Source organism: Weizmannia sp. FSL K6-3076 (assembly GCF_038007245.1).
GTDB lineage: Bacteria > Bacillota > Bacilli > Bacillales > Bacillaceae_C > Weizmannia > Weizmannia faecalis.
On record NZ_JBBOWU010000001.1, the window covers coordinates 922,743 to 1,037,394 of the forward strand.

Genomic DNA, 114,652 nt, shown 5'->3' on the forward strand with positions numbered 1-114,652 from the left:
AAAAAGGGTATTTTTTCATTAAGTTTGCGGTTTTCCGCAGCATAGAACCAAAATCAACGGTTGTGTCCGCATAGCGGGCTGGAAACTTCCCGTGCTTCTTTGGAAAAAATTTCACAACGAAAACAATGAGGGATGATTGTGTATGCATGCATTTTTGGAAATTTTGTTTATGACTGTCGTGGGGGCAGTGATCGGCGGATTCACAAATTATCTGGCCATTAAAATGCTGTTTCGGCCGTATGAGGCGATTTATATTAAAAATTGGCGGCTTCCGTTCACGCCCGGGTTGATTCCGAAAAGGCGCGAAGAAATTGCGAAACAGCTCGGCGAAATGGTGGTGCGTCATCTGGTCACCCCGGAAAGCATCGAAAAAAAGCTGTTGTCGCCCGGGTTTCGGAAAGAGACGGCCCGATGGATGACGGATACTTTTTTGAAATGGCTGGAGATGAGTTGGACAGCCCCGCAAATGGCTCGTTTTTTTAAAGTGGATTTGTCGGCGGAGCGTGTGCAAACCGGGATCAAAGCATTCATCCGCACCCGTTACGGGCAGGCAAAACAACATATCGCACCTCAAACGCTTGAAGCACTGCTGCCCGAAGCCGTGATCAAAAAAGCCGAAGAAAAAATCCCTGTTTTGGCGGATTTGATCATTGCAAGGATTAGTGAATACATTTCGAGCCCTGCAGGCCGCACGAAAATTGAAGGGATGATTAGCCATTTTCTCGATGACCGCGGCATGATCGGCGCGATGGTGAAACGTTTTATCGGAAATACTTCGATTGCCGATAAAATTCAGCCTGAGATCATCCGGGCGCTCCAGGAACCTGGAATGAAAGCAACCATGGCGGAAATGCTGGAAAGGGAATGGAACGGCCTGAAAGCAAAACAGGCCGGGGAACTTTTGCCGGATTTGCCGGATGAAGAAATAAGCGGATGGCTGGAGAAAAATGTATTGTCTCTCCTCCCTGTCGAACGTTTTTTGGACACACCCGTCCAGGCATTTGTTGCCCGGTATCGGAATAAAATTGAAGAAGAATGGATCCCTGTATTGGCGGAAAAAGCGCTGCACCTTATTAGCGAAAACGTGCATTTGATCATCCGGAAGCTGCAGGTAGCGGATCTTGTGCGCCAGGAAGTGGAATCTTTTCCGATTGAGCGCCTGGAAAGTCTGATTCTTGGCATTACCGCCCGCGAATTTTCAATGATTACGTATCTTGGCGCGTTACTGGGCGGCCTGATTGGGATCGTTCAGGGGGTGATCGTGCTGCTTGTATAAAGGAAGCAAGCTCCGGCGCATTGTTGGCATAAGGCCGGCCTGATCCTGCTTTTCGTGCAGGAAAGAGAAAACAGGAAACCTATGTATTCCGGCATTTCTGTGACAGGTTTCAGGCGGCCCGGCCGCTGCTTGTGTAACGCGTCAAAACCGTGAAACCATCCGTGACGAATAAAATTTGATAAGGAGGAGTTATATGCCATCCCATTTAAATGAGTACGCGCGTATGCTTGAAAAAGGAATTCGGGAAAGCCATGAATTTGCTGCATTGAAGCAGGCGTATGAAAATGTCCGGTCAAACGGCCAGGCGAGAGCATTGTTTGACCGTTTCAGGCAGCTTCAACTCAATTTGCAAGATAAACAAATGCAGGGGCTTCTGGTTACAGAAGAAGATGAAAAACAGGCGCAGGCTGCCATGCAAGCGGTCCAGTCAAATCCCGCCATTATGCAGTTGATCGGTGCTGAACAGCGGCTAAGCGATCTGCTCAGCGAAATCAACCAGGTGCTGATGAGGCCTGTCGAAGATTTGTACGCCGGAAAATAGAAGAATGGAGCCGGAAAGTTCTATTTCCCCCTTTTTTCTCATACATCTGTAAAAGAAAGCAGGCTGTGTGAGAAATCAGCCCGGCAGCCGGGAGCATCATGAAGAGGGGGAGCATCCATGATCTATAAAATGCTGGCGTTAAATATTGAGGGAACATTGCTGCAGGATAACGGCCGGCTCGGCAAAACAACGAAAGAAGCAATCGAATATGCAGGTGCAAAAGGCATTGCGGTGACGCTCATTACGTCAAAAAATTTCGCTTCGGCCCACCGGATTGCCAAATGGCTGAAGCTGCATTCTTCCTTAATCACGCACCAGGGCGCTTATATTGCCAGTGAACTGGATAAACCGATTTTTGTCAGAAGGATCAGCGAAGAGGCCACCCGTGACCTTGTGCGCTTTTTGGAAGGGTTTCACGCCCAAATCCGCCTTGTTTCCGAGCGGTTTACATTGTCTAACAGAGTGAAGCATCCGAATAAGTTGATGGGAAAAGTCATTTATCAAACGTCCAATCCGTTTTCTTATGCAGAACAATATGTGGACGATTTATCGGCAAAACTGGAACAAACGCCGCTTTCCCCGCCCAAAATCGAAGTGATTTTTTCTGACGGAGAGGACATTCAGGCAGCTAAAAAAGCGATTGCCAATATGTTCCATGAAGTGGATTGTATTTTTTGCGGAAACGGGAAGCTGGATATTGTGCCGGCTGGTATTTCCAAGCTTCGCGGGCTTTTATATGTATGCGACCGGATGAACATCCGTCGTGAGGAAGTGGTCGTAATCGGTTCGGGCCTTGATGATCTCCCGCTTGTCGAGTGGGCTGGGCTCGGCGTTGCGATGGGAAATGCGCATCCCGCTGTCAAAAACGTGTCAGACTGGGTGACCCGTTCTAACAATGAAAACGGGGTGTCTTATATGGTAAAAGAGCATTTCCGGAAACAGCAGCCAATCGACTTTTTGAAAAAAATGAAACTGCTGAAATAAGGATGGAAGGGGCTGTTTGCTTTAGGCGGCAGCCTCTTTTTTTTGATGAATTTTTTAAAAAGCTGTCATTTTGTATTGGAAATTGCCGAATATTTCGCTATCCTAGTAATAGGAAGAATAAAACAAAGGGAGAGGGATCTCGGTGATTTCAACGTATGAGACGATCAAAGTGGAGGAAAAAGACGGGGCGGCCTATTTGTATTTCAACCGCCCGGACGCAATGAACGCGCTGAACTTGGAGATGATTAAGGAACTGGCGGACGCGTTGAAAGCGATTGCGATGAAGGATGACATTCACATTCTCGTCTTGTCCGGAAACGGCAAAGCATTCTCCGCAGGCGGGGACATTAAAGCCATGCTGGCGATGGAAGAAGAGAAAGGGTTCACCTCTTTTATGAACCAAATAAATGAAGCCGTTTCCATTCTTGTGGGCATGCCGAAACTCACCATTGCGGCGATTAATGGAGCTGCTGCAGGATTGGGCTTAAGCCTTGCCCTAGCCTGTGATACCATTATCAGTGATTTGGACAGTAAAATCGCGATGAACTTCATCGGGATCGGCCTTGTGCCGGACGGTGGCGGCCACTATTTGCTGCAGCGCCGGATCGGCCAGGAAAAGGCGAAAAAAGTGATTTGGGAAGGAAAAGTCATGTCCGCTGAAGAGGCAGCCGAAACGGGCATTATCGATGAAGCCGTGCCCGATCTTGCGCTTGCCGTTGACCAAAAAATTACAGAATGGCAGAAAAAACCGGTCCTCGCGATGATCAAAACGAAAAAAATCTATACGGAACTGAACCGCCCTGATTTCAATAAATCATTGGAACTGGAAAAACATGCACAGTGGAAAATGCGCCAGACGAAAGACCACAAGGAAGGCATCCGCGCTTTTGTAGAGAAGCGGGCGCCGCAATTCAAAGGGGAGTGAAAACATGCGCGACTATAAACTGACTGCCTTTGAACCGACAGGAGAAAAGATTCTCGATGAAGGTTTTGAAGCACAGGATGATACGGAAGCGAAGAAAAAAGGGGAGGCGCTTTTAAAAGAAAAAGGCGTCGATGAGAAAACGCACCGTTGCGTATCCCCTGAAGGAAAACTGATTTTGTTCCACCGCTAAAAAGAACCCGGGCCAACCTAGCCCGGGTTCATTTAATGGGAACGGCGCATGCGCTTGCCATTAATGGATATGGACACGCTGCTGCACATCCTGCTTTACATCCTTTTTTATATCCCGTTTTACTTGCTTAACCTGCTTTACCGCCGCCCTACGGTTCGAAAGCCAGCCAAGGAACAACACCAAAACCGTAAGAATGCCGCCGATCGTATACGTTACCGGCCCGTGTGAGATATTCAACCATTTCAGGATTTGTTCATCTTTAAAGAGCATTTCTGCTGCCGTCCAGGCGAGGATGCCGGACCCGACATAGGCAATCCAGCTGTAACGGTTCATCGCTTTTACAATCATCTTTGAACCGAAGATCATGACCGGAATACTGATGGCAACGCCGAGCGCAATCATGCCGATATGCCCGTTTGAAGCACCGGCCAGCGCCACTACATTGTCAAGGCTCATAATCGCATCAGCCATAATAATCGTACCAATCGAAACCAGCAGCCCATTTTTTGCTCTGACGTGGACATTTTCATCTCCGCCGCCGAGCACTTTATATGCGATCCATAGAAGCAAAAGCCCGCCAATGACATTTACATAAGGAATTTTCAGCAAAGCAACGATTGCCATTGCCAGCAGAATTCTTAAAATCACCGCACCGGCTGTCCCCCAGAAAATCGCTTTGTTTTGTTGTTCGCGCTGCAGTTTCCGGGTTGCCATGGCGATCACAACCGCATTGTCGCCCGATAAAATGATATCGATCATAATGATCTTAAGCAGCGCAACAAAAGCCCCGGCAGAAACAACCAACCCAAAGTCAAATATAGATACCGGCAATTGCTTCATTCCCTTCACGTTCTCAATACTAGTTCATTTGACACTATCATAACACAGTCCGACCCGAAAAGTAATAGAATCGCATCGATTTCATCAAATTGGAAATCATTTTTTTCCATCGTTTCCCTGCTTACCCGCCATTTCCTGGTTTTCTTCATTTACGCCAATGAAGACTTATAGTATCCTTATTGGGAGAGTTTTTTGTGAGTGTGATAGAAAAAGGAGTGCGATATGCCGTTATGGGCCAGTCCTTATTGCAAATGAATACCATTTTTATCAGCATTATCATCGAGGCGTTGCCTTTTATTGTGCTGGGTGTGTTCATTTCAGCGGTGATCCAGATGTTTGTCACTGAGGAAATGATTGCAAAAGTTATGCCGAAAAACCGCTTTTTATCCATTGCGTTCGGCACCGGGATGGGCGCGCTTTTTCCAGCCTGTGAATGCGGCATTGTCCCGATTACGGAAAGGCTTGTCCGGAAAAATGTCCCGCTTTCTGCCGCCATCGCTTTTATGCTGACGGGGCCGATTATCAACCCGGTTGTCATTTTTTCTACGTTTGTCGCGTTTGGCGATTCCTGGAAAATGGCACTGCTTCGCTGCGGACTGGCGATTTTTACTGCTGTTTTAACCGCGATTGCGATTTCATATTTTTTTTCCGAAAACCAGCTTCGCGAATTTGTGGAGGCCAAATTGCACCACCACGGGCATGACCACGAAGCACATGATAAACCGAATTTTCTGCAAAAAATCACCGGTACGATCGACCATGCGATTGATGAGTTTTTTTCCGTCGGGAAGTTTCTCGTGTTTGGCGGCCTGATTTCTGCCGCAATGCAGACCTTCTTCCGGACGAGCACGCTGCTGTCGCTCGGGCAGACAAAAATGGCGGCGATTCTAATTATGATGCTGCTTGCTTTTATTATGTCGATCTGTTCCGAGGCGGATGCCTTCATTGCTTCGTCTTTCAACGGGATGTTCGGGACGTCGGCCATCCTTGCGTTTTTAGTATTTGGCGCGATGGTGGATATAAAAAATCTGCTCATGATGATGCATTCCTTTAAAAGAAAATTTGTCTTTTCGATGATCGGGCTGATTATCGTTTTTGTGTTTACGGGTGCATTCTTGATATAGAAGGTGTTTAAAATGTTGCGATTTATCGTTTTGTTCGGCTTCGCGTATTTTTTTATGAAGCTGCACGCGACAGGAGATATTAGCAAATATATTAATATGAAGTATGCGTATTTGTCGTTTTCCATGATTTTTGCGATGGGTTTTTTATGTTTGTACCAGCTCGTGAAATGGGTCAGGGCGGGAAACGAGGCGCATGACCATCATCACGCCGCCCACCACGGCCATTCGCATGAAACGGATGAAAATACATGGTACAAAAAAATGTTTACGTACGGTATGATTTTAATCCCGGTTGTAACGGGCATTTTTCTTCCGGTGGCCACCTTGAATTCCACCGTTGTCAAAGCAAAGGGCTTCCACTTTTCGATGATTGACAATGACAAGGACCAATATGCCAATCACCAGATTTTACGGCCGAATTCCAGCCTTTACTATGATAAGGACCAGTATACAGAAATGGAAAGTTCGGATTTGAAAAAGTACAGTAAATTGCAAAGCATCGTCCTCGATGATGACCATTATTTCCACGGGCTTGAAACGATTTATAATTATCCGGGGAATTTTATCGGCAAAAAAGTGGCGATTAAAGGGTTTGTCTACCGGACGGATGATATTAAAGCGAATCAGCTGTTTGTGCTCCGGTTCGGCATTATCCACTGCATTGCCGATGCCGGCGTATACGGGATGCTCGTTGATTTTCCGGACAATATGGCAAACGTGAAAGAAAATACATGGATTGAGGTTGAAGGAAAACTGGATACGACGTACTATACGCCGTTTAAAGAGAATATCCCGTATTTAAAAGTAACAAGTTACCATAAAAGCAGCGAGCCGAAAGATCCATACGTATACCGGCAATACAATTAAAAAGGTTTGGCATGTTCAGCCATTTTTTTGTTGCCTGAACGTGCCAAACCTTTTATAATGAAGATAGAACATATATTCTATGAAATGCGTTTGATTACGAACAGGTTGGATTTCACAAAAAATGGAAAAATGCCGGTTATTTTTTTACGAAAGAGGGATGTCGTTGAAAAGGATTCGCTTTGTCCATGCGGCCGACCTGCACCTTGACAGTCCGTTTGCGGGGCTCCGCAAGCTTCCGCCGGCGCTGTTTGAACGGGTAAAGGAGAGCACTTTCCGGGCATTTAAAAATCTATGTGACCTTACAATTGAAAAAGAAGCGGATTTCCTGCTGATATGCGGGGATTTATACGACGGGGAAGACCGCAGCCTGAAAGCCCAGGTGAGGCTGAAGAAGCAGTTTGAGCGGCTCCAAGAGGCTGGCATTTCCGTATTTGTGCTGCATGGCAATCACGACCATCTAAGCGGGTCATGGACAAAATTGGACATGCCCGCAAATGTCCGGATATTTTCCGAGCGTGTTGAAGCCAAATCTTTTACAGCTAAAAACGGGTCGAAAGTCCATGTGTACGGGTTCAGTTACCCGAAGCGGCACGTGCTGGAGAACAAAACGGATGAATACAGGAAAACAGGAGATGCTGATTTTCACATCGGCATGTTGCACGGTTACCTTGAAGGCGGGACGAAAATGCACCAGCCTTATGCGCCTTTTGCCTTGCAGGATTTGCTGGAAAAAGGGATGGATTACTGGGCGCTTGGCCATATCCACAAGCAGCAGATTTTACATACGCATCCCTATATCATTTATCCCGGGAATATTCAGGGGAGAAACCGGAAAGAAACGGGTCCGAAAGGCTGTATGGTTACCGAAATGGATCCGCTTGGTACGCATACCGCATTCTATGAGACGGCGGACATTTTATGGGAAAAACGTACCGTTTCCGTAAAAGGCGCAAATGATTTTAATCGTCTGTACACAGTTTGCCGCAATGCCCTTGAAGAAGAAAGGAAAGAGGCACAGGGCGTATTTTTGCAATTGGATATAAAAGATCCGGATCTGCTCGATGATGAAGCGCTTGGAAAAGTGAAAAACGGCGAACTGATGGAAGTGCTACAGGAAGGCGAAGAAGCAGACCGCAATTTTGTCTGGGTACACCGCATCACACTGCCTGAAGATGCCTTTGTCTCCGCACGGGATGACGGCTTTATTTTGCAGGAAATGAAGAAAACGCTGGCACAATTGGAAGAAACCACAGTAGATGAAGCGGTCTCCCCGTTGTACAGCCATATGGTTGCGGGCCGCTACCTGGACTTGGACGGAGATGAAAAGCAGCGGCTTCTGTTGGAAGCGGAAGCGGCTGTTTTTGAGAAGTTGAAAGGCAGGGGGAAACGATGAAAATACGGGAGGTCCATATTTACGGTTTTGGCCGGCTTGTTGATTTTCATATGGAAAATCTTTCGGATCTGCAGGTCATTTACGGGGAAAACGAAGCCGGCAAATCAACCTTCATGGCTTTTATCGAAGCCGTTTTATTCGGGTTTCCTTCAAGACAGCAAAACGGGCAGCACTATGAGCCAAAATTTTCACCGGTGTACGGCGGGAGGCTTGTCCTCGAAACAGAAAAAGACGGAAAAATAACGGTGGAACGGATAAAAGGAAGAGCAGCCGGAGAAGTGTCCGTCACTTTTGCAGATGGCAGAACAGGCGGCGAAGAGGTACTTGCACAAGTTTTAAACGGGCTGAACCGGCAAATGTTCCAGTCCATTTATTCTTTTAATCTGCAAAGCCTCCAGGAAATCCGCAAATTAACAGGCGATGATATCAGCCGCTATTTATTTGCTGCAGGGACAATCGGGACGGATGCGCTGCTTTCGGCGGAACGGGAACTCGAAAAGGAAATGGAGGCGCGTTTTAAACCGAACGGGCGGAAGCCGGTCTTGAACGTGCAACTCCGGAAACTGCAGGCCATGGAAAAAGAACTGAATCACTTGAAAGCGGAAAACGGCCGTTATGGCGAATGGAAAGCCCGGCTGGCAACGATTGAAGCAGCACAGGAAGAAGCGGAGGCGGAGCTGGAAGCCTTACGGGGAACGGTTCAGCAGTATGAACATCTCACAAGCCTTTGGCCGCTTTATGCAGAAAGAAAGCATATCAAACTGCAGCTGGCGGAAATCGGTCCCGTCCGCTTTCCCGCTGACGGAATCCGGCGCCTCGACGCGCTGATGTCGGAATGGCGCGCTTCTACCGGGCGCCTGTCAGCCGTTAAAAAACAAAAACAGGTACTGGTGGAAAAAATGGAAGGAGAGCAGCCGGATCCGCTTTTCGTCCGGCATGAAGGGGAGATTAAAAAGCTGCTCGATGACTGGCCGCAATACCGCGGGTGGCAGGCGGAAGCAGAGCGCCTTCAATCTGAACGCGAAATCCTAGACAGCCAAATCTCCGAATTATCGGGCATGCTGCATCTTACGGCATCGCAAGTTGAAAAAGTACCGCAGCTTGACTTAAGCATTGCGGCAAAAGAAAGGCTCAGCACCCTTATCAAGGCGTATGACCATCACCGTTCCCGCAACGATGCTTTACAGGCACAGCTTGAGGACTTGCGGGCTCGGATGAATGCTGTTGAGCAGCAATGCGCACTTTTGGAAAAAGAGCTCGTATCCGAAGAGGCTTTTCGCGATTTATCGGCAAAGCGGCAGGAAAAGGAAAAAAAATCATTGCTTGAAGCCGATATCAGGCGCGGGAAACAGCAGCTTTCCCGCCTGAAAAAAATGGCGGATGAGGCCCGGAAGCCCCCGGTCCTGTTTTTTGGCCTTGCATTATTGTTTCTGATGGCCGGCGTGTGGAGTTTGCTCACAGGGCAATACCTGTTTCTGGGCGTTTTTGTGCTTGGTGCAATCGTGTCAGGCTACCATGCTTTGAAGGGAAAGCGGAACCCGTTTGAAGAAGAAATCCGAGCGCTCGAACAGGAACTGGAGGAAGAGGAAAAAGAGCTGCGGAATTGGAAAGACGGGGACACGGATTGGCATGAATATGAACGGCAGAAACAGCTGCGCGAAAACTGGAAACAGCTCATTCTGAAGCTTGAGGAAGGCGAACAGAACGGCCGGCAAATGCAAAACCGGAAGCAGCGTCTGGAAGCGGAAGAAAGACAGCTGCTGGCAGAAATCAGCCATTTCAGGCAAACTTTGCAATTGGGTGATGGCTTCCGGCCCGGACAGCTGCCCGATGCGTTCCAACTTTTGACGGACTTAAGCGGGAAATTGCGCGAGCGGTCGCGTATCGAAAAGAAACTGGCGCAGCTTTCCGCCTCTCAGTCGGCATTTGCAGAAAGGATGGAAAACCTGTGGTCCCGGCTCCACGTCAACTGGCCATTACGCCAGGAGGGTATCTTGCTGTTGCAGCAGGCGTGTGCGGAACAACAGGAAAGAAAAATCCGCCTGCAGGAATGGGAAAAGAAATGTGCCGAGCTGGAAGAACAATTGCAGCTGCTTGAATCGGAAGCGGAAGCAACAGATAAGGAGATTAAAAAACTTTTTGCCCTTGCCGGTGCCGCGAATGAGGAAGATTTCCGGAAAGCCGGTAGCCTTTTTCAGCAATACGAAAAGTTGACCGCCCAGCTCGAAATCATAGATTTACGGATCAGCCGGGAAGACCTAGAACGGCTCGAAAGGATAGAAGATGTATCCATATTTGAGCAGGAAAAGCAAAAGCTGGAAGAGAAAATTGCGGAAAAGGCGAACGCGCTTCGCAGTATGAGAAAAGAAGCGGCGGAAATCCGGTTTGAACTGGACAGGCTGGAAAAAGGCGGGACGTTTACCGAAAAACTGCATGAATATTACAGCGCGCTTTCAGATTTCCGGGAAGAAGCTTTCGAATGGGCACGGTTTGCCACGGCGAAACGTTTGCTTTCCGGCATGATGAAGCGGCTCCGGGAAACCCGCTTTCCGCAAGTCCTGAATAAAGCCGAAGCGTATTTGCAATCTTTAACAAACGGATCGTATGTCTCCCTCCATATGGGCGGGGAGGATGGCCGTTTTTACGTTAAACGGCGTGATGATGTGCTGTTTGCTGCAAATGAGCTGAGCCAGGCAACGGCGGAACAGCTGTATATTGCTTTGCGTTTTTCCCTTGCGGAGGCGCTCGGCGGAGAATTCCCGTCACCGGTTGTCATTGATGACGGTTTTGTTAATTTTGATATTTACCGGACAGAGAAAATGGCCCGCTTGCTCGACCAGGTGAGCGAATCGAGGCAGGTGCTGCTTTTTACATGCCAGCAGCCGATGCTCCGGTTTTTTAAAGGCCATGAGGTGAAAACCTTGGGGGCTATACACGGTCAAGAGCTGACAGGTTCTGGAAACATCAGCCGTATTCAGCCGTAAATAAGAGGGGCGGGCCGAATGTCTGTATTTCGACACGGTGGTGAAACGCACAAGCAGTAAACCAGTTTGTCCTGGCCGTAGTCGTCTTTTTCCTAATTTCAACACGGCGGTGAAACGCACAAGCAAAGCCGGTTTAGATCAAAAGCGGATTCCGGCCGGATTATGGTATACTTTAAGACAAATCAATCAGGGGTTAGATCGGAGGATTATTATGGCAAAAGGGCTACTCTACTATGAGGTGGGCGAACAGTTTGACGCGTTTTTGCTCATCAAACACGCAACAAAAGGAATTGCGAGCAACGGCAAACCTTTTTTAACATTGATTTTGCAGGACCGGACCGGGGATATCGAAGCAAAACTCTGGGATGCGACCGAACAGGACGAACAAACATATAAACCGGAGACGATTGTAAAAGTAACTGGGGACATTTTAAATTACCGCGGGCGGCTGCAGCTGAAAATCCGCCAGATCCATCCGGCACAACCGGGGGACGGTGTCCGGATTTCCGATTTTATCGAAACGGCCCCGTTATCGCAGGAAGAAATGATGGGGAAAATCACCCAGTACATTTTTGATATGAAAAATCCAAATATCCAGAGGCTGACCCGGCATCTGCTGAAAAAATACCAGAAGCGGTTCCTTGTCTATCCAGCTGCAACGAAAAACCATCACGAATTCGTATCGGGGCTGGCGTACCATGTTGTCTCCATGCTCGACCTTGCCAAGGCAATCGCGGGCCTTTATCCTTCACTCGACCGGGATTTGTTGTATGCCGGTGTCATTTTGCATGATTTGGGAAAGGTGCAAGAACTGTCCGGCCCGATCTCAACAACTTATACGGCTGAAGGGAATTTGCTCGGCCATATCTCGATTATGGTCACAGAAATTGCAAAAGCAGCGGAGGAACTCGGAATCCACGGGGAAGAAGTCATGGTGCTGGAACATATGGTGATCTCCCACCACGGAAAAGCGGAATGGGGAAGTGCCAAGCCCCCGATGATTAAAGAGGCGGAAATTCTCCACTATATTGATAATATTGATGCGAAAATGAATATGCTTGACCGTGCGCTCCGCAATGTCAAACCGGGCGAGTTCTCGGACCGGATTTATGCACTTGATAACCGTTCTTTTTACAAACCAACGTTTCATCAGTGAGATTCATAGAAACGCAAACGTTTGGAAAGCGCCCGTCTGGTGAAAAACTTTTAAAATGCCTTTCAAAATGAAAGGCATTTTTTAATGGATTCTGCCATACATTATAGCAGGGACAAACCGAAAAGGAGGGGAAAACATGGATTTCCCAATCTGGATTTATTTTGTTGTGGCAGGCATTGTCATATGTGCGTTTATGGCGGTGAAAACAGCCCGGGAAGAACACGAACAGGAACAGGAATGGATTGAAAAAGAAGGGGAAGTTTTTATTGAAAGGATGCATAAAGAAAAAGAATTGCGCAGCGGTGAAGCTGAAAAAGCCCATGAAGCATAACGGCCGTAAAAAAACCGCCCCTAACCGGAAGGGCGGTTTTTTGCGGCATTATTTGCTTGATGAAGTCCCAAGCAGGGTGTCAAAAGTTGTTTTCAAATCTTCATCTTTTACTTTTATGTCAGCCGCTTTTAATTCTTTCTTCAAAACGGACTGGATTTTTTCTGTTGTCACTTTTGATTCTTTATATTGTTTGACGACGTCTTTTTTCATTTCGCTGTACGGTTTTTTCTGTTTTTCACCGGTCAGCTGAATAATATGGTAGCCGTAAGAAGTCTTAACAGGGCCGCTGATTTCATTGACTTTCAGTTTATAAGCAGCATTTTCAAAATCGCTGTCCATTTCGCCTGCACCGAACCAGCCGAGGTCTCCGCCTTTAGAAGCAGTTGCGGTATCGGTTGAATACTTTTTGGCCAGCGTTGCAAAGTCGGCGCCTTTATCCAGTTGTTTCTTGATATCTTCCGCTTTCGACTTGCTGGAAACAAGAATGTGGCGCGCTTTGATTTTCGGTTTTATGTCATTGTTATAATAATTTTTTAACTGCTTTTCCGTTGGATGTATGGTTGCCTCTGCCGCTTTTTGTTCAAGCAGTCCGACTTTCACACTGTTGCGGAAATCTTTTTCACTTGCATAACCGTATTGCTGCAGCGCTGTATTAAATGAGCTGCCCAATTGTTTTTTTGTATCGTTTACTTGTTTGTCAATTTCGCTCTTTTTGACAGTGTATTTTTTGGAAAGGACTTTTTCAATGGTAAGCTGCTGGAGCACAGTTGAACCATATTTATCCTTCATTGCATTATATAACTCGTCTTTGGTAACATTTCCGGCGTTCGTCTTCACGACGGCGCTATTGCCGCTGTTGCCGCATGCTGCAAGTCCGAACATGCTGCCTGCCAAAACAAGGGATAGTACCCATTTCTTCATTCAAGAACAACTCCTATTCATTTTGTCTTGCAAGAGAGATTTACAACCACTACTATAACATAAATTGAAAGAGAAAAGAAAGGGATTGCCGGGTTTCTTATGGAATTTTCACACCATGCCAATCTTCTTTTCATATGGGGCAGGCGTTTGTAGAAGGCAGGATGGATGTTTGCTGCATATGATATTGCATGGGGTTCCATTGTGAATTTGTGAAATTTAGGCCGGCAAATAGACGGGTGCCTTAACCAATACAGGGGTGGATGAATAATATACTGATGAAACAAGAGGAGGTGGATGGAATGAGCGGAGGAGCAGCTTACGGAGGCGGCTTTGCCTTGCTGGTTGTGTTGTTCATTTTATTGATCATTATTGGTGCATCCTGGGCTTGGTAAAATTTGGGGTCGGCAGCTGCCGGCCTTTCTTGTTGTGTTGTTATTGAGTGCCAAGGTAGGAGGAAAACAGTAAAATGGTCATGAGGATGTTGATCGTCCGAAAAACTCCCGGCCGGTGTTCTTCCGGTATTTCTTTTTTTGTACATAGATGGCTTGTCAATACGTTGATAAAGTATAATATAAAGAAAGCGTAACTGTAAAAAAAACAAGCACATACATGCCGGCCGGCCCCCCTCCCGAAAATTTGCAGTAAAATAAAGGCGGAGCGCGCCGGTTTAGAATCTGGGTTCGTAACGTTCCGCCTGTCTTTCGGATGGCAAATGTGTAATGCACGCTGGTCTTTTCCATGCAAGGTGGATGAACGATTATTCATTTTTAACAGGCACTGCCTTGAACCGCTCGTGGCGAATGCCGCGGGGAAGTTTTTAAAGGCCGGCCGGACAATGGGCCTTGCCGGAAAACACGCCCCTGTCTAAAACTGAAGCATCCCATGACCGGGGTCGCGCTGTTCTCAGCAGAATCATAAAAACATATAAACGAGGGAACTGAATGGAATCGATTGAACAAAAGCTGGAAAGACTGGAATTTTATCAAACATTGCTTTTAAAAATGATCGGGACCAGCCAATATCCGTTTTTCAGGCTGATTATGGAAAAACAGCTTTCAAAACAGGATATTGAACAATTTTATGCGCTGTGCGATCGTTTGAGCGATGAGCTGAAAGAACAGAAGGCGGACAAATTTGTATATTTTTATCCGCTTTTTCAAAAGTTTAAGGAATCCCTGCATGAAAAACTGCAGCCGGCGGAAGTGATTGCCGCCTGTTTGCAACAAGGGCTGTATCCTGACTTAATGAAGGCATTGAAACGGAATTTGTAGCTGCCCGAAACGGGTCAGAAGCGGTTCAGCGAAGGTTTTCCCAACAGTTCCGTTTCAATGACATCATCCAGCTCCCCATTGAAAATGGAATTTTCTACAATGTCCATAAAATCTTGACCATAAATCTGGCGTACGATCGCAGCCAGTTCCATCATGTCCGGAAATTTGCCGTAAAGATCGTAAAGCGGCATCGTGCCTTGTACGACGGTGCTTTTTTTCGGGTTAAACGCTTCCAATGACTTTAAAAAAATCTCTCTTCCTTTATTGGTTAATTGAATATACGTGTTCCGCTTGTCGTTTTCCTTTTTCGAGAATTCGAGCAAGCCGCGCTCCTCAAGCTTTTTCGAAAAATTAAAAGCTGTTGATACGTGCATCACCCCGAATTTTGCCACGTCCGAAATCGATGCGCCCTTTAAATGATAGGCAATCCATAAAATATGATGTTCATTGATGTTCAGATCGAAAGGCTTAATCCATTGCTGCCAGTCTTTTTCAATCGTTTTCCAGAGCGCTTTCGACAATTGCGTGACCCTTTTGCAAAATAGAAGATACTCATTGGTCGTCAATATTTGTTCCGTCATATTTTTCCCATCACCCCTTACCCTATATATTATCATTATGCCAGTAAAATAAAAAGTAATAAAAAACAATTTACTAAATTTTTTTGAAAAGAATAGCAAAGAAAAAGCCCGGAAAGCGGCAACCGCTTTCCGGGCAGCGAAAAGTCAGGAAGATTTTTTCTCCATTTGTTGTTCCATGTTTTCAATCGTTTTCCGGATTTCCTTGATTTCATTTTGCAGGGCGTCTTTGTTTGGCTCAATGCTTTTTTGCCATTCTTCGATACAGTGTTGGATTTCTTCCATTACGTTCGTGGCGACTTTTTTGCCTTCTGTTGAAAAATCTTCGACGGATGCTTTTAAGTCTTTTACATTTTCGGCGATCCTTTTGACCGATTCAATGAAATCACCGGAATTATTTTTGATGGCTTCCCGTATTCTTTTTCCGGAAGCGGGTGTGGTGAAAAGGACGGAAACAGCGCCTGCTGTTGCTCCAACCAGTAATCCGTAAAATAAACTGGATTTGTTCATGGAATGCACCTCCTGGAATGGTCTTTTATCCTCATGATATAGAATTTGCCAGTCTTTTGCAAAGTTCTCTTTCTTTTTTGCCGGGCTCGTCCAAAGCGATATTCCAAGCTTGACCGCGGATTGTCCTTCACGGGCGGTATGAAGGACAAAAGAGCGGACGCCACGCATCCAACTGTCTTTCATCAGCCCGATGAAAGACAAAACCTGGCCCCCGTGCCGTGGAATTGTCCTTCACAGGCGGTATGAAGGACAAAAGAGCGGGCGGCATGCATCCAACTGTCTTTCATCAGCCCGATGAAAGACAAAACCTGGCTCCCGCGCTGTGGAATTGTCCTTCACAGGCGGTATGAAGGACAAAAGAGCGGACGCCACGCATCCAACTGTCTTTCATCAGCCCGATGAAAGACAAAACCTGGCTCCCGCACCGCAGAATTGTCCTTCATAAGCGGTATGAAGGACAAAAGAGCGGGTTTTGCGCGTGCCTTCTGTTTGTTCTTTACCCGCGTCTGGTACATGTTAATCCGCATCAGGGCATATGATGTAATAGTCCAGGCAGAAAAGAGGGGGAGTTCGTTGGGGCGTGTTGCTTTCTGCTTTTTAATGGCCGGCGTTGTCCTGTTTGCCGCGATGGTCCGGCACATGCTGCTGTACCAGAAAAGAAGAATTTATCCGCCGCGGAAAGTCATAAGAAAAAGGATTGCATTTTTCGGAACGGCCGGAATGGTTTTCCTGCTTCTCGCCGCTCTGTTTCATTTATTTTAAGCTGTGCAAGCGAAAAAAACCGCCGGAAACCCGGCGGCCATTTTCACGCTTGCATGCTGTGGGCGGCATTCGTACGCTTTGCAACGGTTGAGATGATCGGAAAAAGAATAAACATCGCAACTGCATTGAGCACGGTTGCCGGCAAAACGACGGTGCCAAACAAAATGGCAAAAGGCCCTGGCAACCCGGCAATAAAGAACGCGGATCCTAAGAAAATGATGCCTGAAATCAGTGTGCCGATGGCCGTGAATACAATCAGTGCCGGCAGCTTTTTTGCCAGTTTTCCGGAAGCGAGAAGCAAACCGTAAAAAGCAAAAGAAGTGATACATTTATCGATGATGTTCGGGAAAAAACCGCCCGGGAAGCTGGTGGTCAGGCCGGAAATGATGCCGGTCAGTACACCAAGCAACAGTACGTATTTTTTCTCCCTGAACAAAATAATGCCGATAAACATCATAGTAAGCATCATATCCGGTTTCATCCCGAACACGAAGCCCGGAATCACCGTGTGTAATACCGTGCCGATCCCAACAAGCAACGCCAAGCTGACAAGTGATTTTGTCTTCATCTGTCTCCACTCTCCTATTCTCATCTCATCTGGTGCTTTCCCGACGTACCCTCATGGCCGGCGGCGAAAGATTAACCTTATTATAGCATGCAGCCGGAAAAAGTGACGCATGTTTTGATCAAATTGGGCGCAACAAAAAATGGCAGCCCAAATGGCCGCTGAAAAAAATAAGCGCGAACCCGGCTGCAAAAACGCAAAAGTGGGCTTATTCAGTGGCACTACCCGGTGCAACTTATATTTTTTTGGAAATCTCCGCGGCGATTTGCTGGAGGTCCTCCTGGCTGTAATCTTTTTCATGTGTTTTCCAGACTGCCCCGAAGCCGTCTCCTTTTCCATATCGCGGGATCAGGTGCATATGATAATGGAATACAGACTGGCCGGCAATCTCGCCATTATTGTTCAACACATTGAGCCCCACAGGCTGGAATGCCGCTTTCAATGCATTGGCTACGACAGGGACGGATTCAAAGAAATTGCGGGCAATCTCCGGCGTCAGTTCGTAGACATTCTCTTTATGTATTTTCGGGACAATCAGGGTATGGCCCTTTGTCACCTGGCTGATGTCAAGAAAAGCGTATACATGCTCATTTTCGTACACTTTTGCACTCGGGATTTCACCGTTTATAATCTTGCAAAAAATACACATTTTGATCAACCTTTCCATTTTTTTGATTTCATTATAACGGATGAAAAGGCGAAAGAAAAGGAAACGGGGCGGAAATCTGCGTTTCCGCCCCGCTCTGCAGGGTTTTTCAACTAGCCGAAAAGCACCTTTGATCAACACTTCATTTACGAATGATATGGTTGATAATGGGCTTCCTCAACTTTTTCCAACGCGATCATCCCCTTATTGGGTAACGTTTAAAGTGCATCACCTTTAAACAGATTCACCGCCAGCACCTCATGAAAAGGGTGCCTGGAAGTCGGTTATGGCTAATGTAAAGCATCGTTACTGGTCTTTGACAACCACCCCGATTGCTTGTTTTTCCCCTGCAAGTATAGGATGGGCAAATGGTTGGAATCTATACATGCGCATTGCAAAAATTTTTCAGGCGCGCAGTTGGCATTCAGTCACGAACGCTTTCATGGTACAATAAAGGGTACAGATCAGAACTTTTGACATAAAGGGGTTCTTTAGATGACATTATTGGAAGTGGCGTCCTTAACAGGTGGATATACGAAAAAACCTGTGATTCAAGATGTTTCATTTACAGTAGAAGCGGGGCAGCTGATCGGGCTGATCGGCTTAAACGGCGCCGGAAAAAGTACGACCATCCGGCATATTATCGGGTTAATGGAACCGAAAAAAGGGCGGATCACGATCAACGGCAAAAACTTAAACGCGGATCCGGACGCTTATCGGAAGCAGTTTTCGTACATACCGGAAACCCCGATTTTATATGAGGAACTGACGCTGGAAGAACATTTAAAACTGGCGGCAATGGCATATGGCATCGATGAAAAAACCTATGCGGACAGAACCGCGCCTTTATTAAAGGAATTCCGCCTGCATAAAAAGCTCGGCTGGTTTCCGGCCAATTTTTCAAAAGGCATGAAGCAAAAGGTGATGATTATGTGCGCCTTTTTAGTCCAGCCGAGCCTGTACATTATTGACGAGCCTTTTCTCGGCCTCGACCCGCTCGGCATCCAGTCACTGCTGGATTTGATGGGCACGATGAAGAAAAAGGGGGCGGGCATCCTGATGTCCACCCACATTCTTGCAACGGCAGAACGGTATTGCGACGGATTCATCATTTTGCATAACGGGCGGATCCGTGCGAAAGGAACATTAGAAGAGCTGCAGCAGCAATTTTCGATGCCCGGCGCAACATTGGATGATTTGTATATCCAATTGACAAAGGAAGATGACGATGAACGAAATTGACCGCCTTTGGAAAGAAAGATTTGCTTCCTACTTACAAAACCTAAGGCGCTATACACGGTATATTTTTAATGACCATTTGCTGTTTGTGCTGATTTTCGGGCTCGGTGCCGCCGCTTTTTATTACAGCCGCTGGGTGAAGCATCTCAGTCCAGATTTTCCCGTTGCCCTTGTAATGGGCCTTTTGCTCGGGTTGTTTCTGGCGGCGAGCCCGGTGTACACGCTGTTAAAAGAAGCGGACCGGGTGTTTCTTATCCCGATGGAAATGCGGATGCGCCCGTTTTTTAAAAAAGCGATCCTGTTTTCCTTCAGCATTCAGGCTTATCTGCTTCTGTTTGTGCTTGCCGCTTTGATGCCGATGTATGCGGCTGTTACGGGGCACGGATTCGGCCGTTTTTTTGGTCTGCTGATCCTGCTGCTCGTGTTAAAAATGTGGAACCTGCTTTTGAGCTGGAACGTGTATAAACTGCCGGAGCCGTATGCCCCTGTTTTCGACTGGATCATCCGGTTTGCATTAAGCGCCGCGTTTGTGTTTCTCGTTGTCAATGAGGCAAACCTCTTTCTTGTGGTCATTCTGGCTGTCGTTATGCTCGGCTTGTTTCTGTATTTTTACCGGCTCGCCAAAAAAAGGACACTCAGATGGGATGCGCTCATTGAACGCGAAGAAAGGCGGCTGATGGGTTTTTACCGGTTTGCAAATCTGTTTGCCGATGTGCCGGAACTAAAAGGGCAGGTCAAACGGCGCAAATGGCTCGATCCGCTCCTCGCTGGCATCCGATACGGCCAGGAACATACGTATCAATACTTATTTGCCCGCACGTTCCTCAGGACAAGCCAGTATTTCGGGCTTTTTGTCCGGCTGACTGCAATCGGGGCCGTGCTGTTGTTTTTCAGCCATGAACGGGTGCTCGCGCTCGTTCTTGCCGTCGTGTTTATTTATTTGACAGCTTTCCAAATGATCCCGATGATCGGCTCCCACGATTTAAAAATCTGGCTACGCCTCTATCCGGTGCCCCGCAAGTTGAAAGAAACGTCTTTTATCCGGCTGCTTGCAGTCTGCCTGTATGTGCAGACGGTCATTTTTGCAGCGGCGGCAGCATTGAACGGCTTGTGGATGAACGGTCTTTTAGTCCTTGTGGCAGGCGCTGTATTTTCCTGGCTGCTTGTCGCCTGGTATGTCCCCGGAAAAATTCGGCGCCAGTAACGCCGGCGTAAATTTAAAAATGGCGCAGGCTCTCCATGTAAGCGGCGGTTCAGTTGGCAAGTGGCAGCCTGCTCGTAAACATGAAAAAACGGCACAAGCTGGAGAGCCTGTGCCGTTTTTCCATGTCCAATCTTTACTGTCATCGGGCTGTACCGGTTTTAGCACCACGCCCATCTGCGGCGTTTTAAGCCACTGGCCACCCCGGTTTTTGCTAAAAAACGGAACCCCATGCCTGCAGCGGTTTTTCAAAACGCCCGAATTGCCGGGGAAAATAAAACTAGGCCGGCAACGTTGATGCTTGAGCGTTTTCAGACGTTCTGGTACCGGATGGCTGCTGCACCTAAAGTTTTGGCGGCAATAAGCATCGCTTTTTCATGAATGTCAAAGCGTGGATGGTGATGCGGATAGGCCGGGTCGGCTTTTTCCGGGTCCGCCCCTGTGAAGAAAAAGGCGCCTTTTACATGCTGTAAGTAATAGGCAAAATCTTCCCCGATCATTGACGGGTCGACTTCTTCCACATTGGTGACACCTTCGATTTCTTTTGCGCAGTCCGCCAAAAATGCTGTTTCAGCCTCATGGTTCACAACCGGCGGATATCCGCGGAAATAGTGATAATCATATGTGCAGTCCGCGGCCAGGCATGTGCCTTGGATGATCCTTTCGATTTCTTTTTCCACCCTGTCCCGCACATCTTCGTCAAATGTCCGGACCGTGCCCGTGATTTTCGCCGTATCGGCAATGATATTGAAAGCATCGCCGGATGAAAAGGACCCGACCGTTAAAACCGCGGACCGGATCGGATTAATCCGGCGGCTAATGACTTGCTGAAGATTCGTGACAAGTTGCGCCCCGACGACGACCGCGTCTTTCGAAAGATGAGGCTGGGCGCCGTGCCCGCCATGGCCCTGGATCGTCACTTCAAACCGGTCGGCAGCCGCCATAAACGGCCCTCTCCGGTATTGGATATGGCCAACCGGAACCGTTGCCCATAAATGCGTGCCGAAAATGGCATCCACACCTTCGAGGCAGCCGTCTTCGATCATGGCTTTTGCCCCGCCTGGCGCGTATTCTTCGGCATGTTGATGGATGAAAACATATTCGCCTTCCAATTCATCTTTCAATTCATGTATCGCTTTGGCGAGCATTAGCAGTGTCGCCGTATGCCCGTCGTGTCCGCATGCGTGCATCACACCCGGCACCTGTGATTGATAGGGCACATCATTTTCTTCCTGGATTGGCAGCGCATCAAAATCGGCCCGAAGCGCGATGGTTTTCCCCGGCTTTGCGCCTTTTACACGGGCGACGACACCGTTTCCGCCAACATGTTCGCGCGGCTGGATGCCGAGGTTTTTGTAAAAATCAGCAATATAGCGGGCTGTTTCCACTTCTTTAAAGGACAATTCCGGGTGCATATGGAGATATCTTCTTGTCTCCACCATTTCCGGGTACAAACCGTCCAGTTTTTTATGTATTTTTTCCAACACTGTCATCTGCGATTCCCCCAACCTGTTATTTTTACTATTATACCATAATTGTGAAAAAGTCTGCTGCTTTATCGCGGTAACAGCGAAAAGAAAGCGGCGCCTCGGATGCAGGCTGCCGCTGTTGACGCCTTACTACATCATTTACCGCACCGTGTCTAAACGGGCCGCTGTTGGCCTGTGCGAATGGGAGAACGCAGCTCAAGCCGCCCCGTTGGACATGGACATGGGTCAAATCAGAAACATTGCGACTATCGTTGTCACAATGAGACCGGTGATGACAGGAATTACATTTCGCCTTGCCAGTTCAAACGGGTCGACATTGCAAATGGCGGCAGCTGGAATTAATGCCCAGGGAATGATTGTTCCCCCGCCGACAAAGATTGCGGCAATTTGCCCGAGTGCGGTCAGGGTGGCGGCTCCCGACCCGATCGCATGGGCAAACAGCGCTGCAATTGACCCGGCAAGTGAAATGCCGGAAAATCCTGATCCGTCAAGGCCGGTAATGATGCCAACGCCGGCTGTTGTCAGTGCGCCGATTTCTTTTGAGACCGGCATAACTGATGCCAGGGCGCTGCCGAGATCATTCACAATTCCTTGGGAAGCGTCCGGCAGATCGGCATGGATCATCGTATGAAAACCATCTCCGCCAAGATAGAAAAACGCGGCAATTGGAATGACGGGGCCGAACACCTGGAAACCGAACTGCAGACCGTCTATCAAATATTTTGTTACTTTTTCAAGGCCGTTTTTATGGGAACCGGCCATTGTAATGAGCAGCAGGATCATGATCGAGGTGCCGCCAACGAGTGCGGTTGCCGCATCCCCCTGCAAATGAAAAAGAACCATGGCAACGATGTCAAGGATGAAAAAAACAGGAATGAAAAGAGCAAAAAGTTTTTTGTATACCGGCTTGAGCGTGGGGACTTTTGCATCAGGCGGTGCGGTGCGGCCGGCCGGTTTCTCCCCGGTAGCAAGCAAGCCTTTTTTCATATCGCGTTTAAGCAGCAGAAAAGCGGTCACGGTCGTTACCACGCCCATCACGATGACGAGTGGCACGCTCGCTTCTATTACGGACGATACAGGAATGCCGGCACCGTCAGCTGTCAGTTTCGGCGCCCCTTGGATGACATAGTCGCCGGAGAGGGCGATCCCGTGCCCGAACAAGTTCATTGCGACAGCTACACCGATCGCCGGCAGCCCGACCCGGAGTGCAACCGGCAAAAGCACAGCCCCCATCAGTGCGACAGCAGGGGAAGGCCAAAAGAAAGTGGAGATAAACAGCATGAAAAAGCCGATGACCCAAAAAGCGAGATTCGGTCCTTTTATCAGCTTTGCGAACGGGGCCACCATCACATCATTGATCCCGGTATCAAGCATGCTTCTGCTCATTGAGACGATAATGGAAATGACAAGAATGATGGGCAGCAATTCTTTGATCGCAAATACAAAACTCGTAAAAATACCGCTGACAGACGCAGTGAACGACCCCGTTGCAATCCATGCAATGATAAAAATACCGGCAATACATACAAAGGACGTATCCTTTTTCAGTACCATCATCAGGATAATGAAAAGAATAAACATCAAATACACAAAGTGAATGGCAGTCAAATCGATGCCCATTTCCATTGCCCCCTTCTTGATGCAGCATATGGCGAGGGCAAGAAATGGGTGACTGTCACGATCAGAGTGCTTATAGCAATATTATCTGCGTAAATCCAAATGGTCACAGCAACAGATCCCGGCTACCTGAGCAGGCGGCCGGAATCTGTTTATCCTTCTTCTTCATCTTGTGGGATGACATATTCTTTTGTAAAAGCAGGGGCATCGTATGTGCTTTTGTTTGTGCCGATTTCATCCAGATCCAGGCTATGGATAAGCAAATAGTCAATGGAACGCTTCCATCTTTCGAAACTTTCTTCGTCTTTCCAGCCGGTAATGGCGATATACGTATCCCCTTTTACCGGGCGGAGGAGCCGATATGCTGCAAAACCGGGCTTGTTTTCTATGGCCGGGGTGTTTTTTTTGAAGTGGAATTCATAAACCGGTTTTCCTTCATCCGGAATCGGAAGATGGGTAAAAATGAAGAATATGCCGTCTTCCAAATTTCCGCTGGAGGCAGCCAGCTGATAACGGCGCGGCGAGGCAAAAACGGTTTTCCCCTCCGTTTCGTGCAACAACAGGGCATGTTCCGGGTTTTGCAACAGCACCATCTTTTCATCGGGATACTTTTCCTTTATTTTTAAGAGAAAATCATAAGTACCCGTTGTGACGTAGACATTCATTTCTATCACCCCTCTCTACTTCCAGTTTAACCTATATCTTTCCGCTGTTCAATTTGTAAAGTTTTGCAAAATAAAGACGGCGGCCGAAAGCGAATAGAAATAGGAAGCGGCTCACGCCTTTTCATCTTTTCTGTCTGTGCCGGAGAGGCGATGGGGGAAGGAAGCGGCACAAAATGGAATAATAATGAAAAAACCGGGTAAAAATCGGACATAGCCTGTATTTCGCGTACAACCCTAAGGAAAAGCAAAATACGGCAAATTTGTGACAGTTGAAAGAGCTGGCTGCACAATGCTTTTTAAAACGATTATAGTAAAAAAAGATATTACCCTTTCAGGATAAAATAGTTTTTATTTGAAAAGAATTATTATAAAATAAATGGTGACTGTGTGGCGTGAGGAGGATAACATTTGAAGAAAAAAATCCTAAACGATTCCCTTTTAAAAGCGGCCAGGGGAGAACAGACAGGCCGCGTCCCCGTCTGGTATATGCGGCAGGCCGGCAGATCCCAGCCTGAATACCGGAAGCTGAAAGAAAAGTATTCTCTGTTCGACATCACGCATCAGCCGGAACTGTGCGCATATGTGACAAGGCTGCCGGTAGAGCATTACGATGTGGATGCCGCCATTCTTTATAAAGATATCATGACGCCGCTCCCCGCCCTCGGTGTGGAAGTTGAAATCCTCAAAGGAGCAGGCCCTGTCATACATAACCCGGTTTCTTCGTTAAAAGATGTGGAAAAATTGGGGGAGTTGCATCCGGAAGAAGATGTTCCCTATGTTCTGGAGACGATCCGGCTGTTAACGGAGGAACAATTGGCGGTTCCGTTGATCGGATTTTCCGGCGCGCCTTTTACTCTGGCCAGTTATATGATTGAAGGCGGGCCTTCAAAAGATTATAGAAAAACAAAAGCGTTTATGTATACAGAACCAAAAGCGTGGTTTGCGCTGATGGAAAAACTGGCGGATATGATCATCGTGTATGTAAAAGCGCAAATCAAAGCCGGAGCCAGCGCCATTCAAATATTCGATTCATGGGTGGGTGCTTTAAATGCAGCGGATTACCGCTATTATATGAAACCTGTGATGGAACGGATATTTACCGCGCTGCGAACAGAAAATGCCCCGTTCATCTTGTTCGGTGTCGGGGCCGGGCATCTGGCGCTTGAATGGAACAGCCTGCCAATTGATGTGGTTGGCCTCGACTGGCGGCTGCCGATCCAAAAAGCGCGCGCGCTCGGCGTGACAAAAGCAATCCAGGGCAATCTTGACCCCGCCGTGCTCTTGTCCCCGTGGGAAGTTATTCAAGAAAAGGCGGCCGCCATACTGGACGAAGGCATGGCGCAGCCGGGTTACATCTTTAACCTCGGGCACGGCGTCACCCCTGATGTCCGTCCGGAAACATTAAAAAGGCTGACAACGTTTATTCATGAATACAGCGAAAGAAAACAACAGGAGGAAGCATAATGGAAAAGAAAAAAATCGGACTGCTTGTCATGGCGTACGGCACGCCGTATAAAGAAGAAGATATTGAGCGTTACTATACCCATATCCGGCACGGGAGAAGGCCCCAGGATGAGATGCTGGAAGATTTGAAACGCCGGTATAAAGCAATCGGAGGTCTGTCCCCGCTTGCCAAAATAACAGAAAACCAGACATATGCGCTTGAAGCGAGGCTGAATGAACGGACGGACGGAGCGGAATTTAAAGCTTATATCGGCTTAAAACATATTGAACCTTTTATTGAAGATGCCGTCAAACAAATGCATGATGACGGTATTGAAGAAGCGGTATCGATCGTGCTTGCGCCACATTACTCGGCTTTTAGCGTGAAATCGTACAACGAAAGGGCGAAAGAAGCAGCGGCAAAACTGGGTGGGCCCGCCATCCAATCGGTCGAAAGCTGGTATGATGAACCGAAATTTGTCGATTTTTGGGCACAGCAACTTCAGAAAACGTATGCTACAATGAGTGAAGAAGAACGTGCGTCTTCCTGCCTGATTGTATCCGCCCACAGCCTCCCGGAAAAAATTTTGCAGTACGGCGACCCGTATCCGGAACAAATCCGGGAAACAGCTGATCTGATTGCGGAGGCAGCGGGCGTCCAGGCGTATGCAGTCGGCTGGCAAAGTGCAGGCAATACGCCGGATCCGTGGCTCGGCCCCGATGTGCAGGACCTTACAAGAACGCTGTATGAAAAACATCATTATAAGGCTTTCATTTATGCTCCGGTCGGGTTCGTTGCGGAACATCTGGAAGTTTTATATGATAATGATTATGAGTGCAAGGCAGTTTGCGATGCAGTCGGCGCATCGTATTATCGCCCGGAAATGCCGAATGACAACCCGGCTTTTATTGATGCGCTGGCTGAGGCCGTTTTGAAAAAAACAAAATTCGGTTTACTGCCGCAAGAATAGGCAGCCGCCGGAGATTTTTAACGTATTTCCATAAAACATGACATTATTGCCAAAGAAGGTGCTGACCATGGCCGGAAACAGAAAAAAAGTAGCTGTACTTGGCGGCGGAATCACCGGCTTGACAGCTGCTTATTATTTGCGGCGCCTTGTTGAGGACCAACAGCTGCCGCTTGATGTGATATTGTTGGAAAAAGGGCGCCGGCTTGGCGGCAAAATCCAGACGGTCAGGCGTGCCGGATTTGTCATTGAACGCGGGCCGGATTCTTTTCTGGCAAGAAAGCAAAGCGCTTTGCATCTGGCAGAAGATCTCGGGCTTTCGCCTTCCCTCGTATCCAATGCGACAGGCAAATCTTATATTTTATTAAACCAACAGCTCTATCCGGTGCCAAGAGGGTCTGTGATGGGCATTCCGACAAGATTAGCGCCTTTTTTTGCTTCTCCTTTGTTTTCCGTTACCGGCAAAATCCGGGCGCTCTGCGATTTGATCCTGCCCCGGAAAAATACCGGTGAAGACCAGTCAGTCGGGGATTTTGTCCGCTACCGGCTCGGTGAAGAAGTGCTGGAAAACCTTGTTGAACCATTATTGTTCGGGGTATATGCCGGGGATGTCGACGAGCTGAGCGTGCTGGCAACGCAGCCTCAATTTTTCGAGGCTGTCCAAAAGCACCGCAGCCTGATCCTCGGCATGAAAAAAGTAGCAGCGGAATTTGCGCAAGACTCCAGGCCTACCCGGAAAAAGGGGGCTTTTTTAACCTTTCAAAACGGCCTTGAAACGCTCGTTGAAGCACTTGAGGAAAAAATCGGCGCTGAGGCAGTCATGAAGGGTGTGACGGTGGACGCGATTGAAAAAAGCGCGGGCGGCGGGGATTACAGGATCACATTGACAAATGGAACCCACATGAAAGCGGATTATATTATTTCAGCCCTCCCCCATTTTTCGCTCCCCCATATTTTTTCAAAGTATGCTTTTTTTGCGCCGCTCGAAAAGGTGCCATCCACGTCCGTCGCAACCGTATCGATGGCGTTTCCGGAGAGCGCGGTAAAAAAAGACATTGACGGGACAGGCTTTGTGGTGACGAGAAACAGTGATTATACAATTACAGCCTGCACGTGGACGCATAAAAAATGGCCGCACACCGCACCGGAAGGAAAAGCGTTGCTGCGTTGTTATATCGGCCGGTCGGCGGAAGCCGCGGTCGTCGATCTCGCAGATGACAGGATCCAGAAAATCGTGCTGGAAGATTTGAATAAAATCATGGAAATTACAGCAGAACCGGAGTTTACGGTTGTTTCCCGCTGGAAATATGCAATGCCGCAATATACGGTAGGCCATAAAGAAAGAATGGATAAGATTTTAGCGGCAGCCAAACATGAATTGCCGGGCATTTCTTTTGCCGGCAGCTCGTTTAACGGGGTCGGCGTGCCGGACTGCATCTCCCAGGGAAGGGCGGCGGTTGGCGAGATGCTCCGGTACTTCCAACTCAAGGCTGAATTTTAATAGACAGTGAAGAAGCGGTAGGGTGCATTCGACTGGCACCTGCCGTTTTTATTGTCCCGAAACGGGAGTCAGGCATGTATAAATTTTTCCGGCGCGTTGCCAGGTAAGTATGCCGCATCAGCGCGCACTCCCCAATGGAGAAATGCTTTATTTGAAGAAGCGGGCAAGCTGAAAAATGAAAAGCTTGAATGATTCGTTTTGGCAAGAAGCAGATTCACTGAATGCAATTACTTGATGTTCAAGGGGAAACGTGGTATATTACTTTTTGTGCAAAAATGACCAAAAAACCAAAATAGTCAATTGTTCTCGAGGGAGGTGGAAAGCTTGGAAACGGACCGCAGGCTGCAAATATTAAACGCTGCTACAAAATCTTTTGCCCAGTATGGTTATAAAGCGACAACAATGGATCTGATCGCGAAAATGGCCAATGTTGGAAAAGGGACCATTTATAACTTTTTCCGCAATAAAGAAGAATTATTCCATGAAATCATTGCCCGCCTGATTGATGAAATGGAGCAGGTGGCAGAAGCGTCAATGGATCCAGATGCTTCCTTTTATGCCAATCTGCATTCCGCTCTGTTCAGCATCCTTGAATTCCGCAAAACCCATCAGCTGACGCTTAAATTATTTGAAGAGCAGAAAGAAATGGGAACGCCGGCCGTCAATGACATGGTCGAGAAAATTGAAGAGCGGATCATTGACTATTTGAAGGGGATGCTCGAACGGGCGATACAGGCGGGGAAAATCAAACCGTGCAATCCGGAACTGACCGCTTTTATCATGTTTAAACTGTACGTCGCCATTATTTTTGACTGGGAAAAGCACCATGATTCCCTGTCGAAAGAGGAAATCGCGGAGGCGTTTGAACTGTATTTGTTAAAAGGGCTGCAGAACTGATTTTTCGGTTGGAAAAGGAGGTATTTTAGATGGACAATTTATGGTTCGCGGAAATACGGAATATTTTACGTTCGCCGAAAAAGCTGATTGAAACGGCAGCCATTATTCTTGTGCCAATTTTATATGCCGGCATGTTTATCTGGTCTTTTTGGGATCCGTACGGGCATCTTGAAAAATTGCCGGTTGCCGTTGTAAATGAAGACAAAGGAGCACAAATGGAGGGGGAACATCTCGCCCTCGGGGATAAGCTCATCAAAAATTTAAAGGAAAAGGACAGTTTTGATTTTCACTTTGTCGATAAGCAAACAGCGGAGAAAAAACTGAACGATAACCAATATTATATGATTATAGAGATCCCTGAAGATTTCTCTAAAAACGCAACCACATTACTGGATAAAAACCCAAAAAAATTGCAGTTGAACTATATTCAAAACCAAGCAATGAACTACACTTCTTCCAAAATTGAAGAATCTGCAATGACAAAAATAAAATCGAGCGTTGCAGAACAGGTGACAAAAACGTATGCGGAAGAAGTATTCGGCAAAGTGAAAGAGATGGCAAACGGCTACCGGTCTGCCGGAAACGGGGCAAGTAGCCTTGCCAAAGGGAGCGGAAAACTAAACGACGGCGCAGTTGTCTTAAGAAAAGGAACGGAAAATTTATTGACCGGCGCTACAGCCTTGAACGACGGCATCGGTCGGGTTCATAACGGCGCGGCTGATTTAAACAAGGGCGCTTTGAAACTGTATAACGGTTCACGCACGCTCGGCGAAGGAATTGCCCAGGCGAACAGCGGCGCCGTTTCCTTGAAAAACCATTTAGCCCAATTGGCGGCAAGCTCGGTTACTTTTTCAAACGGGCTGTCGGAGGCAAAATCGGGTGCTGACAAGGTCGCAAATGGTTCAAAATCGTTGGCCTCAGGCATGAACCAGCTGCAGACGGCAAGTGGCCAGTTGCTTGATGCGTCGAAACAGCTTCAATCTGGTGCCGACAAGGTGGCAAACGGGAGCGCCACATTAAGTAATGGCTTAAATGATGCAAACAAAAAGCTTCCGGCGTTAACGAGCGGCACCGCCAAAGTGCAAAGCGGCGTAAAAGAGCTGCAACAAAAGTTGCCTGAAAATCTTGCAGCGGGCATTACAAGCCAGATGGAGAAAACGATGATGTCCCCTCGTGTTCAGTCACAAATCGATGCGATGAGCGGTAGCATGTTTGACCAGCAAAAGGCACAGGCAGAAAACTTGCTCAGCCAGTTAAAACAAGTGCTGCCACCCGAAACGTATCAGACGGTTTCCAACCAAATCTTAAGTAATTATACAGATAAAAAGAAACAGGAATTCCAACAAGCATTCCAAGACGAGGTCAAAAATAAGCTTTTGGCATCGTTAACCAGCGGGTCTGCCTCTACGCAAGCCGCTTTGCAAAGCCAAATTCAACAGGCGATTGCTCCGTACTTTTCCGACCTGAACGAAGGGCTTACAAAGGTAAGCAGCGGGCAGCAAAAATTGCAAACTGGTATTGACCAACTTACCAAAGGTGCCAATACTTTGAATGCTGGCGCACAGCAACTTGCAAGCGGCCAAAATGCATTCGTCAAAAACGCAACCATTTTTAACGGGAAACTGCAACAAGCTGCATCTGGCGCAAACAGCCTTGAATCCGGGGCGACGGCGGTTGCATCCGGGCTTGGCCAGCTTTCTAGAGGATCAGGTCAGCTCGTAACCGGAACGAAACAACTGGCAGACGGGTCAAGCACGCTTGCAGAAGGGACCGGAAAACTGGCAGACGGTTCAAACGAATTGACGAACGGTACACAATCGCTTGCAAACGGCTCAAGCGTGCTCGTAAAAGGCACGTCCCAATTGTTAAACGGCGCAGGCCAGTTGCAAAGCGGCAGCAAGCAGTTGAACAACGGTGCGGGCAACCTTGTTTCCGGCACAGGCCAATTAAATGCCGGCGCAGACAAACTGAGCAATAAACTTGGCAAAGCGGCTGACCAGGCCGGAGCCATCAACCCGACCGGCGCCACTTATAATATGATGAGCAGCCCGGTCCGTCTGAATCATGATGCTGTGACAAAAGTGCCGAACTATGGTACCGGCCTTGCACCGTATTTCTTATCGCTCGGGCTTTTTGTCGGCGGATTATTGCTGACGATTATCTACAATGTAAAAGCACCGGCAATCATGCCGAAAAACGGGGTAACCTGGTTTCTTGGAAAATTCGGCGTCATGGCACTGATTGGCGTCTTACAATCGCTTTTGGCAGATTTCATTCTGCTTGATCTGCTGAAATTGCATGTGCAAAGTGTGCCGCTGTTTATGATCGCAACCATTGTGACAAGCCTGACCTATATGGCGATCATTCACTTTTTGGTTGCGGCATTCGCCAACCCGGGCAGATACATTGCCGTCATCATTTTGATTTTGCAACTGACGACAAGTGCAGGTACATTCCCGCTTGAATTGATTCCAAAACCGCTTCAGGGTGTTCATGATCTGATGCCGATGACCTATTCGCTGCAAATGTTCAAAGCGGTGATTTCAAGCGGCGATTTCAGCTACATGTGGCAAAATGTTGATAAGCTTTCGGTCTTTTTTGCAGCGTTTATCTTTCTTTCCCTTCTGTACTTTGTTGTGAAATTTAGACATCTTCACAGGATGGCAGAAAAGGAAGGAGCAGCCTCTCCGGTAGAAGCATAAGAGATTTGCTGTAAAAGCAGCAGGACGAAGCCATATTGGCCGATCCTGCTGCTTTTTTATTGCAAAATATGACGAACAGGATAAATTGCTTCAGGCAACACGTAAAGGAGGAATGGTTAGTCCGACTATAGTTGTATTTGTAAATGGAGCTGCATGCCGGTATTTTATATTTCAAGGGCTTGCCGGACATTGCTGTAAAAGACAGGTTTCCGCCATTTTCCATGTGAAGCGATCACAAAAGCAGCCCCTTTTTCGGAAACAATGATAAAACTTTCACAAACTTGTCATGAACGGGTATAAAAGCGCTTTCTGCAGGGGCTTATAATAAGATTAGAGATGGTGTAAAGGAAAGGGTGAGAGAGGTGGGCTACGAACGATTGGCCAGTAAACTGGTGCAGCTTTCGGGAGGCGGGGAAAATATTCAAGCGGTTTTCCACTGCTCAACAAGGCTCCGCTTTAAATTAAAAGACCCGGGGCGGGCAAAAAAAGCGGCGGTAGAGGAGCTTGACGGGGTGATTTCGGCCGCTGTTTCCGGCGGGTATTTTCATATTGTGACAGGGATAAATGCCGGGGAAGTGCACAATGACATGTTAAAATATCTGCATCTAGTCCGGATGGAAAGCGGGCAACGGGAAGAAACTTCTGGCTTTGAAAACCCGGTCATGCAGCCGGGCAGATTAACCGGACGCCCGGATGCGGCAGAAATATCCGGCCTTGAGGATCAATTGTTTCATCAGATGATGGACACGGCGACATCCATTTTGAATGCCCGGGGCGGAGGCGAGCCGGTTATGGTCGTTTTATTCGGGTGCAAAAACAAAGAACCGGCCGTTGCCGGAGGTATCCCGCATAAGAAAACGGAAGAACCGGTGCGATATCAGAAAAAGGAAATGATCGCCAGCCCGTTTACAGGGGAAACGATCCCGCTTGAGCAAGTCAATGATCCTGCATTTTCTTCCGGCATACTCGGCAAAGGGGTCGGCATTAAGCCTTCTGTTGGCAAGCTTTTTGCGCCGATCAGCGGGACGGTAACGGCGGTGTTTCCGAGCGGGCACGCGATCGGCATCACGTCCAAAACCGGCATTCAAATTTTGATTCATATCGGTATTGATACGGTCCGGCTCGAAGGAAAATATTATCATGTCCATGTGAAAAAAAGCCAGCCGGTTGAAAAAGGTGAAATGTTAATCGAATTTGATATTCCTGAAATCGAAGCAGCCGGGTACGATTTAACTTCCCCGGTTGTGATCACGAACGCGGACAATTATGTTGAGGTGCTGGAAACGGACCGGAAAAAAGTTGTTGCCAGTGACCAGCTGATGACGATAGTCAGTTAAAAAACAAACAGGGTGCCGCATGCGGCGCCCTGTTTGTCAGTAAACAATATCCACCTGATGATCTTTGAAAAAACGGAGCCATTCATCACTCGGTTTTTCATCTGTGACCACAAAGTCAACAGCCGAAAAATCCGCAAAATGGACAAAGGCAATTTTGTCGAATTTGCTTTTGTCCGCGAGCAGAATGACTTTATTTGCCTGTTTGAGCATTTCCTTTTTAATATGGCTTTCCGCTTCATTCGAGTCGGTGATCCCCCGCACCATGGAAATGCCTTTACAACTGAACAGCGCCACATCGACATTGTATTGGCGCACAGCATGTTCAGCAACAGAACCGACCAGCGAATTGGAACGTTTCCGCAGCGCTCCGCCTGTTGACAGAAGCTGAATGTTTGACTGGGCCAGTTCGCTTAATGCGATGGCAGAATTGGTTAAGACGACAAGTCCCTCTTTCGTTCTGTTCAACTCTTTTAACGCTTCCAACACGGTCGAGCTCGCATCCGCCACAATCGTATTTCCGTCTGAAATGAGCGGCTGCAGCTTGCCGGCAATGTTTTGCTTTGCTTCCATATTGACGGTGAATCTTGTCTGGTAGGGGAGATCTTCATTTGTATGGAGATTGAGCACAGCACCCCCGTATGTCCGCGTCACAATTCCTTCTTTTTCAAGCTTCTCCAGATCTCGCCTGATCGTCTCTTCCGTTACTTGAAACTCCTTTGCCAAATTGGCAACATACACTTTTTTCTCCCGGTACAGCGTATTTAAAATTTTATCTCTCCGTTCAAAAGCCAGCATGTCCCCAACCCCGTTCCTGTCCTGTATCCTTTTCTCTGATAAGTCCATTTTAGCAAAAATCGTCCGTTTAAAAAAGAAAACAACAAAAGTACAATAAAATAAATAAAAAAATCTTTTTTTATATTGATTTATGTTTGTTCTTTCGCTAGTATAGGAAATGTGAAGAAGGGTTTTCACAAACCAGTTAAAGAAAGCGGTTTCTGAACCAAATTTTGAAGTGCACGCATGGCGGCTTGTTTGTCCCGCTGCCAACAATCAATATAACATGGAAGGAATAAGGGCGGCGGAAAAAGCCATACAGATTGCTTTTGATGGTTTGTATATCGGACTGCTGGCGGATTTTTCATCTGGTAATAAGATAGAAGATTTTAAAATAAAGGAAATCGAGGGGTAAAATGTGATCAGAAAAGCGAGTGTAATGTTTGTGCATAAGGATCAATATGAGGAATACAAGCGCCGGCATGACCATATCTGGCCGGAAATGTCAAAAGAATTAAAGGCGCACGGGGCCCGTAATTATTCGATTTTTTTGGATGAAGAAACGGGTCGGTTATTTGCTTATTTGGAAGTGGAAGATGAAGCGCTCTATGAAAAAATGGCAGATACAGAGATTTGCAGAAAATGGTGGGACTATATGGAACCGCTAATGGAAACCAATCCCGATAACAGCCCTGTGTCTGTTGCATTAAAGGAAGTTTTTCACCTGACCTAACAGCCATCCCATTCAGAACTCCAGCAGTTCACATTGTAAGCGATATCAAACCCTTCATAAAAATGATAACAGAAAGGCGGAGAAGAAATGGCGAGAATAGGAAGCAAAAGCACGACCGGCTGGAAAGCGACAATTTCGGTTGCCATGGCCAATTACATTGAAGCCGGTTCCATTATCGCAGCAGCCAGCAGTTTGACGCTCTGGCAGGCTTACCTGCACTTAAACAGCATTTCCGTGGGTTTGTTAAGCGCCCTCAGTGCCAACGCATTTGGCGCGGCAATCGGAGCACTGTTCGGCGGGTATTTAACCGATAAATACGGCAGAAAATTTATCTACACGTATGATTTGCTTGTATATATGCTTGGTGTGTTTTTGATTGCGGTTTCCGTCAACTTTCCGATGCTGTTAATCGGCACCATTATTACCGGGGTAGCCGTAGGAACAGGGGTGCCTGCTTCGTGGACATATATTGCGGAAGAAGCCCCGCATTCAAAGCGTGCGGCCCATGTAGGTACGGCGCAATTGGCATGGTCAACGGGGCCAATGATCACGTTTCTGCTCGCCGTTTTGCTTGCGCCGCTTGGCCTGCTCGGCAGCCGGATTATTTTCCTCCATCTATTAGTCATCGCATTCATCACTTGGTATATCCGCCAGGGGCTTGAAGAATCAGCCATCTGGAAAGAAGATAAAGAAAAAGAAAAAACCGACGCCCGGCTGGGGAAAAAATCAAGAAGCTCCTTGAAAGAATTATTTCGTTTAAAAGTAAACCGCCAGGCCCTCTTTTTACTGATCGGCATTTATCTATTCTGGAACTTAACGGCAGGGGCAATGGGGTACTTTATGCCCTATATTTACCAAAATGTTGGCGGCCTGACGAACGAACAGGCGAACTTGCTGCAAGCTTTCCTCTGGGCGTTAACGGTGCTGACAACCTATGTTGTCTTTATGAGGCTGGGTGACCGTTACAGCCGGCGTTTCCTCTTTGGTTTAGGGGCGGTGATGGGCATTGCCGCATGGCTTATTTTGACTTTTACAGGGATGAATTGGTTCTCCCTTTTTGCCTTTGTTATTCTCTGGGGAAGCGCTGCCGGATTCGGCGCCCAGGCGTTTTACGGCTTGTGGGCGAGCGAACTGTTTCCGACCCGGTACCGCGCGGGCGCACAAGGGTTCATTTATTTCCTCGTCCGGTTCGGAATTGCCATCTGGTCTTTTCTGCTTCCGACCATTATGGACACGCTCAGTTTTAAAGTAGCGGGAATTGTAATGATCGTATTCCTTGTCATCCATTGTATCATCGGAATCGCGCTCGCACCGTCTACACAAGGAAAAACGCTGGAAGAAATTGAAAAAGAACGGTTCGGGACCGTTCGGGACGGGGAAAAACGAGCCGTTACACCAACAACTGCAGCGGAACATTTGAATCAGTAAACCAAAAGGCACAAGTGCGGATCACACTTGTGCCTAAAAGATTATCTGTTTTTTGCCCGGCTGACCCTGAGTTCGGGCTGTTTGCTTCCGGCTGGCAACAACGTCATCAGCGAACCCGCGACGATCAGGATAATCCCGACCGTAACAGCCGGCGTAATCGCTTCTCTCAGAAAAATGAGGGCCAAAATTGGCGCCAGTGCAGGCTTAATAAAGAAAACCATCGAAGCCATTGATGCACTTGTTACATCCATCGCAAGGAAGTAAAACGCAAACCCGAGCCCGGTGACAAAAATGCCGATATAAATCAGGCTTGGCAGCGTATGCCATGCAATTCCGCGGAACACGGGCACATTTGCAAATACGCCGAGGCCAACGGAACGCAGCCAGCCCGCAACAAATCCAATTTTCGAAATCAATACAAGCGCAAGAATTTCAATGCTGCCGGTAAAAAAGCTCAAACAGGTTAAAATGACACCATCACATTTAAACTGCTGGCTGCCTTTTCTGCCGACAACACTGTAAAGCGCAAACGTAACCGCCGAAAGAAGCGCAACAATGATGCCAAATGGACTTTGGATTTCAAACGGGTTGACGATAAACAAAATGCCGACCAAGCTGATGCCCAATGCAACCAGCGTCCGCTTCGAAAGACGCTCTTTTAAAAGAAAATGGGCGAGCGGAATAACAAACAGCGGGTTGCAACTGAACAAAATCGCAACGGTGGAAGCTTTCGTATAAACAATGGCCAATTGGTAAAATGTCATGCTAATAACAACACATAAAAAGCCGGTTACAACAAAAAATAAAAAACTGTCCTTTGTCATGTGAAAATGATATTTTTTCATATGCTGAAACGCCAATGGCGACAATATAACCGCGCCAATAAAAAAGCGAAGCAGGTTCAATTGGATCGGATGAAACGTACCGGCAACCATTTTTATGGCAATTTCCATCGTGCTGAAAAATATAGCAGACAAAACAATGTATAAAATTCCTTTTTTCATGCTCATTACCTCGATCTCTTTCAAAATGTTTAAATGGTTATCCGGTCATCTGATGATCAACAAAAAACGGCAGCGCAAATTCCCCTATTCCAGTTTTATTCCATCTCTTATTATAATGCTCTTCCATTCATAAAGAAAAGGACAACTATGTGAACAATAGAACAAATTGGTGTCTGCCGCCTGAAGAATTCGTTTCCTTCTCCTTTCATCTTATTTTTCCTTCGATTTTCGCTTGTTTCCTGATGGATTTGTTTTGCAGAGGAACGAGAAAGCCCATGCAGCCCGCAACCCGGTTTCGGACTTGGGAGAGAAGTCCAGCGAATATGAACGATCACGAAAACTTGTAAGAATGGCGGAACTTTAAGTATCTGAAAGTGCCACCTTTTTGACGATCTGTTGAATCAATAGACAAAGAACAGCAAAAAACAAACAACATCATAGTTATATAAATTATGTTTGTTTTATTTGACACCCCAACATAGCCACATTAAAATAAAAGAAGAAACAAAAAATTTCAGATTGAAAGGCTGGGAGAGGATGAAAACGGCTACAAAAACATACCAAATGTATATTGACGGGGAATTTACAGACGCTGCTTCAAAAGAAACTTCCCAAGTTATAAACCCGGCAACAGAAGAAGTGATTTCCGAAGTCCCGAAAGCAACAATCGAGGATGTCAGAAGGGCAATCGATGCGGCAGAACGTGCCCAGAAATCATGGGAAAAATGTCCTTCTTCTGAACGGGCCAAATACTTAACTGCGATAGCACAGGAAATCCGCCGCAACGCCGATGCTTTGGCGCGCGTCATTTCAGAAGAAGTCGGAAAAACGCTGGAACTTTCCACAACCGAAGTCCATTTTACAGCCGATTATATCGACTACATGGCCGGCTGGGCGCGGCGGTACGAAGGGGAAATCGTGCCAAGCGACCGCCCGAAAGAAAACATTTTCGTCTACAAAGCCCCCATTGGCGTCATTGCTGGCATTTTGCCATGGAACTTCCCGTTTTTCCTCATCGCCCGTAAAGCAGCGCCGGCGCTGATTACCGGAAATACGATTGTGATCAAACCGAGCGGGGAATCGCCGAACAATGCGTTGGAATTTGCAAAAATCATTGACAAAATCGGCCTGCCGAAAGGGGTTATCAATATTGTCACAGGCAGCGGAAGCACGCTCGGGGATGAACTGTCCCGCAACCCGAAAGTTGGCATGGTCAGCCTTACCGGCAGTTACAGTGCAGGAGCGGCCGTGATGCGGGCAGCCGCGGACAATATTACAAAAGTTTCGCTTGAATTAGGCGGGAAAGCCCCGACGATTGTGATGGACGATGCCGATATCGATCTTGCTGTCAAATCGGTTGTTGAATCGCGTGTGATCAATACCGGGCAGGTTTGCAACTGCACAGAACGCGTATATGTTCAAGAAAGTGTCGCAGATGTGTTTATCAGCAAAATCGTCAAAGCCATGCAGGACGTCAAATTCGGTGACCCGCTTGCCGAAGAAGGGCTGGATATGGGGCCGCTTGTCAGCAAAAGCGCACTGGAAAGCGTCGATCAAATGGTGAAAAGAGCGGTTGAAGGCGGCGCCAAAGTGTTAACCGGCGGCAAACCGGCTGGCAGGGACAAAGGCTACTATTATGAGCCGACCGTGCTTGTCAATGTCGATAACACAATGGAAATCATGCGCGAGGAAATTTTCGGGCCGGTTCTCCCGATTGCGACGTTTAAAACACTTGATGAGGCGATTGAACTGGCAAATGACTGCCAATACGGCCTGACTTCTGCCATTTTCACTTCCAATGTAGACACAATGATGCGTGCCAGCAATGAATTGAAGTTTGGCGAAACGTATGTGAACCGTGAAAGCTTTGAAGCGATCCAGGGCTTCCACGCCGGCTGGAGAAAATCGGGCGTCGGCGGTGCAGACGGCAAACACGGCCTCAAAGAATACTTGCAAACGCATGTTGTATATGTACAATACAAATAATCAAAAGCGCCGGCCGGCAGCCGGCGTTTTTGATTATCGCAGTTTCTCAATTTCTTTCATGATTTTTTCAGCATCAAAGTCCGCACTTCCGTCAAAGTCTTTTATAAGCTCACCGTCTTTATTGACGACATAAAAACTCGTGCCGTGGACAACCTGGTCATTTCCATCCGATTTGGCGACCGGGTTTTTAAAATTTTTCATCGCAAACTTTTCAATTTTTTTCTGCGAATAGCCGGTAAGGAAATGCCACATGGAAAAATCGCTGTGAAATTGGTTGGCAAATTGTTTCAGCTTTTGCGGCGTATCCACTTCGGGGTCGATGCTGAAAGATACAAGCTCCACATCTTTGTAACCCGCTTTTTTAATTTTCTCCTGCAATTCGCTCATATGCATCGTCATCGGGGGGCAAACCGTTTTGCAGCTCGTAAAAATAAAGTCGGCCACCCATACTTTCCCTTTTAAATCGTCCAGACTGAAAGATTTCCCATCCTGGTCCGTAAATTGAAAGTGTTCAACCGGGTCCCCTTTTGGCGCACAGGAGGAAAGCGCCGGAAGCAAAAATACGAACAACACGAGAAGTGCAATCTTTCTCTTCAAATCAGCCTCCCCCTTTACGGATGTAAGCGTTATTTTGTATGATCATTATAACATGTATTTTCAGTATAAACGGTAAAAACAGAAAAAAGAGGGTGAAGTGGTGAAAAAGTGGATTCTGGCGGGCTTGTTCCTGATGGCCGTATCGCTCTTTGCCGGATGCGGAAAACAGGAGCAGGCGGCTGTAAAACCGGCGAAAATGGTAAAAGTGCAGCTCATCGTGCCCAAAACCGCTAACGCCGGCACAAGCATCCCGTTAAAGGCGGTTGTCACACAAGGAAAAGAAAAAGTAGACGATGCAGACGAAGTGAAGTTTGAAATTTGGAAGGAAAATTCGGATAAAAACAGCTCGATGCTGGAAGCGAAGCATGATCAGCACGGCATTTATACCGCAAAAACGGTCATCAAAGAACCCGGCACATATACGGTCCAGGTGCACGTGACAGCGCGGAAAATGCATGTCATGCCTAAAACCGCTTTATCCGTAAACTGAAAAACAACCGGGCAGCGTGAAGGCGTTTTTTATCTTTGCGCTGCCCTTTTTGTTATTCATGGCTTTTCACATGCAGGCAGTTCGGGCATGTATTGCCATAGCATTCCGACTGCTCATCGATTTTTTCACCGCATTCTGTGCAATATTTGTCAGGCAGGTTTTTGAAAAAGTCTAAAATATTTTGTACCATTTTCACGACTCCTTTGTTATATAACTGTTTATTATATTTTTAATTGTATTATAACAGTTTTTAAATGTCAATGGCGAAATGGTGAATTTTTTAGAAAAATAGAGAAAAGATCAAAGATTGCCCACGGGCATCCCTTGTTCTATAATGAAAATGAAAGGGATTGCTTTACATTTTGCATAAAGGAGGCGGCATTATGCTGTTTATTGATAATCAGGGCATTACCGACCCGCGCATCAACCTTGCCATCGAAGAGTATGCCCTGAAAAATCTCGATATCAATGAAACTTATTTACTTTTTTACATAAACCAGCCGTCGATTATTATCGGCCGCAACCAAAACACAATCGAAGAAATCAATACGGATTACGTGGATAAAAACGGCGTGATCGTCGTCCGCAGGCTCTCCGGCGGCGGCGCGGTGTACCATGATCTCGGCAACATCAATTTCAGTTTCATCACAAAAGATGACGGCGAGTCCTTCAGCAATTTCCGCAAATTTACCGATCCGGTTGTGCAGGCATTGCGCAAACTCGGTGTAAACGCAGAATTGAGCGGGCGCAATGACATTCAGGTTGGCGACCGGAAAATTTCGGGGAACGCGCAGTTTTCCACAAACGGGCGCATGTTCAGCCACGGCACGTTGATGCTCAATTCAGAACTTGATAAAGTTGCACAGGCTTTAAAGGTCAGAAAAGAAAAGATCGAATCAAAAGGGATCAAGTCAGTGAGGAGCCGCGTCGCCAACATCTCCGAATTTCTCGACCATCCAATCTCCATGTCGGCATTCAGGCAATTGCTTTTGGAAAGCATTTTCGGTGGCAAGGAAATACCGGAGTATAAGCTGACCGAAAAGGATTGGGAAAAAATCCGCCAAATTTCGAAAGAGCGGTACCAGACATGGGAATGGAACTATGGCAAATCGCCGAAATTCAATCTCCGGCATTCCCGGCGTTTTCCGGTGGGAACGGTCGATGTACGGCTTGAAGTGAACAAAGGGATCATCGAAAACTGCAAAATTTACGGCGATTTCTTCGGCATCGGGGAAGTAAAGGATATAGAAGAAAAGCTGGCCGGCTGCCGTTATGAGCGCGCCGGTATTGAAAAAGCGTTGGAAGGCATAGATATCCGGCATTATTTTGGCAACATAACGAAAGAAGATTTTATCAGCCTCATCTATTAAGAACGCGCAAATTCCCGGGTTCCAATGGCAATCCGGGAATTTGTATTGAAATATTTTAATTGTTTTTATATAATAAATGGGTAGAATGAATGATTGTTCACTCAGAAAGGGGAGGGAGAAATTGAATTTACCGTCCAGTTTAAAAAAGACGGCGGAAATGAACGCGGACAAAACAGCTTATATTTTTATGGATCAGCCTGTTACGTACAAGGAACTTGACACGGCCGTTTCAAAGTTTGCGGACGGGCTGAAAAAACTCGGGCTCAAAAAAGGGGATCATATGGCCCTTCTGCTTGGCAATTCACCGCAATTCATAATTGCCTTGTACGGGGCGATGCGGGCCGGCGTGACCACGATACCGGTCAACCCGATTTACACGCCGGAGGAAATTCGCTACATATTGGATAACGGCGATGTGAAAGCAGTCGTGGCGCTTGATTTATTTGTACCATATGTGGATAAGATCGATGCCCTGCTGCCGAAAGTGGAGCATTACATCATTTGTGAAACCGATCCGGCAAAAGCGGGAAAATATGCGCACCCAAAATTGAAATCGTTTTCACAAATACTGGCGGAAAGTTCGCCGTCCGTCGAAGAAGTGCCGCTTTCTGAAGGGGATACGGCGGTTATTTTGTATACGTCCGGAACGACCGGAAAGCCAAAGGGGGCGATGCTTACGCATAAAAATTTATATTCAAATGCGAGCGATATCGGCTCCTATTTGAAAATGAGCGCGGATGACCGGGTCATTACGGCTTTGCCGATGTTTCACGTTTTCTGCCTGTCGGTTGCTGTGAATGCGCCGCTCATCAGCGGGGCAACGCTGCTCATATTGCCGAAGTTCAGCCCGAAAGAAGTGTTCCGGGTGGCAAGCCGCTACAAAGCAACGATATTTGCCGGCGTGCCGACGATGTACAATTATTTGTTCCAATATGAAGGCGGGGATCCGAAAGACTTCGCCACGCTCAGGCTGTGCATATCCGGCGGCGCTTCGATGCCGGTTGCGCTTCTGAAAAACTTTGAAAAAAAATTCAATGTGCTCATTTCGGAAGGATACGGATTGTCAGAAGCCTCCCCGGTTACCTGCTTCAATCCGCTTGACCGCCCGCGCAAACCGGGATCGATCGGCACCAATATTGTCCATGTTGAAAATAAAGTCGTGGATGAGCTAGGAAATGAGGTGCCTGTCGGCGAAGTGGGCGAACTCGTTGTACGTGGTCCGAACGTGATGAAAGGGTACTATAAAATGCCGGAAGAAACGGCGGCTGCGATCCGGAACGGCTGGCTGCATACCGGGGACATGGCGAGAATGGATGAAGACGGTTACTTTTATATTGTAGACCGCAAGAAAGATATGGTCATTGTCGGTGGTTTTAATGTGTATCCGCGCGAAGTAGAAGAAGTGCTTTACGACCATCCGGATGTCGTGGAGGCAGCTGCAGTGGGCATCCCTGACCCCAATCAAGGGGAAGTCGTGAAAGTATATGTCGTATCGAAAAACAAAAATCTGACGGAACAGGCATTGCTCGATTATTGCAAAGAACGGCTTGCCAAATACAAAGTCCCGAAAGAAATTGAATTTCTGGATGAGCTTCCGAAAAACACAACCGGAAAAATTTTGCGCAGGTCTTTAAAAGAACAATTGCAAAAACAATCGGCCCGGCCATAAAAAATTGGGCTACGGAAAAGCCAAAGGCGCACGGTTTTCTGGAAAAATTGCAATATGGAAGTAGGGACTGCTGAAAACGATTAAAAAATCGGCGGTAAATGGCAAAAAACGCATGCAAAGCCAATCAGAATAAATCCGCCGCGGAACGGAAAACCGCTCGAAAAAGCCCGAAAGAAACGGCGGGACACCACCATTCATCGTGTCCCGCCGTTTTTTTATTGCATCTTTCTTGATAAACAACACTTTTTCAGTGCCCTTCTGAACGAAAAGCCAGATTTTTGGCATCTTGTTAGAAAAACAGACAAGGCGTATAATAGGAAAATATAAGAATATTGGATCATCATTTCAAAGCTGGGGGGATAAAAGTTGGAAGCAGCATCCATGGCGGAGGAAAAAACAGGCAGTTTTAAACCCGGGCTGCAGGCAGGCGCAAGCATTGCGATCGGATACTTTCCCATTGCCCTCACATTCGGCCTATTGTCTAAAACAACCGGCCTGACGCTGATAGAGACTGTGCTGATGAGCCTGATTGTTTATGCCGGCGCCAGCCAGTATATGGGTTTAAGTTTGATTGCTGCCGGCACAAGCCCGTTTGTCATTATCCTGACCACCTTTGTCGTCAACATCCGCCATTTTCTCATGACTGCCGCTTTGAGCCAAAAAGTGGAAGAACAAAGCAAATGGAAACGCGGATTGTTTGCGTTCGGCATTACGGATGAAACTTTCTCGGTGCTCGCCACACGGAACGGAAAAATACCGATCGGTTACGGATTTGGCGTCACTTTTATCGCTTATGCCAGTTGGGTAGTGAGCTCCGGGATCGGGTATATGATCGGAGCCAACCTGCCGCAATTTTTGCAGGCAAGCATGACGGTTGCCTTATATGCGATGTTTATTGGCCTCCTTGTCCCGTCTTTGAAAAAAAGTGTGAAAGTCCTTTTCCTTGCCTCTCTTTCAGCAGTGTTCAACAGCATTTTTACCGGTTACGGCGTCATGGAGGAAGGCTGGTCCATCATCGTCTCCACTTTGTTGTCGGCTGTTTTGGTTGAAATAGCAGAAACATACAAACGGAAAAAGCGGGTGGAAGAAAAATGAGCACCATTATCCTCGTCATTATCGGCATGGGCATCGTGACGTTTTTGCCGCGGATACTGCCCCTCGTCCTCTTGCAAAACAAAACGCTGCCGCCATTTTTGGAAGGCATTTTAAAAAATGTTCCGTATGCGATTTTAGGCGCCTTGATTTTTCCAAAAGTGTTTTTGATTCAAAAAGATCCGCTGTTCGGAGTGATCGGCGCGGGAACGGCCATCCTCCTCGCGTTCATCGGCGCGAATGTCATCATTGTCGTGCTCGGGGCGATTGCGGTGTTGAGCTTTTATTCTTTTCTGTTTTAAGGCAAAGCCGTATTGGCTGTTCTAAATGCCTTTTTCCTTGGCTACATATATAGAAGAGGACAAGGAAGGAGTGCATGTGGAGTGAAGATGAAGTGGGCGCTGCGGGCGATTGCGGCATACGTTTTGTTCGGCCTTTTGATGTACTGGTATTTGTTTTATTACGCCGATGCTGCTCTTCCCGCCCAATATAAAGGGACAGCCGCAGATCCCGCTACTTTTATGAGCGGCCGCCAATTGTTTCTAAGCGAAGCATACTCAAAAATCAGGAATCTGCTTTTTTTCCTGTCCGTGCCGTATGAGTGGCTGTTCTACTTTTTGGTGCTTGTGCTTGGCATTTCCAAAATGTTTGAAAAATGGGCAGCGGCAGTTTCACATATCCGCCTGATTCAAACCGCGGTTTATTTCTTTTGGTTTTCGCTTGCAGCCTTTTTGTTTACCTTTCCGTTCGATTATTTGTCCCATCGTTTTTCAAAAGCGTACGGCATTTCCGCCCAAAATTTTGCAGGATGGATGAAAGATGAACTGACCGATTTCTGGGTGAATTTTGCCATCATGTTTGCTGTCGTCGCAGTATTGTACGCCCTGATGAAAAAATTCCGGCGGAAATGGTGGCTCCCGGCCTGGCTGCTTTCCATTCCTTTTACGGTGTTTATGATGTTTATCCAGCCGGTCGTGATTGACCCGCTGTATAACGATTTTTATCCGTTAAAAGACAAGGCACTGGAGGCGAAAATTCTGGCGCTTGCGGAAAAAGCGCAAATTCCCGCTGACCATGTGTACGAAGTGAATATGTCGGAAAAAACAAACGCCCTGAATGCTTACGTCACCGGCATCGGCTCCAACTCAAGAATCGTGCTCTGGGACACGACCCTCAACCGTATGGATGATAAAGAAATTTTATTCGTGATGGCACACGAGATGGGGCATTATGTGGAAAAACATATATATTTCGGCATCGCGGGTTATATGTTGATGATGCTCATCGGGCTGTGGCTGGTTGCCAGGTGGATGAATGCGGTTGGGCGTTGGAAAGGAAGCGGGCGGTGGATGTCCGGGGTTTCCAGCATCAGCTCGCTGCCTTTATTTCTGCTTATTTCCTCAGTTCTGCTCTTTGCGTCGAGCCCGCTTACCAATTGGGCATCGCGCTATCAGGAAATGCGGGCGGACCGTTATGCCGTACAGATGACGCATGATAAAAAGTCCGGCATTGAAACGTTCCAAATTTTAACAAAAGCGGGTTTAAGCGAAGTCAATCCGCCGCTTCTCGTCAAAATATTTCGCTATGACCATCCGACAATACTGGAGCGGATCCGCATGCTGGAAGAATAAGGAATACTGAAAGTGCAGCAGGCGCGGCCTGTTCCGGGCAAAAATCTTTTGGCCGCGCCCTGCACCTGCCATTTTTATGCAAAAGAAAAGCCATGCAAACGGGCCGGGCCTGTTTGCATGGCCTGTATTTATCCAAATTGCAGGTTGATTTTTTTAAGTTCGTTCGTTAAATGCATGAACTGCTCCTCATCGCGGAGATCAAGTACATGGTCAATTTTTCTTAATAACTCTTCTCTTTTTTTGTTCAGCAGGATCTCATTCAGCAACATGTCCGTGTAAATGTGTTCCACAAATTTCTCCATCTGAATCCGGGACTTCGGGCTTTCTTTCGGCACGTCAGAGAAAGATTTTTTGTTTTCCATGTATGATCACCTTTTTCCGCTTTTTTTTATTATACAGAGCATTTCAATAAAAAGCAATGTAAAAATTGAATTTTTCTGAAACGGTAAATAAGGAAAAAAATGCATATTTTTAGAAAAACGACTAGAAATGTAGGAAATTTGTACTATAATAGAAAGTGAATTATGAGAAAAATAGAATGGGGGAATACTTTATGCAACATGGAGAATTGGACATTCATCCAAATACGATTGCGCTGATTCCTTGCCAGGAGGGAGGAGAAAAAGGGACAAAAATACTGGAAGTGGATCGGGAACGATTTGTGCCGGAACTTCACCTGAGTATCGTGAAAAAAAGCTGTCAATACTTTGGAAGCGATTACGAAGGAAGAAAAAATGCGACAAAAAGCTTGATTCATGTTCGGCACAAGCCGCCGATCCTCGTTGATCCTCATACAGCTACCATAATTTTTCCAACAAAATCGCCCAGCCAGCCGGACTGTATTTGGCTGATCTCCGGGCATATTAAAGACCACACCCCAGAAGGCAAAAAAACTGAAGTGATTTTTTCAAACAATCAATCACTCGTATTGCCAATCAGCTACGGTTCGTTTATTAACCAGTACCATAAAGCGGCTGCTTTGCAGGTTGCTTATGAACTCAATATCCGGCGCTCCCGCATGCAATTCATGAAACAGCAGGGGTACAGAGCGATGGAAGACAGCGGGCTGTATTGGATTTAAGCTTGGCAGGGGAGGGGGTCCCTGCCTTTTCGTCCAATAAAACGAACGCCTGCCCGAGAAATAAAAATGAAACATTGCGAACGGCAAGTCCGTATACAGGGGGTAGTGAAATTTGAGGAGGAATGGAAATGAACAACCACGATATTGATTTTAAACTGGTCGGGGATGACATGCAGTTTGTTGAAGTCGAGCTCGACCCGCAGGAGACCGTCATCGCTGAGGCCGGCAGCTTGATGATGATGGAAGACGGCATCCGGATGGAAACGATTTTTGGCGACGGATCGGGCAGCCAAGGCGGCATTATGGGAAAACTGTTCTCCGCAGGAAAACGGCTGATCACCGGTGAAAGTCTTTTTATGACCGCCTTTACGAACGAAGGCCGTGATAAAAAGCACGTAGCGTTTGCAGCGCCTTATCCGGGCAAAATTGTACCGATGGATTTAAGTGAACAAGGGGGGAAAATCATTTGCCAGAAAGATGCATTTTTGGCAGCGGCAAAAGGGGTTTCAGTTGGTGTTGAATTTCAGCGGAAACTTGGAACAGGGTTTTTCGGCGGGGAAGGATTTATTATGCAGAAGCTTGAGGGAGACGGCCTTGCCTTTATTCATGCAGGCGGCACGATCCAGAAACGCGAGCTCGCACCCGGCGAAACATTAAAGGTGGATACAGGCTGCCTTGTCGCCATGTCACGGACGATCGATTATGACATTGAATTTGTCAAAGGGATCAAAACAGCCCTGTTTGGGGGAGAGGGCCTGTTCTTTGCCACTTTACGCGGGCCGGGATCGGTCTGGGTGCAGTCGCTGCCGTTCAGCCGCCTGGCCAGCCGCGTATTTGCTGCAATGCCGGCAGCCGGTGGTTCGAAGGATGAAGGCAGCATGGCAAAAGGCTTGTTTAATTTGTTTAACGGGGATTAAGAGGTGTAAAAGCACTGCATTTTGCGGGACGTTTCCCGGAACAGGCAGTGCTTTTTTTTGGCATATGAAAAAATGATACGACCGGCCGGAAGCAGGGAGAGCGCTCCAATGGCGGTTGCGTGGCCCGGCCGGATGGGGAGGGCATCCGGATTGGTGGGAAGGACTTTTCCGGGGGCGGGAAAAGGCAGTATTTTACTTGGAAGCGGGGCATCCCCCGGCAGAAAAAACAGGAAGCATATTTTTTTGGCAAAAAGCTTGATTCATAGAAAAATATCCGTTACAATAAAAGAACAAATGTTCCTTGTCCGGCATGTTTCCGGATATGGAGCCAACTGAGCCCATCAAAAGGAAGTGAACCAATTGTCCCTTCGATTTATTACCGGGCGCCCCGGGACAGGAAAGACAGCTTTCATCCACCGTGAAATCAGGCAGAAACTGCTTGGCGATCCGGGCGGGGCACCGCTCATTTACCTTGTTCCGGAGCAAATGACTTTTTTATCAGAAACACGGCTTGCGCATGACCCTGAACTGGGCGGGATGATCCGCGCCCAGGTGTACAGTTTTACGCGCCTTGCCTGGAAAATATTGCAGGAAGTCGGCGGGATCAGCCGTACCCATGTATCGAGCAGCGGATTAAATATGCTCATTCGGAAAATTTTGGAAGACCAAAAAGAAGAACTGTCGGTTTTCACGCGGGCGGCGGATAAGACCGGCTTTATTGACAATGTCGAACGCATTCTGACTGAATTCAAACGATTTTGCGTTTCACCTGCACAGCTTCAGGAAAAACGTGCGTCAATCGGGGAAGCGGACGGGGAAAGAGTGCTTTCCGACAAGCTGCACGATTTGGAACGCGTATATCAGGCATATGAACAAAAGCTGGAAGGCAAATACATTGATTCGGAAGATTACTTAAGGCTGCTTGCTTCTGCCATTGAAAAATCCCGCTATCTGGACGATGCGGAAATTTATATAGACGGCTTCCATACTTTTAACCCGCAGGAATACCTGGTGATCGGGGAGCTCCTGAAAAAATGCCGCCGCGTTACGGTTGCGCTCACAACGGACAGGGCTTTCCGCGGGATGCAGCCGGATGATTTATACTTGTTCCGAATGCCGGGAGAAGCCTATGCACATATTTATGAACTGGCGCGCGCCTTTCAAATTGAAACGGAAGAAGACGTGGCGCTGTATGAACCGATCCGTTTCCGGCATGAAAGTTTGCGCTTTTTGCAGTCCCGGTTTGAAGAACTCCCGTTTCCTTCTTTTCCGGGGGAAAGCAGCATCGAAATCTGGCAGGCGAACAACCGGCGGGCAGAAATCGAAGGCGTTGCCCGTTCCATTCGTGAAGCGGTTATGGAAGGCAGCTGCCGCTATCGTGACATTGCCCTCCTTGTCCGCAACGGGGAGGCCTATCAGGATTTAATCGAAACGGTTTTTTACGATTATGATGTGCCGTATTTTATCGACAGAAAACGGCCGATGCTGAATCATCCGCTCATTGAACTGATCCGTTCGACTCTGGAAATCATTCGCGGCAACTGGCGTTATGAACCGGTTTTCCGTGCCATCAAAACAGAATTGCTGTTTCCGCCTGGAGATACCCGTATGCTGCGTGAAAAAATGGACCGGCTTGAAAACTATTGTCTGGCTTACGGCATCCAGGGAGAACGGTGGACGAGCAGAAAAAGATGGGAGTACCGGCGGATCCGCGGCCTTGAACTGGAAAACCTTCCGCAAACGGATGAGGAAAGAAAAATCGAACAGGAACTGAATGAACTCAGGCTTCTCGTCACGGCGCCGATTTTGCGCCTGTCGCGGCGTTTGAAGCGCGCCCGCACTGGAAAAGCGCTTTGTGAAGCGTTGTATCTTTATCTCGAAGAATTGGAGATTCCGGAAAAACTGGAAGCGCTCCGGCTTGAAAAGGAAGAAGCTGGGGATCTTGTCGCTGCCAGGGAACACGACCAGGCATGGGATGAAGTCATGGGCGTTTTGGATCAGTATGTTGAAATCCTTGGCGATGAACCTGCTGATGTTGGGAAATTCTCTGCCATTATGGAAACCGGGCTTGAGTCATTAAAATTTTCCATCGTTCCTCCGGCTTTGGACCAGGTGCTCGTGGCGAATCTGGAACAGTCCCGGCTGTCCGATGTCAAACTGGCGTTTATTATTGGGGTCAATGACGGGGTCATGCCGGCGAAAATTTCCGAAGATGGCGTTTTAAATGATGAAGAGCGTGAATATTTAAGACTTACCGGGCTTGAAATCATGCCCGGCAGCAAAAGGCGCCTGCTCGACGAAGAATTTATCTTTTACCGGGCATTGACGACACCGTCTGAAAAACTGGTTCTATCTTTTCCGCTTGCCGATGAAGAAGGGAAAGCATTGCTACCGTCCCCGTTCATCAACCGGATAGAGGACATGTTCCCGGCCCGCGGCGGCGCATTATGGGTGAATGACCCGGCGGAACTGGAAGAGAAACAGCAAGCCGCATACATTTCCCATCCGGCGGCTGCCATTGCTTTTGTCACTTCGCAGCTGCAGTTGAAAAAAAGAGGGTATCCGATGGCCGACTTCTGGTGGGATACGTATAACTTTTATATGGAGAACCCGGAATGGAAAAATCGGGCAGCCCATGCTTTTTCCAGTTTGTTTTACCAAAACAAAGCCCGGAAGCTCTCCGAAAAAACGAGCCGGGAACTGTACGGCGACCATATCCTTGCCAGCGTATCGAGAATGGAGCAGTTTTTCACCTGCCCGTTTTCCCATTTTTCGACATACGGGCTGAGGCTGCGGGAACGGGATGTGTTCCGCCTTGATGCGCCGAATATCGGGGATCTTTTCCACGGTGCATTGAAATGGATTTCCGACACACTGCAGCGCGAAGGCATTCCGTGGTCAGAGATCACAAAACAGCAAAGCATGGAGCTGGCAAAAGCGGCTGTGGACGACCTTGCCCCGAAATTGCAGCATCAAATCCTGCTCAGTTCAAAACGCTACCAATATATTAAAAGGAAACTGGAACAGGTTGTCGGAAGGGCTTCTTATATTTTAAGCGTCCACGCGAAACGGAGCGGCTTTGAACCGGTCGCGATGGAACTCGCTTTCGGGCCGAAAAAAGAGCTACCGCCACTTTCGTTTACATTGAAAAACGGGGCGAAAATGGAGCTGCAGGGCCGGATTGACCGCGTCGACAAGGCGGAAAGTGAAAACGGTGTGTACGTCAGGATCATCGATTACAAATCAAGTGCGCACAAGCTCGATTTGACAAATGTGTATTACGGTCTTGACCTGCAAATGCTCACCTATCTGGATCTCATTATGACGTATTCGAAACAGCTGACAGGGGAAGAAACGATCCCGGCAGGCGTTTTGTATTTCCATCTTCATGACCCGCTGATTTCGGCGGAAAAAATGTTGACGACTGAAGAAATTGAAGAAGAAATTTTAAAAGACTTCCGGATGCGGGGGCTATTGCTGGACAGCCCGGAAGTGATCACATTGATGGACCGGTCGCTTGAATCCGGCAACAGTGCGATTGTGTCGGCAGGTTTGAAAAAGGACGGCCAATTAACGGCTCGGTCCGAAGTGGCAAGCAAAGAAGACTTTGAAGCGATCCGCAGCTATGTGCGCAATATTTACACAGAGGCTGGTAATGCGATCCTGTCCGGTACGACGGATATCGCGCCATATAAAATAAAAAAACAGGCGGCGTGCACATTCTGCCCGTTCCGTTCGGTCTGCCAGTTTGACCAGTCGATGGAAGAAAACAATTACCGCCTTATTCACCCGGAAAAACCGGAAGAAGTCCTCGCCAAAATGAGAAAGGAGCGCAGAACAGATGAAAACAGCCATTCCGGATAAACCGGCGAATGCCGTCTGGACGGATGACCAATGGAAAGCCGTCATGGCAAAAGGGCAGGACATCCTTGTCGCAGCGGCTGCCGGTTCAGGAAAAACAGCCGTGCTCGTGGAAAGGATTATCCAAAAAATATTGGATGAACACGATCCGCTCGATATTGATGAACTGCTCATTGTCACCTTTACCAATGCTGCGGCTGCGGAAATGCGCCATCGCATCGGTAAAGCGATCGAGGAGGCGATCAGCAGCCGCCCGGATTCGCATCATTTACGGAAACAGCTGAGCCTGCTGAATAAAGCGCCGATTTCCACGCTGCACGCTTTCTGCCTTGAAGTGATCCGAAAATATTATTATTTGATTGACATCGACCCCGGATTCAGGATCGCTGATGATACAGAAGCCGAACTTCTGCGCGATGAAGTGCTGGATGACCTCTTTGAAACGGAGTATGCGAAAGCGGGAAATGACCTGTTTTACCGCACAGTCGATACATTCTCAAACGACCGCAGTGATGACGAGCTCCAGCATCTGATCCGGAAGCTTTACGATTTTTCCCGTTCCCACCCGGATCCGTCTGCATGGCTCGATAAAATGGTCGAGCTGTATGATGCCGGGGATGTGGAAGAGGTGGACAGCCTGCCGTTTATGGCAGCGGTGAAAGCTGATATTCACCTCCAGCTGCAGGCTGCAAAAGACATGCTGGAGGAAGCGTATGGACTCGCCTTAGAGCCGGGCGGGCCTGCGCCGAGGGCGGAAAATTATCTCAATGACATGAAGATTACAGACAGATTGCTTGCGGCAATTCACGGTCCATGGCAGGGGCTTTATGAAGAAATGAATGCATGGCAGTTTACACGCGCCAAAGCGTGCAAAGGGGATGCATATGAAGCGGAACTCGTCAAAGCAGCCGATGATTTGCGGAAATCTGCAAAGAAAACACTTGAAGATTTAAAAAAAGACTTTTTCTCAAGGAAGCCGGCATCGTTCCTGAAAGACATGCAGGAAATGCGGCCGGTGATTGCGGAACTTAGAACGCTCGTCAAAAAATTTGCAGAGGCTTATGGCGCGGTAAAAGCGGAAAAAGGGATCGTTGATTTTTCGGACTTGGAGCATTTTTGCCTGGACATTCTTGCTGAAAAAAATGAAGATGGCAGCCTCACCCCGTCAGAAGTGGCCAAAGCTTACCAGCAGCAATTTAAAGAAGTGCTGATTGATGAATTTCAGGATGTCAACATGGTACAGGAAACGATTATGAACCTTGTGGCAAAAGGGGCGGGATTTGACGGCAACCGGTTTATGGTTGGAGACGTGAAACAAAGCATCTACCGGTTCCGGCTTGCTGAACCGAACCTGTTTTTAAAAAAGTACCGGGATTTTGATCCGGAAGGCCGGGATACAGGTCTCAGAATCGACTTGTCGAAAAACTTCCGCAGCCGCAAAGAAATTCTCGACGGTACGAATTTTATTTTTAAACAAATCATGGGCCTAAAGGTGGGCGAGATGGCATATGACAGCCAGGCTGCACTTGTGGCAGGCGCCTCTTATCCGGAAAGGGATCATCCGGTCAAAGTGGCATTGATTGACCAGGCCGATGAAGCGATTGAAGAAGACATTTCGGATGAAGAAACGCTGGACCGGGCCGAACTGGAACAATCCCAGCTTGAAGCCCGTTACCTTGCCCGTGAAATAAAAAAACTGATCGACGAAGAACAGGTTTACAATCCGAAGACCGGCACATTCCGCCCGATCCGGTACAAAGATATCGTTATCCTGATGCGTTCCATGGCATGGGCGCCGACCATAATGGAAGAATTGAAACAGGCGGGCATCCCGTTGTACACCGAACTTTCAACTGGATATTTTGACGCGACGGAAGTATCCACCATGCTTTCTTTATTAAAGGTAATTGACAACCCGTATCAGGACATTCCGCTTGCAGTCGTGCTCCGTTCCCCGATTGTCGGGCTCGATGAAGAAGCGCTTGCCCTTATCCGCATTCATGAAAAGCGGGGTCCGTATTATGAAGCGGTGAAAAAATTTATAGCAGACCGGCCGGATCCTGAGGAAGAAGAAGCGTATGAGAAAGTGTCCAGATTCATGGAAAAATTGTCGGTGTGGCGGTCTGTTGCAAGGCAGGGGGATTTGTCCTCCCTCATTTGGCAGCTTTACCGGGATACGCAGTTTTATGACTTTGCCGGCGGACTGCCTGGAGGAAAGCAGCGGCAGGCCAATTTGCGGGCTTTGTATGACCGGGCGCGGCAATATGAAGAAACATCTTTCAGGGGGCTGTTCCGGTTTTTGCGCTTTATCGAACGCATGCAGGAGCGCGGGGATGACCTCGGAACAGCGAGAGCATTGAGCGAACAGGAAGATGTCGTCCGCCTGATGACCATCCATGCAAGCAAAGGGCTCGAGTTCCCTGTCGTGTTCGTGGCCGGTCTCAACAGGAAATTTAATATGCGCGATATCAACCAGGCGTTTCTTCTTGATAAAGATTTCGGGTTCGCCTCAAAGTATATTCATCCGGAAAAACGGATCACATACCCGTCTTTGCCGCAGCTTGCTTTTAAAAGAAAGAAAAAGCTGGAAATGCTGGCTGAAGAAATGCGCGTCTTGTATGTCGCGCTCACAAGGGCAAAAGAAAAACTGTATTTGGTCGGAACGGTGAAAAATCTTGGCAAGCGCCTGGAAAAATGGGGGAAAACGAAGCGACAGGAAGACTGGCTGTTGCCAGACCATGTGCGCGCAGCGGCCGGCACTTATTTGGACTGGATCATTCCTTCGCTCAGCAGGCATGCGGACGGAACCGTGCTTTTCGGGAGTGACGGCCGGGTGGTGCTGGATGACCCGTCCAAATGGCAGATCGCCGTTTTGCCGAAAGAACAGTTTGCCGATATCCAGGAACCGGAACAAGTTGGGGAAGCGGACTGGCAGCATCAAGTGAAAGCCGGCCTCCCGGTTGCGGCGGAATCCGCTTATAAAGCACAGGTTTTCGGGCGCTTAAGCTTCCGGTACAGCAATGAGCCGGCAACATTCCGGCGTGCCAAACAATCGGTATCTGAATTGAAACGGATGCATGAAGAGCATGACGAAACGAATGGCACCCGGTTTATTCCGAATGCGGAAAAACATATCTTTGACCGTCCCCGTTTTATGCAGGAAAAATCGATTACGCCGGCTGAACGCGGGACAGCGATGCATATGGTAATGCAGCATATTCCGTTTGATGCGCCGCCGACTTATGCTTCCGTTGAGGCGCTGGTTGAAGAGATGGTGAAACAGGAGCTGCTCACGGAAGAACAGGCGGATGCCATTGCGGCTGAACAGCTTGTCCGCTTTTTTGAAACGGATATCGGCCGCCGTATCCTGGCAGCAGGCCGAGTGATGAGGGAAATGCCGTTCAGTTTGTCCGTTCCCGCAGCAGAAATTTACCGGGATGCATCCCTTGCGGAAGAACGTGTTCTTATTCAGGGCATATTTGATTGCGTGGCAGAGGAAAAAGACGGCCTCGTATTGCTCGATTTTAAGACAGACAATATCCACGGCAGGTTTAAAGGCGGATTTGAAGAAGCAGAGCCTGTCCTACGCAAACGTTATGAAGTCCAGCTTGCCCTTTATTCAAGGGCGCTGGAAACCATTTTAAAGAAAAAGGTAAAAGCGCAATACTTGTATTTCTTTGATGGCGGGCATCTTCTCGAAATCCAATCATAAATGGGCCCTCCTTTAAGGGAGCCCATTCTTGCCATAGCTATTGCAACACATAAAAATTTATCTTTCCATTTTGAAGGCAGCGAGGTAGCGGAAAATTTGCCTGCCCTCTTTGCCTTTCTAATGGTTTCCTGCAGATGGCTGGTCGACAACACTGCCGTTAGCCGTATTGTTTGCACTGAGCGCGTTGTTTGTAATGACAAATGCGGAAGTGGAAAGAGAACCGGAGCCGGTAGATGTTTTCGAACTTGTTTTCGGTGAGATGACAGCCGTGTCTCCAAAATGGACAATGCCGCTTCCAACATTATAGATTTGTAAAGGGCCTACAATGGCCGGCATTTTGATCACCTGCTTTCAGGATTAATCTGGCATGACGCTGCTTTCCTCGCTGACGGCAACGGTGCGCGGGGGAACACGGCCGCCAAGCTTCAGAATATTCGGGTCTAGCTGACGGGTATGGTGGACCCTTGATTCAAGGGCGATTGATTTAGTGCTTCCGACTTGCATGACGGTTGAAGTCGACATCCCAATGATCTCTACATTCGAAACTTTTATGACCGGATTTTCTTGGTAAACCTGAAACCGGATTTGTTCTGTTACTGGCGGAATCGGAACGGCCAGGCGGAAAATGGGAAAAGTTTGAAACGGCGCTTCAAATCCGTAGTACAATTCCTGCTGGCGCTGGATCGCAAGGACGGCGGCAGACATCTGGATCCGCTCGGAGTCTCCAACAATGACGTTCGAACCAAATATGACGGTTTTGACCCGGAGCGTATCCACAAAGGAGTTTCTTTGCATCCTGCTATCCCCTCGGCACAAACGGCACGTACGGACTGATAATTAGGGATTCCGGCGGCGTATCGAAGGCCGCTCCCTGCTGAATCGTTTCCGTATCGCCAATGAGGAAAACCGAGGCACTTGAAATCCCGATAATTTGGACATAATCCACACAGATTTCACGGTTTGTGACGTTCAGTTCCATCGCTGGCACCTCCGTTCATTTGCGGCGGCAGATGGGAAATAAAAACTTGTACGGCATGCGCCATATCCGCCTTGATTTGCCCGAGCAATTTGTCAAACCATTCGCCTTCAACGGGTCCGGTTGAATTGAGCTGGTTGATATAATAATCAATGCGCTGTGGAAGTTGGTTTTTCAAGTCATTTTTTATAAAATTATGATATTCTTGATTTAGGCGGACTTTAAATTGCCGCTCATTGTCGGTGATCGTTGTTGGGAGTTCTTTTTCCAAATATTCCATCAGTTTTTCGGTAAGCGCCTGTTTTAAAGCAGCACGGTGTTCATTATTGGCATGGGGGATGCCCTGCGTTTTTGGGATGGCTGCATCCTCTATGCTGGACAGGTCAGACGGATTAATGCCGATATTCAAGGTGCCATCCAGTGTTTCAATTTTTAGCTGATCAAATGCATATTCGATCCGGTCTACCCGGACAGGCGGCCTTGCTTTCAGCTGCTCAATCTCCTCTATGAGGGAGGCAAGCGTCTTTTCCATTTTCGCCAACTTCGTTTCATGGTGTTGAAAGTATTGGTAAAGCTGCCGGAGTTCGGCAAAAAGGTCTGGCATTCAAAAACCCCCTTCTGGCTTAAAGCCCGGCAGTGACCGCCGGCTTGGATCGGAACGAAACAATCAGCCTTGAACTTAAAGCAAAAATCGGCGTGCAGTGTCAATGCTGAACCTGGCGCAGGCTCCGGAAAGACGTGCAGGTTCCGTACACGTGTACATACCAGAAGTCGCTGCCGTCTAAATGTGTCAAGAAAGAACATGCCGGTTTCAGCACACGCGATCTACCCTACATCTGTCCGGAAAGAACATGCCGGCTTCAAACACGACGCCGGGAAAACCGGGTCCGCGCATCCTGCAGCCAGGAATGTATCAAGGCCGCGGCTTTTAGAATGACGCCCGAAACAAAGTGGTGCTTCAAGCCCGAAATGGCGCATAAGCCGGAAAGAACATGCCGGTCATGTTCAGGCATAACGCCGGGAAAACCGAGCCTGCGCTTTCTATCTTGAGCTTGAAGCGGAAGCGCCGGACTGCATCGGAACGGTCACATTCGGATTGTAAGGCTGGTCTGCAGCGGCAGTAGGAGCCGGTTCGGAAAAATTTCCGGTATTATACAAATAAGCTGCCGGCTTGATGATGCCGGACGTGCCAATTTGGAAGACGGAAGAATTGGTAATGCCGCCGATCTTGATCATGCGGATGTGGATGCTTTGTTGCACGTAAAAATTCATCTGTTTTCACCCGTTACAAATTAAAATAGTTTCCCTGGTCAATGGCATCAAAATCATACGTGTTGGTATTGGACTGGTAGTTTGTAATGGACAGGTTTTCACCGGTATTAAAAGATCCCGCCCCGGCAAACGTTTTGGAACTGGCAACCGGCTGAATTAGGAATACGTCACCGACATTAAAGACGCCGCTTGATCCGATGCTGATAATTTGGACGGCGCCGACAAAACCGGGCATGGCGCGCACATCCTTCCTTGGTCAGTGGCAATTGGCTTTTTCATATTTTATTGTATGAAGCAACCGAAAAAAGGGTGATTTATCCGCCTAACAGGCAAAAACAAAAAAGGAGCGTTGCAATGGCTGAATGGGCGCCAATCCGTGAAAAACGGCGGAATCCTGCAATTGACATACTGAGGGGATTTTCCCTTTTTGGCATTCTGATGGTCAATATGCTTTCTTTTCTGTCCCCTTATCTTTATATAAATCCGTATGACTGGTTCAAAGCGGAGGATCGGGCAATCGTGACATGGATTGAGGTATTTTTCCAGTCCAGTTTTTATCCCATTTTTGCGTTTCTTTTCGGATATGGGCTGATGGTGCAAAAACAGCGGGCGGAAAGGGCAGGGGTCGAGGTTTATCAGTTTCTTTTCCGGCGCCTTTCCGTTTTGCTCGTTCTCGGCCTTGCCCATGCATGGCTCATCTGGCCGGGGGACATTTTAGCGGCTTATGCAGTCTTTGGCATGATGCTTTTGCCTTTTCTGAAACTGGGAGGAAAAGTTTTGATGTTTGGCGGGGCTGCGCTCTTTTTTATCCCGCATTTACTCATAAGCTTTTACCTGATGGTGATGGCCATCCGGTCGCCGGACGCTTCACTTTTGTATACCGACTGGCGCAATGCCACCGCTTCATTGCAGGTGTATGCAAACGGGAGCTTTATCGACATTACGAAAAGAAGGTGGCTGGATTGGTATGCGGTATACGGCCCTTCCGGCACATGGCATGCTTTTCTGTCTGTTTTTCCGCTGATAATGGCGGGAGCGGGCGTTTGCAGGGAAGGCTGGCTTACAAAGAGGAGGATTCCGGCAAAAAAATGGCTGCTGTTTTTTTGTTGCTGCTTTGCTTTTGGCCTGTTTTGCAAACTGTTGCCGGTTATTGTCGCCCCCATCCTGCCTTTTCTGTACATCCGGGAGACGATCGGCGGCGTCATCTTAAGCGGTGCTTATGTTGCACTCATTGAGCTCTGTGTGAAGCACCGGCTGGCGGATTTTCTCAGGCCGGTTGCAATGGCCGGGAGGATGTCGCTTTCCAATTACATCAGCCAGTCTGGTTTAGCCTCTTTGATCTTTTACGCCTACGGTCTCGGGCTTTACGGAAAGCTGTCTGTGTCAAGCGGGGTATTGCTTGTTGTTTTGCTTTTTCTTATGCAAGTGCTGGTTTCCGACATTTGGCTGCACCGCTTCCGCTACGGGCCGCTTGAATGGGGCTGGCGGCGACTCAGTTATCGAAATGACAAAAAAGAATGAGGTGTATACGATGAAATTCATGAGCTTTGTTTGGCAAGACCAGGTCCAATACGGTGTGCTTTATAATGAAACAACGATTTTAAATTTACGGGCTTTGGATAATGGTTTTCCGCCATCTTTGCTTGAAGGCATCCGGGCGGGCGAGGTGTTTACCGGCCGTGTCCGGGAAGCATTGAAAAAACCGGAAGCAACCCTTGAAGGCGCGCTCGTTCCGCTTCACGAGGTTTCCTGCCTTCCCTCGATTCCGAATCCGGTGAGAAACATGCTGTGTGTCGGCAAAAATTACCGGGAACATGCGATTGAAATGGGGAGCGCGGAAGATATTCCTGAACATATTATCGTGTTTACAAAAGCGACAACAACTGTCAATGCACATGAAGCACCGGTTGATTCACACCGGACGGTTACCCGCGAGTTGGATTACGAAGGGGAGTTGGCCGTCGTGATCGGGAAGGAAGGGAAGCAGATTGCAAAAGAAAATGCCCTTTCCCATGTGTTCGGGTATACCATTTTAAACGATATCACAGCGAGGGATCTTCAACGGAAGCATAAGCAATATTTTATCGGGAAAAGTCTGGACGGATCCTGCCCGGTTGGTCCGTGGATTGTCGATCATTCCGAAATCGAAAATCCGAATGCGCTTGATATCGTGACAAAAGTAAACGGGGAAGTCCGCCAACAGTCCAATACATCCCGCTTCATTTTCCCGGTTGAGGAGATTATATCCGAATTGTCGAAAGGGATGACGCTTTTACCCGGGGATATCATTGCAACGGGCACCCCAGCCGGCGTCGGCAACGGGTTTCATCCGCCGCGTTTCTTGAATCCGGGTGATGAGGTTGAAATTACGGTTGAAAAGGTGGGAACTTTGCGAAACACCATCAAATAAAGTAAGATGGGTATAAGACAGATAAAGAAGCAAAGGAGAAGATCGAACGATGTTAACCCGGACAGATGCGCATGTCACAACATGGGTCATTGCGATCCTTTTGTTTATTTTGGCCTTGTTCCTCCATCGCGCAGGAAAAGAAAAGGCATTTAAAACGGTCCAGATGGTTTTAAGGCTGTTTTACATACTCGTCATCGTCACAGGTGCGCTGCTCTTTTTCCATAACCAGCGCCTCGATCCTGCCCTGTACGGCCTTAAACTGCTTGGCGGGATTCTCGTGATCGGGATGATGGAAATGATTACGCTGCGGCTTTCTAAAAGAAAAAGTACCGGAATTCTCTGGGTTTTGCTGATCATCTTTTTCGCCGCCGTCCTGTATCTTGGGCTGCGCCTGCCGATGGGATGGCATCCTTTTTATTGACGCCCATGCGGTACCGGTGCAATTTTTCAGGATAGGATTTGGAGAGGGGAGGCAAGGGTCGGCTTGCCTCCCTTTTTACATTTTTTTCAAAAGCATGCGCCTTCCGTTACTCCATGTACACTCGAACCACTCGTCCGCTTGTTTGCCCAGCCGGAAATGGTGGTGGACGGATAAAATAGCCTCCCCGTTATCAAACAGCATGAAATTCACGCCTTCTTTTTTCTCCAGGTTGACGAGGCATGACAATACGTTATGACAGTAGATACAATCATAAATAGAAAAGCCTGCCCCGTTTAAGAAAGAGACGAAGCGGTGAAACAGGCCGTCCTCCCACTCTCCGAAGAGCATCTCAAGCGAAAAATTGACCGGCTTCGGAATCCGCAAGCTTGCTTTTTCTTCAAGAAGAAGCATTTCTCCGTCCGACATGACGGTTTGATCTTCTGTTAATATGCCTTTTTTCCAACGCCCGGAATGGAAGATTTCAATTTTTTGGCCAACAAACTCCTCGAGCATCGATGCCTCATCAGATATATCATCAAAAAACACCCATTCTTCATTCAGCTTCTCGATTGAACCGGTTAAAAAAGCGCGGGACTGGCATTCCATGATTTTTAATCTGAACTGTCCGTCCATTTGCGGCCCTCCTTCCCGAGCATCATTTCCTTATTTGTTTTTGACAAGGGGAGGGGTTTTCATACCTTTATAAGCAGAAAGAAAAGGGTCCGGAGCTAGAGATTTTAGCCCGTAAAAATGTTCACTGTTTTGCATCAAGAAACTTTGGTCCGGGGAAATGTACGCCGGTATCGTGCGCGCCTTTTTTAAGCAAAAAGAAAACCGGAAAGGAATGTGCCTTTCCGGTGTGCGCGTCAGCCGTTGATCACGGTGCCGCCGTTTACGTGAATGACTTGCCCGGTCACATAGCTTGAGTCGTCGGACGCAAGATAGACATAGGCAGGTGCCAGTTCGGACGGTTGACCGGGGCGTTTCATCGGGACGTCGGAACCGAATTTTTCAACCTGATCTGCCGTAAAGGTTGACGGGATTAGCGGCGTCCAGATCGGCCCCGGGGCCACGCCGTTCACGCGGATGCCTTTTGATACGAGCACCTGTGACAAAGAGCGTATGAATGCTGCGATGGCGCCCTTTGTTGCCGAATAATCAAGCAGTTGCGGGCTGCCTTGATAAGCCGTAATCGAAGTCGTGTTAATAATGGAGCTGCCTTCTTTTAAGTGCGGCAGTGCGGCTTTCACCATGAAAAATTGTGAAAAAATATTGGTCCGGAATGTTCTCACAAGCTGTTCTTCCGAGATATCCAGAATGCTTTTTTGCGGGTGTTGTTCGGCCGCATTATTCACCAAAATATCGAGCCGGCCGAATGTGCTGACCACTTTTTCCACTGCGTCCCGGCAATGCTGTTCGTCCCCGATATCGCCCGGGATGATCAGGCATTGGCGCCCCTCTTTTTCCACCAGTTCTTTTGTTTGTTTTGCATCCTCATTTTCATTCAGATAGCAAATGGTGACATGCGCGCCCTCTTTTGCAAAATAAATGGCGACAGATTTGCCGATGCCGGAATCCCCGCCGGTAATGAGCGCAACTTTTCCATCCAGTTTGCCGCTTCCTTTGTAGTTGTCTTTCACATTTTCCGGCTGCGGGTTCATTTCCGTTTCTGTGCCGGGCTGCCTGTTCTGGTGCTGGGCGGGCAAAGTTTTCTTGGAAGCATTTTGTTCGTTCGCCACTTTTACCACTCCTCGTTCAATTTTTAACGTTTTTCCGAAAGAAGTCTCCCATCCTCAAGGAATGTGAAGGTGCGAATCGCACCAATGAGTAGGTGGGAGATGAATTTCGGTTGGCTTTAGCCAAAGTTATTTTTCCAATCCTTTTCTCAACAATTCTAAGATTGCGGCTGTTCTAGTTGGAATCCCATTTTCTTTTTGATATTGCTCCAATTTTTCTAATATCGTCTTAGGCATACGAATTTCTACACGTTCTTTCTCTTCTCTCATGATTATCACCTCATATTGATTGTACGGATTTTTTACGATATAATCAATATATACGAAATTTTTCCGCACAAAGTGAGGTGAATTGATATGGCCAAGCAAAACAAAGCTTTCAAGTTTCGTTTGTTACCAAACAAAGAACAATCCGCATTATTAGCTAAGACATTTGGTTGTGTTCGCTTTGTCTACAATAAGATGTTAGCTGAACGCAAAGAAACGTATGAAAAGTTCAAGGATGATAAAGAATTGCTTAAAAAGCAAAAGTTTCCGACCCCTGCAAAATATAAAAGTGAATTTCCATTCCTAAAAGAAGTGGATTCTTTAGCTTTGGCAAATGCACAAATGAACTTACAGACTGCTTATAAGAATTTCTTTGAAGGAAATGCGGATTTTCCAAAGTTCAAAAATCGTAAAGCAAAACAATCCTATACAACTAATATGGTCAACGGAAATATTAAGCTAGAAAATGGTCATATCAAACTGCCAAAAATCAAAAAGCCAATAAAAATGAAACAGCATAGAGAGATACCTGCTGATTATAAAATCAAATCTTGCACTATTTCTAAAACAAAGACAGGCAAATACTACATTTCAATTTTGACAGAATATGAGAAAGATATTCGTCCAGTTAAAATACAGAAAGTTGTTGGTTTGGATTTTGCTATGGATGGTCTATATGTCGAGAGTGAACAGGGTAAGAAAGCCAATTACCCACGTTACTATCGGCAAGCCTTAGATAAATTAGCAAAAGCACAACGAATTCTTTCTCGAAGAAAGAAAGGTTCTGCACGTTGGAACAAGCAACGACTAGTAGTGGCTAAATTACATGAGAAAGTGGCGAACCAACGCATGAATTTTCTTCATCATAAGTCAAAAGAATTAGCTTCTAACTTTGATGCTGTCGTGATTGAGGACTTGAACATGAAAGGGATGTCTCAAGCCCTTCACTTTGGGAAAAGCGTTCATGATAACGGCTGGGGTATGTTCACTACTTTCTTAGCGTATAAGCTAAAAGAACAGGGGAAACAACTTGTGAAAATTGATAAGTGGTTTCCCTCCACTAAGAAGTGTTCATGTTGCGGCAAGGAAAAAGAAATGCCATTATCTGAACGTGTATATAAATGTTCTTGCGGCTTTGTATTAGATCGCGATCACAATTCAGCAATCAATATTAAAAATGAAGGTATACGCTTATTAGCGTTATCATAAGTAACAAAACTCTTGGAACAAGAGGGTTAGCTCGGTCAGTTTTCGTTGGCTAGTAAAAGCAACGATAAGTCGAGAAGCCCCCACTTCAATCAAACCGTAAGGTTGATAAGTGGAGGGTAGTTCACACGGAACGGCAATCCGGAATTTGGATTGGCTGGCCATCACCATTAGTCTATACCCGTCCAAAATTTCTATTAACCGGTATGCCCGGAAAAAAGTTGGAAGGCGTTACGGCAGCTCATTCAGGAAAAAGACGGATAATGTGCCCGGCCCGGCGTGCGACCCGATCACGGCGCCGATCGTGTTGATTAAAAATTGTTTTGTGCCGAAACGCGCTTCAATCAGCTGTTTCATTTCTTCCGCAGCCGCTTCATCATCGCCGTGGCAGATGCCGACCAGCTGGTGTTCAAGGTCCGTGCCGCGTTTTTCCATGATATCGAGCATACGGTGCAGCAGTTTTTTCCGCCCGCGGATTTTTTCAATCGGAATGAGCTTCCCGTCTTCTACATCGAGGATCGGTTTAATATTCAGCAGGCCGCCGAAAAATGCGCTTGTTTTCGATAGCCTGCCGCCTCTGGCAAGAAAATCAAGATCGGCGACTGTGAAAATATGCTCCATATGCTTGCTGCGGAATGCGGCATCACGGACGATTTCCTCTTTTCCTGCCCCGTTTTTTCGTAAATCGGCGGCTGCTTTTACAACGAGGCCGTAACCGATCGAAGCACATTTCGTATCGAGTACCGTTAAATCAAGATCGGGACAGGCTTCTTTCACTTGTTCGGCGATCATGGCCGCGGTTTGGTACGTTCCGGACAGCTCGGACGAAAAAGCCAGGTAAATGCCGGTGTCCCCCGATTTGGCAAGATCGGTAAAAAGTTTTTCAAAATATTGCGGTGACGGTTGCGAAGTTTTTGTACCCACCCCCGCACGGATCAAACGGAACACTTCTTTCGGGTCAATGCCGACAAGGTCGTCATAGGATTTGTCCTCTACATAAACGGTCAACGGAATCAAGTGTACATGGTTTTCTTTGAAAAAAGACAGCGGCAAGTCGCTGGCACTGTCAGCAAAAATTTGAATGCCCATCGTTTTCACCCTCACAATCAGTTCTGTCTTTAGTTTACCGATTTTCCTCGTTTTGCACAATTTCCAAAAGAAAATAGCTGCCGGGTTTCGGCAGCTATTCCAATTTTCCAAGTTCCTGTTGCATATCGCGCAGCTGTGCTTTTTCTGCAAGTGTCGTGTTGGCATATGCACTGGATAAAGCATTTTTCGCTTTTTGAACCATTTCATTCTTTTCTTGTTCCGTTCCGAAAGCAGCCGTCTCTTTCGCCAGTTCGACAAATTGCCTGGCCTCTTGAAACAGTCGGTTCGCCATTATAAAATGCCTCCCGGAATGCCTTCTTCGCTCCTGTTCGCTTCTGCTTCGGCCAATGTGGAGTGATACGGGAAACGCTCGCTATACTTCTTCACTGCATCTTTTCCCTGATGGACAAAACGTTTCGATTTGCTGCTTCTGCCCAAACGAAACACCGCCTTTACGGGAAGGGTGCACGGGGGTGCCGCGCCCGTTTATAGTGTTGGAATTCCCGGCGCTGATTATGCGTTTTTCATGAGATGGCTTTCAAATTCAGCGCTTCTTCAAGAAAAATGCCAATGCCGTCTTCCGTATTGGAAAGGGTGATTTCATTTGCGATTGTTTTTAAGGCCGGAATGGCATTTCCCATCGCAACCCCCGTCCCCGCGTATTCAATCATTTCCAGGTCGTTGTCTTCATCCCCGAAGGCAATGATCCTTTCTTTCGGAATCCCGTATGCGTCGGCGACTTTTTTCACGCCGGCCGCTTTATTCAGCCCGGCTTTAATGATCTCGATGATATGCCACGGAGCCCCCCAACGCCTGTGGTCGATCACTTCGGCATGGACGTCGCTTAAGTAGCTGCGGATCGACGGCACGTCTTCCTTTGCTGCATGGATCAGCATGGACGTTGGTTCATCTCTTAAAAAGCGCATTAAATTTCCGGTTGTGACATGCGGGTTTCCAATTTGAAAAATATTGAGCAGTTTTTCGTCGTGATAATGGAGGTACACCTCATCTTTCACTTCTGCTACAATATTATACAGCCGGAAATCGCCACATGTTTCAACGATCGATTTTGCTACTTGAAGCGGCATCGGTTCATGATAGATGCCAAAGCCCGTATTTTTCGGATGGTGGACAAAAGCGCCGTTAAAATTGACAATCGGCGTATCGAGTCCAAGTTCTTCATAATACGGCTGGCTGGAGCGGAAAGGGCGGCCGGTAGAGATGATGACCTTATGGCCGGCTTTGATTGTTTTTTGCAGAACGGATTTTGTTTTCGGGGAGATGGTCTTTTCATCATTTAACAATGTGCCGTCAAGATCCAATGCAATTAAATAAGGTTGAGGCATTTGAATTTCTCCTTTTTCTCGAAATGATTCAGTTTACATGCAATTTTCGTGATGATCCATTATACTAAATAATATAACATTTTCCCAGCTTAAAAACCTGCTGTAAAGCATTTTTATCTTGCATACCGTTTTGTTATGATAGTTACGGAGGAGGTTTGAAAACCATGGATGAAGCATTGAAAGAAAACATTATGGGCGCGCTTGAACAAGTGATTGACCCGGAAATTGGCATAGATATTGTAAACCTCGGGCTTGTGTATGATCTCGACCTAGATGAGGAAGGCTGCCTGACGGTGACCATGACCCTGACCGCAATGGGCTGCCCGCTCGCGGGAATTCTCGTTGACCAGGTGCAAATGGCGGTACAGGACATTCCGGAAGTGAAGGACACCCATGTCAATATCGTCTGGAACCCGCCGTGGACAAAAGACCGTATGTCGCGGTATGCCAAAATTGCGCTCGGAATAAACTGATCAAACAGCCCCCTCTTTGCCGTTGTATTTTTTGACTGGCAAAAATAAGCGCTCATGCTTTAAAAAGATCAGCCCAAACTAATACTGACGATAAAAAAAAGGGGGCGTTACTTTGGGGCAAAGCAACCTGTTTCACCCCGGAAGCAAAGCACCGAATAATGGGGTGTATGTAGAAGTTGGCGAAAATGGCGACCCGGTCGTAAACCCGAAAAGCGCCCATCTCAGCAGGGGCGACCGCTTTCCGGAAACAACGAACGATGCCCGCCATTGGAGGCGCAAACGCAAACCTTAAAATCAAAACGGGGAGCAATCCCCGTTTTTTTGCTGCCGTTAAAGGAAAAACGGTAAAATAAGGACAGGTGCCCGCGCCGCGATGAACGGCACGCGCCATAGCGGAGGTGGAATGGATGGATATCAACCGCATGACTTTTACGGTACAGGAAGGTTTGGCGGAAGCCCAGCAGCTGGCCGCTCAAAAACATCACCCGGAGCTGGATATTGCCCACTTATGGAAAACGTTAATGGAAAAGCCGGACAGCCTGCTTCCTGAGATATATAACGGCCTTGGCTTAAGCAAGGAAGAAATTGGAAAAATAGCAGATGGGATTCTCGCGAAAAAGCCGGAAGTGACCGGGCAAAGCGCACCGTACTTGTCTGCGGCGCTTATCGAGCTGTTCGGACTCGCGGAAGAAGAAATGCGCGCGCTAAAGGACGAGTACATTTCGGTTGAACATTTGGCCCTGGCTGTCATGGATGTCGAACACGATGACCTGTCCCGGTATTTGAAAAGCAGGATCACGAAACAGCAACTGCTTCAGGTGATCAAAAATATAAGGGGGAATCAAAAAGTGGCCTCGCAAAACCCGGAAGCAACCTACAATGTTTTAAAAAAATACGGCACTGACCTTGTTGAAGCCGTTAAAGCCGGAAAGATCGACCCTGTAATCGGCCGGGATGCGGAAATCCGGAACGTCATCCGGATTTTATCACGGAAAACGAAAAACAACCCTGTCTTGATCGGCGAACCCGGCGTTGGGAAAACGGCCATTGTCGAGGGGCTTGCCCAGCGGATCGTCAGGAAAGATGTCCCGGAAGGCTTAAAAGACAAAACGATTTTTTCGCTCGACCTCGGGGCGCTTGTTGCAGGCGCCAAGTTCAGGGGGGAATTTGAAGAACGGCTGAAGGCGGTATTACAGGAAATCAAAAAAAGCAACGGGCAGATTTTGCTGTTTATCGATGAACTGCACACGATTGTCGGCGCCGGCAAAACAGAAGGGGCAATGGATGCCGGCAATATGCTGAAGCCGATGCTTGCCCGTGGTGAACTGCACTGTATCGGCGCGACGACCCTGAATGAATATCGGCAATATATTGAAAAAGATGCGGCCCTCGAACGCCGTTTCCAGCAAGTGCTCGTCCAGGAGCCGGATGTGGAGGATACGATTTCGATTTTAAGAGGGTTAAGGGAACGTTTTGAAATCCACCACGGCGTCCGCATCCATGACAAAGCGCTTGTCGCTGCAGCCACACTATCAAACCGTTATATTACCGACCGTTTTTTGCCGGATAAGGCGATCGATCTTGTCGATGAGGCCTGCGCAAACATCCGTGTTGAAATGGATTCCATGCCGACGGAACTCGATGAAGTGACAAGGCGCGTTATGCAGCTGGAAATTGAAGAAGCCGCTCTGCAAAAAGAAACGGATGAAGCAAGCAAAGCCCGTCTTGGCATTTTGCAAAAAGAGCTTGCTGATTTGAAAGAAGAAGCGAACCGGATGCGCGCCAAATGGCAGGCTGAAAAAGCGGAATTGCAAAAAGTACAGGAAAAACGGGAATTGCTTGAAAAATACCGGCGCGATCTTGAAGAAGCGGAAAACCGGTATGATTTGAACAAAGCGGCTGAACTCCGGCATGGCAGGATTCCGGCCGTTGAAAAAGAATTAAAACAGCTCGAACAGCAAATGGCGGAAAAAGAAGGCAGCGGCCGGATTTTGCGCGAAGAAGTCACAGAAGAAGAAATTGCAGCGATTGTCGCGCGCTGGACGGGGATCCCCGTTGCAAAACTTGTGCAAAGCGAACGCGAAAAACTGTTAAAGCTGGAAAGCATTTTACATGAACGCGTCATCGGCCAGGATGAAGCTGTCCGCCTTGTCAGCGATGCGGTTCTAAGAGCCAGAGCCGGCATGAAAGACCCGAACCGCCCGATCGGATCCTTTATTTTTCTCGGCCCTACCGGCGTTGGGAAGACAGAACTTGCCAAAGCGCTGGCACAGCATTTATTTGACGATGAAAATCATATGATCCGGATCGACATGAGTGAATATATGGAAAAATTTGCGGTCTCGCGGCTGATCGGGGCGCCGCCGGGATATGTCGGCTATGAAGAAGGTGGCCAGCTCACTGAAGCGGTGCGGCGGAAACCGTATTCCGTCATTTTGCTGGATGAAATTGAAAAAGCCCACCCGGAAGTGTTCAATATTTTGCTCCAGATGCTCGATGACGGCCGTATCACCGATTCGCAGGGACGGACGGTTGATTTTAAAAACGCGATCGTGATCATGACGTCAAATATCGGGTCGTCCTATTTGCTTGATATCAAAGGCGATGAAATCAGCGAAGAGACGAAAAATGCGGTGATGGCACAGTTGCGCGCGTCGTTCCGGCCTGAATTTTTAAACCGGATTGACGATATCATCTTATTCAAGCCGCTCACGCTGGAAAATATGATGGGCATCGTGGATAAAATGATGCACGAATTGGCTGCACGCCTCGCTGAACAATCGGTCGGGCTTCAGCTATCCGATGAGGCGAAAAAATGGATTGCGGAATCGGCCTATGATCCGGTGTACGGGGCACGGCCGCTGAAACGGTTTATCCAGCATCAAATTGAAACGAGGCTTGCAAAAGAAATCATTGCAGGAAAGGTGAAGCCGCATCAAACCGTCACGCTTGATGTGAAAGACGGCTCGCTTCAAGTGACAACCGGATAATGATGAAAAAAAACCGGGAGGCACTGCGAAAGCAGCGCCTCCCGGTTTCCGGTGAGGGGTGTTTTGATTTAATGTTCGGGACTTGTGTTTTTCGGCAATGCTGCATTAACAATAAATGCAGCAGCGGAAATGACAAGCGACATAATGGCCATCGTTTTCATGCTGTAATGCGAATTTGACATGGCGCTGCCAACGTAGCCAAGCATTTGGCTCAGTAAAAACACCCAAAAAATCGTTACGATGTATTTCATACTTTCACCCCGATTGAAAAACACTTTTTAAATCACCCTTTATCTTATCACAGCTGTATCGATTGGAAAAGGGAAACCCGGTTACCGTGGGTGAATTTTTTCCCGAAGGATGGAACGGATTCCGGGAAATGGGCACAGCGGCCTTTTGTCCGTTTTGGATCGTCCGGAAGTATCTTTACGGCGGGAAAAGCATATGCTTGAAGAAAGACGATTGGAGGGCCGGCCATGAATCAAGCACTTGTCATTGGTGCCGGGGCGTTTTTCGGATTTGAGCTGTGCAAGGCACTGCTTGATGCGGGGTATCCGGTTATAGCGGCTGATCAAGAAACGGATCCCGGGTTTTTGTTGGAAGAAAGATGGATGGAAATCGGAAGAAATGCCAATTTGGATTACCAGCCTCTGAGCCGGTTGTCGCCGGAAAAATGCACATGCTGCATTCCGGTATACGATTATTATGTCCGGGATGCCCGTGAAGATTTACAAGATGCATGCCGCTTTTTAGAACCGTTTAAAGCGCAAATCGAACGTGTGGCGTTCATTCTGCCAAACCATCTGGCAGTGGGCGTGGAACAGGCAGAATGGGTTCCCGGCGTGCTTGATGATTGCGCACGCATTACCTTTTTTGTTCCGGCACTGTTCGGTCCCGGTCAGCCCGGGAGCCTTGCTTTTTCCCAAATGATTAAAGGGAATCCGGAACCGGACTTGAAATATGACGACCGCGATGCCCTTTTTGCAGCAGATGCCGCAGTGGCCATTGTCTCCGAGCTTGAAAAAGGGGAAACGGGGAAAGCCTTTTATTTACAAAGCCCTGACGGAAACGGATGGGAGCCTGTCGCCCGGTTTTTAACGCAGGATACAGGCAGCCCCACGCTTCCTTCGTGCAGGCTTGAGGCAAAAGGTGAACAGGAACCGATGATCGTCCGGCCGTCCGTTTCCTGGCATGCCGCGATTCAACAGCAAATCGCCTGTCAACGGAAGAACAGCTAAAGAACGCTAATCTTCCTTTTCAAAATGGGAAAGCCACTTTTCAAAAACCGGCGTGATTTTCCGGAACAACGGCTTAAACTCCTCGAAAATGCCAACGACTTTGTCAGCTTGATCCAGCAACGCTTCCATGTCCACATTGCGGAAAAAAGAAAGGTCAAACAAGCCGCCGTTTATTTCTTCATCTGCTTCTTCCTGTCCGGTCCCGGGCGGCTCTTGCCGCTTTTGCGGGAAAAACATCCGGTCAAAAGGGTGGATTTTTTCATGTTCTTCCATTTTTTCACTTCCTTTCCTTCTTTTTTGCCAGGATGAGGGCGGTCCGGATCTATGATCAGCATATGAGAGAAAAACTGAATCGGCTTGCATCAATGGCCCGGATCTTAAAGCGGGAGGAAAACAAGCACCATGCGATCCGCGCGGCCCCGCCCTATTGGCAGCACGTTTTTTTATCCCGCCATTGTGGGATGGCCCGTATTTTCTTCTATTCGTGACAAGCAAACAGGGCTTTGTTATAATTAGGAGCAGGTCATAATATTGTGCGATAAGGAATTATGCCGCTTTGATTATTTTAGTGAAAGAAGGAATGCAAAATGAATGCTGGCATTATCGGTGTCGGAAAATATAATCCTGAAAAGGTTTTAACAAATGCAGACTTTGAAAAAATGATGGACACGTCGGATGAATGGATCCGGACGAGAACCGGGATTGAAGAACGGCGGATTGCAGCGGATGATATGGAGACTTCCGATATGGCATATGAAGCGGCTGTAAAAGCGGTGAAACATGCAGGCATTTCCGCGGAAGAGCTCGACTTAATCCTTGTTGCGACCGTGACGCCGGATCAGCCGTTTCCGACGGTATCGAATATGTTGCAGGACCGCCTCGGCGCAAAAAAAGCTGCCGCGATGGATATCAGTGCGGCCTGTTCCGGTTTTATGTACGGGCTTGCGACGGCCAAGCAATTTATTGAGACGAAAACGTATAAATATGTTTTAATTGTAGGTGTTGAGAAATTATCCAAGATCACGAACTGGGAAGACCGCAGTACGGCGGTGCTGTTCGGCGACGGGGCGGGCGCAGCGGTTGTCGGCCCGGTATCGGAAGGCAGGGGCATCCTTGCTTTTGAACTCGGTTCGGACGGTTCAGGCGGAAAATATTTGTATGAAGATAAAAGTGGCCATATTGTCATGAACGGTCGTGAAGTGTTTAAATTTGCCGTCCGCCAAATGGGCGAATCGAGCGTGCGCGTGATCGAAAAGGCCGGCGTCAGGAAAGAAGACGTCGATTTCTTAATTCCGCACCAGGCCAATATCCGAATCATGGAATCTGCGCGGGAAAGGCTCGGCCTGCCGGTGGAAAAAATGTCGAAAACAATCCACAAATACGGGAATACTTCGGCGGCATCCATACCGATTTCATTGGTGGATGAACTGGAAGAAGGAAAGATCAAAGAGGATGACCTCATCCTGATGGTCGGCTTCGGCGGCGGACTGACCTGGGGAGCCGTACTGATCAGATGGGGAAGATAACACGCTTAAATGCAGCATACAGATTGTAAGAAACACGGTCTTCTTATACCAGGAAAAGGAGATGGCATAATGGAAAAAAGAAGAGTGGTTGTTACGGGAATCGGGGCTGTCACGCCGGTCGGAAATGATGCGCGGACAGCCTGGGAAACTGTGCTGGACGGGAAATCCGGCATCGGCCCGCTGACAAGGCTGGATGCGGACCAGTTTCCGGCAAAAGTGGCAGCTGAAGTGAGAGACTTTAACATCGAAGAATTTATTGAACGAAGAGAAGCCCGCAAAATGGACCGTTTTACCCATTATGCGGTTGCATCTGCACTGATGGCGGTAAAAGATGCCGGACTTACGATCAACGAACAAAACGCAACCCGTGTCGGCGTCTGGATCGGTTCCGGAATCGGCGGCATGGAAACATTCGAAAACCAGTTTGAAGTATTCCAAAAGCGCGGATACCGGCGTGTGAGCCCTTTCTTTGTACCGATGATGATTCCGGATATGGCAGCAGGCCAGGTTTCGATCATTCTTGGCGCAAAAGGGATTAACTCCTGCACCGTCACGGCGTGTGCAACGGGAACAAACTCAATCGGGGACGCCTTTAAAGCGATCCAGCGCGGCGATTGCGATGCTATGATTGCAGGCGGGACGGAAGCGCCGATTACAAGAATGTCGTTCGCGGGATTTTGTGCCAATACAGCGCTGTCCACCAATCCGGATCCGGAAACGGCAAGCCGCCCGTTTGATTTAAACCGGGACGGGTTTGTCATCGGCGAAGGCGCCGGCATTTTGGTGCTTGAAGACTTAGAACATGCTTTAAAACGCGGAGCCAAAATTTATGCGGAAGTGGTTGGCTACGGGTCAACCGGGGATGCCTACCATATTACTGCGCCTGCGCCTGGCGGGGAAGGCGGCGCGCGCTCGATGCAAATGGCGCTTGATGATGCTGGCCTTGCCCCGGATGAAATCGGCTATATTAATGCCCATGGGACAAGCACGCCGTATAATGATAAATACGAGACAATGGCGATTAAAGAGGTTTTCGGCGACCATGCTTACAAACTGGCCGTCAGCTCGACAAAATCGATGACAGGCCATCTGCTCGGGGCAGCAGGCAGCGTGGAAGCCATTTTTACTGTGCTTGCGATCAAAGAAGGCATTGTTCCGCCAACCATCAATATTCAAACGCCTGATCCGGAATGCGATTTGGACTATGTTCCGGATAAAGCGCGCAAACAGGAGCTGAACGCAGCGATCAGCAATTCGCTCGGTTTCGGCGGACACAACGCAACCCTTGCTTTTAAAAAATACGAAGCCTGATCCAAAAGGGGTATCCCGGTTAAAATGGGATACCCTTTTTGCATGGAAACGAAACCAAATATTGCGAAACGTTTTTCAAGGATCACGTGCTAGAAAAGCCGAGTCGCGAAAAGGGGATGGAACATCACATGCGGTTCCGATAACGTTTTGGCATGGGGATCAAAGGGTGCGGACAGACTCCCGTGCTGGCGGTTTCAAAAGTGTGATTTTTGCGGGCGGAAAGATGAATTTACAGGGGAAAAAACGCATTCCGGGATGTGCGGCAGTCTGCTCTGGCTTTTGAAAAATTTATTTTCTAAAATCCGGTCTTCCGCAATAAAATAAAGCAAACGGGAGGGGGAACCGGCGATGGGGATCATTCGGACGGATGTGTGGATGGAAGAAGCTTTCTCAAAACCGGAGCTGTTTTTAGAAACAATCAAACAGGGAAGGGAAGATCCGGAAGATTTTTATCGCTACTTGCAGCGTTTCGGCATGTACCGCCCTTCAAGGCAGGCAGAACAGATTTTTACTGCGTTGAAAAAAGCGGATGCCTGGGAGAAAATCGGGGAGTATCATGCAAAATACAAAAAGCTTTGGAACGGGCCAGATCCGGACATTTACATTTTTCCAGCCAGGAATGGAAACGGTTTCAACTTTGGCCGCAGCCGCGGAAAATCGGGCGTAACACTGCCGGGTGCCGTTTTTTTATTTCTTGCACCGGTTCGGGACCGGAAAGAATGGGAAGCGCTGTTTGTCCATGAATACCATCATGCGGCAAGAATGAGCAGGTTGAAAAAACCGCCGCGAGACTATACTTTGCTCGATTCCCTCGTGTTTGAAGGGCTTGCTGAACATGCCGTGCTCGAGTATGTCGGAGAAGAATATGTATCGGAAACATCAAAACGCTATTCCGAAAAACAGAAAAAACATGCGTGGCAACAGTTTTTCAAAAAAAATCTTGCAGCCGGAAAAGAAGAAAAAATTCATGATGACCTTCTTTTCGGCAGAAAATACGTCCCGCCGATGATGGGATATGCGCTCGGATACCATTTGATAGAGAAGTATAAAACGGCCCATTCTTTTTCTACAATAGCAAATCTCGGCCGCCGTTCCGAAATATTTGCAGAAGGAATGTTTACCAACCCGCCGGAATCCTGAATCCATAAAGTACCAAAAAAATACAAATATAATTTTAACTAAAAAAATGATTGCGTTTCTTTTAATTTTGTAATATTATTTAAACAATAAATTAATAAGATTTTAATCTATTTTCGTTGTTTTCTACTTTTACGAAGGGAGGTTTTGTATATTGGAAAAACCACCGCTTTTGCAAATTGAGGATTTGACTGTTTCTTTCCAAATCCAGGATACATACTATCCGGCGGTCGATCACGTCTCTTTAACCGTCAACGAAAATGAAGTGGTGGCGATTGTCGGGGAATCCGGCTGCGGAAAAAGTGCACTCGCTCTGGCAGTGATGGGGCTGCATCCGGAAGAAAAGACAAAAGTTGAAGGGCGTATTCTCTTTAAAGGGCAGGATCTCGTGCCGCTCGGGACTGGGAAACTGAATGAAATCCGCGGGGCGGAAATGGGCATTATTTTCCAGGATCCATTGACTGCGCTGAACCCGCTGATGACGGTCGGGCGGCAAATAGAAGAAAGCATGGATTACCACACCAAACTATCCGGTTCCGAAAAGAAAAAACGGACGCTTGAATTGTTAAGCCGGGTCGGGATCCCTTATCCCGAAAGAACATATAAGCAATACCCGCATGAGCTTTCCGGCGGCATGAGGCAGCGGGTGGTCATTGCCATCGCGATCGCCTGCCAGCCGTCGCTTGTCATTGCGGATGAACCGACAACCGCGCTTGATGTCACGATCCAGGCCCAAATTATGGATTTGCTGAAAGATTTGCAGCGCCAGATGAAGACGGGCATTATTCTGATTACCCATGATCTCGGCGTCGTTGCCGAAATGGCCGACAGAGTGGCCGTCATGTATGCAGGCGAAATTGTCGAAATTGCGGATGTTACAACACTCTTCAAAAATCCGTTACATCCTTATACCCGTTCTTTGCTGAATTCAATCCCGTCGGCGACGGAAGCCAAAGAAAGATTGCATGTCATCCAGGGCATTGTTCCTTCACTGAAGAACCTGCCGCGCTCGGGATGCCGCTTTAAATCAAGGATTGGCTGGATCAGCGACGCGGCGCACGAAGAAAATCCGGTTCTTCGCGAAGTGGAAAACGGCCACTGGGTGCGCTGTACCTGTTACAAACATTTTTATTTCCCGGACGAACAGAACATGGAGACAGGGGATATGTATCATGCCACTTCTTAAGATCGAAAATCTAAAAGTCTATTATCCGGTACGGGGCGGGTTTTTCCGCCGGGTGGTCGATCATGTAAAAGCGGTCAATGATATCAGCTTCGAATTGCAGCCTGGAGAAACGTACGGGCTTGTCGGCGAATCGGGCTGCGGCAAAACGACAACGGGCAGAACGATCGTCGGGCTGAATCATGCAACAGCGGGCAAAATTGTGTTTGAAGGCACGGATTTGGCCCGGCTCAGCCGGAAGGAATTTCAACATTATCGGAAAGATATCCAAATGATCTTCCAGGATCCGTATTCTTCCCTGAATCCGAAAAAGCGCGTGGCGGATATTATCGCTGAACCGATTCGCAATTTTGAGAAACTGCCCCGCGAACAAGAGCGGGAAAAAGTCCGCGAAGTCATGGAAAAAGTCGGCCTGAGTCCGGACTCCATGTTTAAATACCCGCATGAATTTTCAGGAGGGCAGCGCCAGCGGATCGGCATTGCCCGGGCGCTGACATTGAATCCGAAACTGATCATTGCGGATGAGCCGGTCTCCGCCCTTGATGTTTCCGTCCAGGCGCAGGTGCTCAATTTTATGAAAGACATCCAAAAAGAATTCGGGCTCACCTACCTATTTATTAGCCATGACCTTGGCATTATCCGCCATATGTGCGACCGAATCGGCATCATGTACCGCGGGCGTTTTGTGGAAGAAGGGACGAGTGACGAAATTTACGAGAATCCGCAACATATCTACACAAAACGGCTGCTGTCCGCGATTCCAAATGGGGACCCGGAAAATAGAGCAGCACAAAAACAGTACCGGGAAAAAATCAACAATGAATTCCGGCAAGCTTTCAGGGATTATTTTGACGAGGAAGGGAAGCCGTACCATCTCAAGCCGGTTTCGCATACCCATTCCGTAGCACTGCCGTAAAGAGGGGGGCACAGTTATGATTAAATTTATATTGCGCAGAATTCTCATCATGATCCCTCAATTAATTATTTTGAGTATTTTGATTTTCGTGCTGGCAAAGGCCATGCCCGGCGATGCACTGACCGGCCGGCTGGCGAGCAATCCGAAAATGGATATCCACACGCTTCATGAAATGAAAGAAAAATTGGGGCTGTATGATCCGGCTTATGTACAGTACGCCCGCTGGGTGAAAAATCTCTTCAAAGGCGATCTTGGCATGTCTTATATTCACCAGCAGCCTGTAACAGAACTGCTTGCCGGGCGACTGTGGAACACGATTTTACTGTCGGCGGTGATTCTGATCCTGACATATTTGATCGCCATTCCGCTTGGGATCGTGGCCGGGCGATGGACGGATTCATGGGCGGATAAGCTGATTACCGGTTATAACTATCTCAGCTATGCAACTCCGCTGTTTATCTTTGCATTGATTATGCTGTTTGTGTTCGGTTTTGTCCTATCATGGTTTCCGACAAGCGGCAGTGTCAATATCCAGGCCCGTGACGGCACGTTTGAATATTTCATGAGCAAGGCTTACCATCTAATTTTGCCAGCCTTATCCGGATCGCTGCTTGCAACGGTGGGCACGATCCAGTATTTGCGGAATGAAATTATCGATACAAAAATCAAAGATTTCGTGAAAACGGCGCGTGCAAAAGGCGTGCCTGAATCCAAGGTGTATACGCATCATATTTTAAGAAATTCGCTTCTACCGATCGCCACCTTTTTCGGTTATGAGATTACCGGATTAATCGGCGGGTCCGTCATTTTGGAATCGATATTCGGTTATCCGGGGATCGGGCAGCTGTTTTTGCAATCGATTATGCAGCGTGATTACAGCGTGGTCACGGCACTCGTAATGATTTCCGGCGTGGCGACCTTGTTCGGCACATTATTATCAGACATTATTTTAAGCGCTGTCGATCCGCGTATCCGGATCGAGTAACGGGGGGTGAGAGGATGAAAGCAGTCATTTCAACACAACAGCCCGCAATTGCCGAAACAGAAAAAAGCCCATCCGGATTTTCAATTATCTGGCGGGAACTGATCAAAGATAAAATGGCCGTTATCTCCATGATCGTGCTGGGGCTGATTCTGATTACGGTTTACGGCATGTCATTGATTTTAAACGAAAATGAGATTGTAAAGGTTGACCTTTTATCCATTTACGCGCCGCCCTCAGCTGAACACTGGCTCGGCACCGATTACGGCGGCCGGGATATATTCGGGCAACTGATTATCGGAGCAAAAAATTCGTTTACAATCGGGCTTGCGATTACGTTGATTACCGGTGCAATCGGGCTTGCGGTCGGATTAATTGCCGGTTACTTCGGCGGAGTCATTGACAATATCATCATGAGAATCATTGACTTTATTCTTGTCCTGCCGTTTCTCATGCTCATCATTGTCCTCGTGACAATCGTACCGAAATATAATGTGTTTTCTTTTATTCTCATTATGAGTGCATTCCTTTGGGTCGGAAAAGCAAGACTGATTCGTTCCAAGACGCTTTCGGAAAGGGAACTCGACTATGTCAGTGCTTCCAAGACGCTCGGTACGCCGGACTGGAAAATTATTCTCTTCCAGGTCCTGCCGAATTTGAGCTCGATTATTATCGTGAACTTGACGATTAACTTGGCAAGCAATATTGGGATTGAATCGAGCCTGACCTATCTCGGCTTCGGGTTGCCGGAAAGCACACCGAGCCTTGGGACGTTGGTCAGTTACGCCACAAACCCGGATGTGCTCCAGCATAAATGGTGGATTTGGTTACCTGCATCGCTCCTGATTCTGGTGATGATGCTGTGTATAAATTTTATCGGCCAGGCGTTAAAACGCGCAGCCGATGCAAGACAAAGACAAGGATAAAAAAGAGGGGGCTTAGCAATGAGGAAAAGAAAATGGTCAAGCGTATTCAGTTTGCTGGTGATACTCGTATTGGTGCTGTCAGCCTGCAACAATTCACCGAGCAGCGGAAGCAAGGAAGACAAGGCAGTGAAAACGGAAGATTTAACAAGCAAGTTTCCGACTACCGTCAAAAACAACAAAAAAGCGATTGACGGCGGGATTTTGAATTACGGCATCGTTTCCGATACGCCGATTGAAGGCACATTCAACCTTGCTTTCTACCAAGGGACATATGACGCTGAAGTCATTCAGTTTATCGATGACTCGCTGTTAAAAACAGACAAGAACTATGAAATTACGAATGACGGTGCCGCCACGTACAAATTGTCCAATGACAACAAGACAATGAAGATTAAAATCAAAGACAATGTCAACTGGTCTGATGGGAAGCCGGTAACCGCCGAAGACCTTGAATTTGCATACCTGGTCATCGGAAATAAAGACTATACCGGCGTGCGCTACGGTGATGCACTGTTCCAAAATATCGTCGGCATGGATGAATACCATAAAGGAAAAGCGAAAAATATTTCCGGTGTTAAAGTAATCGATGATAAAACAATTTCCATTACCTGGAAGAGCGCCAACCCTTCCGAAAAAACAGGCGTCTGGACAACACCGCTTCCGAAACATTACTTAAAAGATGTGCCGATCGCAAAAATGGCACAGTCGGACAAAATTCGGTTACATCCTTTAGGCTTCGGTCCGTTTAAAGTGAAAAAAGTAGTTCCGGGCGAGTCTGTTGAATTGGTCAGAAACGACCATTACTGGGCAGGGAAACCGAAATTGAAAGGTGTCGTCATCAAAGTGGTCAATCCGAAAGTGGTGTTACAAGCCTTGAAAAAAGGCGAGATCGATTATGCCGAATTCCCGGTAGACCAATATGAGGCCGCGAAAGGTGTGAAAAACTTCCAGCTGCTTGGCACGATCGATTTGGCTTACAGCTATATCGGATTTAAGCTCGGCCACTGGGATGCAAAGAAACAGGAAAACGTCATGGATAATCCGAAATTCCAAAATAAAAAATTGCGTCAGGCGATGGCATATGCGCTCGATAACAAGTCAGTTGGCGAAAAAATCTATCACGGTTTGCGTTTCCCGGCGACGACTTTAATTCCGCCATCTTTCCCGGAATGGCATGACAAGTCCGCAAAAGGGTACACGTATGATCCGAAAAAAGCAAAGAAACTGCTTGATGAAGCCGGTTATAAAGATGTCGACAAAGACGGATACCGTGAAGATCCGAACGGCAAAAAATTCGTCATTAATTTCCTTTCCATGAGCGGCGGGGATACGGCCGAGCCGCTGGCAAAATTCTATATACAATGCTGGAAAGATGTCGGCTTAAATGTCAAACTTGTTAACGGTCGACTTGCCGAGTTCAACTCTTTCTATGATATGGTGGAAAAGGATGACCCGAAAGTGGATATCTATTCGGGCGCTTGGGGAACCGGTACCGATGTGGACCCGTACGGCTTATACGGACGGAACGTTATGTTTAACTACACCCGCTTTGTCAGCAAGAAAAATGATGAACTGTTGGAAAAAGGGCATTCTCCCCAAGCCTTTGACACAGCATACCGCAAAAAGGTTTACAATGAATGGCAGGAGTATATGAAAGAAGAAGCGGCAGTCATCCCGACCGTTTACCGTTATCAATTGTATGCAGTAAACAACCGCGTGAAAAATTTGGCTGTATATCCGACTACAGACTGGTATAAGGTAAGTGTCACATCCGAAAAAGCGGATTCCCAGGAATAATCCATAAAGGCCCTGTCTTTGGCAGGGCCTTTTCCCTTTCCGGCTTGTCGGGATCGGGAGAGCAGAGCGTCTTTTTAAAGCAGAGCCTTTATCCTTTGCGACTCACTGAGATTGGGAGAGCAGGGTATCTTTTTAAAGCAGAGCCTTTATCCTTTCCGACTCACCGGGGGAGGGAGAGCAGAGCGTCTTTTTAAAGCAGAGCCTTTATCCTTTGCGACTCACCGAGATTGGGAGAGCAGAGCGTCTTTTTAAAGCAGAGCCTTTATCCTTTCCGACTCGCCGGGGGTGGGAAAACGAAGCGTCTTTTAAAGCAGGCCTTCTTCCTTTTCGACGCGGTGGGATTGGGGTTCTTCTTTTTACAAGCGAAGTGCAATCTTTATTTTCTACACAGCGGAATCCGGAAAAGAAGGAATAATTTAACTGCCCCCTGCCTATACTGAATGACAAACAGAGTATACGGGGGGTTATCCATGCTGTATCTTCACGATATATGGGTCAACTGGTTCGAGGGGGAGGAAAACAGTTATAATGTCTGCCCATTCCATGAGTGGCGGAGGGACGATGTGATTGAACTGCTGGACCAGGTGCCGCTTTTATTTGTGGACACGCTTTTATACGAGTACATTGAAAACGATTTGGCTGAACTGCCGCAAACTTTGCTGAATGATGTTTTCCAGAAGGCGGTTTTGCGCAAAAACCATGAACGAATCCAGCTGGAATATTGTTTTGTCGTGACGGATGGAAAAGGGATTTTGGCGGTGGATACGATCGGCTATACGCTACCGATCCGCAAAAGCCGGCTGATTCCGAGGCAGGAACAGCTTGTCTATGAAATGATCGAAGGGCATGAACCGGTGTCCTATCCGTTTGAAAACCGCAGCAATCCGAAAGAACATCATATTTTATCCCCGTCGCCGGAGTGCATGCAGGGGCTGACAAGAAGGGAACGACAATTAAAGCAGCTGTTATTTATGGCGCTCGACCAGCTCTATTCCTCGAAAAATACGGCGGAAGTGCGGTACTGGTATACAGAGTGGTGCCCGGAGCAGTATGAACACATCCAGTTTATGCCTTTTGAAGATGCGTGGGAGCGGCTTTATGCAGAAACAAAAACAGGCTGGTCCAAAAAGCATGAACAGTTGTGCGAAAATATGATCAAAGGGCAGCCTTTTTTTGAAAAACTATGGGAACTGGAACACAATGAAAAAAGCGAACTGATGTAAAAACGAGTTGCGAAACCTCCGCAACTCGTTTTTTTCTTAATGGCGTTTTTTTCTGCCCAATCCCATCGCATTTTCCATTTTTCTCAGCATATTTCCGGCTACAATACTGGCTTTTTCCGCGCCTTCATCTAAAATCCGGTCCAGTTCCTCCGATTCAATCAGTTTATAATACCGTTTTTGGATCGGGGCCAGCCCTTCATTCACTACATCAACGAGATCCGCTTTAAACGCGCCATAGCCGACGCCGTCATATTTCCGTTCCAGCTCTTCAATGGTCAAGCTGCTGAAGTTGGAATAGATGTCGAGCAAATTGGAAATGCCCGGTTTCCGCTCTTTGTCGTATTTGACCACGCCTTCTGAGTCTGTAACCGCGCTTTTAATCTTTTTGTCGACCAGTTTCGGGTCATCAAGCAGCGAGATAAATGCTTTTTTATTCGGATCGGATTTGCTCATTTTTTTCATCGGGTCCTGCAGCGACATAATCCTTGCTCCGGAATTGGAAAGCTTAATATCCGGCAGCGTAAAAATTTCGAGGTAACGTTTATTGAACCTTTCCGCCAAATCCCTTGTCAGCTCGAGATGCTGTTTCTGGTCCTCACCGACCGGCACAAGATCCGTGCTATACAGTAGAATATCAGCGGCCATGAGCGGCGGGTATGTGAGAAGCCCGGCCGATACGCTTTCTTTCCCTGCAGATTTGTCTTTAAACTGCGTCATCCTTTCCAACTCGCCGACATAGGCAACGCATTGCAGCATCCATGCGGCCTGGGCGTGCGCCGGCACTTCCGACTGGATAAAGAGCGTCGCTTTGTTCGGGTCAATGCCGACTGCCAGATAAAAAGCGGCAAGGCTCCTGATGTTTTTGCGGAGTTCAAGGCGGTCTTGCGGGACGGTAATGGCGTGCTCGTCAGCAATGCAAAAATAGCAATTAAAGCTGTTCTGCAATTCCACAAACTGCTTCATTGACCCAAGATAGTTCCCGATGTGGATCGTTCCACTCGGCTGAATAGCTGAAAAAATCGTCCTCATTTTTTCTTCCTCCTAAAGCATGGATATTTTTCCAGAAAAATAAAAAACCCATTCAACCAAAATTAGGGACGAATGGGATAAATCCGCGGTGCCACCCTAAGTGCCCGGCAATACGGGCCGCTTAGTTCCAATGCCAATTGGAGCCTGGTTAACGCAAGGCGTACGCCGGAAACTAATGAGGCGGCCGCCCGTTCATCTCCGGAGCTCGAAAGCCCATTCCACCTGCAGGCATGTTTGTTTCCACCAGCCACAAACTCTCTGAAAAGCCATAAACAGATGTACTCTTCTTTTTCATCGCTTCTATATACCAGTATCATTATAATGAAAAGATGGAAAAATGTCAAAAACCGCTGTCCGCCAAGGCCCATTTTATGTAGGATTCCGTCTTTGCCTGATCGTTTTAAACGGCCAGCATTTTATGACGAACTTTGCAGAAAAAGGGCGATGGCCATCAGCACCATCATGGACACCCCGGTAAGAAAAGGCATGGAAACACGCAAGGTAACCAGCTTCGACAGCGGGCGGACGTCCTCCTCGTTAAATTTAGAAGACATTCTTTGAAAACCGTAAACAAACGCGTCAAAAAAACCGGTCCGCGCCATGAAAACCGATGCGGCAAAAAGAATCAACAGTGCCCCGATCGTAAATGAAGTATTAATATAGCTAAGCAAATCGATCCGCTTATACACCAAAAAAGAAAAAAACAAAACAAGCAACTGGGAGGCCAGCAACCAGCAGACAAGCTTTTTGAACATACGCTCACCTACAAAATGATTTTCATTCATTATACAGGAACAAAAGAAAAGATGAAATAGCGGAAAATCTAAACCTAAATTAAAGTTAAATTAAATTTATTAAAATTAATGAAAAAATTATAAATACAACGGAACGCGGAAGTTAAGCGTTTGTTAACGCTTTCAAACAAAAAACATTGTTAAAAAACCTACCAAAGTTTATTTATTTTAATAGTTTTATTTATAATTTTTTTAACCATTTGTAAGGGGTTACAATATTGAGATGACAATATCTTTTTGGTTTATTACTCCTTTTACGTAATTAAAAAAGATTAAAAAAACATGTACAAGAAAGTGAAATGTTAGTATAATTAAATTCGAAAAGTCACTAGCTTTTCAGAAAAATAAAAAAAGGGTGGTTAGCTGATGAAGAAGTCAAAATTTTATGTGTTTATGACGCTGGCTTTTGCCCTGTCGCTCGTCCTCGGCGCATGCGGCGGCGGAAGCAAAAACAGCAGCTCAGGTTCAAGCAGCGGTTCATCCAAAACCAAGCAAGTGCTGAATATGGATGAAACGGCTGAACTTCCGACAGGGGATCCGACACTTGCAACGGATGCGGCAAGCTTTACCGTTTTCGGTAATACAATGGAAGGCCTTTATGTCGTTGGGAAAAATGATGAGCTGAAACTCGGGATTGCGAAAGAAGAACCGACAGTCAGCAAAGACGGCAAAACGTATACATTTAAGCTCCGTAAAGACGCAAAATGGTCAAACGGTGATCCGGTTACAGCAAAAGACTTTGTTTACTCTTGGCAAAGGGCTGTGAATCCGAAGACAGGGTCGCAATATGCTTATATGTTCTTTGGTGTCGTTAAAAACGCTTCGGATATCAATGCTGGCAAAAAAGATCTAAGCACTTTAGGGGTAAAAGCGATTGACGATCATACATTGCAAGTCCAGCTTGAAAAACCGGTTCCTTACTTAAAATCATTGCTGGCTTTCGGCACATATTTGCCGCTCAACCAAAAATTTGTTGAGTCAAAAGGCAGCAAATTCGGGACAAACAGCGACAATATGCTGTTCAACGGCCCGTTCGTATTAAAAGACTGGAACGGCACAGGCTTGACATGGAAATACGTGAAAAACCCGAATTACTATGACAAGAAACATGTGAAACTGAGCCAAATCAATGTTCAGGTTGTAAAATCGCCAAGCACAGGCGTCAACTTGTACAATACGGGCAAAATCGACCGGACTGTTTTGAGCGCCGAATATGCGAAACAATATAAAAATAACAAAGAAGCTGTGACAAATCCGGAGTCAAGCGTTTTCTACTTCAAATACAATGAAGTTAGAAACGGAAAGAAAACCGCTTTAGCAAACAAAAACATCCGGATGGCACTGGCGATGGCTTATGATAAAAAATCGTATGTCGACACGGTCTTGTCTAACGGTTCGATTCCGGCAAACGGGCTCGTGCCGAAAGACTTTACAAAAGATCCGAAAAACGGCAAAGATTTCCGTACGGAATCGGGTTCTTACCTCCAGTATAACCCGACAGAAGCAAAAAAATATTGGGAAAAAGGGTTGAAAGAACTCGGCAAGAAGAACTTAACGCTTGAAATTCTCGGTGATGATACAGATAACGCAAAAACAACAGGCGAATTCTTCCAAAACCAATTGGAAAAGAATCTTCCTGGGTTAACGATCAAACTGAAAAACGTACCATTCAAAAACCGTTTGCAATTGGATACAAACCAAGATTATGACATCCAGGTTGCCGGTTGGAGTCCTGACTACAAAGACCCGATGACCTTCCTCGACTTGTTTGTAACAAACGGCGATAACAACAAATCCGGCTATTCGAATAAAGAATACGATAAGCTGATTGATGAAGCGAAGAACAAATACGGCAATGATCCGGAAAAACGTTGGCAAATCATGCTGCAAGCTGAAAAAATCCTGATGGACGATGCGGCGATCGGCCCGATTTATCAACGTGCTACATTACGCCTTGTTAAACCGTATGTAAAAGGGATCGAGTACCATACATTCGGGCCGGATTACACGTTTAAAGATGCATATGTGCAAAAGTAAGAAAACTGCATGACCTCAATTAAAAAGGTAAAAGAGAGTATTTTCTTTCCGAAATACTCTCTTTTCACCGTTAAGAGGATTTTTATGTGAAAAATTTAAACATTCCTTTTCTTTGGGAGGTGTCACGTGTGACGAAGTACATTGTGCAAAGGATTATTTATTTGTGCATTACCTTATTAATTATTGCTTCTTTTACGTTTTTCCTGATGAAATTTTTGCCGGGGACCCCGTTCCGGAACCAGCAAAAATTATCACCGGAACAGGTTCATATCCTGAACCAGAAATACGGGCTGAATGAATCTTTGCCTGTCCAGTATAAAAATTATATGGTGAATTTGCTGAAAGGGGATCTCGGCGTTTCTTTCCAGTTTGACAACCAGCCGGTTACGCAGCTGATTGTGGAAAGGATGGGTCCGTCCTTGCAGTTGGGGCTTCAGGCCATGATTGTCGGCACGTTAATTGGCATATTACTAGGCGTACTGGCGGCAATGTTTCAAAACACATGGATTGACTACGGAAGCACATTTCTTTCGGTCCTCGGTATATCCATTCCCTCGTTTGTATTTGCCGCAGTCCTGCAATATGCGATAGGCGCGAAACTGCAATGGCTGCCGGTTGCAGCTTGGGATGGGTTCGCCTCTTCCATATTGCCCACGATTGCGCTCGCTATTTTTCCGGTTGCAACAGCTGCACGGTTTATGAGAACGGAGCTGATTGAAGTGTTCGGTTCCGATTACATTACGCTGGCGAGAGCAAAAGGGAATTCTTACGGGCAAATCGCCTTTAAGCACGCGATCCGGAACGCGCTGATTCCGCTTATTACGGTGCTTGGGCCGCTTGCCGTTAACTTGATGACCGGATCGATGGTTGTGGAACAAATTTTTGCTGTTCCCGGGATTGGCGAACAATTTGTTAAATCCATTCAAATGAATGATTACCCGATTATTATGGGGACAACCCTCTTTTTCTCATTCCTGTTAGTTTTGATTACATTAGTTGTCGACATTTTATACGGTGTCATTGACCCGAGAATTCGATTGGCCGGGGGGAATAAATCATGAACAACAACGTAGAGACATTGCCGAAAGAATTATTTGAACCCGCAGCCCCGGATCGCGAACAAAGTGAGTTGATCGCCAAACCGCAACTGTCCTTTATGCAGGATGCATGGATGCGGATCCGCAAAAACAAAGGCGCGGTTGCCAGTCTGTTTGTGATTGTGATTTTAATTTTGATGGCGATTATTGGGCCGCATCTTTCCAAATCGGGTCCGTACGCACAAGATACTTCCAGGGCGAATTTGCCGCCAAGAATTCCTGTGATTGAAAAGCTCGGCATTTTTGATGGGTCCCAGACGGTTGGCGGGCAAAAAGTGAACATGTATGAACAAAACCATATTCATACGTATTACTGGTTCGGCACGGATGCCCTCGGCCGCGACTTGTTTGCAAGGGCATGGCAAGGAACGAGAATTTCCTTATATATTGCCTTCCTTGCGGCGTTGATCGATATGCTCATCGGCGTTTCTTACGGCCTCATATCCGGATACAAAGGCGGGCAGGTCGATAACGTGATGCAGCGGATTATTGAAATTTTGTCCGGTATTCCGAACTTGATTGTCGTGATTTTAATGCTTTTGATCTTTAAACCGGGAATCTTTTCGATCACGATTGCGATGGTAATCACCGGCTGGCTGAATATGGCACGGGTTGTTCGCGGCCAGGTGTTAAAGCTGAAAAATATGGAGTATGTATTGGCGGCAAAAACACTTGGCGCTTCGAACATGCGGATTTTATTTAAACATCTGCTCCCGAATTTGACCGGGGTGATTATTATCAATACCATGTTCACCATTCCAAGTGCAATTTTCTTCGAAGCCTTTTTAAGTTTCATCGGGATCGGGCTCCAGTCCCCGGCTGCATCGCTCGGGACATTGATTGAAGACGGTTATAAGACATTCCAGTTCCTGCCGTATTTGATGGCAGTGCCGGGCACGATTATTTGTTTGCTGCTTGTCGCCTTCAACCTGCTGGCAGACGGTTTACGTGATGCATTTGACCCGAAAATGCGCGATTAAGAAATGAGGTGAAGCCGAATGGAAAAGATTTTGCAAGTGAAAGACCTGAATATATCCTTTCACACTTTTGGCGGTGAAGTAAAAGCGATCCGCGGTGTGAGTTTTGATTTATATAAAGGGGAAACATTGGCCATCGTAGGGGAATCCGGTTCAGGAAAATCGGTGACGACGAAATCGATTATGCGACTGTTGCCTCCTAACAATTCGGAAATCAAGTCGGGGCAAATCCTGTTCGGCGACGTCGACATTGCCAAAGCGTCAGAAAGAAAGATGCAATCGATCCGTGGGAAAGAGATTTCAATGATTTTCCAAGATCCGATGACGTCTTTAAATCCGACCATGACAATCGGGAAGCAGATTATGGAGCCGCTTTTGAAACACCAGAAGATGCATAAAAGTGAAGCAAAAAAACGTGCCATTGAGCTTTTGAAGCTTGTTGGCATCCCGAATGCGGAAATCCGTGTCAAACAGTATCCTCACCAGTTTTCCGGCGGGATGCGGCAAAGGGTCGTCATTGCGATTGCTTTGGCGTGCAACCCGAAAATTTTAATTGCGGATGAACCGACAACGGCACTTGACGTTACGATTCAGGCGCAAATCCTTGAACTGATGAAAAAACTGCAGTCTAAAATTGATACCTCCATTATTTTTATTACGCACGATTTGGGCGTGGTGGCGAATGTGGCAGACCGTGTTGCCGTTATGTACGGCGGAAAAATTGTCGAGATCGGAACCGTGGATGAAATTTTTTATAATCCAAAACATCCGTACACATGGGGACTGATCAGTTCGATGCCGAGCCTTGATGTCAAGGATGAAGAACTGTACGCGATACCGGGCACCCCGCCGGATTTATTGAACCCGCCAAAAGGGGATGCCTTTGCGCCGCGCAATCCGTACGCACTTAAAATCGATTTGGAGCAGGAGCCGCCGATGTTTAAAGTGTCGGACACGCATTATGCCGCAACATGGCTCCTGCATCCGGATGCCCCGAAAGTAGAGCCGCCGGAAGCCGTGAAAAAGCGGATGTACAAGTTTAAAGGAAATGTGCGCCCGATACCGGCTGAGGAGGGGAAGTAAGATGGCAGTGAAAGAAAAACTGATCGAAGTCAAACATTTAAAACAATATTTCAATGTTGGAAAAGCAAATGAAGTCCGTGCTGTCGATGATCTTACATTTGATATTTACAAAGGCGAAACCCTCGGACTTGTCGGCGAATCCGGCTGTGGCAAATCGACAACCGGACGGACGATTATCCGCCTTTACAATGCAACGGCAGGAGAAGTTTTGTATGGCGGCAAAAATGTCCATGCCAAAATGTCCCATAAAGAACTGAAACATTTTCGCCGGAAAATGCAAATGATTTTCCAGGACCCGTATGCTTCCCTCAATCCGCGCCTGAAAGTGGCCGATGTCATTGCGGAAGGAATTGATATCCACGGGCTTGCAAAATCAAATGAAGAACGGATGCACCGCGTTTATGAACTGCTGGAAACAGTCGGCTTAAGCAAAGAACACGCCAACCGCTATCCGCACGAATTCTCGGGCGGGCAAAGGCAGCGGATCGGAATCGCCAGGGCACTTGCGGTCGATCCTGAATTTATTATTGCTGACGAACCGATTTCCGCGCTGGACGTCTCGATTCAGGCACAGGTCGTGAACCTGTTGAAAAAACTGCAGAAAGAACATGATTTAACGTATTTGTTCATTGCCCACGATTTGTCGATGGTGAAATACATTAGCGACCGGATCGGCGTCATGTATTTCGGCAAGCTTGTGGAACTGGCTGATGCCGATGATTTGTATAACCATCCGCATCATCCGTACACACAGTCATTGCTATCCGCCATCCCGCTTCCGGACCCTGATTATGAACGGACACGGCAACGGAAAATTTACGACCCGTCCGTCCATCAATACAAGGAAGGCGAAGAAGTAAAAATGCGCGAAGTGGCACCGCATCATTTTGTTTACTGTTCAGAAAGGGAACTCGAGCAGTACAAAAAAACTTATCATGGCTAATCATTCTCAATGGGAAGAAGAACGCATGCCGGTTGAAATGCGTTCTTCTTCTCACTTTTTTTATAAAAAAATGAAGAATAGGGGTTTAAATAGAGAGAATTGGGGAAAAAGAAGACTATTAAACCGGGGGAAAAATACAACAAACTATTTTTCAAAAAAATATATTCAATCACGCGGATATAGTGTATAATACATAATAGAGATTGTTTGATTAAACTTATTTTAATGTGAGAATCAAATGGGAATCCAAATATAAAAATTTAGGAGTGTGAATGCTAGATGGTCACATTATACACTTCACCGAGTTGCACATCATGCAGAAAAGCAAGGAACTGGCTTGAAGAAAACCATATTGAGTATAAAGAACGCAACATTTTTTCTGAACCGCTTTCACTGGATGAAATTAAAGGGATTTTGCGGATGACGGAAGACGGGACGGACGAAATTATTTCCACCCGTTCGAAAACATTCCAAAAATTAAACGTCGATCTGGATGCCCTGCCGCTCCAAGAATTGTACACATTGATCCAGCAAAACCCCGGTTTATTAAGAAGGCCAATTATCGTGGATGAAAAACGGCTGCAGGTCGGCTATAACGAAGATGAAATCCGCCGCTTCCTGCCGCGGAAAGTGCGGACCTTCCAGCTAAGGGAAGCACAACGGCTTGTCAATTGACAACTTTTAATATTTCTTTTGCCGGATGCCTTTTATAAGCGTAAACCGGCAAATCACCTCCCAGGTTCCGGCCCGGGAGGTTTTCTTCACCTTTTTGTCATAAAATTGTCAAATAACGAATATGTATTTAGAAAATTTTGTCTTGAATTTCTGCAGCAAATCGGATACAATACAAAAAAGATGTAAATGATCTTTTTTGCCGGATGTTTAAGAAATGGGCCGGCGTGGAATTTTAAAAAGGAAAGTTTTTTTATTTCCATTTGCCAGTATTTTATCATAAAATAAAAGTACAAGGTTACCTATACCTGAATGGGGGAACATGTCCCTTCACTACACCTGCAAGAAGGGAGAGTTGATGTATGGAAATCGAAAGAATCAATGAGAACACGGTGAAGTTTTATATTTCGTACGTTGATATAGAGAAACGCGGGTTTAATCGTGAAGAAATCTGGTATGACCGGGAAAGAAGCGAAGAATTGTTCTGGGAAATGATGGATGAGATTCACACGGACGACGATGTATTTGACCCGGAAGGCCCGCTTTGGATACAGGTGCAGGCGCTCGAAAAAGGGCTGGAAGTGCTTGTCACGAAAGCGCAGTTGTCGAAAGACGGACAGCGTTTTGAGTTGCCGATTCCGGACGAGAAGCTGAAAGAACTGCCAATCGGCGACCAGCTTGAGGAATTTTTCAGCGAGAACTTCCAAACGCCGATGCAGCAGGTTTTCACGGATGGCGATCCGCTCGAACAGGTCTTGTATTTCAAGGACTTTGAAGATTTGCTGGCGCTGGCCAAAAACGTCCGGATGGAAGACGTCAGCACGAAGCTGTACGTCTTTGAAGGCAAATATTATCTGTATGTCCGCTTCCCGGAAGATGAAACGGAAGAAGCTAATGACTTTAAGTTAAGCCAGCTGCTGGAGTATTCCGATCTTTCCTCTGTCACCAGTCATCGTCTGCTGGAATACGGAAAGCCGATCATTGACAGCAATGTATTTGCAAAATTAAACTCGTACTTTTAATCGATAAAAATCGGTGCGCAAACGCATCGATTTTTTTGTTTATCCGGAAAAAATTCATCCTGGCAAACAGGATTTTTCGCCCCGGGTGGTGAATGTATTCAATACGGCTGTGCATGGCGTTTATACAGATAAAGGCCGGTCAATCTAAGGCTTGCGGAGAGGCCGGCAACTGCATACGACCGAATGCCACGGCCAAACAAAAGCGGGACTGCCGGCTAGAGGGCCCGCCTACAGTTAAAAAAGGAGAGGATGCCGTTGCTTTCTGCGCTAAACGAGCGGGGGGAGCTGATCATGCTGACGGAACGCTTTACAAGATTGGATCTAAAGCAGTTAAAAACCTCCCATACGTTTTACTGTCGGGACTGCCGTGAACCCCTCATTTTAAAAATCGGCAGCCGTGTCACCCCCCATTTTTCCCATTACCGCCATTCCACTTGTGCCACATTTTCTGAACCGGAAAGCCCGATGCATTTGCAAGGCAAAAAAGACTTGTTTTTATGGTTGAGGGGGCAGGGGCTCGATGTTTCCCTCGAACAATATTTTCCTTCTATCCGGCAAAGGGCAGATCTTGTGGTGCGCAAATACCGGCAGCTTTTTGCCATTGAATACCAGTGTTCCCCGATCCCGTTTGAGCGGCTGATGGAGAGAACGGAAGGGTACAGGCACCTCGGCATTTTGCCTGTTTGGATACTGGGCGGTATGCCTTTCCGGTCCTCAGGGAAAGAGGCGGAAAGCGTGTACCGTTGCAGCGATTTTCAGTTGTCTTTTTTACGGCATACCCGGCACCACTTTTATTTATTCAGCTATGCTCCCGGCAAAAAGAAGGTCTGCCTCTTGTCCCACATGACGCCCATATCCGCCAAAACGTTCCACGCCTGTTACGCGGAAAAGCCGCTGTCTGCCTTTTCTTTTCCGTTTACAGATGACCAGTTTTCACTTGTTTCTGCCCCTGTGCCGCTTCCTGAATGGTTTGCGGAAAGGCGGCGCTGGATCGGCCTGAAGATTCAGTTTGGAAAAGCCTTTCAAGACCCGTTTTTACGGCACGTGTATGAAGCGGGAATGCACCCCGGGTCCCTGCCGCCGTTTATCGGCCTGCCGCTTTTGCACATGGCTGCCTGTAAACAGCATCCGGTCGAGTGGCAATTCTATATATGGCTGGATGCCCTTTTCGCATTGCGGACAAAAGCAGCGGTTTCACTGGACGAACTGCTGCGGCTGTTTACCGTGAGGATGGAAAAAAAGGAAATTGCATTCAGAAAGTCACCGTATGTACGCGAAAGGAACGCGGCGAAAGCGATGATTTATGAGTATGCGCAGCTGCTCGTTCAATTAGGGCTCTGGTCAAAAGGAAAAGCAGGCTACTATATGAATAAAAATGTTTTTGCGCCAAAAAATACAGAAGAACTTGAACATATGGAGCGCCATCTGTCTTCCGTGCTCGGGGCCGGTGTTTCAACCGGGAAAGCGGAACAGTAGCGGGATCAGGGGAGTTACGCTAAAATGAAAAAAGAAGGAATTTTTTGTGAAGAATGGAGGAAAATTGATGGAAAATGGGAAAAAAGTACACGCGTTGCCAAGCCGGGACGAGGTTCGTGAAGCATTAACCTGGAGGCTTGAGGATATTTTTCCAAGCGACGATGACTGGAATAAAGAATACCAAGCAGTAAAAGAAAAGCTGGCCGATGCCGCTTCTTATCAGGGGAAACTTGGCGAAAGCGCGGAACAGCTTTATCATGCGCTAAAGTTCCAGGATGAAGTGACAGAAAGGTTCGGCAAGCTGTATACATACGCGCATATGCGTTATGACCAGGACACAACGAATGCCTTTTACCAGGGGATAGACAGCAAAGCAAAAAGCCTTGCTGCCCAGGTTGGGAGCGCGTTTGCGTTTGTGGTGCCGGAAATTCTTTCGATTGAAGAAGCGAAACTGAACCAATTCCTGGAAGCTTATGAGCCGCTGCAATTGTACCGGCACGCATTGGAAGAAATCAATGAGATGCGCCCGCATATTTTATCGAAGGAAGAAGAAGCATTGCTCGCACAGGTTTCAGAAGTGCTGAATACTTCCAGCACCACTTTCGGCATGCTGAACAATGCCGACCTTGAGTTCCCGACCGTGATCGATGAAAACGGCAATGAAGTGCAGATCACGCACGGCCGTTTTACACGCCTGCTGGAAAGCAAAGACCGCCGCGTGCGCAAAGAGGCATTCCAGAAATTGTATGCAACCTACAAAAAATTCACCAACACGTTTGCGAGCACGCTCAGCGGCCAGGTGAAAAAGAACAATGTTGTTGCGCAAATCCGCCATTACCATTCGGCGCGTGAAGCTGCCCTTTCGGCAAACCACATTCCTGAAAAAGTGTACGACCAGCTTGTGGAAACGGTGAACAAGCATCTTGGTTTGCTGCATCGGTATGTTGCACTGCGCAAAAAAGCGCTGCAGCTTGATGAAGTGCATATGTATGATTTGTATACGCCGCTTGTCCAGGACGCCGATATGGAAGTAACATATGAAAAAGCGAAAGAGATTGTGCTTGACGGCCTCCATCCGCTCGGCGAGGAATACCGGAGCATTTTGCAACAGGCGTTTGAAAACCGCTGGATTGATGTGGTGGAAAATAAGGGAAAACGGAGCGGGGCCTATTCTTCGGGCGCTTACGGGACCAATCCGTACATTTTGCTGAACTGGCAGGACAATATTGACAATGTGTTCACCCTCGCGCATGAGCTCGGCCACAGCGTCCACAGCTATTACACGCGGAAGAACCAGCCGTATCCGTACGGGGATTATTCTATTTTTGTGGCGGAAGTGGCTTCCACGTGCAATGAGGCACTATTGAATGACTATCTGTTAAAAACGATCAAAGACGAGAAACAGCGGATTTATTTATTGAATCATTATCTGGAAGGTTTCCGCGGGACGGTTTTCCGCCAGACGATGTTTGCTGAATTTGAGCATCTGATCCATCAAAAAGCGCAACATGGCGAAGCGTTGACGGCGGAACTTTTAACAGATGAGTATTATAAGCTGAACCAAAAATACTATGGTACGGATACCGCCATTGATCAGGAAATCGGGCTAGAGTGGGCACGCATTCCGCATTTTTATTACGATTATTATGTATATCAGTATGCGACCGGCTTCAGCGCCGCGACCGCGTTAAGCAAACAAATCCTCGAAGAAGGGGAACCGGCTGTCAAACGCTATATCGGCTATTTGAGCGCCGGCAGCTCGGAATATCCGATTGAAGTATTGAAAAAAGCAGGCGTCGATATGACGTCACCCCAACCGGTCGAAGATGCGTTAAAAGTTTTTGAAGAAAAATTAACGGAAATGGAAAACTTGCTCGGATAAAGAAACAACGGCGGAATTTTTCCGCCGCTCATTTTGTATGGGACACTTTTTGTAGATAAGGGAGCAGGCCCGCGGCGTTGTTTTTTAAGCCGCTTGCCGCCTGTTAAATCTTTTAAAACGGTTGCATTAAAAGTATTTGAAGAAAAATTAACGGAAATGGAAAACTTGCTCGGATAAAGAAACAGCGGCGGAATTTTTCCACCGCTCATTTTGTATGGGACACTTTTTGTAGATAAGGGAGCAGGCCCGCGGCGTTGTTTTTTAAGCCGCTTGTTACAAGTGGCGCCTGTTAAACCCTTTAAAACGGTTGCGGCGGTTTACATGCAAAAGCAGCGCGAAGATGGCCGCGAACAAAAGCGTGGACGTGAGAAAAAGAGGGAGAAGCTTCATCAGGCCGAGCAGATTCAGGCAGAATAAAGCGCAGAAACCGGCGGCAAGTGCGATAAGTTTACATTTTTTCATATCCACCAGGCTCCTTTCATCAGGTTTACACAGTCCCGGTCTTCCGTTATTTACACAGCTTCAGTGCTATTTTATGAACAGGCTGACGCGGTATGCAAAATTTAAATTTGACAGATGTGTGAACTCTTTAACAAGTACTTGCATACCGGATAGGGGGATGTTATTATATAGATGTGAAGTTGATCACAAGCAAACATACCCCTTTGTTTGACCGTGAAAAATTTCTCCCATCCCCTTTGTTCGTGTTGAAAGAGGCCTTGCAAACGCAAGGCCTCTTTCTTTTTTAGGGTTTGGCAAGGATGTTTGGAAAAAATAAATGCAAGCATTTTATGGGAAATCCAGGACGCGAAAGTCGATTCAACACATGGAGAAGACAAACGTACGCATTTTCGTAAATCAAACTCAAAATCGGATTCGCTCAGCAAGCCTAAAATATAAAAATCCCCTGCCATAGACAAGGGTCAGTTGATATATTTCCAGAATGAGCCGTGCTTTCCTTCGATTTTCCGAACCTTTTGCTGAAGAACGAGCTTTTTCAATTCTTTTTCGGCTTCATGGACCGGCAGATCGTATACCACCGCAATTTCCTTTGATGCCACAAACCCGAAATACTTCAGAAATTCCTCCAATGGGGGGAGCGGCAATGGTGAAGGCTCTTTGCCCAGCATCTCCTGAAGAACTTGTACATAAATATCATAAGAATAGAGTCCGGAAATTTTTAATCCTTCATCTTCAATATGTTCATTAAAGAAAACAAGCGACGGGCTTTCGGTTACTTCCATTTCCGACGTAATTTTCAAATCGCACTGAAAAGCCTTCGCTGCGCTTTCGGAATGGATGTCATGCAAAAATTCGTCGACATCGATGGAAGCGCCTTTTGCACAATCCACTAAAATTTGGATATCCGATATATTTCGTTTTTCAAGAAAGACGAGCTCCTGTACTTTCCGCAAAAACCGCAATCCCTGTTTCTTTCCCTGCAGTTCGGCCGCTTTTATCGCAATCGACACGATATAAGGCGACGTAATCGGGTTTTCAATCCATAAACTGCCGTCGCAGGACATGCCGGTGCGGCTCGCCGTTTTTTCCCAGTAATCCGCAATCGCTTCCCGTTTTTTCGGAATGTCGTTCAGATTGGATAATTTTCCGATCAGCACATGGCGGAGGCGGAAATAGACGCCATACTCGAGACGCAGCTTTTTTAAAACCGGTTCCAGCGCCCAGCATTCCGGGCAAAGCGGATCGATAAAAACGTAGATTTCCAGCGGCTTTTTTGAAAAACAGCTGGAATGTTTCATTAAATCAATCATGTTTTTCAATTTGCGTCACCTGGCACATCATCCGGAGTATTGACCATATGCTGTGCGGTCAGGACAAGCCTTTGAAAAAAGAAGTCGCGGAATTCGCCGTCAATCCCTGTTTCGTCCATTGCGGCACTCATGCAGGACAGCCATGCTTTGGCGCGTTTAGGCGTAACTTCATGTGGCAGGTGCCGCGCCCTGAGCATCGGATGCCCGTGCTCTTCCGTGTACAGCGGGGGACCGCCCAAAAACTGCGTTAAAAACTGCTTCTGCTTCCTGGCAACTTCCGTTAAATCATCAGGAAAAATCGGGATTAAATCCGGATGTTTGGCGACCCGCTTGTAAAACGCATCAACAAGCCGGCCAAGTTTTTCTCCCCCAATGATCTCATATGGCACAGTTTTCTTTTCCACCATAGAATAACTGCTCCTTTATCTCGTTTTTATCTTGCGTATATTTAAAATCGACGGAAAGGTTTGCTCATTAAAATTTTTGTCGACATATCTGCCATTTGTTCTTTATTTTATCAAGGGGGCCGCAATAACTCAAACAATCCGCTTTATTTGGCAAACTTTCACAGCTTCCTATGACCTGCAGCAATAGGTGTCATAATATTTATTTTGGAAAACCTGCGCGATCGGCCTGATGAAAGACAATTCATTGGGATGTAAACGTGGTAATGATATTTATCGGGGCGGGGAAGGACAAAATGTATGCGTGTGACCGGGGAAATGTCCTTCATTGCGGCGGGATGAACAAGAGGTATGCGTGTGAGGCGGCGAACTGTCCTTTTGAACCTGTCAAAAGGACAAAACAGGATGCACCCGGGCTCGAAATGTCTTTTTGAAATTGTCAAAAGGACAAAACAGGATGCACCCGGGCCCGAAATGTCTTTTTAAAGCCGCCAAAAGGACAAAAGGAGTGGCGATTGGGCTCGAAATGTCTTTTTGGGGCTGTCAAAAGGACAAAACAGGCTGCATTCGGGCTCGAAATGTCTTTTTGAGCTTGTCAAAAGGACAAAACAGGCTGCGTCTGGGTTCAAACTGTCTTTTTGAACCTGTCAAAAAGACAAAACAGGCTGCATCCGGGCTCAAACTGTCTTTTTGATGTCGCCAAAAGGACAAAAGGAGTGACGTTTGAGCCCGAAATGTCTTTTTGAGCTTGTCAAAAGGACAAAACAGGCTGGATCAGGGGTCAAACTGTCTTTTTGAAGCCGTCAAAAGGACAAAAGGAGTCGCGATTGGGCTCGAACTGTCTTTTTGGGGCTGTCAAAAGGACAAAACATGTTGCGTCCGGGGCCAAACTGTCTTTTTGAACCTGTCAAAAAGACAAAACAGGCTGCGTCCGGGTTCAAACTGTCTTTTTGATGCCGCCAAAAGGACAAAAGGAGTGGCGATTGGGCTCGAAATGTCTTTTTGGGGCTGTCAAAAGGACAAAACAGGCTGCATTCGGGCTCGAAATGTCTTTTTGAGCTTGTCAAAAGGACAAAACAGGCTGCGTCTGGGTTCAAACTGTCTTTTTGAACCTGTCAAAAAGACAAAACAGGCTGCATCCGGGCTCAAACTGAGTCAAGTCCAGGTTATTGTGTAAATTTATGGGCAAATGTTTTCAACCACCCCTTCATTTTTTCGGCTTAACTTCCATGGATTTTTTTCTTCATCTCCGGGAAGGGATGTCAAATGCCTTTCAATTTGACATCCCTTCCCGGAGATGAAATCATCCATGATGGAAGTTAAGCTGAAAATGCTGCTAACTATTCTTTCCCATAAGTGACTTCCTCTTCGAGTATTCTGTATCTTGATACTGCATTAAAACGGCACCAACCAAACGAAAAGCAGATTGGGTATTAGGAAAAATGCGAATGACCCTTTCCCTTCTACGAACCTCTTGGTTAAGCCGCTCGAGGGAATTAGTACTCCGTATGTGCATACGGATATTCTCAGGAAAGTTCATGTATTGGATAGTATCTTCAAAACCTTCATCTAAAATGGCCAGGGCTTTTTCAAATCTTGCTTCTGTACCAAATTTGTTTATTAATTCATCTTTAAACTTGCGTATGTCCTCAATCGTAACGGCCTCAAACACGCGCTTAATCATCACCCGGATTTCTGCAGTATCTTTTTTGGGCAGTTTTTCAATGATATTGCGTTTAAAATGAACATTGCACCTTTGCCAAGCAGTGCCAATGAATTCCCGTTGTATTGCTTTCTGAAGGCCCATGTGAGCATCGGAAATAACGAGTTTTGGTGATTGGAGTCCACGTGATTTAAGTTGTTTAAAAAATGAACTCCAACTCTCCAAACTTTCTGCATGGTCAACGCTTAAACCCAGTATTTCACGTGTATTCTTCTCTGTAATGGCAGTCGCAATATAAACAGCCTTTGATATGACCTTATGGTGCTCCCGTACTTTTATATACATGGCGTCCACAAACACATAAGGGTAGTAGGTTGTATTCAACGGTCTCTCGGCCCAAGCATTCACAATGGGATCCAGTTTTTGCGTAAGGGAAGAGACAAACGACTTGGATACATTCTTACCGCAAAGCTGTTCTACGACATTTGTGACCTTACGGGTAGAGACGCCATTGATGACCATCTCCAACATTGAAAGGACGAAAGCTTGGTCACATCTGGCATACTTTTCAAATAAGGTAGTTGAGAATTCGCCATTACGTGTCCGGGGAACTTTTAATGTAACATTGCCGATGCTCATCAACAGCTCGCGTTCATAGTAACCGTTCCGGTAATCCCGGCGTTCAACAGCGCGTTCATAAGGGCTCGTTTTTAAATAGTCATCCCTTTCCTTTTCCATAAACTCGTTTAACACGAGGACAACCGCTGATTTAATTACCGCGTCAAGATCGGAAGTCATGATGGCTTCTTTTAAAACATCCAAATTTAGGTTAAACTGTAAGTGAGTCATTTTATCTCCTCTTTTCATTGTTTATCGTCGTTGAAAACAGTGTTGCCAAGAGTTGATAAAATGACTCCTTCTTTTTACACAATTATACGGACTTAATCTCAAACTGTCTTTTTGATGTCGCCAAAAGGACAAAAGGAGTGACGTTTGAGCCCGAACTGCCTTTTTGAACTTGTCAAAAAGGACAAAACGCACCGTAACCGGGCCCGGAATGTCCTTTTGAAACCGTCAAAAGGACAAATTGACTTCTACCCAGGCCCGAAATGTCTTTTTGAACTTGTCAAAAGGACAGAACACGCTGCATACAGGCCCGAAACGTCCTTTTGAATCTGTAAAAGGGAAAAAACGCATGCCCGAAACCGTTGAAATGTCCTTCATCGGGGTGATGAAGGACAAAAGTGAGCCGCCAAACATTGAAATGTCTTTCATCGGGCAAATGAAGGACAAAATGCAGGCCCGAGACCGTGAAAATGTCCTTCACCGGGTTGATGAAGGACAAAACGCGAGCCCGAGACCGTGAAAATGTCTTTCACCGGGTTGATGAAGGACAAAACGCATGCCCGAGACCATGAAAATGTCCTTCATCGAGGTAATGAAGGACAAAACGCGTGCCACCACACATTAAAATGTCCTTCATTGGGTTAATGAAGGACAAAACGCATGCCACCAACCATTGAAATGTCCTTCATCGGGCAAATGAAAGACAAAACACGAGCCCCGAACCGTGAAAATGTCCTTCATTGGGTTAATGAAGGACAAAACGCATGCCACCAACCATTGAAATGTCTTTAATAGGGCAGATGAAAGACAAAACGCAGGCCCGAGACCGGGAAAATGTCCTTCACCGGGTTGATGAAGGACAAAACACGAGCTCGAAACCGTAGAAATGTCCTTCATCGAGGTAATGAAGGACAAAACGTGAGCCACCAACCATTAAAATGTCCTTCATCGGGCAAATGAAGGACAAAGCGCGGGCCACCAACCATTAAAATGTCCTTCACACGACAAATGAAAGACAAAAAAGCGGAGCCTTGACCGGGTAATGTTCTTCATCGGCTCCAGTCAGAAATTTCCCCATAAAAAAATGCCGCACAGAGCGGCGGGTTTTAATCGTTATGCCAAATGATTCATAATCGATGAGACGTATTTCTGTGTTTCTTTGAATGGCGGAATACCGCCGTATCGGTCGACATTGCCGGGGCCTGCATTATAGGCGGCCAATGCAAGCTGGACATTGTGGTCGTATTTTCCCAGCAAAGATTTCAAATACTTTGTGCCGGCGTCCACATTTTGTTCCGGGTCAAGTACATTGCTTACCCCGAGCGAGGCCGCCGTTTCTGGCATCAGCTGCATCAGCCCTGCTGCGCCTGCCGCACTCACTGCATCCGGACGATAACCGGATTCCTGTTTGATGACAGCTTGAATGAGCTTTTCTGGCACGCCGTATTTTTCCGATGCTTGCTGAATCGCCTGGCTGATTTTCGCCGGGATTCCACCACTGCCGGAAGCGGCTGTTGTCTGCGTGCTTTCTGAAGCTGAATTTTGTGCAGAAGCGGAAAAAGCCGCGCTTGTTCCTGCCTGCGCAGTAGCTGCTGTCGCTTTACCGGACAAAGTGCTTAATCCCGTAAAGGCAGGCAACGTGGTAAGCACCGGATTTTCCCCTGTTAAAGAAGACAATGAATTGAACGCCGGATTTAAAGTTGCTGCCAGGGATGATAACACCCCGGATTCGTCTTTACCGCTTGCGCCAGCAGCCGTTTCATTTTCCTTTGCTTCTTCTAAAAAGCTTGACAGCATCTCTTGAAAAAGGGAGGTACTGTTGGCCGTTTGAGCAGCATTGCTGCCGGGAGAAAGCGACTGCAGCGCCTCCAGTTCCATTAAAGACGCGAGTTGGCTGATTGTACTCATTTCTCATTGCTCCTTTTTGCCTCATAAAAGCGGAGAACCTTGTTTTTTGCCGGATGGTGCGGGATCCCGTACGTTTCCAGCAATTTTAAAAACTGCTTTGTGCCTGTTTCCAGTTCACTTACTTCATATTCTATCTCAAAATCTTCCTCGTTTAAATAAAAATTATGATCAAATACGAGCAGACCGCCTTCGTATGCGATTTCAGCCCGCTTCGTTGCAAGTTTTCCAAAATACACCAATTTACTTGGCGCCACTTCTAGTTCCATTAGTTTTTCCATGACTTCGCCTTCCGGAAAACCGCTCCCATTTTTAAGCTTTTGAAAAACCTTTTCGCCAATCATTTGGCTTGTTTCCAGCAGCCCGGTTTCCTCCGGCGTTTTTAGGGTGAGCTCGAAGCACCCTGCTTTTTTCCGGACACGCAAGGCCGATCTTTTATGTTTTAAAGCAAAATCAGGTGTATCAAAATAAAAGTTTTCCTGCTGTTTAAAATCATGTTCCGCGATGCCAAAAGCCCGGGCAAGCCGGCAGAAATCGCGGCGGGTGACCATATTTTTACATTCAATTTCAATTTCTTTGCTCATGATAAGCCCTCACTTCCATCTTCATTATACTAAAGCGAATCCCTTCCTTAAAGTGTCTATTCTCTGTGGAGATATGGTAAAATAAAATGGAATTGAAACTTTGTTTTCCGGCGGGAAGGAGAGGGAGGGAAGCAGATTGCGCAAGATCATTGAACTGGGAAAGCCTGAATGGAAAGACGGGATCCTTCAACTGCATGCTGAGCGCCCGGACGTTTCCATGCAGCACCTGAAGCCGGGAGGGCAAATGATCGTCGATTCGGATGCCTGTGCCTTTATCTATCTGGCTGAAGACGATGGCGATGAGGATTATACATATTTATATTTGCCTGTTCCGGTTTGGAAAGAGATTCGGACGGCGGCATTTGAACATAAAAAAGTGGTTGCTGTTTCAAAAGATGGGAAATTGGAGCTTACCGGGCTTGATGAGGAACTTCAATTTTTGCTCGATAATATCCGGGGCAACAGCAATTACGGAAAAAAGATGCTGGATAAGGTAGAGGCCGTTTTTGCATTGGAATGAGATCCGAAGAGGTGATCAGGCAGTGGATTGGGAGGAATTTTTAACCCCGTATAAACAGGCTGTTGATGAATTAAAAGTAAAGTTAAAGGGGATGCGCACCCAATTTGAAAAAGAGCATACCCATTGCCCGATTGAGTTTGTGACAGGGCGGGTAAAGCCGGTAGCAAGCATTATAGAAAAAGCGAACATAAAAGGCATCCCGCTTGACCGGCTGGAGGCGGAAATGCAAGATATCGCCGGGCTCAGGATGATGTGCCAGTTTGTCGATGATATTAAACTGGTCGTCGGGCTTCTCAGACGCCGGAACGATTTCCGGATTGTTGAAGAAAAAGACTATATTTCGAATAAAAAACCGAGCGGCTACCGGTCTTATCATGTCATTATTGAATATCCGGTACAAACGATCCGCGGGGAAAAGAAAATTCTTGCGGAGATCCAGATCCGGACGCTGGCGATGAATTTTTGGGCGACGATTGAACATTCTTTAAACTATAAGTATAAAGGCAGGTTTCCCGAAGAAATTAATTTGCGGCTGAAGCGGGCTGCCGAAGCCGCTTTCCGCCTTGATGAAGAAATGTCTGAGATCCGTGAAGAAATTCAGGAAGCCCAAATGTATTTTTCGAAAAACAAAGAGCGCGCGGAACGAAAAAAGCCATGAAACCGGCGGCAAAAAAAGAAGGGGAGGAGAAGCAGCTTGAAATTTGCCATCACTTCTAAAGGGGATACGGAATCCAATATATGGATGCATAAAATGCGTTCTTATTTGCAGGATTTCGGGCTTGTTTACGACGAGGCACAACCGGATATCGTGATCTCGGTCGGCGGGGACGGCACGCTTCTGTATGCTTTTCACCGCTACAGTTCCCGGCTTGACCGGACGGCTTTTGTCGGGGTGCATACCGGCCATCTCGGCTTTTATGCTGACTGGGTGCCGGATGAGATTGAGGAGCTGGTCGATGCCATCGCCCATAAAACTTACACGACGGTGGACTACCCGCTTCTTGAAGTGATGATTGCGTATGAGCACGGCGGCCACGAAACGCGTTACCTTGCGTTAAATGAGTCAACAGTCAAATGCGTGGACGGCACATTTGTCATCGATGTGGAGATCAATGGCCGGCATTTTGAGCGTTTCCGCGGTGACGGATTATGCCTTGCCACACCAAGCGGCAGTACGGCTTATAACAAGGCGCTCGGCGGGGCCATTGTCCACCCTTCCCTGCAGTCGATCCAGCTCACCGAGATGGCATCCATTAACAATAAAGTGTTCCGGACAATCGGCTCGCCGCTTATTTTGCCGGGGCACCATACTTGTGTATTGCGCCCGGTCCGGCAAAAAGATTTTTTGGTAACCGTTGATCATTTAACACTGCTCCATAAGGAAGTCCGGTCCATCCAGTACCGCGTGGCAAAAGAAAAAATCCGGTTTGCCCGCTTCAGGCCGTTTCCTTTCTGGAAGAGGGTGCATGATTCTTTTATTTCGGATTAGGTGAAAACATGTTGACATTATCGTGGACAATTACAGAAGATGAGGCACATCAGGAATTGAAAGAGTTTTTAAAAACGCGCCATATCTCGAAACGGGCGCTTGCGGATATTAAATTCCGCGGCGGGCTGATCCTTGTGAACGGCCGCGAAGTAACGGTTCGCTATCGCTTGCAGCCGGGCGATGCGGCCGCCATTGTTTTTCCAAAAGAAACCCCGAGCCACAATCTTACGCCCGAAAACATTCCGTTCGGCCTTGTCTATGAAGATGAAAGCGTGCTTGTTGCCGATAAGCCGGCGTTTATGAATACAATCCCTTCCCGCGAGCACCCGTCCGCAAGCCTTGCCAATGCGGTGCTCGGCCATTACCGGAAAAACGGGATAGAATCCGCGGTCCATGTTGTGACCCGGCTTGACCGAAACACATCCGGGCTTGTCCTGATCGCAAAAAATCGTTATATCCACCATTTATGCAGCCTGATGCAGCAAAAGCATGTAATTTGCCGGACGTACGAAGCGCTCGCGGAAGGGACTTTTACTGAAAAAAGCGGCACAATTGAAGCCCCGATCGGGAGAAAAGAGACGAGCATTATAGAACGCGAAGTCCGGGACGATGGCCAGTTTGCGCGCACCCATTATGAAGTGGTCCGGCAATTTCCGGCATATGCACATGTGCGTCTCCGGCTTGACACCGGCAGGACGCACCAGATCCGTGTCCATCTTTCCTATATCGGCCACCCGCTTCTCGGCGACAGCCTGTACGGTGGCAACACGAGCCGCTTCACCCGGCAGGCGCTCCATTGCAGTGAGCTTTCATTTCAGCACCCGGTTTCAGGGAAAGAAATGCATTTCCTTTCTAAACCGCCCTTTTTGGATCTTCTTTGATGTTGATTCGGATTTCCCTGCTTCTGATGCCAGCGTTTAGTTTACGGCATGGGCGCTTATCCTTAATTTTGCTGTTGCATGTTCTTTTCTCCCCGGGACTTTATGATTGCTACAGGATGTCCTGAAAAAGCTCAACGCTCTAAAAAAACATGAAGATGGTTATTCCATTATTGCCATGTGGAACGGGAAACGTCAAAATAATTTTATTAAAGCTTAGTTTTTCTACTCTTTTTTAACTATTCCAATTTGTATAAAGAAAAATAAATGCCGATAAAGGAATAATGATTAACGAAGAATAATATAAAAAAGCCTCTAAAAGAGAAAGTTTCCTTTCTCTTTTAGTTCTTTTTAAATGTCGAGAATAGCCTGCCGCATATACTAGGGTAAGTAGTTGAGTTAGAAAAAGTAAATGATTTAATGTCACGATTGTTTATTCTCCTTTTAGCTGACTGGTTCGGCACCACCTATGCGGATACTGGGTTAACAAATAAACCGGTGGCAACAAGCTTTCCAGCAGCAAGCCAATTCCCCTTTTCGACTTCTCGCGCAACTTCCTGTGCCATTGATTTGCTAATGTGAATCGCATCTTGTAAGGCGTTTTCCTGTGGTTGACCACCTTTTGATTCGTAAAATCTAAAAAATTTTTAGTAACTTTAAATGAAGAGTTTTCAAGTTCTTACTGGTTAATTGTATATTCTCCCGCTTTATTTTTTATCATAACATGTTCTAATATAGGGCTTACTGAATCAGTAAAATTTCTAGATTTGGCAAGGCTGCTGACAGCTTTGACAACCATTTTAATGCAAGAGTTTTACAACAAATCTAGAGAATGATTGCCCTCGAAAGCCGATTCAACGTATGGAGAAGATCAAATCACCCCTTTTCGCAAAAGGATTCTTCTATATTTTTAAGACAGAACTTGCAGACAAATTGGGTATAAACTCAGAATCGGATCCGTTCAGCAAGCCCTAATATAATTCATGGTGTCTTGAGTCTGTTATAATTGTTCTTTAGAAAGATTGTTATAGAACTCATTCCATGAAGTAGACAAGTTAAAACATACTTCTATGGATTTTTTTCTTCCTCTCTGGGAAGGGATGCCAAATGCTTCTCAATTCAGGCGAACGTCCTGAACTTTTCTTCCACATATGGCATTGAAGAGGGGACGGAGACGGTTTCAATTTCCGGATACCGGAGTGCTGTCAGTTTGCCGCCGAATACGCAGCCGGTATCAATATTGACCGTGTGGCCGATCAATCGCGGTTCTTTCACCGGCGTATGCCCGTATACAATCCAGCCTTCCCCCTCATCATTTTTCGCCCAGTCGCGGCGCACCGGTGTCCCGTCCGGATTGGTTTCCCCGTTAATATCACCGTAAAGGATAAAAGTCTGCACCGATTTATTCATCTTCCCAATATCTTTGCGCCGGATGCCGGCATGGGCGATGACTAGCTTGCCGCCGTCTAGAACAAGATAAAGCGGGGATTTCTCATACAGTTCCATAAATTGTTTGCTGTGCCGTTCCCGTTCTTTTACGGGGAGCGCCTCCAGTTCCGCCACCGTTGTTTCAAGGCCGTGCTTCTGCTGGACATTTCTCCCTAAAAAATATCGGTACAGCTTGTTGCAGTGGTTTCCGGGGACATACAGGCCAAGCTTCTTTTTCCACAATCGATAGACAGTATCGGCCACTTCCAAAGATGCCGGCCCGCGGTCTGTCAGATCACCGACAAAACCAAGCAGCCGGCCACCTGGATGAACGGGCATACCGTTTTCCCATTGATACCCCAGTTTTTCCGTAAGCTTCCTGAATTCCGCCATGCAGCCATGTATATCCCCAATGATATCGATTTTCATTGAACTCGCTCCTTCCAACTCTATTTTATGTTGTCCGGCGCGCCTAAACAAATGCCGGGTAGTTGAAAAAAGGTTGGTATTCCCCGGGGTCCCGGTACGATTATCCTGCAACAAATAAAACACAGGTGCTTTTCAAACCCGGAAAGTTCATGTAGAATTGGTATCAGGTACTAAAAATCGTATATAAATTGTAAATAAAGGAGTTAACACGATGCAGTTATCTTTGGAAAATAAAACATTTGTTGTGATGGGTGTTGCAAATAAGCGCAGTATTGCCTGGGGAATTGCCCAATCGCTTGATGCAGCAGGCGCAAGGATTATTTTTACCTATGCGCTCGACCGGAATGAAAAAAGCATCCACGAACTTGCTGAAACGCTGAATCGAAAGGACTATCTGATCCTTCAATGCGACGTGGAAAGCGACGAGCAGATTCAGTCATGCTTTCAAACGATCAAAAAGGAAGCTGGCACGATCGACGGTATTGCCCACTGTGTTGCGTTTGCCCGCAGAGAAGAATTAAAAGGCGACTACACAAACGTGACGCGTGAAGGGTTTTTACTGGCCCATAATATCAGTTCCTATTCGCTATCGGCCGTTGCCAAAGCGGTGAAAGAGCTGGAACTCATGCCTAACGGGGGCAGCATTGTTACCCTGACCTACCTCGGCGGCGAACGCGTCATGGAAAATTACAATGTAATGGGCGTTGCGAAAGCTTCCCTCGATGCAAGCGTCCGCTATTTGGCCTATGACCTAGGAAAGCTCAATATCCGCGTCAACTCGATCTCGGCCGGCCCGATTCGCACCTTGTCGGCAAAAGGTGTCAGCGACTTCAACAGCATTTTGAAAGTGATGGAAGAAAGGGCGCCGCTTCACCGTGGTGTGGATACACGCGAAGTCGGCGATACCGCGTTGTTTCTTTTTAGTGACCTGTCGCGCGCTGTTACAGGCGAAAACATTCATGTGGATGCCGGCTATCATATTATGGGCTAACCGGACAATTCCGGACGGTTCGAAAACTGGTCCTTCCGAATGCCGGCTATCATAAAATGCAACGGCTTGTCCAAAAGCGCAAATGAAAAAAGCCAGGAAGTGAAACCTTCCTGGCTTTTTTGGCATGGCATCAGTCTCTGTAATTTTTTTTATGGCCTTTTTTGTTGTCATAATGATAATGGTCGTTATCTTCAATTTCTGCAGCAGAGAATGTGTAGCTGACAACATTTTGAGGCGTCAGTGTAATGGTTCCAAGCAGGGTAGGTGCAACCCCCGGAATCGTTGTATCTGGAGCGAAATTACCGAGTTCAATGGTTAAGAAGTATTCGTTTTTCCCTTTGGACGGATCGGTATCTACGGCGTGAACCGTCGTTGTCACGTTTTCAAAGAGCACTGTAACGAGTCCGCCGGCTGTAAGAATGCCAATGCCGGAAATTCCGCTTTCATCCCGTTTTTGGGAAATGAGTGTCGTACCGGAAGAATTTCTTCTCCAGATTCGGAAGACTGCCGGAATGGTTAACGGAATGACGATCCCTGGTCCTGCTCCTGTAATTGCCCCAATTAAGGCTGCAAGTGTTACACCGAGTGGCAGGTCTGCTGGCGACCATTCGACAGTTGCGAGCAATGAAACACGGTCATCATAATCATCCACTTTTACATCTACTTCAGCAATAGCGTTTGCCATGTTAAAGACGCCTGTCACGGATACAGGTACGGACGGCGATTGATCTACATCGAATTCCGACAGAAGCCCCCGTTCTTCCTCGTCTTGCCGTTTGTGGTGGCGATGATCATCATAGCAGCTGTCGTTTGAGTCGTAATAAGACATTTAAATGCCTCCCTTCGTTTTGTTACTATATTCTACTCATTCGCATATTTTTGGAATAGACGGATGGTAGCGTATAAAAGCACATTTTTCCCTGCTTTATCCATTTGTGCCAATATGCTGTGGAAACCGCGGTTCCGTTCCTTGTCCCCAAAACATACGATAAGGCAGAAATAGCAAATGATTGGGAGATTCAAGCTCTAGGCACATTTCTTATTTTCGTGCATAGGTATAAAGCGAGCCAGAAATCAGGAGGAGGGATTTTGGAAACATGGAGGAGAGCCAGTACAGCAGCCAAAAACCGCTTCTTTATATTATCCAGCCGAAAAATGTTCCGCTCGCGATCAAGATGCAGAAAGTGTACAGAAATGTGGTGAGCGAAAAAACTGAACATGCCGGCCATGGAACGATCGCGGAACCAATGCCTGCCAGCGGCGATACAGGGCATGCCGAAGAAAAAAACAATGCAGCCGCACGCGAGAAAAAAACAGAACCGGAACAGCCCAAACCGAATAAAGCGGTAGAACAGGAAAAAACAGAAGAAGCTGCAGAACGCGGGGGAGCCGTAAACGTTTCATTCAAGACAAAAACGGCAGATCCTGCGGAACATGAGGAATCGGCAAATGCCATGGGGCAGCAACATGTTGCGGAACCCGCCGGAGCGGTGGAAGCGGAGACGGATTTGGAAACGGACGGCGCTGACAAAGCCGACACCTGGCCGGAACAAGAAACCGTCCAACCACCATCGAGAAAACGGTTCAAAGAAATGACAGTCCATGAAAAAATTGACTATTTAATTCATAAGCCAGGTTTTCTACCGGAAATCCCCGTCATGATTCAAACGAACAGCATCGCCTATCGTGCCGTGATCCTTGAACGGATGGAAGACCAATTGTCCGTCATGCCTTTTTCCTCAATGGAGACGGCCTGGATCAATCTGGACGAGATCACGGACATTAAATTACTGGTTCAGTAAAGCCACGGAAAAAAAGTCGATAAGCGGCAACTTATCGACTTTCATACATTACAAATTGACAAAAGTGTCTTCGAGGCATTGAATGGCAATGAAATCGGTTAAATCAAGCGTGATGCATGTATCGGTTGCTTCGAAGTGGACCCTAGAATGGCCGTCATGATGTTCGCAGACGCATTTTAAAACCCGTACAACAGCACAGCACCCTTCCACATTTTCGACTCTTAAAAATTTCGATTTTTCGCAGAAGTCGTCGCAGCTGTCAAAGTGGTGATTTTTGTAAAATGGTTCAAAAGCACAACCGTCTTTTGTATATAGAATGAATGGACGTGTGTTGACATGTGAATGTTTTTCCCTGTTGGCACCGAGCACGGGATTCAAGCAGTTGGTCGGGCAGCTGCTGTCTTCTACCGCAGCATCCTGCAAATCGTTGATGAAATGTACGACATCACAAACGCAAGTACGGGAATATTCATGGGATTTACTGCTCATTCATTTTTCAACTCCTTCAATGGTTTAGTTTCAGTACACTATAGAATATTGTCTCGGTGCTTTTTTTGTTACGAATGTCCCCGCGTTTTTGCAAAAATAGGCAAACAACTTGCATAGGGAATTTTGTACCCGGGGAAGGAGGCAGGAAATGGTTTCCTATTGGCTTGATTTCGTTCTGCTTGCACTGGCCAGTTTCAGACTGACGCGCTTGTTGGTTTATGATAAAATTACGGCCTTTTTACGAAAACCTTTTCATAAAGAAATAACCGAAATGGCGCCTGATGGAACAATCGAGGAATATATTGAAATCAAAGGAACAGGGATCAGAAAGTGGATTGGCGAATTATTAAGTTGCCACTGGTGCACCGGTGTCTGGTCCGCGGCCATCCTGTACGGGAGTTGGATGCTTTTTCCGCAAATCGGGTCGCCTATTGTCATGATCCTTGCAATTGCCGGCCTGGCGAGTATCCTCGAAACCGTTCTTTTGCGGATCATGGACGAATGAAGTGAACAACCGTGAAAATGCTGCATACGATAAAAAAGGAAGCGCGAATCCTGAGGAAAGGATGGTAAGATTATGGGCAAACCACGCATCAAAATTCCGGTCACCCCTTCATCCGTCCCGGCGTATACAAACAATCAGAAAAAAGTCAAAAAAGGCGGATGCGGCTGCGGCGGCAAAAAAACGCGATAAAACAAAAGCGGAAGGCAGGATTGCACTTCCGCTTTTGTTTTCCCTTTTTTCCAGGATGCGGCAAGAATTTCTAATTATAAAATCTGCGCTTGCGCGAAAAATAGAGAGGTAAAAGTTGAAAGCGCAGAGGGATGAGTATGAAAAAAATCATGTATGTTTTAGCTTCAGTATGTTTGCTCACCGGCTGCGGTTTTAACGGGCCGGAACACAAGGACAGCAAAATGGCCCTTGTGAAAAAAACACAACCGTCGCCGGTGAGACTCACGAACACCGGGAATAAGGCCGTTCCAGGACAATTGAAAAAAGATGTCCTTGGCTTTGACAGCATTTACGATGTGGCCATCATTGAAGGGCCAAAAGAAACATTGGTTGCCTACAAAGTCAGGCATCTGCACCGTTTTAAAATGAAGAAAATCGAAAAACAGCTCAACGCCTTTTTAAAGAAACGCTACCCCGGACGCAAATTTATTACTTCCAGCGACTATAAAATTTTCCTGGAAACCGTCCGCCTCAAGGAAGATATGGACGAGCACAAAATTTCAGCCGGCAAGGCAAAAAAACGTTTCAAAGACATCATCAAGCTGAAACAGGAATTAACATAGGAAAAGGGCTGAGATAATGGCAAACAAAAATCAAAACAAAACACCCGAACAAAAAGCGTATGATCAGTTCGAAAAAAAGCATGAGCTGAAAAGGCCGGTATTGAAAAACTGCATCCGTGCATTTTGGGTAGGCGGCTGTTTTTGTCTGGCTGGTCAGGCCCTTACTTACTTCTATATATACATGTTTAATTTCACCGAAAAAACGGCCGGCAACCCGACAACCGCGACAATGGTGTTTTTATCCATGCTGTTGACCGGCTTTGGCATTTATGACCATATCGGGCAGTACGCCGGTGCAGGGAGCGCGGTGCCGGTAACGGGCTTCGGGAACTCCGTTGTATCCGCTGCGATTGAACATCGGACGGAAGGCTATGTGCTCGGCGTCGGCGGAAATATTTTTAAACTTGCCGGCACCGTCATTGTATTTGGTGTGTTTTCCGCGTTTGTTGTCGTCCTGATCCGGACCGTCATCATGATGTGGGGGGGATCGTAATGCCCGCAAAATCGCAAACATGGACTTTCACGAACCGCCCGGCCATTCTTTCAACCGGTGTTGTCGGGGGCCCGTTTGAGAAAAAGGGGCAGATGGCAGACGATTTCGACCGGTTTTTTGAAGATTTGTGGATCGGCGAGGATTCGTATGAAAAAGCCCAGCGCAAACTGATCGAGGAAGCAGTTGGCATTGCCCTGAAAAAGCGAAACCTTAAGGAAACCGATATTCAGTTTTTTCTCGCTGGTGATTTGATTAACCAAATCACGCCGACAAGTTTTGCGGCAAGGACAAATGCGATTCCTTACCTGGGCCTTTTTAGCGCCTGTGCCACTTCGATGGAAAGCCTGGCGCTTGCCGCTTTCATCGTTAATCACGGTGGGGCGGAGAAAGTGCTGGCCGGGGCTTCGAGCCACAATGCAACAACAGAGAAGCAATTCCGTTATCCGACCGAATACGGCGGGCAGAAACCGCCGACCGCACAATGGACAGTGACGGGAGCGGGATTCGCGGTGGTCGGTACGGAAGAAAACGGGCCGGCGCCGCGGATTACGTCGGCCACGATCGGAAAAGTACTGGACCTTGGCATTTCCGATCCGTTTAATATGGGTGGTGCAATGGCGCCGGCTGCGGTCGATACGATTGAACAGCATCTCCGGGAAACCGGCCGTGATCCATCTTACTATGATTTGATTGTGACCGGCGATTTGGCGAAAATTGGCCGTTCCATCGCGCTCGATCTTTTCAAACAGAGGAATCTTGACATTCGCAGCGAACAGTTCCAGGATTGCGGCCTGATGGTATATGACAAGTCCCAGCCCGTGCAGGCCGGGGCAAGCGGGGCCGGATGTTCAGCGATTGTCTTGTACGGCCATTTGCTAAACGAAATGAAAAAAGGCCGTTACCAAAAAATCTTGCTCGTCGCAACCGGCGCACTATTGTCGCCTTTGTCTTATCAGCAGGGCGAAACCATTCCGTGCATCGCGCACGCCTGCGCCATCGAATATTTGTAAGAAAGGGTATTGCCTGGGTTGCGTTGCGGCACGAGTTGTTTGAGGCTATGCCATCAAATATTTGAAGAAAGGGTCATATGGTTGGGTTGCAGCACGGATTGAGCCTGAGCGATCGAGTATTTGCTTAGGTTGCGGCACGGATACGGATAATTTGAGGTGCGCGATCGAGTATTCGCTTAGGTTGCAGCATGGATTGTGTGAGCCTGAGCGATCGAGTATTTGTAAGAAAGGAAGGATGCGTAATGCTTGCAATGTTTTTCTGGGCCTTTGTGATTGGCGGGCTGATTTGTGTAATTGGCCAGTTGCTGTTTGATGTCGCAAAATTATCGCCGGGGCATACGATGAGTGTCCTCGTTACGGCCGGCGCGATTTTATCGGGCCTCGGCCTTTATGAACCGCTTGTAAATTTTGCCGGTGCCGGGGCGACCATTCCAATTACAAGTTTTGGCAATTCGCTTGCAACTGGCGCCATGCAGGAAGTGCAAAGGCATGGCATTGTCGGGGTATTGACCGGCATGTTTGAAGTCACATCTTCCGGCATTTCGGCTGCGATTATTTTCGGATTTATCGGCTCGCTCCTCTTTAAGCCAAGAGGATAATGATGCCGTCCCTGACACACGCCTATACCGAATGCCTGCACCTTACATATTGTATAGTGTAATACAAGAAGTGAGGTGAAAAACATGTTTGGATACGGTTATGGCGGCGGCTGCGGCTATGGCGGTTACGGCGGTGGTTACGGCTACGGCAGCACATTTGTATTGATCGTTGTTTTGTTCATTCTGTTAATTATTGTCGGTGCAAGCTTCTGCTGACAAGTTGCGGGGAGGATTCCCCGCCTTTTTTTATAGCGGGAGAGAAAACGCTCGTACCCCTGCTTCTATCAGGGAATTTTTGGAGGGAAACGGGCATTGAAAGACAAACATTGGGCCAGGAAGCGGTGAACTGCTTTATAGGGACGATGACCGAGCCGCCGTAAGCTTTGTCCAATTAGAGCGTCTAATTGGACAAAAGCCCCGGAACCCGAGCGTGTTTTGTCTAATTGGAAGATCCAATTAGACGCCCATGCTGCAGTGAACGCGCACCAACAGTAGAATGAAAATCAGCTGGCGCATATTTTTCAGGATAGACAAAAGTGAACCGTCAAATTGTCCTTCATCGGAGTAATGTTTTGTTTTGTCCGTGTGGCAACTTCAAAAAGACATTTTGATCCAGTCGCGACTCCTTTTGTCCTTTTGACAGGTTCAAAAGGATATTTGGGCCCAAACGCGATCCTTTTTTTGTCCTTTTGGCAGGTTCAAAGGGACATTTCGGATCCAGACGTAACGTGTTTTGTCCTTTTGACGGCTTCAAAAAGACATTTCGAGCTCGGATGAAACGTGTTTTGTCCTTTTGGCAGGTTCAAAAAGACATTTCGGACCCGGAAACAGCGTGTTTTGTCCTTTTGACGGTTACAAAAGGACATTTCGGGCCCGGATACATCGTGTTTTGTCCTTTTGACGGCTTCAAAAAGACATTTCGGGCCCGGATGCAGCGTGTTTTGTCCTTTTGACGGTTACAAAAGGACATTTCGGGCCCGGATACATCGTGTTTTGTCCTTTTGACGGCTTCAAAAGGACATTTCGGATCCAGATGCAGCTTGTTTTTCCTTTTGGCAACTTCAATGAAAGACAAACCCCAGGCCTGGCAAAGCCGAAATGTCCTTCATCGAGATGATGAAGGACAAAACACCGGCTGAAAAATACCAAATTGTCCTTCATCGAGGTGATGAAAGACAAAACCCAGGTCTGGCAAAGCCCAATTGTCCTTCATCGAGGTGATGAAGGACAAAACACTGGCCTGGCAAAGTCAAATTGTCTTTCATCGAGGTGATGAAAGACAAAACACCGGGCGGATAACGCCGAAATGTCCTTCATCGAGGTGATGAAGGACAAAACTCAGGTCGGG

At 47.1% G+C, this 114,652-nt stretch carries 113 protein-coding genes and 1 other annotated feature; of the genes, 73 read left to right on the forward strand and 40 right to left on the reverse strand.

Translation table 11 applies throughout. From position 1 onward, the window contains the following. Window positions 1–142 precede the first annotated feature (142 nt). The 5 genes from NSS95_RS04075 to NSS95_RS04095 all read left to right on the forward strand — a co-directional run bounded on the left by NSS95_RS04075 (window position 143) and on the right by NSS95_RS04095 (window position 3,916). Complete coding sequence (locus tag NSS95_RS04075; protein WP_017550233.1) at window positions 143–1,276, forward strand: DUF445 domain-containing protein; 1,134 nt, start codon at window positions 143–145, stop codon at window positions 1,274–1,276. 193 nt (window positions 1,277–1,469) lie between these two features. Beyond that, window positions 1,470–1,817 (forward strand): YlbF family regulator, encoded by a 348-nt coding sequence (locus tag NSS95_RS04080; RefSeq protein ID WP_014095807.1) that lies wholly within the window; start codon window positions 1,470–1,472, stop codon window positions 1,815–1,817. Between the two features lie 117 nt (window positions 1,818–1,934). Further along, window positions 1,935–2,801 carry a Cof-type HAD-IIB family hydrolase gene (locus tag NSS95_RS04085; protein ID WP_014095806.1) on the forward strand — a complete coding sequence of 289 codons (867 nt, stop codon included), beginning with the start codon at window positions 1,935–1,937 and terminating at the stop codon, window positions 2,799–2,801. 142 nt (window positions 2,802–2,943) lie between these two features. Beyond that, on the forward strand, window positions 2,944–3,726 hold the full coding sequence (locus NSS95_RS04090) for an enoyl-CoA hydratase (protein WP_014095805.1): 783 nt from the start codon (window positions 2,944–2,946) through the stop codon (window positions 3,724–3,726). Window positions 3,727–3,730: 4 nt separating this feature from the next. Then, window positions 3,731–3,916 carry a YhzD family protein gene (locus tag NSS95_RS04095; RefSeq protein WP_014095804.1) on the forward strand — a complete coding sequence of 62 codons (186 nt, stop codon included), beginning with the start codon at window positions 3,731–3,733 and terminating at the stop codon, window positions 3,914–3,916. 60 nt (window positions 3,917–3,976) lie between these two features. Here the strand turns inward: NSS95_RS04095 and NSS95_RS04100 are convergent, their stop codons facing one another. Beyond that, window positions 3,977–4,756: a TerC family protein gene (locus tag NSS95_RS04100; RefSeq protein ID WP_014095803.1), complete on the reverse strand. Its 780-nt coding sequence runs from the start codon at window positions 4,754–4,756 to the stop codon at window positions 3,977–3,979. A 230-nt stretch (window positions 4,757–4,986) separates the two neighbouring features. Here NSS95_RS04100 and NSS95_RS04105 point away from each other — a divergent pair, with 230 nt between their 5' ends. The 6 genes from NSS95_RS04105 (at window position 4,987) to NSS95_RS04130 (ending at window position 12,611) form a co-directional block, all read left to right on the forward strand. Continuing rightward, the gene (locus tag NSS95_RS04105) at window positions 4,987–5,880 is read left to right on the forward strand and encodes a permease (RefSeq protein ID WP_172653434.1); all 894 of its coding nucleotides are present in this window, start codon (window positions 4,987–4,989) and stop codon (window positions 5,878–5,880) included. Window positions 5,881–5,892: 12 nt separating this feature from the next. Continuing rightward, a complete protein-coding gene (locus NSS95_RS04110) occupies window positions 5,893–6,747 on the forward strand; it encodes a TIGR03943 family putative permease subunit (protein ID WP_017550232.1) in 855 nt (284 codons plus the stop codon). A 157-nt stretch (window positions 6,748–6,904) separates the two neighbouring features. Continuing rightward, entirely contained in the window at window positions 6,905–8,140 is a 1,236-nt protein-coding gene (locus tag NSS95_RS04115) for a metallophosphoesterase family protein (RefSeq protein WP_225620974.1), read from the forward strand. Beyond that, entirely contained in the window at window positions 8,137–11,124 is a 2,988-nt protein-coding gene (locus NSS95_RS04120) for an ATP-binding protein (protein ID WP_340713803.1), read from the forward strand. The genes NSS95_RS04115 and NSS95_RS04120 overlap by 4 nt, the downstream gene beginning before the upstream one ends. A 211-nt stretch (window positions 11,125–11,335) precedes the next feature. After that, window positions 11,336–12,280 (forward strand): 3'-5' exoribonuclease YhaM, encoded by a 945-nt coding sequence (yhaM, locus tag NSS95_RS04125; RefSeq protein WP_014095797.1) that lies wholly within the window; start codon window positions 11,336–11,338, stop codon window positions 12,278–12,280. 136 nt (window positions 12,281–12,416) lie between these two features. Further along, on the forward strand, window positions 12,417–12,611 hold the full coding sequence (locus tag NSS95_RS04130; protein ID WP_013858718.1) for a sporulation YhaL family protein: 195 nt from the start codon (window positions 12,417–12,419) through the stop codon (window positions 12,609–12,611). Window positions 12,612–12,659: 48 nt separating this feature from the next. On the opposite strand, the gene NSS95_RS04135 is transcribed toward NSS95_RS04130, so the two are convergent. Next, on the reverse strand, window positions 12,660–13,532 hold the full coding sequence (locus NSS95_RS04135) for a peptidylprolyl isomerase (RefSeq protein ID WP_017550229.1): 873 nt from the start codon (window positions 13,530–13,532) through the stop codon (window positions 12,660–12,662). 299 nt (window positions 13,533–13,831) lie between these two features. On the opposite strand from NSS95_RS04135, the gene NSS95_RS04140 reads away from it, so the two are divergent. Together NSS95_RS04140 and NSS95_RS04145 are read left to right on the forward strand one after the other, a co-directional pair. Continuing rightward, window positions 13,832–13,924, forward strand: a complete 93-nt coding sequence (locus NSS95_RS04140) for a YjcZ family sporulation protein (RefSeq protein ID WP_017550228.1) — start codon at window positions 13,832–13,834, stop codon at window positions 13,922–13,924. A gap of 549 nt (window positions 13,925–14,473) precedes the next feature. After that, window positions 14,474–14,803, forward strand: a complete 330-nt coding sequence (locus NSS95_RS04145; RefSeq protein ID WP_014095795.1) for a YhaI family protein — start codon at window positions 14,474–14,476, stop codon at window positions 14,801–14,803. Between the two features lie 14 nt (window positions 14,804–14,817). On the opposite strand, the gene NSS95_RS04150 is transcribed toward NSS95_RS04145, so the two are convergent. Further along, complete coding sequence (locus NSS95_RS04150) at window positions 14,818–15,384, reverse strand: HTH-type transcriptional regulator Hpr (RefSeq protein ID WP_017550226.1); 567 nt, start codon at window positions 15,382–15,384, stop codon at window positions 14,818–14,820. Between the two features lie 144 nt (window positions 15,385–15,528). After that, window positions 15,529–15,891: a YtxH domain-containing protein gene (locus tag NSS95_RS04155; RefSeq protein WP_014095793.1), complete on the reverse strand. Its 363-nt coding sequence runs from the start codon at window positions 15,889–15,891 to the stop codon at window positions 15,529–15,531. A gap of 573 nt (window positions 15,892–16,464) precedes the next feature. Between NSS95_RS04155 and NSS95_RS04160 the strand changes: the two genes are divergently transcribed. Then, a complete protein-coding gene (locus NSS95_RS04160) occupies window positions 16,465–16,653 on the forward strand; it encodes a hypothetical protein (RefSeq protein ID WP_026683724.1) in 189 nt (62 codons plus the stop codon). Window positions 16,654–16,696: 43 nt separating this feature from the next. Here the strand turns inward: NSS95_RS04160 and NSS95_RS04165 are convergent, their stop codons facing one another. Together NSS95_RS04165 and NSS95_RS04170 are read right to left on the reverse strand one after the other, a co-directional pair. Continuing rightward, window positions 16,697–17,221, reverse strand: a complete 525-nt coding sequence (locus NSS95_RS04165; RefSeq protein ID WP_014095792.1) for a tryptophan transporter — start codon at window positions 17,219–17,221, stop codon at window positions 16,697–16,699. A 232-nt stretch (window positions 17,222–17,453) separates the two neighbouring features. Continuing rightward, window positions 17,454–17,867 carry an HIT family protein gene (locus tag NSS95_RS04170; protein ID WP_014095791.1) on the reverse strand — a complete coding sequence of 138 codons (414 nt, stop codon included), beginning with the start codon at window positions 17,865–17,867 and terminating at the stop codon, window positions 17,454–17,456. 492 nt (window positions 17,868–18,359) lie between these two features. Between NSS95_RS04170 and NSS95_RS04175 the strand changes: the two genes are divergently transcribed. Both NSS95_RS04175 and NSS95_RS04180 read left to right on the forward strand, forming a co-directional pair. Next, window positions 18,360–19,106, forward strand: a complete 747-nt coding sequence (locus NSS95_RS04175; RefSeq protein WP_026683727.1) for an ABC transporter ATP-binding protein — start codon at window positions 18,360–18,362, stop codon at window positions 19,104–19,106. Then, a complete protein-coding gene (locus NSS95_RS04180; protein ID WP_340713804.1) occupies window positions 19,093–20,307 on the forward strand; it encodes an ABC transporter permease in 1,215 nt (404 codons plus the stop codon). The genes NSS95_RS04175 and NSS95_RS04180 overlap by 14 nt, the downstream gene beginning before the upstream one ends. Before the next feature lie 308 nt (window positions 20,308–20,615). Here the strand turns inward: NSS95_RS04180 and NSS95_RS04185 are convergent, their stop codons facing one another. The 3 genes from NSS95_RS04185 to NSS95_RS04195 form a co-directional block, all read right to left on the reverse strand. Beyond that, complete coding sequence (locus tag NSS95_RS04185; RefSeq protein ID WP_035189388.1) at window positions 20,616–21,797, reverse strand: M20 metallopeptidase family protein; 1,182 nt, start codon at window positions 21,795–21,797, stop codon at window positions 20,616–20,618. Between the two features lie 222 nt (window positions 21,798–22,019). After that, on the reverse strand, window positions 22,020–23,414 hold the full coding sequence (locus NSS95_RS04190; RefSeq protein ID WP_026104489.1) for a hypothetical protein: 1,395 nt from the start codon (window positions 23,412–23,414) through the stop codon (window positions 22,020–22,022). A 149-nt stretch (window positions 23,415–23,563) separates the two neighbouring features. Beyond that, a complete protein-coding gene (locus NSS95_RS04195) occupies window positions 23,564–24,076 on the reverse strand; it encodes an antibiotic biosynthesis monooxygenase family protein (RefSeq protein ID WP_017550223.1) in 513 nt (170 codons plus the stop codon). A 408-nt stretch (window positions 24,077–24,484) separates the two neighbouring features. Between NSS95_RS04195 and hemE the strand changes: the two genes are divergently transcribed. From hemE to NSS95_RS04225, 6 genes are all read left to right on the forward strand, one after another. After that, on the forward strand, window positions 24,485–25,540 hold the full coding sequence (gene hemE / locus NSS95_RS04200) for a uroporphyrinogen decarboxylase (protein WP_014095785.1): 1,056 nt from the start codon (window positions 24,485–24,487) through the stop codon (window positions 25,538–25,540). Beyond that, the gene (gene hemH / locus NSS95_RS04205; protein ID WP_014095784.1) at window positions 25,540–26,490 is read left to right on the forward strand and encodes a ferrochelatase; all 951 of its coding nucleotides are present in this window, start codon (window positions 25,540–25,542) and stop codon (window positions 26,488–26,490) included. The genes hemE and hemH overlap by 1 nt, the downstream gene beginning before the upstream one ends. A 67-nt stretch (window positions 26,491–26,557) precedes the next feature. Next, window positions 26,558–27,988, forward strand: coding sequence for a protoporphyrinogen oxidase (gene hemY, locus NSS95_RS04210; protein WP_014095783.1), 1,431 nt, complete (start codon window positions 26,558–26,560; stop codon window positions 27,986–27,988). 324 nt (window positions 27,989–28,312) lie between these two features. Continuing rightward, on the forward strand, window positions 28,313–28,885 hold the full coding sequence (locus tag NSS95_RS04215) for a TetR/AcrR family transcriptional regulator (RefSeq protein WP_014095782.1): 573 nt from the start codon (window positions 28,313–28,315) through the stop codon (window positions 28,883–28,885). Window positions 28,886–28,914: 29 nt separating this feature from the next. Further along, complete coding sequence (locus tag NSS95_RS04220; protein WP_061086511.1) at window positions 28,915–31,587, forward strand: YhgE/Pip domain-containing protein; 2,673 nt, start codon at window positions 28,915–28,917, stop codon at window positions 31,585–31,587. Window positions 31,588–31,964: 377 nt separating this feature from the next. Further along, a complete protein-coding gene (locus NSS95_RS04225; protein WP_340713805.1) occupies window positions 31,965–32,924 on the forward strand; it encodes a glucose PTS transporter subunit IIA in 960 nt (319 codons plus the stop codon). A gap of 36 nt (window positions 32,925–32,960) precedes the next feature. Here NSS95_RS04225 and NSS95_RS04230 read toward each other — a convergent pair whose 3' ends face one another. After that, window positions 32,961–33,719: a DeoR/GlpR family DNA-binding transcription regulator gene (locus NSS95_RS04230; protein ID WP_026683736.1), complete on the reverse strand. Its 759-nt coding sequence runs from the start codon at window positions 33,717–33,719 to the stop codon at window positions 32,961–32,963. Window positions 33,720–34,116: 397 nt separating this feature from the next. On the opposite strand from NSS95_RS04230, the gene rhaM reads away from it, so the two are divergent. Together rhaM and NSS95_RS04240 are read left to right on the forward strand one after the other, a co-directional pair. Then, window positions 34,117–34,431 (forward strand): L-rhamnose mutarotase, encoded by a 315-nt coding sequence (rhaM, locus tag NSS95_RS04235; RefSeq protein WP_014095778.1) that lies wholly within the window; start codon window positions 34,117–34,119, stop codon window positions 34,429–34,431. Between the two features lie 87 nt (window positions 34,432–34,518). Beyond that, window positions 34,519–35,859 (forward strand): MFS transporter, encoded by a 1,341-nt coding sequence (locus tag NSS95_RS04240; RefSeq protein ID WP_014095777.1) that lies wholly within the window; start codon window positions 34,519–34,521, stop codon window positions 35,857–35,859. A gap of 41 nt (window positions 35,860–35,900) precedes the next feature. On the opposite strand, the gene NSS95_RS04245 is transcribed toward NSS95_RS04240, so the two are convergent. After that, window positions 35,901–36,869 (reverse strand): DMT family transporter, encoded by a 969-nt coding sequence (locus NSS95_RS04245; RefSeq protein ID WP_026683738.1) that lies wholly within the window; start codon window positions 36,867–36,869, stop codon window positions 35,901–35,903. A 531-nt stretch (window positions 36,870–37,400) separates the two neighbouring features. Between NSS95_RS04245 and aldA the strand changes: the two genes are divergently transcribed. Beyond that, the gene (gene aldA / locus NSS95_RS04250) at window positions 37,401–38,849 is read left to right on the forward strand and encodes an aldehyde dehydrogenase (RefSeq protein ID WP_340713806.1); all 1,449 of its coding nucleotides are present in this window, start codon (window positions 37,401–37,403) and stop codon (window positions 38,847–38,849) included. Window positions 38,850–38,882: 33 nt separating this feature from the next. On the opposite strand, the gene NSS95_RS04255 is transcribed toward aldA, so the two are convergent. Next, on the reverse strand, window positions 38,883–39,446 hold the full coding sequence (locus tag NSS95_RS04255; protein WP_326244229.1) for an SCO family protein: 564 nt from the start codon (window positions 39,444–39,446) through the stop codon (window positions 38,883–38,885). Window positions 39,447–39,546: 100 nt separating this feature from the next. On the opposite strand from NSS95_RS04255, the gene NSS95_RS04260 reads away from it, so the two are divergent. Then, window positions 39,547–39,936 carry a FixH family protein gene (locus NSS95_RS04260; RefSeq protein WP_035182088.1) on the forward strand — a complete coding sequence of 130 codons (390 nt, stop codon included), beginning with the start codon at window positions 39,547–39,549 and terminating at the stop codon, window positions 39,934–39,936. A 52-nt stretch (window positions 39,937–39,988) separates the two neighbouring features. On the opposite strand, the gene yhfH is transcribed toward NSS95_RS04260, so the two are convergent. After that, window positions 39,989–40,126 carry a protein YhfH gene (yhfH, locus tag NSS95_RS04265; protein ID WP_014095772.1) on the reverse strand — a complete coding sequence of 46 codons (138 nt, stop codon included), beginning with the start codon at window positions 40,124–40,126 and terminating at the stop codon, window positions 39,989–39,991. Window positions 40,127–40,319: 193 nt separating this feature from the next. Between yhfH and NSS95_RS04270 the strand changes: the two genes are divergently transcribed. From NSS95_RS04270 to NSS95_RS04290, 5 genes are all read left to right on the forward strand, one after another. Then, complete coding sequence (locus NSS95_RS04270; protein ID WP_017550211.1) at window positions 40,320–41,306, forward strand: lipoate--protein ligase; 987 nt, start codon at window positions 40,320–40,322, stop codon at window positions 41,304–41,306. Window positions 41,307–41,427: 121 nt separating this feature from the next. Further along, window positions 41,428–42,975, forward strand: coding sequence for a fatty acid--CoA ligase family protein (locus NSS95_RS04275; protein WP_340713807.1), 1,548 nt, complete (start codon window positions 41,428–41,430; stop codon window positions 42,973–42,975). Between the two features lie 366 nt (window positions 42,976–43,341). Continuing rightward, the gene (locus NSS95_RS04280) at window positions 43,342–44,070 is read left to right on the forward strand and encodes an AzlC family ABC transporter permease (RefSeq protein WP_431521933.1); all 729 of its coding nucleotides are present in this window, start codon (window positions 43,342–43,344) and stop codon (window positions 44,068–44,070) included. Next, window positions 44,067–44,369, forward strand: coding sequence for an AzlD domain-containing protein (locus NSS95_RS04285; RefSeq protein ID WP_019721792.1), 303 nt, complete (start codon window positions 44,067–44,069; stop codon window positions 44,367–44,369). The genes NSS95_RS04280 and NSS95_RS04285 overlap by 4 nt, the downstream gene beginning before the upstream one ends. Window positions 44,370–44,450: 81 nt before the next feature. After that, window positions 44,451–45,698 (forward strand): M48 family metallopeptidase, encoded by a 1,248-nt coding sequence (locus NSS95_RS04290; protein ID WP_340713808.1) that lies wholly within the window; start codon window positions 44,451–44,453, stop codon window positions 45,696–45,698. A gap of 128 nt (window positions 45,699–45,826) precedes the next feature. On the opposite strand, the gene NSS95_RS04295 is transcribed toward NSS95_RS04290, so the two are convergent. After that, window positions 45,827–46,060, reverse strand: a complete 234-nt coding sequence (locus NSS95_RS04295; RefSeq protein ID WP_013858750.1) for an IDEAL domain-containing protein — start codon at window positions 46,058–46,060, stop codon at window positions 45,827–45,829. Between the two features lie 191 nt (window positions 46,061–46,251). Here NSS95_RS04295 and NSS95_RS04300 point away from each other — a divergent pair, with 191 nt between their 5' ends. The 4 genes from NSS95_RS04300 (at window position 46,252) to addA (ending at window position 55,269) form a co-directional block, all read left to right on the forward strand. Beyond that, window positions 46,252–46,779: a competence protein ComK gene (locus NSS95_RS04300; protein ID WP_014095765.1), complete on the forward strand. Its 528-nt coding sequence runs from the start codon at window positions 46,252–46,254 to the stop codon at window positions 46,777–46,779. Between the two features lie 128 nt (window positions 46,780–46,907). Further along, window positions 46,908–47,696: a TIGR00266 family protein gene (locus NSS95_RS04305; protein ID WP_014095764.1), complete on the forward strand. Its 789-nt coding sequence runs from the start codon at window positions 46,908–46,910 to the stop codon at window positions 47,694–47,696. A gap of 360 nt (window positions 47,697–48,056) precedes the next feature. Beyond that, window positions 48,057–51,560, forward strand: coding sequence for a helicase-exonuclease AddAB subunit AddB (addB, locus tag NSS95_RS04310; protein ID WP_104851309.1), 3,504 nt, complete (start codon window positions 48,057–48,059; stop codon window positions 51,558–51,560). Continuing rightward, on the forward strand, window positions 51,538–55,269 hold the full coding sequence (gene addA, locus NSS95_RS04315; RefSeq protein WP_340713809.1) for a helicase-exonuclease AddAB subunit AddA: 3,732 nt from the start codon (window positions 51,538–51,540) through the stop codon (window positions 55,267–55,269). Before addB ends, addA begins: the two co-directional genes overlap by 23 nt. A gap of 117 nt (window positions 55,270–55,386) precedes the next feature. Here the strand turns inward: addA and NSS95_RS04320 are convergent, their stop codons facing one another. The 6 genes from NSS95_RS04320 to NSS95_RS04345 all read right to left on the reverse strand — a co-directional run bounded on the left by NSS95_RS04320 (window position 55,387) and on the right by NSS95_RS04345 (window position 57,752). Next, window positions 55,387–55,605: a spore germination protein gene (locus NSS95_RS04320; RefSeq protein ID WP_013858756.1), complete on the reverse strand. Its 219-nt coding sequence runs from the start codon at window positions 55,603–55,605 to the stop codon at window positions 55,387–55,389. 21 nt (window positions 55,606–55,626) lie between these two features. Continuing rightward, window positions 55,627–56,064, reverse strand: a complete 438-nt coding sequence (locus NSS95_RS04325) for a spore germination protein GerPE (RefSeq protein WP_014095761.1) — start codon at window positions 56,062–56,064, stop codon at window positions 55,627–55,629. 4 nt (window positions 56,065–56,068) lie between these two features. After that, complete coding sequence (locus NSS95_RS04330; RefSeq protein WP_014095760.1) at window positions 56,069–56,248, reverse strand: hypothetical protein; 180 nt, start codon at window positions 56,246–56,248, stop codon at window positions 56,069–56,071. Next, window positions 56,223–56,849 carry a spore germination protein GerPC gene (locus NSS95_RS04335; protein WP_014095759.1) on the reverse strand — a complete coding sequence of 209 codons (627 nt, stop codon included), beginning with the start codon at window positions 56,847–56,849 and terminating at the stop codon, window positions 56,223–56,225. The genes NSS95_RS04330 and NSS95_RS04335 overlap by 26 nt, the downstream gene beginning before the upstream one ends. Window positions 56,850–57,286: 437 nt before the next feature. Further along, window positions 57,287–57,517: a spore germination protein GerPB gene (locus NSS95_RS04340; protein ID WP_035182062.1), complete on the reverse strand. Its 231-nt coding sequence runs from the start codon at window positions 57,515–57,517 to the stop codon at window positions 57,287–57,289. Between the two features lie 13 nt (window positions 57,518–57,530). Next, window positions 57,531–57,752 carry a spore germination protein gene (locus tag NSS95_RS04345; protein ID WP_013858760.1) on the reverse strand — a complete coding sequence of 74 codons (222 nt, stop codon included), beginning with the start codon at window positions 57,750–57,752 and terminating at the stop codon, window positions 57,531–57,533. A gap of 119 nt (window positions 57,753–57,871) precedes the next feature. Here NSS95_RS04345 and NSS95_RS04350 point away from each other — a divergent pair, with 119 nt between their 5' ends. Genes NSS95_RS04350 through NSS95_RS04360 form a run of 3 tightly spaced genes read left to right on the forward strand, consistent with a single transcriptional unit; the run spans window position 57,872 to window position 60,348 of the window. Further along, the gene (locus NSS95_RS04350) at window positions 57,872–59,038 is read left to right on the forward strand and encodes a DUF418 domain-containing protein (RefSeq protein ID WP_014095758.1); all 1,167 of its coding nucleotides are present in this window, start codon (window positions 57,872–57,874) and stop codon (window positions 59,036–59,038) included. Window positions 59,039–59,048: 10 nt separating this feature from the next. Further along, window positions 59,049–59,927, forward strand: a complete 879-nt coding sequence (locus tag NSS95_RS04355) for a fumarylacetoacetate hydrolase family protein (RefSeq protein WP_035189368.1) — start codon at window positions 59,049–59,051, stop codon at window positions 59,925–59,927. Between the two features lie 49 nt (window positions 59,928–59,976). After that, complete coding sequence (locus tag NSS95_RS04360; protein ID WP_014095756.1) at window positions 59,977–60,348, forward strand: YisL family protein; 372 nt, start codon at window positions 59,977–59,979, stop codon at window positions 60,346–60,348. A gap of 75 nt (window positions 60,349–60,423) precedes the next feature. Here the strand turns inward: NSS95_RS04360 and NSS95_RS04365 are convergent, their stop codons facing one another. From NSS95_RS04365 to NSS95_RS04375, 3 genes are all read right to left on the reverse strand, one after another. Beyond that, complete coding sequence (locus tag NSS95_RS04365; RefSeq protein WP_017550195.1) at window positions 60,424–60,981, reverse strand: DUF2777 domain-containing protein; 558 nt, start codon at window positions 60,979–60,981, stop codon at window positions 60,424–60,426. Between the two features lie 233 nt (window positions 60,982–61,214). Next, window positions 61,215–62,087 (reverse strand): SDR family oxidoreductase, encoded by an 873-nt coding sequence (locus NSS95_RS04370; RefSeq protein ID WP_340713810.1) that lies wholly within the window; start codon window positions 62,085–62,087, stop codon window positions 61,215–61,217. 126 nt (window positions 62,088–62,213) lie between these two features. After that, window positions 62,214–62,354 (reverse strand): ribbon-helix-helix protein, CopG family, encoded by a 141-nt coding sequence (locus NSS95_RS04375; protein ID WP_003352379.1) that lies wholly within the window; start codon window positions 62,352–62,354, stop codon window positions 62,214–62,216. An 87-nt stretch (window positions 62,355–62,441) separates the two neighbouring features. Between NSS95_RS04375 and NSS95_RS04380 the strand changes: the two genes are divergently transcribed. Beyond that, on the forward strand, window positions 62,442–63,560 hold the full coding sequence (locus NSS95_RS04380; RefSeq protein WP_276211062.1) for an RNA-guided endonuclease InsQ/TnpB family protein: 1,119 nt from the start codon (window positions 62,442–62,444) through the stop codon (window positions 63,558–63,560). A 228-nt stretch (window positions 63,561–63,788) separates the two neighbouring features. Here NSS95_RS04380 and NSS95_RS04385 read toward each other — a convergent pair whose 3' ends face one another. The 4 genes from NSS95_RS04385 to NSS95_RS04400 all read right to left on the reverse strand — a co-directional run bounded on the left by NSS95_RS04385 (window position 63,789) and on the right by NSS95_RS04400 (window position 65,992). Further along, entirely contained in the window at window positions 63,789–64,646 is an 858-nt protein-coding gene (locus NSS95_RS04385) for a DegV family protein (protein ID WP_035189801.1), read from the reverse strand. A gap of 94 nt (window positions 64,647–64,740) precedes the next feature. Continuing rightward, window positions 64,741–64,938 carry a DUF3813 domain-containing protein gene (locus NSS95_RS04390; RefSeq protein ID WP_013858766.1) on the reverse strand — a complete coding sequence of 66 codons (198 nt, stop codon included), beginning with the start codon at window positions 64,936–64,938 and terminating at the stop codon, window positions 64,741–64,743. Then, entirely contained in the window at window positions 64,938–65,084 is a 147-nt protein-coding gene (locus tag NSS95_RS04395) for a hypothetical protein (protein ID WP_019721806.1), read from the reverse strand. Before NSS95_RS04395 ends, NSS95_RS04390 begins: the two co-directional genes overlap by 1 nt. A gap of 86 nt (window positions 65,085–65,170) precedes the next feature. Further along, window positions 65,171–65,992, reverse strand: coding sequence for a Cof-type HAD-IIB family hydrolase (locus NSS95_RS04400; protein WP_035189799.1), 822 nt, complete (start codon window positions 65,990–65,992; stop codon window positions 65,171–65,173). 164 nt (window positions 65,993–66,156) lie between these two features. Here NSS95_RS04400 and NSS95_RS04405 point away from each other — a divergent pair, with 164 nt between their 5' ends. From NSS95_RS04405 to clpB, 3 genes are all read left to right on the forward strand, one after another. Then, entirely contained in the window at window positions 66,157–66,465 is a 309-nt protein-coding gene (locus NSS95_RS04405) for a metal-sulfur cluster assembly factor (protein ID WP_014095750.1), read from the forward strand. Window positions 66,466–66,577: 112 nt separating this feature from the next. Continuing rightward, a complete protein-coding gene (locus tag NSS95_RS04410) occupies window positions 66,578–66,757 on the forward strand; it encodes a YjzC family protein (RefSeq protein WP_014095749.1) in 180 nt (59 codons plus the stop codon). Window positions 66,758–66,872: 115 nt separating this feature from the next. Next, window positions 66,873–69,455 (forward strand): ATP-dependent chaperone ClpB, encoded by a 2,583-nt coding sequence (gene clpB / locus NSS95_RS04415; protein WP_328229115.1) that lies wholly within the window; start codon window positions 66,873–66,875, stop codon window positions 69,453–69,455. A 68-nt stretch (window positions 69,456–69,523) separates the two neighbouring features. Here clpB and NSS95_RS04420 read toward each other — a convergent pair whose 3' ends face one another. Beyond that, entirely contained in the window at window positions 69,524–69,706 is a 183-nt protein-coding gene (locus NSS95_RS04420; RefSeq protein ID WP_017550190.1) for a YjzD family protein, read from the reverse strand. A gap of 225 nt (window positions 69,707–69,931) precedes the next feature. On the opposite strand from NSS95_RS04420, the gene NSS95_RS04425 reads away from it, so the two are divergent. Continuing rightward, window positions 69,932–70,693, forward strand: coding sequence for an NADP-binding protein (locus NSS95_RS04425; protein WP_326244219.1), 762 nt, complete (start codon window positions 69,932–69,934; stop codon window positions 70,691–70,693). Window positions 70,694–70,699: 6 nt separating this feature from the next. On the opposite strand, the gene NSS95_RS04430 is transcribed toward NSS95_RS04425, so the two are convergent. Further along, window positions 70,700–70,966, reverse strand: coding sequence for a hypothetical protein (locus tag NSS95_RS04430; protein WP_014095745.1), 267 nt, complete (start codon window positions 70,964–70,966; stop codon window positions 70,700–70,702). Window positions 70,967–71,280: 314 nt separating this feature from the next. On the opposite strand from NSS95_RS04430, the gene NSS95_RS04435 reads away from it, so the two are divergent. From NSS95_RS04435 to NSS95_RS04475, 9 genes are all read left to right on the forward strand, one after another. Beyond that, window positions 71,281–72,219, forward strand: coding sequence for a beta-ketoacyl-ACP synthase III (locus NSS95_RS04435; protein ID WP_035189796.1), 939 nt, complete (start codon window positions 71,281–71,283; stop codon window positions 72,217–72,219). A gap of 69 nt (window positions 72,220–72,288) precedes the next feature. Beyond that, window positions 72,289–73,530 (forward strand): beta-ketoacyl-ACP synthase II, encoded by a 1,242-nt coding sequence (fabF, locus tag NSS95_RS04440; protein WP_026683758.1) that lies wholly within the window; start codon window positions 72,289–72,291, stop codon window positions 73,528–73,530. A 348-nt stretch (window positions 73,531–73,878) separates the two neighbouring features. Beyond that, on the forward strand, window positions 73,879–74,670 hold the full coding sequence (locus NSS95_RS04445; RefSeq protein ID WP_326244218.1) for a DUF2268 domain-containing protein: 792 nt from the start codon (window positions 73,879–73,881) through the stop codon (window positions 74,668–74,670). Between the two features lie 151 nt (window positions 74,671–74,821). Then, window positions 74,822–75,853 carry an ABC transporter ATP-binding protein gene (locus NSS95_RS04450; protein ID WP_014095741.1) on the forward strand — a complete coding sequence of 344 codons (1,032 nt, stop codon included), beginning with the start codon at window positions 74,822–74,824 and terminating at the stop codon, window positions 75,851–75,853. Next, window positions 75,840–76,766 (forward strand): ABC transporter ATP-binding protein, encoded by a 927-nt coding sequence (locus NSS95_RS04455; protein ID WP_014095740.1) that lies wholly within the window; start codon window positions 75,840–75,842, stop codon window positions 76,764–76,766. Before NSS95_RS04450 ends, NSS95_RS04455 begins: the two co-directional genes overlap by 14 nt. Window positions 76,767–76,782: 16 nt before the next feature. Beyond that, the gene (opp4B, locus tag NSS95_RS04460) at window positions 76,783–77,751 is read left to right on the forward strand and encodes an oligopeptide ABC transporter permease (protein ID WP_014095739.1); all 969 of its coding nucleotides are present in this window, start codon (window positions 76,783–76,785) and stop codon (window positions 77,749–77,751) included. Window positions 77,752–77,765: 14 nt separating this feature from the next. After that, window positions 77,766–78,674: an ABC transporter permease gene (locus NSS95_RS04465; protein WP_061086522.1), complete on the forward strand. Its 909-nt coding sequence runs from the start codon at window positions 77,766–77,768 to the stop codon at window positions 78,672–78,674. Window positions 78,675–78,692: 18 nt separating this feature from the next. Further along, the gene (gene opp4A / locus NSS95_RS04470) at window positions 78,693–80,471 is read left to right on the forward strand and encodes an oligopeptide ABC transporter substrate-binding protein (RefSeq protein ID WP_340713811.1); all 1,779 of its coding nucleotides are present in this window, start codon (window positions 78,693–78,695) and stop codon (window positions 80,469–80,471) included. A gap of 470 nt (window positions 80,472–80,941) precedes the next feature. Further along, window positions 80,942–81,694 carry a YjbA family protein gene (locus NSS95_RS04475; protein ID WP_014095736.1) on the forward strand — a complete coding sequence of 251 codons (753 nt, stop codon included), beginning with the start codon at window positions 80,942–80,944 and terminating at the stop codon, window positions 81,692–81,694. 36 nt (window positions 81,695–81,730) lie between these two features. Here NSS95_RS04475 and trpS read toward each other — a convergent pair whose 3' ends face one another. Next, on the reverse strand, window positions 81,731–82,723 hold the full coding sequence (gene trpS / locus NSS95_RS04480) for a tryptophan--tRNA ligase (protein WP_014095735.1): 993 nt from the start codon (window positions 82,721–82,723) through the stop codon (window positions 81,731–81,733). A 61-nt stretch (window positions 82,724–82,784) separates the two neighbouring features. Beyond that, window positions 82,785–83,027, reverse strand: a binding site (T-box leader). A 112-nt stretch (window positions 83,028–83,139) separates the two neighbouring features. Continuing rightward, the gene (locus NSS95_RS04485) at window positions 83,140–83,478 is read right to left on the reverse strand and encodes a DUF3899 domain-containing protein (protein WP_014095733.1); all 339 of its coding nucleotides are present in this window, start codon (window positions 83,476–83,478) and stop codon (window positions 83,140–83,142) included. Between the two features lie 405 nt (window positions 83,479–83,883). Between NSS95_RS04485 and NSS95_RS04490 the strand changes: the two genes are divergently transcribed. The 9 genes from NSS95_RS04490 (at window position 83,884) to pepF (ending at window position 94,706) form a co-directional block, all read left to right on the forward strand. Next, window positions 83,884–85,554 (forward strand): peptide ABC transporter substrate-binding protein, encoded by a 1,671-nt coding sequence (locus NSS95_RS04490; RefSeq protein WP_014095732.1) that lies wholly within the window; start codon window positions 83,884–83,886, stop codon window positions 85,552–85,554. 128 nt (window positions 85,555–85,682) lie between these two features. Then, complete coding sequence (gene opp3b, locus NSS95_RS04495) at window positions 85,683–86,615, forward strand: oligopeptide ABC transporter permease (RefSeq protein ID WP_014095731.1); 933 nt, start codon at window positions 85,683–85,685, stop codon at window positions 86,613–86,615. Further along, entirely contained in the window at window positions 86,612–87,631 is a 1,020-nt protein-coding gene (gene opp3C, locus NSS95_RS04500) for an oligopeptide ABC transporter permease (RefSeq protein ID WP_014095730.1), read from the forward strand. The genes opp3b and opp3C overlap by 4 nt, the downstream gene beginning before the upstream one ends. An 18-nt stretch (window positions 87,632–87,649) precedes the next feature. Beyond that, window positions 87,650–88,711 (forward strand): ABC transporter ATP-binding protein, encoded by a 1,062-nt coding sequence (locus tag NSS95_RS04505; protein ID WP_014095729.1) that lies wholly within the window; start codon window positions 87,650–87,652, stop codon window positions 88,709–88,711. Between the two features lies 1 nt (window position 88,712). Further along, window positions 88,713–89,654 carry an ABC transporter ATP-binding protein gene (locus tag NSS95_RS04510; protein ID WP_014095728.1) on the forward strand — a complete coding sequence of 314 codons (942 nt, stop codon included), beginning with the start codon at window positions 88,713–88,715 and terminating at the stop codon, window positions 89,652–89,654. 279 nt (window positions 89,655–89,933) lie between these two features. Next, window positions 89,934–90,329, forward strand: a complete 396-nt coding sequence (gene spxA, locus NSS95_RS04515) for a transcriptional regulator SpxA (protein ID WP_013858789.1) — start codon at window positions 89,934–89,936, stop codon at window positions 90,327–90,329. Window positions 90,330–90,688: 359 nt separating this feature from the next. After that, a complete protein-coding gene (gene mecA / locus NSS95_RS04520; protein ID WP_026683767.1) occupies window positions 90,689–91,348 on the forward strand; it encodes an adaptor protein MecA in 660 nt (219 codons plus the stop codon). Window positions 91,349–91,639: 291 nt separating this feature from the next. Continuing rightward, window positions 91,640–92,824, forward strand: a complete 1,185-nt coding sequence (locus NSS95_RS04525) for a competence protein CoiA (protein ID WP_230090526.1) — start codon at window positions 91,640–91,642, stop codon at window positions 92,822–92,824. A gap of 67 nt (window positions 92,825–92,891) precedes the next feature. Further along, the gene (pepF, locus tag NSS95_RS04530; RefSeq protein WP_014095725.1) at window positions 92,892–94,706 is read left to right on the forward strand and encodes an oligoendopeptidase F; all 1,815 of its coding nucleotides are present in this window, start codon (window positions 92,892–92,894) and stop codon (window positions 94,704–94,706) included. A 273-nt stretch (window positions 94,707–94,979) separates the two neighbouring features. On the opposite strand, the gene NSS95_RS04535 is transcribed toward pepF, so the two are convergent. The 6 genes from NSS95_RS04535 to NSS95_RS04560 form a co-directional block, all read right to left on the reverse strand. Then, the gene (locus NSS95_RS04535) at window positions 94,980–95,168 is read right to left on the reverse strand and encodes a hypothetical protein (RefSeq protein WP_014095724.1); all 189 of its coding nucleotides are present in this window, start codon (window positions 95,166–95,168) and stop codon (window positions 94,980–94,982) included. 461 nt (window positions 95,169–95,629) lie between these two features. Next, on the reverse strand, window positions 95,630–96,487 hold the full coding sequence (locus NSS95_RS04540) for a ClpXP adapter SpxH family protein (protein ID WP_014095723.1): 858 nt from the start codon (window positions 96,485–96,487) through the stop codon (window positions 95,630–95,632). Further along, window positions 96,484–96,885 carry a globin domain-containing protein gene (locus NSS95_RS04545; RefSeq protein ID WP_014095722.1) on the reverse strand — a complete coding sequence of 134 codons (402 nt, stop codon included), beginning with the start codon at window positions 96,883–96,885 and terminating at the stop codon, window positions 96,484–96,486. Before NSS95_RS04545 ends, NSS95_RS04540 begins: the two co-directional genes overlap by 4 nt. Window positions 96,886–98,218: 1,333 nt before the next feature. Then, window positions 98,219–99,394 (reverse strand): IS256 family transposase, encoded by a 1,176-nt coding sequence (locus NSS95_RS04550; RefSeq protein ID WP_017551449.1) that lies wholly within the window; start codon window positions 99,392–99,394, stop codon window positions 98,219–98,221. Window positions 99,395–100,504: 1,110 nt separating this feature from the next. Further along, window positions 100,505–101,299 (reverse strand): lytic transglycosylase domain-containing protein, encoded by a 795-nt coding sequence (locus NSS95_RS04555; RefSeq protein ID WP_340713812.1) that lies wholly within the window; start codon window positions 101,297–101,299, stop codon window positions 100,505–100,507. After that, window positions 101,296–101,880: a CYTH domain-containing protein gene (locus NSS95_RS04560; RefSeq protein ID WP_328228338.1), complete on the reverse strand. Its 585-nt coding sequence runs from the start codon at window positions 101,878–101,880 to the stop codon at window positions 101,296–101,298. The genes NSS95_RS04555 and NSS95_RS04560 overlap by 4 nt, the downstream gene beginning before the upstream one ends. A gap of 136 nt (window positions 101,881–102,016) precedes the next feature. Between NSS95_RS04560 and NSS95_RS04565 the strand changes: the two genes are divergently transcribed. The 4 genes from NSS95_RS04565 to NSS95_RS04580 are packed head-to-tail and all read left to right on the forward strand — an operon-like array spanning window position 102,017 to window position 104,770. Continuing rightward, window positions 102,017–102,400, forward strand: coding sequence for a UPF0738 family protein (locus tag NSS95_RS04565; protein WP_328228337.1), 384 nt, complete (start codon window positions 102,017–102,019; stop codon window positions 102,398–102,400). Between the two features lie 22 nt (window positions 102,401–102,422). After that, window positions 102,423–103,058, forward strand: a complete 636-nt coding sequence (locus NSS95_RS04570) for a GTP pyrophosphokinase (RefSeq protein ID WP_172653432.1) — start codon at window positions 102,423–102,425, stop codon at window positions 103,056–103,058. Between the two features lie 36 nt (window positions 103,059–103,094). After that, window positions 103,095–103,889 carry an NAD kinase gene (locus tag NSS95_RS04575; protein WP_017551790.1) on the forward strand — a complete coding sequence of 265 codons (795 nt, stop codon included), beginning with the start codon at window positions 103,095–103,097 and terminating at the stop codon, window positions 103,887–103,889. Window positions 103,890–103,897: 8 nt separating this feature from the next. Next, complete coding sequence (locus NSS95_RS04580; RefSeq protein WP_340713813.1) at window positions 103,898–104,770, forward strand: RluA family pseudouridine synthase; 873 nt, start codon at window positions 103,898–103,900, stop codon at window positions 104,768–104,770. Window positions 104,771–105,886: 1,116 nt separating this feature from the next. Here NSS95_RS04580 and prpE read toward each other — a convergent pair. Beyond that, window positions 105,887–106,624: a bis(5'-nucleosyl)-tetraphosphatase PrpE gene (prpE, locus tag NSS95_RS04585; RefSeq protein WP_035182034.1), complete on the reverse strand. Its 738-nt coding sequence runs from the start codon at window positions 106,622–106,624 to the stop codon at window positions 105,887–105,889. Window positions 106,625–106,835: 211 nt separating this feature from the next. Here prpE and fabI point away from each other — a divergent pair, with 211 nt between their 5' ends. Further along, complete coding sequence (gene fabI, locus NSS95_RS04590) at window positions 106,836–107,615, forward strand: enoyl-ACP reductase FabI (protein WP_035182031.1); 780 nt, start codon at window positions 106,836–106,838, stop codon at window positions 107,613–107,615. A 130-nt stretch (window positions 107,616–107,745) separates the two neighbouring features. Here the strand turns inward: fabI and NSS95_RS04595 are convergent, their stop codons facing one another. Then, window positions 107,746–108,444, reverse strand: a complete 699-nt coding sequence (locus NSS95_RS04595; RefSeq protein ID WP_035182029.1) for a hypothetical protein — start codon at window positions 108,442–108,444, stop codon at window positions 107,746–107,748. A gap of 268 nt (window positions 108,445–108,712) precedes the next feature. On the opposite strand from NSS95_RS04595, the gene NSS95_RS04600 reads away from it, so the two are divergent. Further along, a complete protein-coding gene (locus NSS95_RS04600) occupies window positions 108,713–109,417 on the forward strand; it encodes a spore coat CotO family protein (RefSeq protein ID WP_035182027.1) in 705 nt (234 codons plus the stop codon). Window positions 109,418–109,465: 48 nt separating this feature from the next. Here the strand turns inward: NSS95_RS04600 and NSS95_RS04605 are convergent, their stop codons facing one another. Then, complete coding sequence (locus tag NSS95_RS04605; protein ID WP_014095709.1) at window positions 109,466–109,906, reverse strand: CotY/CotZ family spore coat protein; 441 nt, start codon at window positions 109,904–109,906, stop codon at window positions 109,466–109,468. Window positions 109,907–110,054: 148 nt separating this feature from the next. Here NSS95_RS04605 and NSS95_RS04610 point away from each other — a divergent pair, with 148 nt between their 5' ends. From NSS95_RS04610 to NSS95_RS04635, 6 genes are all read left to right on the forward strand, one after another. Continuing rightward, window positions 110,055–110,411, forward strand: a complete 357-nt coding sequence (locus NSS95_RS04610; RefSeq protein WP_014095708.1) for a DUF1360 domain-containing protein — start codon at window positions 110,055–110,057, stop codon at window positions 110,409–110,411. Between the two features lie 326 nt (window positions 110,412–110,737). Next, on the forward strand, window positions 110,738–111,202 hold the full coding sequence (locus NSS95_RS04615) for a sporulation protein (RefSeq protein WP_026684062.1): 465 nt from the start codon (window positions 110,738–110,740) through the stop codon (window positions 111,200–111,202). 16 nt (window positions 111,203–111,218) lie between these two features. Further along, the gene (spoVAC, locus tag NSS95_RS04620) at window positions 111,219–111,695 is read left to right on the forward strand and encodes a stage V sporulation protein AC (protein WP_014095705.1); all 477 of its coding nucleotides are present in this window, start codon (window positions 111,219–111,221) and stop codon (window positions 111,693–111,695) included. Beyond that, on the forward strand, window positions 111,695–112,705 hold the full coding sequence (gene spoVAD, locus NSS95_RS04625; protein WP_014095704.1) for a stage V sporulation protein AD: 1,011 nt from the start codon (window positions 111,695–111,697) through the stop codon (window positions 112,703–112,705). Before spoVAC ends, spoVAD begins: the two co-directional genes overlap by 1 nt. A 242-nt stretch (window positions 112,706–112,947) precedes the next feature. Then, window positions 112,948–113,304: a stage V sporulation protein AE gene (gene spoVAE / locus NSS95_RS04630; protein ID WP_014095703.1), complete on the forward strand. Its 357-nt coding sequence runs from the start codon at window positions 112,948–112,950 to the stop codon at window positions 113,302–113,304. Window positions 113,305–113,388: 84 nt separating this feature from the next. Next, window positions 113,389–113,520, forward strand: coding sequence for a YjcZ family sporulation protein (locus NSS95_RS04635; protein ID WP_017551778.1), 132 nt, complete (start codon window positions 113,389–113,391; stop codon window positions 113,518–113,520). Window positions 113,521–114,652 lie beyond the last annotated feature (1,132 nt).

Bases quoted from the DNA above. Each gene is read 5' to 3' on its own strand.
- NSS95_RS04075 (WP_017550233.1), top strand. From the start codon at position 143: ATGCATGCATTTTTGGAAATTTTGTTTATGACTGTCGTGGGGGCAGTG.
- NSS95_RS04080 (WP_014095807.1), top strand. From the start codon at position 1,470: ATGCCATCCCATTTAAATGAGTACGCGCGTATGCTTGAAAAAGGAATT.
- NSS95_RS04085 (WP_014095806.1), top strand. From the start codon at position 1,935: ATGATCTATAAAATGCTGGCGTTAAATATTGAGGGAACATTGCTGCAG.
- NSS95_RS04095 (WP_014095804.1), top strand. From the start codon at position 3,731: ATGCGCGACTATAAACTGACTGCCTTTGAACCGACAGGAGAAAAGATT.
- NSS95_RS04100 (WP_014095803.1), bottom strand. From the start codon at position 4,756: ATGAAGCAATTGCCGGTATCTATATTTGACTTTGGGTTGGTTGTTTCT.
- NSS95_RS04105 (WP_172653434.1), top strand. From the start codon at position 4,987: ATGGGCCAGTCCTTATTGCAAATGAATACCATTTTTATCAGCATTATC.
- NSS95_RS04110 (WP_017550232.1), top strand. From the start codon at position 5,893: ATGTTGCGATTTATCGTTTTGTTCGGCTTCGCGTATTTTTTTATGAAG.
- NSS95_RS04115 (WP_225620974.1), top strand. From the start codon at position 6,905: ATGTCGTTGAAAAGGATTCGCTTTGTCCATGCGGCCGACCTGCACCTT.
- NSS95_RS04120 (WP_340713803.1), top strand. From the start codon at position 8,137: ATGAAAATACGGGAGGTCCATATTTACGGTTTTGGCCGGCTTGTTGAT.
- yhaM (WP_014095797.1), top strand. From the start codon at position 11,336: ATGGCAAAAGGGCTACTCTACTATGAGGTGGGCGAACAGTTTGACGCG.
- NSS95_RS04130 (WP_013858718.1), top strand. From the start codon at position 12,417: ATGGATTTCCCAATCTGGATTTATTTTGTTGTGGCAGGCATTGTCATA.
- NSS95_RS04135 (WP_017550229.1), bottom strand. From the start codon at position 13,532: ATGAAGAAATGGGTACTATCCCTTGTTTTGGCAGGCAGCATGTTCGGA.
- NSS95_RS04140 (WP_017550228.1), top strand. From the start codon at position 13,832: ATGAGCGGAGGAGCAGCTTACGGAGGCGGCTTTGCCTTGCTGGTTGTG.
- NSS95_RS04145 (WP_014095795.1), top strand. From the start codon at position 14,474: ATGGAATCGATTGAACAAAAGCTGGAAAGACTGGAATTTTATCAAACA.
- NSS95_RS04150 (WP_017550226.1), bottom strand. From the start codon at position 15,384: ATGACGGAACAAATATTGACGACCAATGAGTATCTTCTATTTTGCAAA.
- NSS95_RS04155 (WP_014095793.1), bottom strand. From the start codon at position 15,891: ATGAACAAATCCAGTTTATTTTACGGATTACTGGTTGGAGCAACAGCA.
- NSS95_RS04165 (WP_014095792.1), bottom strand. From the start codon at position 17,221: ATGAAGACAAAATCACTTGTCAGCTTGGCGTTGCTTGTTGGGATCGGC.
- NSS95_RS04170 (WP_014095791.1), bottom strand. From the start codon at position 17,867: ATGTGTATTTTTTGCAAGATTATAAACGGTGAAATCCCGAGTGCAAAA.
- NSS95_RS04175 (WP_026683727.1), top strand. From the start codon at position 18,360: ATGACATTATTGGAAGTGGCGTCCTTAACAGGTGGATATACGAAAAAA.
- NSS95_RS04180 (WP_340713804.1), top strand. From the start codon at position 19,093: ATGAACGAAATTGACCGCCTTTGGAAAGAAAGATTTGCTTCCTACTTA.
- NSS95_RS04185 (WP_035189388.1), bottom strand. From the start codon at position 21,797: ATGACAGTGTTGGAAAAAATACATAAAAAACTGGACGGTTTGTACCCG.
- NSS95_RS04190 (WP_026104489.1), bottom strand. From the start codon at position 23,414: ATGGGCATCGATTTGACTGCCATTCACTTTGTGTATTTGATGTTTATT.
- NSS95_RS04195 (WP_017550223.1), bottom strand. From the start codon at position 24,076: ATGAATGTCTACGTCACAACGGGTACTTATGATTTTCTCTTAAAAATA.
- hemH (WP_014095784.1), top strand. From the start codon at position 25,540: ATGGAAAAGAAAAAAATCGGACTGCTTGTCATGGCGTACGGCACGCCG.
- hemY (WP_014095783.1), top strand. From the start codon at position 26,558: ATGGCCGGAAACAGAAAAAAAGTAGCTGTACTTGGCGGCGGAATCACC.
- NSS95_RS04220 (WP_061086511.1), top strand. From the start codon at position 28,915: ATGGACAATTTATGGTTCGCGGAAATACGGAATATTTTACGTTCGCCG.
- NSS95_RS04230 (WP_026683736.1), bottom strand. From the start codon at position 33,719: ATGCTGGCTTTTGAACGGAGAGATAAAATTTTAAATACGCTGTACCGG.
- NSS95_RS04240 (WP_014095777.1), top strand. From the start codon at position 34,519: ATGGCGAGAATAGGAAGCAAAAGCACGACCGGCTGGAAAGCGACAATT.
- NSS95_RS04245 (WP_026683738.1), bottom strand. From the start codon at position 36,869: ATGAGCATGAAAAAAGGAATTTTATACATTGTTTTGTCTGCTATATTT.
- aldA (WP_340713806.1), top strand. From the start codon at position 37,401: ATGAAAACGGCTACAAAAACATACCAAATGTATATTGACGGGGAATTT.
- yhfH (WP_014095772.1), bottom strand. From the start codon at position 40,126: ATGGTACAAAATATTTTAGACTTTTTCAAAAACCTGCCTGACAAATAT.
- NSS95_RS04270 (WP_017550211.1), top strand. From the start codon at position 40,320: ATGCTGTTTATTGATAATCAGGGCATTACCGACCCGCGCATCAACCTT.
- NSS95_RS04285 (WP_019721792.1), top strand. From the start codon at position 44,067: ATGAGCACCATTATCCTCGTCATTATCGGCATGGGCATCGTGACGTTT.
- NSS95_RS04295 (WP_013858750.1), bottom strand. From the start codon at position 46,060: ATGGAAAACAAAAAATCTTTCTCTGACGTGCCGAAAGAAAGCCCGAAG.
- NSS95_RS04300 (WP_014095765.1), top strand. From the start codon at position 46,252: ATGCAACATGGAGAATTGGACATTCATCCAAATACGATTGCGCTGATT.
- NSS95_RS04305 (WP_014095764.1), top strand. From the start codon at position 46,908: ATGAACAACCACGATATTGATTTTAAACTGGTCGGGGATGACATGCAG.
- addA (WP_340713809.1), top strand. From the start codon at position 51,538: ATGAAAACAGCCATTCCGGATAAACCGGCGAATGCCGTCTGGACGGAT.
- NSS95_RS04320 (WP_013858756.1), bottom strand. From the start codon at position 55,605: ATGCCGGCCATTGTAGGCCCTTTACAAATCTATAATGTTGGAAGCGGC.
- NSS95_RS04325 (WP_014095761.1), bottom strand. From the start codon at position 56,064: ATGCAAAGAAACTCCTTTGTGGATACGCTCCGGGTCAAAACCGTCATA.
- NSS95_RS04330 (WP_014095760.1), bottom strand. From the start codon at position 56,248: ATGGAACTGAACGTCACAAACCGTGAAATCTGTGTGGATTATGTCCAA.
- NSS95_RS04335 (WP_014095759.1), bottom strand. From the start codon at position 56,849: ATGCCAGACCTTTTTGCCGAACTCCGGCAGCTTTACCAATACTTTCAA.
- NSS95_RS04340 (WP_035182062.1), bottom strand. From the start codon at position 57,517: ATGAATTTTTACGTGCAACAAAGCATCCACATCCGCATGATCAAGATC.
- NSS95_RS04345 (WP_013858760.1), bottom strand. From the start codon at position 57,752: ATGCCCGGTTTTGTCGGCGCCGTCCAAATTATCAGCATCGGATCAAGC.
- NSS95_RS04350 (WP_014095758.1), top strand. From the start codon at position 57,872: ATGGCTGAATGGGCGCCAATCCGTGAAAAACGGCGGAATCCTGCAATT.
- NSS95_RS04355 (WP_035189368.1), top strand. From the start codon at position 59,049: ATGAAATTCATGAGCTTTGTTTGGCAAGACCAGGTCCAATACGGTGTG.
- NSS95_RS04360 (WP_014095756.1), top strand. From the start codon at position 59,977: ATGTTAACCCGGACAGATGCGCATGTCACAACATGGGTCATTGCGATC.
- NSS95_RS04365 (WP_017550195.1), bottom strand. From the start codon at position 60,981: ATGGACGGACAGTTCAGATTAAAAATCATGGAATGCCAGTCCCGCGCT.
- NSS95_RS04375 (WP_003352379.1), bottom strand. From the start codon at position 62,354: ATGAGAGAAGAGAAAGAACGTGTAGAAATTCGTATGCCTAAGACGATA.
- NSS95_RS04380 (WP_276211062.1), top strand. From the start codon at position 62,442: ATGGCCAAGCAAAACAAAGCTTTCAAGTTTCGTTTGTTACCAAACAAA.
- NSS95_RS04385 (WP_035189801.1), bottom strand. From the start codon at position 64,646: ATGGGCATTCAAATTTTTGCTGACAGTGCCAGCGACTTGCCGCTGTCT.
- NSS95_RS04390 (WP_013858766.1), bottom strand. From the start codon at position 64,938: ATGGCGAACCGACTGTTTCAAGAGGCCAGGCAATTTGTCGAACTGGCG.
- NSS95_RS04400 (WP_035189799.1), bottom strand. From the start codon at position 65,992: ATGCCTCAACCTTATTTAATTGCATTGGATCTTGACGGCACATTGTTA.
- NSS95_RS04405 (WP_014095750.1), top strand. From the start codon at position 66,157: ATGGATGAAGCATTGAAAGAAAACATTATGGGCGCGCTTGAACAAGTG.
- clpB (WP_328229115.1), top strand. From the start codon at position 66,873: ATGGATATCAACCGCATGACTTTTACGGTACAGGAAGGTTTGGCGGAA.
- NSS95_RS04420 (WP_017550190.1), bottom strand. From the start codon at position 69,706: ATGAAATACATCGTAACGATTTTTTGGGTGTTTTTACTGAGCCAAATG.
- NSS95_RS04425 (WP_326244219.1), top strand. From the start codon at position 69,932: ATGAATCAAGCACTTGTCATTGGTGCCGGGGCGTTTTTCGGATTTGAG.
- NSS95_RS04430 (WP_014095745.1), bottom strand. From the start codon at position 70,966: ATGGAAGAACATGAAAAAATCCACCCTTTTGACCGGATGTTTTTCCCG.
- NSS95_RS04435 (WP_035189796.1), top strand. From the start codon at position 71,281: ATGAATGCTGGCATTATCGGTGTCGGAAAATATAATCCTGAAAAGGTT.
- fabF (WP_026683758.1), top strand. From the start codon at position 72,289: ATGGAAAAAAGAAGAGTGGTTGTTACGGGAATCGGGGCTGTCACGCCG.
- NSS95_RS04445 (WP_326244218.1), top strand. From the start codon at position 73,879: ATGGGGATCATTCGGACGGATGTGTGGATGGAAGAAGCTTTCTCAAAA.
- NSS95_RS04455 (WP_014095740.1), top strand. From the start codon at position 75,840: ATGCCACTTCTTAAGATCGAAAATCTAAAAGTCTATTATCCGGTACGG.
- opp4B (WP_014095739.1), top strand. From the start codon at position 76,783: ATGATTAAATTTATATTGCGCAGAATTCTCATCATGATCCCTCAATTA.
- NSS95_RS04465 (WP_061086522.1), top strand. From the start codon at position 77,766: ATGAAAGCAGTCATTTCAACACAACAGCCCGCAATTGCCGAAACAGAA.
- opp4A (WP_340713811.1), top strand. From the start codon at position 78,693: ATGAGGAAAAGAAAATGGTCAAGCGTATTCAGTTTGCTGGTGATACTC.
- NSS95_RS04475 (WP_014095736.1), top strand. From the start codon at position 80,942: ATGCTGTATCTTCACGATATATGGGTCAACTGGTTCGAGGGGGAGGAA.
- trpS (WP_014095735.1), bottom strand. From the start codon at position 82,723: ATGAGGACGATTTTTTCAGCTATTCAGCCGAGTGGAACGATCCACATC.
- NSS95_RS04485 (WP_014095733.1), bottom strand. From the start codon at position 83,478: ATGTTCAAAAAGCTTGTCTGCTGGTTGCTGGCCTCCCAGTTGCTTGTT.
- NSS95_RS04490 (WP_014095732.1), top strand. From the start codon at position 83,884: ATGAAGAAGTCAAAATTTTATGTGTTTATGACGCTGGCTTTTGCCCTG.
- opp3C (WP_014095730.1), top strand. From the start codon at position 86,612: ATGAACAACAACGTAGAGACATTGCCGAAAGAATTATTTGAACCCGCA.
- NSS95_RS04505 (WP_014095729.1), top strand. From the start codon at position 87,650: ATGGAAAAGATTTTGCAAGTGAAAGACCTGAATATATCCTTTCACACT.
- NSS95_RS04510 (WP_014095728.1), top strand. From the start codon at position 88,713: ATGGCAGTGAAAGAAAAACTGATCGAAGTCAAACATTTAAAACAATAT.
- spxA (WP_013858789.1), top strand. From the start codon at position 89,934: ATGGTCACATTATACACTTCACCGAGTTGCACATCATGCAGAAAAGCA.
- mecA (WP_026683767.1), top strand. From the start codon at position 90,689: ATGGAAATCGAAAGAATCAATGAGAACACGGTGAAGTTTTATATTTCG.
- NSS95_RS04525 (WP_230090526.1), top strand. From the start codon at position 91,640: ATGCTGACGGAACGCTTTACAAGATTGGATCTAAAGCAGTTAAAAACC.
- pepF (WP_014095725.1), top strand. From the start codon at position 92,892: ATGGAAAATGGGAAAAAAGTACACGCGTTGCCAAGCCGGGACGAGGTT.
- NSS95_RS04535 (WP_014095724.1), bottom strand. From the start codon at position 95,168: ATGAAAAAATGTAAACTTATCGCACTTGCCGCCGGTTTCTGCGCTTTA.
- NSS95_RS04545 (WP_014095722.1), bottom strand. From the start codon at position 96,885: ATGGTGGAAAAGAAAACTGTGCCATATGAGATCATTGGGGGAGAAAAA.
- NSS95_RS04550 (WP_017551449.1), bottom strand. From the start codon at position 99,394: ATGACTCACTTACAGTTTAACCTAAATTTGGATGTTTTAAAAGAAGCC.
- NSS95_RS04555 (WP_340713812.1), bottom strand. From the start codon at position 101,299: ATGAGTACAATCAGCCAACTCGCGTCTTTAATGGAACTGGAGGCGCTG.
- NSS95_RS04560 (WP_328228338.1), bottom strand. From the start codon at position 101,880: ATGAGCAAAGAAATTGAAATTGAATGTAAAAATATGGTCACCCGCCGC.
- NSS95_RS04580 (WP_340713813.1), top strand. From the start codon at position 103,898: ATGTTGACATTATCGTGGACAATTACAGAAGATGAGGCACATCAGGAA.
- prpE (WP_035182034.1), bottom strand. From the start codon at position 106,624: ATGAAAATCGATATCATTGGGGATATACATGGCTGCATGGCGGAATTC.
- fabI (WP_035182031.1), top strand. From the start codon at position 106,836: ATGCAGTTATCTTTGGAAAATAAAACATTTGTTGTGATGGGTGTTGCA.
- NSS95_RS04595 (WP_035182029.1), bottom strand. From the start codon at position 108,444: ATGTCTTATTACGACTCAAACGACAGCTGCTATGATGATCATCGCCAC.
- NSS95_RS04600 (WP_035182027.1), top strand. From the start codon at position 108,713: ATGGAGGAGAGCCAGTACAGCAGCCAAAAACCGCTTCTTTATATTATC.
- NSS95_RS04605 (WP_014095709.1), bottom strand. From the start codon at position 109,906: ATGAGCAGTAAATCCCATGAATATTCCCGTACTTGCGTTTGTGATGTC.
- NSS95_RS04610 (WP_014095708.1), top strand. From the start codon at position 110,055: ATGGTTTCCTATTGGCTTGATTTCGTTCTGCTTGCACTGGCCAGTTTC.
- NSS95_RS04615 (WP_026684062.1), top strand. From the start codon at position 110,738: ATGAAAAAAATCATGTATGTTTTAGCTTCAGTATGTTTGCTCACCGGC.
- spoVAC (WP_014095705.1), top strand. From the start codon at position 111,219: ATGGCAAACAAAAATCAAAACAAAACACCCGAACAAAAAGCGTATGAT.
- spoVAD (WP_014095704.1), top strand. From the start codon at position 111,695: ATGCCCGCAAAATCGCAAACATGGACTTTCACGAACCGCCCGGCCATT.
- spoVAE (WP_014095703.1), top strand. From the start codon at position 112,948: ATGCTTGCAATGTTTTTCTGGGCCTTTGTGATTGGCGGGCTGATTTGT.
- NSS95_RS04635 (WP_017551778.1), top strand. From the start codon at position 113,389: ATGTTTGGATACGGTTATGGCGGCGGCTGCGGCTATGGCGGTTACGGC.